Genomic DNA, 115,343 nt, shown 5'->3' with positions numbered 1-115,343 from the left:
GAGCAAAGCCGGTCGCCATATTCAAGTCGACTACCGCATGCAGCGGAGTCTGAGGCGGTGCGAGCAAAGCTGGTGGATGATCTGGAGTCTGAGGTCGGCGGTATTCATTCATCTTCCAGCAAATGTGTCGCACGACTGGACAATAGGGATCCAGCTTGGAAATATCCCATAACCGTACTCACGCTGCGATGTTCGGTCATGGCCATTACCTCGCCGAGAGGCACGCCTTGGCGGCCAGCTTCAGTGACGAAGCCCGAACGCAAGCTGTGCGCCGCCCAATCCCCCTCCAGGCCGGCCAGTTTCGCCCGACGCTGCACAACGCGCGCGACTTGATCTGCCGATAAGGGTGTGATCCCAACTTTATTGCCTTTATACATCCGGCGAAATAACGGGCCGGTTTCGGCTGGAGCCACGGCCAGCCAGGCGGAAAGCGCTTGTGCTGCGGGCCCACGCAGTGGCTTTTCACGCCGCACACCGCCAGTGTCGGTTTTGGTCGTACCCAAGGTGTACAGCCAGGTGTCGGCATCGAGTTGGCGCACATCACCGACTTGCAGCCCCACGACTTCCGAGCGCCGTCGGCCGCCACCGCTCCAGGCCAGCAGGAGCAGGGCGCGATCCCGCACCCCGCGCACGCCGTCGTCGTCGCAGGTGGCGAGCAGGGCCTGCAACGGCTCAAGCACGATCGCGGTTTTCTTGCGTACGTTCACGCCCTGGCGCGACTGGGCTTTGCGTGCCTCGCGCAGCAGGGACTTCAGCGCCGGCGCCTCGCTCGGGCTGTCCCAACCGTTGAGTCGGTGCCATTTACCGAGCACTGAAAGACGGTGACTGACCGTGTTGAACGCCAGCGGTCCCACCTTGGCCTTGACCCGGGCGGTGACCAGTGCCGCGTCAATCGATGGCGGCAGCAGGTGGGCCCAGCCGCCGTGTTCCAGCGGCCGCGCCAGATGATCGAGCACAAACTGCACGGCCACGGTAGCGGGCAGTGGCGCATCGCCCAGTGCCTGGCCGTAACGCAACTGCAGCCAGGCCGACCAGTAGGCGAGGGCGCTGCGGTAGCTGCGTACCGTGTTGGCCGCGGTACCGGCGGCGATAAAGGCCGCCGCCGCTTCCTGGGCGTTGAGTGCCAGAAAATGCGGGTCCAGCGGGGTTTCGTCGATCAGGGGCAACTGGTCTGTAATATTTAATACGTTCAACGTACAATAAATCCATATTCTAGAAAATAAGATCGGATAACATTCTATTATCAGACCTAATATAGCGGGAGATGAGCCATGGCAGTAGGGGTGCCGGAACACGAGGTGTTTGCCGCCGCGGATGCGGTGCTGGCCCGCGGCGAACGCCCGACCGTAGAGCGCGTGCGTTTGGAACTGGGACGCGGCAGCCCGGCGCGGGTCGGTGGTCTACTCGATCAATGGTGGACGCGTCTGGCCGAGCGCTTGAGCGGTGAGACCCGTCTGCCAGCATTGCCCGCAGAGGTGTCACAGGCTTTTGTGGCGGTGTGGCAACAGGCGATTCATCTAGCCCAAGGTGTCGCCGAACAGACGCTGAGCGAACAACGCCAAGTGCTGGCCGTCGAACGCGAACGGGTGGCGGCGGTCGAAGACCAGGCGCGCCTAGACGCGGCGCAGTTTCGCCAGCAGGCGGCGGACGCCGTGGCCGGGCGCCAGGCGGCGGAGTTGCGCCTGGCCGATCTGGAACTGCTGTTGGCGCAGCGCCAGGCGCAGATCGAGGACCTGCAGCAGCAGCGTGAAGCTGTGTTGCACGAGCGTAGCGAGGCCCAACAACTGAACCAGGCGTTGCAACAGGATCTGCAGGAGGCGCGGCTCAAGGCCGAGCAGGAGCGCGTGGCGCAGGAGAGCTACGTACGCGGGGTCGAGGATCGTGCGCACCGCGAGGTCGATCACGCCCGGGAGGAGGGTAAGGCGATGTCGGCCCGGCTCAAAGAAACCGGGCGGCACGTCGAGCAGTTGCAACGGCGATTGGAGTCGATACAGACCGAGCTCAGCCAAACCCAGCAACGTGCCGCAGCGCAGCAGGCCCGCGCTGAAACACTGGAGCAGCAGCTGACTCAGCTACGCCAGGCTGCCGCGACCAAGCGCAAGCCAAGATCCCGGAAGCCCGCAGCGACAATGTCCGATTCCTGAGGGTTAAGTCGGCATCCTCGGGCTGATAAAAAGCAAGTCGATGCATTTAGTTGTGTTGCATCGACCGGTTGAATCCACAGCCAATAGCTGTCCTTCGCGGAGTTCGGTTTCGGGTCGGAAACTGCCGGTTGAGAGAGCGACCGACGTGCTCGCCAGATGGAATCTTGGTATCTCGCACTTGCTCCACCTACTCATCGAGAGCAGCTGATTCTTTGTGTGCGGAAGCAGGACCACCATCCCATACAGTCAGGTTGTCACAACGCGACGGAGTTGCGCGGGCGTCGTCATCCAGACTCAGAGCTCGCCGGCCACCAGGTAGCGACTGGTGCACTATCCTTACAACCTCACGGACTTAGAGAGGTAAGGCATGGCTATATACGAGGAAGTACTGGCTTGGTCGGAAAGGCTGCCGCCGTGGCGCAGCGACGCCTTGCGCCGTTTGTGTGTCCAGGGTGACTGGATTGATCAGGATCTTGTCGAAATTCTCGATCTCGCTAAGCAACACCATGGGGTGCGAAGCGCATTTCTGCCGGTTCTTCAGCCTGTCCTATTCGCCGCAGACCATTTCCCCGCCGAGGCGAATCGGGACCACACCGTCGTATTGCAGTCCCTGCATTCACTTACTAACGTGGGGAAGATCCCGAACAGTCAGGCTCTGAACTTCCAGCCGCATGGTCTCACCATCGTGTACGGCGGAAACGGCACGGGGAAGTCCGGTTACGCACGGGTGCTGAAGCAGGCGTGCCGTGCCCGGAGCCCAGGTGCTGTCTACGCCAATGCTTACGCTGCGGATTACCAGCAACTCATACCAAGCGCTGCTATTGACTTCGCGCTGGACGGCGCCGCCGAACAGACGACCTGGAGCAGTCATCGCGATAACGTACCGCAGCCAGAACTCCGGGGCATTTCCGTTTTCGATGGCGACTGCGCTCGGCATTACCTCCAGTCACGAGAAGCTGCCAACTTTCAGCCATCTGCTCTGACTTATCTCCAGCAGTTGGCGAATGGACTCAATCAGGCTCTGCGCCCCGCGCTACAGGCTGAGATCACGGGCCTTGCAACAGACACGACACCGTTCAGTGTCATTCCGTCCGACACCGTTGCCGGACGGGCGGTGCATCCGATTGGCCCAACCACTGATCTGACGCGAGCGCGTGAATTGGCTACGCTCGCCGATGATGAGCAGGCAGAGCGTGTACGACTTCCGCAGGAAATCAGCGAAGCGGACCCAACTGCCCGGGCCTCGCTACTTGACCATGCTGCAACGCGGGTCGATGAATTGGCCAGCCTCATCGCTGTGGTGGCCGGCGTAGTGTCTGAAGAGGCTATCGATGCCAAGCACCAGGCACATCGAGCCGTCGTTGAGGCTGAGACAGCTGAACGTGCGGCGTCCGCCATGTTGCAGGCAGGAGATGCTACACAGCTACTTCCTGGAACGGGGCAAGGTCCTTGGGCGTTGCTATTCAACGCTGCTCGTGAGTACTCGTCCAGCACTGCTTATCCAGGACAGGCCTTCCCGGTCACCTATGACGATGCAGTCTGTGTACTTTGCCAGCAAGAGCTCAGTCCTGAAGCGCAGGACCGCTTGCAGCGATTCGATCACTACATTCGAGACCGGGCGGCGGAGACTGCTCAGGCTGCACGCAACGCTTGGCAGCAGATCGTTCGAGAAGTCGGTCCAGCAAGTGTCGACTTCACAGTTGCCCCTAACATGCTGGAGAGCCTGACGGCGCGTGTGCCAGCGCTTCCGGACGATATCCAGACCTTTCAGGATGACTTGGTCGCCCGACTTCAGTGGCTCAAAAGAGCGGTGGCTACTGGGGTATGGCAGGACTGTCCTGGGTATCGTGGAGCGAATCCGGTGGCGTCGATCACTCAGGTTGCGGAAGTACTTCGCGTAGAGGCGGGCCGCCTGCGCGCAAACATGGACGCAGAGGCCTTAGCGGCCAAAAAGCTACGGTTGAAAGAGCTGGAAGCGCGGCAGCTACTTTCCGAGCATATCGAAGGCATAGCACGGGTGATTGATAACCTGGCCCACAGGGCTCGGCTCCAGAATTGCCTAAATGACATTGCAGCCACACGGCCGATTAGCGTGCTGGCTGGCCAACTGACTCGGACTTACATCAGTGAGGCTCTGGCTGGACGCATGAACGAGGAGCTCACTAGGCTGGAGCTTAGGCACGTTGAAGCTGGAGTCAGCTCAGCCGGTGAGGCCGGGGCAGTTCGCCTGGGAATTCAGCTGTTGGACTGCCAGCTTGCCCCGTACCAAGTGTTGAGCGAGGCAGAGCAGCGTATGTGTGCGCTTGCCTACTTCTTTGCTGAGCTTCACCAGTCGGGATCGACTTCCGGAATCGTTTTCGACGACCCGGTCTCAAGCCTCGACCACAGCCATCGAACCGCCGTCGCGCAACGAATTGTCGAAGAGTCCGCCAACCGGCAAGTCATTGTATTCACACACGACGCTGTATTCTTCGGTGAACTGTTAACGCTCTGCCAAGATGCGGGTCTGGCACCTGAAGTGAGGTCGATCAGCTACCGGGCGGAAGGCCCTGGCTACGTCGATTCCGGTTTGCCGTATGACATGCGCCGGCACCGCGAGCGCATCGCGCAACACCGTCGTGACCAGCAGCAAATTGCAGCAACCTTCAACACCCCTCCCGGAGACACTGAGCGGTATGCGATCCGTAATGCATACAGTGATCTTCGCGTGACGATCGAAATCGGTATCGAGGACACGATACTCAACGAAACCGTTGTCCGGTTCCGCGACGGAATTTCAGTAGGCCGGCTTAACGGAGTGATGGCTGTGCAGGAGCAGGAATTTCGTGAAGTGCAACGCCTGCACGACCGATGCTGCCGCAATGTGAGCGCGCATTCACATGCGGCCGGCCAGCAGCGTCCCGTAACACATCCTGATGAGTTGCTTGGGGATATTGAGGCCGTGAACACGTTGTTTACGCGTATCCGAAGCCGAAGGGGCTGAGTCGGCCGTTACGTGAGCATCTTCGCAGCGCCTGGCAACCTCCGGCGCGAGGCTGCTTACGACCCAGGCTGTGTGAAAACGTTTTTAAGCAGGATTGGCAGCTAGGACTCGAGCGAAAATCGCGATCCTACGCAAATTTTCGGGCTGCTGATAAACCAAACGCTGGCAGATTTTACGTAGCAACGCAGACTTCAAAACGGCGCATGTGTTTTCACACAGCCTAGACCCATTGCAGCCGTTCGCTAACGACTGCAAATGGCCGATAGCGGCTGGCTAAATCATAAGGCAGCGATCCGAGATTGCAGGGGACTAAGTCGGAAAGAATGAATGCGGTGTATGCGGCTTCCCGTGGGCAGTGTTTTGTCATTGTTCAGTGTCTACTATGCTTTTCTAGGTGGGTTTGTTTTGGGCTACGGGAGGTGATGATGAAGATCAAAGAAAAGAAAGAAGTTGAGATCGTGAGCGACATCCTGTGCGATGTCTGCCTCGAAAGCACTCGCGTCGAGGATTATGGCCTCCAATACGCCATGTTGCAGGCCCACTGGGGATACGGCTCGGCCCACGATGGTGAGCGCTATGAGATACACCTGTGTGAACGCTGCTTTTTCCAGACAGTTGCCAGCCTTAAGCAGGAAAGGCGCGCCCAAACGATGTTTAGTGAAAATGAAAAGGACAAATTAACTGATAATTTCGGCATGGTTGCAGCGGACGATTTCTTCAACGATGGCGGAAGCTCGACAGATAAACCGTGAACGAGACGACCAAGTTTACTCACCGATTTGGACACTTACGACTGACTCCTTTTGGCGATAGCTGCCTGTCGCGAAAGGCAGCTACCGACTGAAAGCAGGTGCTCGCTGCAAATCCGCTTGTTGTAAAAGCTGTCTTTCACCACAGGCTGCTCAATCGCAGGATTTTACGAATACGTTCACAGTCGACCTTTCATTCGATTCTGAAGCAACAAAGGCTGCCTGCTTAACCCCGATTGCTTACACCACTCCAGTGCAGTCACACCAAACCAGCGATGAAACGCACGCGAGAACGTGCTGACATCGGCGTAACCCAGCAGCTGTGCCATTTGCGTCAGGCTGATCGTCGGGACTTGCAGGTAATTGCGTACCAATTGCTGGCGTGTGTCATCCAGCAACCGCTGAAAAGACGTACCTGCTTGAGCCAAGTGGCGTTGCAAGGTCCGCGGGTTGACGGCCATGCAGTCGGCCACTCTTTCGATCGTCGCACGACCGCTAGGCAACAGATTGCGCAGCAATTGCATGACATAGCCCGGCGTCTCGTCTGCTGATAAGCGCTCCATGCCCGACAGATGTTGAGCGATGAGTTGATGCAGGGTTTCGCTGGCGCAATCCAGCGGCTGCGCGAGCACGCAAGCGTCGAACAGCAGTCCGGTGTGCGCTGCAGAGAAGGTCGGTGTGATGCCCAGCACCTGCCGATAGACGAACTCGTCAGCAAGGGGCGCATGACGGAGCATTACCGCCTCGGGATGCCATTGATCCCCGGCCAAGGTCCGCATCAGTTGCATACCGACACCACACGCCAGTTCTTCTGCTTGAGGCAATCCGTCAATCGCCACCTCATCGGCCCGGTAACCAAGCAACGCAACGCCGTCGACCACCTCCAGGTCGATGTGTGCCGCGCCATTGTAGTACGCGAAATTGGCGCGCAGCTCGAGCAAGGCATCGCCGATGGTTCGGGTGTTGTGAATCAGGAAAAAAATATCACCGAAGACGTCGATCCCTTGATAGAGCCCAAATTCCAGGCCGAACAACGGGTTATTCGAACGCTGTTGGCACAGCTCCAGCAAGCCGCAATAGTGCTGGAAGGACAGGATATCTTCCGGGCGCTGCAGCGAAGCCACAGGCAGAGAAGCCCTACGCAGCATCTGGCTCGGGTCCAGGCCCTGATGGCGGGCGAATTGATCGAATCTCGCCAGGCTGAGTGCACGAATGAACGGATTGGAGGCCATGTTATTTACCGATGAGTTTGCTGCATGCGCTGCTTCCACTTTTGCGGGCTGATGCCATTCCAGCGAGTGAAAGCCCGGGAAAATGTGCTCAGGTCGGCGTAACCCAACAGACTTGCCAGTTGCGTCAGACTGATCGACAAATCGCAGAGGTAACGCGCGGCCATTGCCTGGCGGGTGTCGTCCAGCAGTTCCTGAAATCTTGTGCCTTGTGCCCGAAGATAGCGTTGCAAGGTGCGCGGGCTGATCATCATGTGCTCGGCCATCTGGCGAAGCGTGACCGGGCCATTGGCAAGCTCGTTGCGCAGCAGTTTTTGCACGTAAGACGGCAATTCTTGCAGCGTCACGCGGGCCAGCTCATTGATGTGTTGCTGGGCTAATTGCTGACACCTGACGTCAATCGCTCCCAGAGGTATCGCCAGCAGTGACTCATCAAATACCCAGGCGTTGACGGGGCAGTCAAAGCGCGGCGGTACACCCAGCAGCGCGCGATAAGTACTGCGGTTTGCCGGGGCACAATGGCGCAACATCAGACCTCGCGGCTTCCAGGCCTGCCCCAACAGTTCCCGGAGCAGACAAGCGGCAATTGCCATCGCCAACTCCACCGTCTGGCGTACCGTGATCACCGCTCCATCGGTGATTTCATACAGGAGCAGGGCGTTGCCAGCCTGACGTTCAAGGCGCACTTGCGCGCCGTCGCTATGAACATGGAAATAGCGGGTCAGTAGATTCAGCGCTTCGCCCACGTTGCCGGAGCAGCGCATGGCATAGAGCAGGGTGCCGAGACTTTGCGTGCCCTGGCGTAAGCCGAACTGCAAGCCGAACAAGGGATTGTTCGAACGCATCGCACACAACTCGATCAAGGCATTGAACTGGGCGCCGGAAAGTTGCGCATCCAGCAGGTCTACAGGCAGATGAACCTCAGCCAGCGCCGAATCCGGATCGATGCCCTGACTGACAGCGAACTCCTTGAACCCTAACAGAGCAGTACCACGGACAGTGGACATCATCTCGATCCCCCGAATGAAGCACAGCCTGTGGCCAAGGGAGCACTGGCACGATTTGCAAAATCTCTGGCGCGATCTGCAAAGCTTTCACCCTGGTCCCGAGACCAGACTTGAGACACCAATAACAAAAGACCTGCGTTCGGCTCAAGGCTGGACGATGGAGGTATTCGATGCGTCKGTTCCTGTTCGCTTTCCTGGTGGTCGCGCTGATTTCGGGTGCGCTTTATTTTCAGACTCGGCCCGCTAACCACACTGTTGTTTATCATTCCAATCACCCACCGGTTGCCAGCATCAGCGATGCCTTCACGCATTTCTGAGGACTAAAGCGTTCTTTCCTGTACAGACGAGTGCTTGCGGAACTCGCCGCCAGACAGGGCTCCATGCAGGAACATCTGCTCAAGCGTTCGTGCCGAATCAGCATTGGCGGCACGCCCGCGCTGTTCGGCATCCACCAGGCCGTAGACCAGAGTGATGAATAGCTCGGTAAAAATGGCCGCGGTGATGTCGATGCGAAACACCCCTTTTTGCTGGCCTCGCAGGAAGAATCCATCCAGCGCCTCCAGGTAAAACTGCCAGCGTGTGTCACCCCGTTCGAAGTCAAGGAAGTCAGGGCGGTATTGCGCCATCAGAAAGGCCAGCAACTCGCGATGGGCGAGGTGTTCCCGGATCAGTCGACGCAGTGCGTCCATTGTTTCCAGATGCTGTAGGCCGGCGCTCTTGATAATCAAATTGAGCGTGCCCTCGGCGTACTCCTCCAGTCGCTGCCCCAGGTTTTCCCGTGTTCCGCAGTAGCGGTGCAGGGTCGCCTTGCTCACGCCTGCCAATTGTGCCAGCTCCTTCATCGTCGCTCGCGGCCGGCTGACGACGGCCACAGTAAGCGTCTTGAGCAGGTGTTCATCATGGGAAATCGGGTTCATCACCAAGCCTCAAGCGACGTTCATAGAAGGTTAATTATCATCTCATATGAGACATATTTGACTCATTAGGGTTTAGAAAGTAGCATCCGCACCAAATTCAATCAAGCCTCGGGTGAGTTATGGGCAATTTGCGTGCAGTAGGGATGGCGGGCTCGCTGGCAGCAGCCATTGTGCTGGCCGGATGTGGGCCGGCGAATGAACAAGCGAGCATGGCCGAAGTGGCGCGCCCGGTAGAAGTTTTGGCGGTGAAGACTGAGCCTTTGGCGCTGACTACGGAGCTGCCGGGCAGGGTCGAACCGATGCGGGTCGCAGAGGTGCGCGCACGGGTACCCGGCATCGTGATGCAAAAGCGCTTTGAAGAAGGTGCTGACGTTAAAGCCGGCGACCTGCTGTTTCAGATCGACCCAGCACCGCTCAAAGCTGCTTTATCGCGCGCCGAAGGTGAGTTGGCCCGCACCCAGTCTGTCGTGCTTGAGGCTCAGGCGAGGGTCAAACGCTATGAGCCGCTGGTGAAAATCGAGGCGGTCAGCCAACAGGATTTCGACAGTGCCACGGCAGACCTGCGCAGCGCTCAGGCGGCAACCCGTTCGGCCCAGGCCGATCTGCAAAGCGCCCGGCTGAACCTCGATTATGCCTCGGTGACTGCGCCGATTTCCGGCCGCGTCGGCCGTGCGTTGGTAACCGAAGGCGCGCTGGTAGGCCAGGGTGAAGCGACGTTGATGGCGCGAATTCAGCAACTTGATCCGGTCTATGTCGATTTCACCCAGTCGGCCGCTGATGCACTGCGTCTGCGCGAATTGCTCAAGGGCGGAAAACTCTCCGCCGACGACAACAAGGAGCTGTCGATTCGAGTCGACGGCACCGCTTACGAGCGCCAGGGCGCGCTGATGTTTACCGATGTCGCGGTAGATCGTGGCACTGGCCAGGTGTCGTTGCGCGGCAAGTTTGCCAATACCGACAGCGTCCTGTTGCCGGGCATGTTTGTGCGGGTACGCACACCACAAGGCACTGACAACCAGGCCATTCTCGTACCGCAACGCTCGGTGCAACGCGGCAGCGATGGCGCCGCCCAGGTGATGGTGGTCGGCGCAGACGACCGGGTCGAATCACGCAATGTGGTCACCGGTGCCATGCAGGGTTCGCGCTGGCAGATCAGTGAAGGATTGAAGGCGGGCGATCAGGTGATCGTCGGCGGACTTACCGGTCTGCAACCTGGGGTCAAGGTCGCACCTGGTCAGTCCCACGCCCAGGCTCAGTCGCCTGAGTCGAAACAGTAAGGGCGCAGTCGCCGCGAGGATTTTCCGATGTCTCAGTTTTTCATCAAACGCCCGAACTTTGCCTGGGTGGTGGCGTTGTTCATCTCCCTGGCCGGCCTGCTGGTCATCCCGATGCTGCCGGTGGCGCAGTATCCCAACGTTGCGCCACCGCAGATCAAGGTGACGGCGACCTATCCCGGTGCCTCGGCGAAAGTGCTGGTGGACTCGGTCACCAGCGTGATTGAGGAGTCGCTCAATGGTGCCAAGGACCTTCTCTATTTCGAGTCGACCAACAACTCCAACGGCATTGCCGAGATTGTGGTTACGTTCCAGCCCGGCACTGATCCGCAGCTCGCCCAGGTTGACGTGCAAAACCGCCTGAAAAAGGCTGAAGCACGCATGCCACCAGCCGTGCTCACCCAAGGGCTGGAGGTGGAGCAGACCAGTGCCGGTTTCCTGTTGATCTATACGCTCAACTACAAGGAAGGCACCCAGCACAGCGATACGACAGCTCTGGGTGACTATGCCGCGCGCAACATCAACAACGAACTGCGCCGGGTGCCGGGCGTCGGCAAGCTGCAATTCTTCTCCTCTGAAGCAGCCATGCGCGTCTGGATCGACCCGCAGAAACTTGTGGGTTACGGGCTGTCCATCGACGACGTGAGCACAGCCATCCGCGGGCAGAACGTGCAAGTGCCGGCCGGCAGTTTCGGCAGTACACCGACCAGCAGCCAGCAGGAACTGACTGCCACGCTGGCGGTGAAAGGTACTCTGGATAATCCGGAGGAATTCGCACGCATCGTTCTGCGCGCCAACGAGGACGGCTCGACGGTCAAACTGGCGGATGTCGCCCGCGTGGAAGTCGGCCAGGAGAGTTACAACTTCAACTCGCGTCTGAACGGCAGACCGGCGGTGGCCGCAGCGATCCAGTTATCTCCCGGCGCCAACGCGATCCAGACAGCGACGGCAGTCAAGGAACGCCTGGCCGAACTGTCGGCGTACTTCCCGGACGATGTGGAATATTCCGTGCCCTATGACACTTCGCGTTTCGTCGATGTCGCTATCGAGAAGGTGATCCATACCTTGATCGAGGCGATGGTGCTGGTATTCCTGGTGATGTTCCTGTTCCTGCAGAACATCCGCTACACGTTGATCCCGTCGATTGTGGTGCCGGTGTGTCTGCTGGGCACGCTGCTGATGATGTACCTGCTGGGCTTCTCGGTGAACATGATGACCATGTTCGGCATGGTGCTCGCGATCGGCATTCTCGTGGACGACGCTATCGTAGTGGTGGAGAACGTTGAACGAATCATGGCCGAGGAGGGGCTGTCACCGGTCGACGCCACGGTCAAAGCGATGGGGCAAGTATCGGGAGCGATCATCGGCATCACCCTGGTGCTGTCGGCGGTGTTCATGCCACTGGCGTTCATGTCCGGCTCGGTGGGTGTGATCTACCAGCAGTTCTCGGTGTCGCTGGCGGTGTCGATTCTGTTCTCGGGCTTCCTGGCGCTGACGTTCACCCCGGCACTGTGTGCCACGCTGCTCAAGCCGATTCCTCAGGGACACCATGAGAAACGCGGTTTCTTCGGCGCTTTCAACCGTGGCTTCGCCCGGCTCACCGAGCGTTACTCGATCCTGAACAACGGGCTGGTGTCGCGTGCCGGCCGGATGATGCTGGTGTACGTGGGCATCATCGCGATGCTCGGTTACTTCTATCTGCGCTTGCCGGAGTCGTTTGTGCCCGTGGAGGACCAGGGCTACATGATCGTCGACGTCCAGTTGCCGCCGGGCGCGACCCGTACCCGTACCGAAGCCACCGGTGAACAACTGGAGCGGTTCCTCGCTTCCCGTGAAGCGGTTGCCTCGACGTTCCTGGTGTCGGGCTTCAGTTTTTCCGGGATGGGCGATAACGCAGCGCTGGCATTCCCGGTGTTCAAGGACTGGTCGCTGCGTGGTGAAGATCAATCGGCCATGGCGGAAGTCATGGCGCTGAACGAGCAATTTGCCGTGACTAACGACGGCGCAGTGATGGCGGTGCCTCCGCCTCCGATTGATGGCCTGGGCAACTCCGGTGGTTTTGCACTCCGCCTGCAGGATCGCGCCGGCCTGGGCCGCGAAGCATTGATCGCAGCCCGCGACCAGTTGCTCGGGCAGGCCAACGGCAACCCGAAAATCCTCTACGCAATGATGGAAGGCCTGGCCGAGTCGCCGCAATTGCGGGTGGAGATCGACCGTGACAAGGCCCGTACCTTGGGCGTGAGTTTCGAGTCGATCAGCAGTGCATTGTCAGCCGCGTTCGGATCGGAGGTGATCAACGACTTCACCAACGCTGGCCGTCAGCAGCGTGTGGTGGTGCAGGCCGAGCAAGGCGACCGGATGACCCCGGAAAGCGTGCTCAAACTGTACGTGCACAACAGCGCGGGCAATCTGGTGCCGCTCAGCGCCTTCGTCACCACCCATTGGGAAGAAGGCCCGGTGCAACTGGTGCGCTACAACGGTTATCCGTCGATCCGGATCGTCGGTGACGCCGGGCCGGGATACAGCACCGGTGAAGCCATGGCGGAAATCGAGCGAATCGCTGCACAATTGCCGGCGGGGTTCAGCTACGAGTGGAGCGGCCTGTCGTATCAGGAAAAGGTCTCCAGCGGTCAGGCGACGCAACTGTTCGCGCTCGCGATCCTCGTGGTGTTCCTGTTGCTGGTCGCGCTTTATGAGAGTTGGGCAATTCCCCTGACCGTGATGCTGATTGTGCCGATCGGTGCCATCGGTGCGGTACTCGCGGTAATGGTCGCCGGCATGCCCAACGACGTGTATTTCAAGGTGGGGCTGATCACCATCATCGGTCTGGCGGCGAAGAACGCGATCCTCATCGTCGAGTTCGCCAAAGAGCTGTGGGAGAAAGGTTATAGCCTGCGCGACGCTGCCATCGAGGCCGCACGTCTGCGCTTTCGGCCGATTGTCATGACCTCCATGGCTTTCATCCTCGGCGTCGTGCCGCTGGCGTTGGCAACCGGGGCAGGGGCTGCGAGTCAGCGTGCAATCGGTACCGGGGTGATCGGCGGCATGCTAAGCGCGACTTTGCTGGGTGTGCTGTTCGTACCGATCTGTTTTGTCTGGGTGCTGTCGATGCTGCGCAGTAAACCGGCACCCATTGAACAACCCGCTTTGACTCAGGAGTGACACATGCGTATTTCAGCTTTTTCTACGCTGGTGATCGCCATGCTGCTGGGCGGTTGCTCACTGGCGCCCACCTATGAGCGGCCCGTTGCGCAGGTTGCGGATAACTGGGCGGGTGAGTCGACGAAGCAGGGCAGTCCGATCAACCAACTGGTGTGGCAGACGTTTATCGTCGATCCCGACCTGCGCCGCCTGGTGGTGATCGCTCTGGATAACAACCGCTCATTGCGCCAGACGCTTCTGGATATCGAGCAGGCCCGGGCGCAATACCGCATCCAGCGAGCCGACCGGGTACCGGGGTTGAATGGCAACGCAGCGGGCAATCGCCAGCGCTTGCCGGCGGATCTGGCCGACAACGGCCGGGCGGGCGTTGCCAGCGACTATCAGGTCGGCCTGTCGCTGCCTGAATACGAGCTGGATCTGTTCGGCCGGGTGAAGAGCCTCAGTGACTCCGCGTTGCAAGAGTACCTGGCCACCGAAGACGCCGCCCGCGCCGCGCAGATCGCACTGATCGCCGAGGTCAGCCAGGCGTATCTGGTTCACGATGGCGCCCAGCGTCGCCTGGATCTGACCCAACAAACCCTGATCAGCCGCGAGTACTCGTTCGCCCTGATCAGCCAGCGCCGTTCGAACGGCACGGCGACTGCACTGGACTACCAGGAAGCGTTGGGGTTGGTGGAGCAATCGCGCGCAGAACAGGAAAGCAATCTGCGTCAGAAACAGCAGGCCTTTAATGCGCTGGTGCTGTTGCTCGGCACCAAAGACGCGACGAAGTCGATTCCCGACCGGCTACAGAAGGAGCCGATGCTGGTTCAGGACATCGCACCTGACACCACGTCGGCGCTGATCGAGCGCCGACCGGACATTCTTGCCGCTGAGCATCGACTGCAGGCGCGCAATGCCGACATTGGCGCTGCACGTGCGGCGTTCTTTCCGCGTATCAGTCTGACGGGCAGCTTCGGCACTTCCAGCGCGCAAATGTCCGGTTTGTTCGACGGTGGCTCTCGGTCCTGGAGTTTTGTGCCGAACCTGTCGCTGCCGTTGTTCGATGCTGGCCGCAACAGTGCAGGGCTGAGCCTGGCCGAAGCCCGCAAGGATTCTGCGGTGGCGGCGTATGAGGGCACGATTCAGACGGCGTTTCGCGAGGTCGCCGATGCACTGGCCGCTACCGACACCTTGCGCCGGGAAGAAGCCGCCCGACGCGCGCTGGCCAATACCAGCAGCGAGACGCTGAAGCTGGCCAAGGCCCGTTATGAAGGTGGCATTGACAGTCACCTGCGTTACCTCGATGCCCAGCGCACCAGCTTCGTCAACGAGACGGCATTCATTGAGGTCTGCACTCAGCGACAGATTGCCTTGGTCGATCTGTTCCGCTCGCTGGGCGGGGGATGGTCATCGCAAGTAAAGGCCAGATAGGAAGCTGGCAAGCGCTCCTTGGGTTGGTGCATCCAACCTGTTTTTTAGCCCCGTGGACCGTCAGGTTGCGGGGCTCTTTTTTTGGAGGAGCGAGGGGGGGATTATTGGGGACGTACTACGCCGGCAGCGCCATGCAAGAACATCTGCTCCATCACATTGGCTGAGTTGGCACTGGCCGCGCGCCCACGGCGCTCCGCATCGACCATGCCGAAGATCATGGTCAGGAACAGTTCCGTGAAGACTGCTGCGGTGACATCGATGCGGAAGGCACCCAACTGTTGGCCGCGCAGAAAGAAAGCATCAAGGGCATCGGCATAAGACTGCCAACGGTCCCCCTCACCATTTACCGGGAAGGTGTCGGGGCGATATTGAAAGAGCAGGAAAACCAGCATTTCACGATGCGCCAAATGCTCATTGATCAGACTACGCAGCGCCTGCACCGGCTCGCTGTGCAACAGGTCGGTCGTGGTGGTGATCTGGTTCAGCACCGTCTCACCGTGGCTCTCCATCATCTGCACCAGGTTGTCACGGGTGCCGCAAAAGCGATGCAGCGTAGCTTTGCTCACGCCAGCAGCTTCAGCCAGTTCCTTGAGCGTCGCCCGCGGGCGATCAACGATCGCCAGGGCCAGCGCCTTGATGAGTCTTTCGTCTTGCGGAGTCAGGGACATCAGTCGGTCTCGGATCGAATTTCAACGCCGGGAATTGTGCAGGAAAAGCTCATCACTGCAACGAAAAACACAGAACATGAGCAAATTACTTCATCTGAGACATTATTTGCTCAGGTCTCGGCTTTCAAATTTGGCCAGGTTCTGAAGCGTTTGAATGTCATGAACTGCAAAATACATGGCGTGATCTGCCAAGCTTTTGCATCGACCGTTATCCAGAATCGAAACCCTCAATAACAAAAGACACTGCATTTGGCTCCCGCCAAATGACGGAGGTTTCCGATGCGCCGATTCCTGCTCTCCTGCCTGACTGTAACCATGACCGCGATACTGGTTTCGGGGGCTATCTACGCCTTTGGATCAGCGGTTTCGAGTCGCGTCTCCAACGCTCACCCGAATTATCCAATCATCAGCATCGAAGAAGTCTTCAGGCATTTTTGACGAACCGCGGCCAACGAGCGTACTCCCGCGTGCCCGGCGTAAAAGCAGTCGTGCAGCAACATAAGGATCCCCTAATGAGCGACCTCATCCACTATCGTCTCGAAGACGGTCTGGCCCTGATAGGCCTGGCCCGTCCACCGGTAAATGCACTCGGCCAGCCTCTGCGCGCCGCTATCATCGACGCTTGCGAGCGCGCAGCCGCTGACGATAGGGTGGAGGCCATCATTCTCTACGGCGAGCACGGTATGTTTAGTGCCGGCGCCGATATCACCGAATTCGGCACCGATGCCTCCTTCGCCGAGCCGGACCTGCCCAGCACGCTGGTTCGCTTGACCCAGATCCACAAACCTCTCGTTGCCGCTATAGGCAAGCTGGCCCTGGGTGGCGGCCTGGAGCTGGCTCTGGCCTGTGGATACCGGATTGGTGAGCCAGGCACTCGAGTGGGCTTATCGGAAATAAACTTGGGTCTGTTGCCAGGCGCTGGCGGGACCCAACGCCTGCCAAGGTTGATCGGCGCTGAATCGGCGCTGAATCTGATTCTTTCAGGTCAACAGATCGACGCCGAGCGCGCTCGCATGCTGGGCATCCTCGACCGCCTAGCTACCGGCGCCGAGCAACTGCTGGATGAGGCGCGCGCTTATGCTGACGAGCTGATCGACTGCTGCGCCCCGGCGCGGCCGGCAGAGGCTTGGCCGGAACCGGCCGAGGACCTGCCGGATGATTTCCTCGCCCGCTACCGCGCCGAGCATGAACCGCGCTGGAAAAGTCGCTTGGCCCCGCGCCTGGTGCTCTCTGCGCTGGAGGCGGCCTGCCTGCTGCCGCTGGAGGAGGGGCTCGCCCGAGAACTGGCGTTATTCAAGCAGGCCGAAGCTTCCCGCCAGTCCGAGGCGCTGCGCCATGTGTTCTTCGCTGAGCGCGAGGCTGGACGCATTCCAGGTATCGGGTCGGACATTGCGCTGCGCAAGGTCGAGAAGGTCGCGGTAATCGGAGCTGGCACCATGGGCGGTGGCATTGCCATGAACTTCGCCAACGCCGGTATCCCTGTAGCGCTGCTTGAGCTCAAGGGGGAGGCGCTGGACAACGGCCTGATGCAGATCCGCAAAAACTACGAGATCAGCGTCAAGCGCGGAAAGATGACCGCCGAACAACTGGAGCAGCGCATGGACCTGCTATTCGGCACCCTTGACTACAACGATTTGGCCGATGCCGACTTGGTGATCGAAGCGGTGTTCGAGCGGATGGAAATCAAGCAGCAGGTATTCCGCACTCTTGAAAAGGTGTGTAAGCCAGGTGCCATCCTCGCCACCAACACCTCGTCACTCGATGTCGACGCCATTGCGGCCACCGTCTCCCGCCCGCAGGACGTGATCGGTCTGCACTTCTTCAGTCCAGCCAATGTCATGCGCCTGCTGGAAGTAGTACGCGGTAAGGCCACCTCACCGGATGTACTGGCAACCACCATGAAGATCGCCAAGCATATCGGCAAGCTCCCGGTGCTCTCCGGCGTCTGCTTTGGTTTCATCGGCAACCGCATGCTCGAGCCTTATTCCCGCGAAGCCCATCGCCTGGTGTTGGAGGGGGCGACACCGGCGCAGGTAGACGGTGTGCTCACCGGCCTGGACCTGAATATGGGCATATTCAGCATGCTGGACCTTGCCGGTATCGATGTGAGTTTCCTGATACGCGATTCGAATCGGGCCGCCATTGCCCATGACGAAAGCTACTGCCGCCTTGGAGAGGAACTCTATGCCCTAGGGCGATACGGCCAGAAAACCGGGCGGGGCTTCTACCTTTATGAGGGCCGCAACTGTAAGGAGGACGACGAGGTGTTGGTGCTGGCGGAGCGCCTTGCCGACGAGCTGGAAGTCCCCCGACGTTCCGTTGATGATCAGGAAATCCATGATCGTTGCATTTTCATGCTGATCAACGAAGGTATCCAGTTGCTGGACGAAGGCATCGCTCTGCGCGCCAGCGACATCGATCTGGTCTGGATCAACGGCTACGGATTTCCGGCTCATCTCGGCGGCCCGATGCATTATGCCGAGCAGTTGGGACTGGACAAGGTGCTGGCTGGTATTGAGCACTACCGTCACGTTCTCGGCGAGTACGGTGAGATGTGGTTCCAGCCGGCACCGTTGCTGGAGCGCCTGGTCGCTGCTGGCAATACCCGCATCGAAATCATCTGAAATTCCCTCTCGCTCCGGGAGCAGGGCAAGTCATGAGGGCGACCACGCATCTCCCTTATCCTGGCCCACTCTCAGAGGGAGAGGGAACCCAATATGCATACAAGGCACCACCATGAAAGAACCCATGATTCACTCCACTGCCCACAAACTGATTACCAAGGCCGCTTGTTGCGCGGTCAATGGTGCCATGTCGCAGCGTTGGGCCAGCCAGTTGACTCTGTGCGTCATCTGCATCGCAGTCGAGGTGTATTGATGGATCGCGACTTCGCCCAGCGCTTCTCCTTGGCCGGCCGAACGGTGCTGATCACTGGCGCCTCCAGCGGCATTGGCGCGCACTTGTCGCGGATCGCCGCTCGCGCTGGCGCCCGCGTCGTGCTCGCTGCGCGACGCGTCGAGCGGCTCGAACAGGTTGCCAAGGACATCGAGTGGGAGAGTGGCCAGGCACTGTCGGTCGCTCTCGACGTCACAGACCGGGCCAGCGTCGAGGCGGCCTTCGACACCGCCGAGGCACACTTCGGGGTAGTCGACGTAGTGCTCAACAATGCCGGCATCGGCAATGGCCAACGCCCACTGGAAATCGGTGAGGAAGATTGGCGTGCAATGCTGGCGACCAACCTCGACGGTGTCTGGCGCGTTGCTCAGGTCGCAGCGCAGCGGCTGGTTAAAGCAGGACGTAGCGGCAGCATCGTCAATATTGCCTCGATACTTGGTCTACGAGTCGGCACCGGCTATAGCCATTACTGCGCCGCCAAAGCAGGCGTGGTGCAACTGACCAAGTCGCTGGCGCTGGAGCTCGCGCGCCACAAGATTCGCGTCAATGCCATAGCCCCGGGCTACTTCAAGACGGAAATGAATGAAGCTTTTTTCGATAGTGACAAGGGCATCAACTACATACGTGAGCTGATTCCCATGCGCCGATTAGGCGAACTCCACGAGCTGGAAGGGCCGTTTCTACTACTCGCCAGCGATGCCGGTGCGTTCATGAACGGTAGCGTTCTGGCAGTAGATGGAGGTCAATTGGTCAGTAGCTTGTAAGCAAGTTCGATGACAAGGCTTGTGCTCAGACAGAGTCGCCAGCTGCAACCATGATCTGGTTGAGCACTGACTTGCCATACTTCACCGGTACCTCCAACAGCTATATCCGCCACAGTTCAACAAATCACTCAGGCCCCGGCGATCACCCACCGGGGTACAGGTTGATGATCGTCAGGTAGATACGGATTGAAATGTTCAGCGGCTGGCCACTAATAGCGCCACAGCTTCGCAGGCCGTTTCAGTTTCTGCCTCCAGCCGTGCCAAGTCTCCATGAGCGGACCAGGCGATGATCAGACCATCTACAAGGTGAACCAACAGTCGACTTGTGGCCTTCAAGAAGGTCTTGTCGAATTGCGCACCGATGGCTTTTTCCATGGCCTGTTCCGTTGCTTCTATTGCTACCGCGTAGATCCTGGTCGCCATCTCGGGGTTGTTGCGCATGGCCCAGAAGAAAAGCTCGGTTTGTGCCTTGGCTATGTCGGGGTTGGTGGAGAACCACGTGACTAATTGACGAAGCATTTCCGCTGTCGTTTCGGCTGCGGTAGTCCCCGCAGGCACGTTCGTCAGGGCCTGGTGTGGCAAGTTGAAAAGAGACTCATAGACCGCATAGAGGAGGTCGTCTTTTGTATGAAACACGTAGTGCAGCGACGCGAGAGGGCAGCCTGCGGCAGCGGCGATACGTCGAGTCGTTGCATTGGCAACCCCATGTTCAGCAATCACTTTGACAGTGGCTTCCACGAAGTCCTGTCTACGTAATTCAGCGCCCACTCTAGCCATAGTCAAGCAATCTCCATTGTTACTGCTGTAGCGCCTGCCTGGGCTTCGGCGTCAACGCCGGCGGATGCTACAGCATGACTGGTCTGCGAGTCATGAGCCGATGTGGATCGGCGCATGGGTTTTTGTTGCCAATGGCATACATGAATAGCTCATTCCAATGCGGGGATAATACGTAACGATTGTTTCGTAAATTCCCAGATTGGTGCGGCCTGCTGACACAAGCTGGTGCGCACGTGAGTGAGCAGCTGTTGCCTGGCAGATTGATATAACTTCTAACGCATTGATAACTAAGCTAATTAATTTAATCACCATGATTTGGCATGTGGTTTGCAATGTGGTCAATTGACTTGGTCAAGTGATCAAGTCAGTTGATTAGAGAGTGTGGCACAGCCCGAGTCTTCCCTCCAGGAAGGCCGCGCCGCCGGTTACAGCCCCATGAGGATCTTCCAATGAATGAAGTTATTGCGCGTCCATGCGCCGGCATCTCCACCAGAAGTGGAGTCAGGCATCTGATCGCGGCATTGGCAGCATTGGCTGCTATTGGCACGGTTCAAGCTGCACAGAAGGATCCTGCGCTACTCGGTACGAAGCTAACGCCGCTGGGAGGGGAGGTCGCGGCAAGTGCCGATGGGGTCATCCCGGCCTGGACTCCGCCCGGTCCGCAGGGCGGTGGCTGGACTTATGGCCAGGTGCGAGGTCAATCCTGGAAATTCAAGAACGATAAGCCGCTTTTCAGTATCGACTCCAACAATGTCTCGCAATATGTGAACAAGCTTTCACCCGGCCAGGTGGAACTGTTCAAGAAAATCCCGGGCTATCGCATGGATGTGTATCCGACCCGTCGTAGCTGCGGTGTGCCCGACTTCGTCGCTGATAACACCAGAAATAACGTCGGATTCGCCACATTGGATGCTGATGGTCTGGCTCTGAAAGAAGCTCACGTACCGGGTATTCCATTCCCTATGCCGAGCACCGGTGCCGAGGTGATGTGGAACATGAAAATGCGCTACCGCGGCGTTGGTTTCGATATGTCCAAGACCGTTTCCGGGATATCACCGCGCAAGGGGGGGAACGACTGGCTGCGCACTTCGACGGACTGGTTCATGTATACCCCATGGGGAGAAAAGGGCAGTGCGTTGTTCTCTTCCTTCGATCGCCTGGAAGTCGCCACTTATTTCTCCTATCTGGATCCTGCTGCCCTTGCCGGGCAGGCCGGTGTGGTAACTACCAAGGCTGGCGAACAGGCGACCACGTTCTATTACTTCCCCGGCCAGCGTCGTGTGCGTCGCATGCCAGCCTACTCCTACGACTCTCCGCAAATTGGTCTCGATAATCAGTACACCATCGATGAGTCGAACGTGTTCTTCGGGCCGATGGACCGCTTCGACTGGAAGCTGGTCGGCAAGCAGGAGTTGTTGGTGCCCTACAACGCCTTCGGGGCCTATGACGCCTCTGCCAACATTGAGAATGTGGCCAAGCATGATTACATCGCGCCCGAATCACGCCGCTATGAATTGCATCGTGTCTGGGTTGTCGAGGCCACGGTTCGCCAGGGCATGCGCCACCAGGCTCCGAAGCGACTCTTCTACATCGATGAAGATAGCTGGAACGCTCTGATGGCTGTCGACTACGACAAGCAAGGGCAAATCTGGAAGGTTCGCGAAGGCTATACGATCCCTGTCTACGAGACAGGCACCTGCGATATGGAGGCACAGGCGCAGTACAACCTGGTTGACGGTCGCTACCTGTACGACATGACGTCTGTCGGAGTGGGCAAGAACGATCACCGCTGGCTCACCGAGAGTACCGGCAACCCCCGCCTGAAACGTGACTTCTACACCTCCGACAACTTGCGTGCCATCAGTGAACGCTGAAAAGCGATCGATCGAGAGCCATCATGAAAAAAATAATCACAAAAACATCAGGCCTTGTCATCGCGTGTGCAACCCCTTTGGCAATGGCGTTCACGTTTGAATCCGAGAACATCCGCGGTTCGTTCGATTCCACCATCGCCGTGGGCATGGGCCTGCGCACCGAATCGCAATCTTGCAATCTGATCAACACCGGCGCTACCGGACACAACCCGCCCAGTGGTTGCCTGGCACAAACCTCAGGCATTGGTGATCAGGGCGACTTGAACTACGACAAGGGTGACCTGTTCACCAACTACATCAAGGGCTCCCATGAGTTGCTGCTGAAGTTACCGGAGGACTTCGCCTTCATGGCGCGTGGGAGCTGGATCCGTGACTTCGCCGCCACCGATACCACCGGCGCCCTGTCTTTCAACACACCTCCGGACGTTGGCAGCGACGGTCTTACCAATGATGCGCGTGACGACCTCGAATTCAAGGCTCGCCTGCTCGACCTGTGGGTGAGCAAGAGCTTCGATGTCGGCGATCAGCGTGTCCGGGCTCGCTTGGGTAACCAGGTGATCAACTGGGGCGAAAGCCTGTTCGTGGTAGGTGGCATCAACAACACCAACGCTTACGATTACCAGGCCCTCGCGCGTCCTGGTGTCCAGCTCAAGGAAGCCGTGCTGCCGGCCCCGATGCTCAGCCTCGCTTCAGGTCTGGGTTCGGGCCTGAACATTGAGGCCTACTATCAGTTCGGCTGGAACAAGAGCGAGTTGCCGCCCGTTGGCAGTTACTGGTCGACTACTCACGGGCTCGGTGAGGGCATGCAGTCCTACGGCTTCGACGATAAGGATGCGCGGGATAGCGGACAGTGGGGCATCTCGCTGCGTTGGCAACCGGATGACACCGATCTCAATCTCGGCCTTTACGTGATGCGCTATCACGAAAAACTGCCGTCGCTGACGGTGCAGGTGCTCGATCCGGAGACCTTCGCCCTTTCGCAAAAGTGGGTATATCCGGAAGACCGTATGCTCTATGGCATCAGCGCCAACATGCCGATTGGCGACTGGGCTGTCGGCACGGAGTTGTCCTACCGTCCCAAGGATGCGGTGCCACTCAACCCTGTTCTCGATCTCTGTGCGAACAATGGTGGCAAATGCTGGGACGACCAGAAGAAATTCCAGTGGCACCTGACCGGCCTATACAGCCTGACACCCTCCAACTCCCCCAGATTGCTTGACTTCACCGGCGCCAGCACGGGCACCCTGCTGTCTGAATTGGTGGTCGTGAAGTATCCCGATCTGCATGACAGCGTCAACGGTGAGCTGATTTCCGCGGGTTTGAACACCTGGCAGCTGGATCCATCAACGCCACCAACGGCCAAGGGCGACAAAACCTCATCGGGCGTCAATGTGGATTTCAGCCTCACCTATGACGGGACGTTGCTTCCGGGTTGGCAGGTCACGCCAGGGATCTTCTATTCGCGCTCGCTGGGCGGACGGACACCCAATCTGTCTGCAACCTTTACCGAAGGTGCCAGCAGCATGAACCTGTATCTGAACTTCGTGCGTAACCCCGCGAGTTGGCAGGTCTCTTTCAACTACGCGAAATTCATGGGGGGCGATACCCCCTACGATCAATTGTTGGGTGATCGCGACTATGTCGGTTTCGTGATTTCGCGCACTCTGTGAGGCATGTCGTGAATACTTCTCTAAAAGTCCCCGTCAAACGGGGGCGTGGCGTGCTGCCTCGCATCGAAAACTGGCTGTTTGGGCATCGCCGGCTAGTACTGGCGAGTCTGGTCATCTTCACTCTGATCATGGCCTGGTTTGCTGTTCAGTTGCGTATGGATGCCGGCTTTGAAAAACAGCTGCCCATCGGCCATGAATATGTAGAAACGTTCGAGGCGTACCGCAATGACCTGTTGGGGGCGAATCGCCTGACCATCGTGGTCAAGGCTCGCGCAGGCAAGATCTGGAGCGAGACGGCTCTCAAGCGTCTGTATGACGTCACTCAGGCAGTCATCTTTCTACCCAATGTTTCGCGTAGCAGCGTGCGTTCGTTGTGGACGCCGAACGCTTTCGTCAACGAGATAACCGAGGAGGGCTTCCGTGCAGATCCACTTGTACCGGGTACGGTAACCCCCGAACGCCTCGATGATGAAACCATTGCCAGGATCGCCGATTCGACGGCTCAGGGGGGCTTTATCGGCACGCTGGTCTCGCGGGATCAGAGCAGCGCGATGATCACCGTCGAACTCAATGAGTTTGACGCCACTGGCGCGCGCCTGGACTATGTGGCTTACAACCAGGTCCTGGAAAAGCAAATTCGTCAGCAGTTCGAGGACGGTGATTTCGAAATTCAGATCATCGGCTTTGCGAAGCAGATCGGCGATATTGCCGATGGCGCGTCTGCAGTATTGGAGTTTTGCCTGCTGGCATTGCTGCTGACGGCCGCTGCGGTGTACTGGTACTGCCACTCCGTACGTTTCACTCTGCTGGCACTGGGGTGTTCATTGGCTTCGTTGGTCTGGCAGTTTGGCAGTCTAAGGCTGCTTGGCTATGGCCTCGACCCGCTTGCCGTGTTGGTGCCCTTTCTGGTGTTCGCCATCGGCGTGTCCCATGGCGTGCAGCAGATAAATTTCATCGTGCGGGAAATCGCCCATGGAAAGTGCGTTGAGGAGGCGGCGCGTTCCAGCTTCAGCGGTTTGCTGATCCCCGGCACGCTGGCACTGGTGACCGCTTTTGTTTCCTTCGTAACGTTGGTGCTGATCCCGATTCCGATGGTACGTGAGTTGGCCATCACCGCGTCGCTCGGTGTGTCCTTCAAGATCATCACCAATCTGGTGATGTTGCCGTTGGTGGCGTCGATGCTGCGGGTCGACGGTGACTACGCCGCGACCGAGGAGATCTCCCGTCAGCGCCGTGCCCGTTGGTTGCATGGACTGGCCAGGCTTGCCGAGTGGCGTAATGCCAAACGGGTGCTTTGCATTGCTTTGCTCGTCTTCCTCGCGGCTGTCTGGCAAAGCCATGACCGAGTCGTTGGTTCCCTGCAGGCAGGTGCACCGGAATTGCGTGAGGATTCTCGCTTCAACCGAGATGCAGTTGCCATCGCCAGCAGCTACGACATTGGCCTGGATTGGCTAAGCGTCGTCTTCGAGGTCAATCCAGACAAGTCTGGTGACGGCGCTTCAGTCGCCTGCGAAGAGGTCGCCTTGGGTCAGTACCAGGATCGCTTTGTGTGGGCAATGGAAGGCGTACCCGGGGTGGTGTCGGTTGCCGCATTTTCTACCAGCATGCGCCAGTTCAACGAGGGCTATAACGAGGGCAATCCGAAAATGAATGCGGTGCCCATTGATCCGGCGAACTACTCCTCGTTGGCTACCGAAGTGGCCCGCATTCCGGGAATCATGCGCTCCGATTGCAGCATGGCTGCCGTTCACCTGTACCTGGCGGACCACAAGGCCGCGACTATCAACAAGGTGATCGAAGCCGCCAAGGCCTTTCGTACCGAATTCCCGATGCCCGGGGTGACGGTGCGACTGGCCTCGGGCAATGCAGGGGTGATTGCAGCCATCAATGAGGAGGTTGAAAAGAGCGAGACGCCAATGATGCTGTATGTCTATGCCGCAATCGCGCTGCTGGTGTTTGTCGTCTACCGGGATCTGCGCGCTGTGCTGGTGTGCTGTCTTCCGCTGACCATTGGCACCTTTATCGGCTACTGGTTCATGAAGGAACTACAGATCGGCCTGACCATTGCGACGCTGCCGGTGATGGTATTGGCAGTGGGTATCGGTGTTGATTACGCCTTCTACATCTATAACCGCCTGCAACTGCATCAGGCCCAGGGCCAGCCGATCGTCAAGGCTGTCGAACATGCCTTGCTCGAAGTCGGTGTGGCAACCATTTTCACCGCGATTACCCTGGCAGTCGGCGTCGCCACCTGGGCGTTCTCGGAGCTCAAGTTTCAGGCCGATATGGGCAAACTGCTCGCCTTCATGTTCATGGTCAACATGGTCATGGCCATGACGGTGTTACCGGCTTTCGCAGTCTGGCTCGAGCGGGTGTTCCCGCGTAAGCGCGCTGTGCGCATGGTCGGCGCACTGGCGCACTGAGGAGAAAAGCAACATGCGATACATGATTTCATTCATGGGGACTTTACTCGCTGCAGTGCTGCCACTGGTCACACTTCAGGCGTCTGCATTGGAAGCTGTGCCGGCAGTCCCTTCGAGCAACGCCACGCAGGCCACCTTTCTGGATGCTGCATGGGCAAAGGGGCGTGTGGTCGCCGTTGGCGATCATGGCATGGTGTTGCTTTCCGATGATCAAGGGAAAAGCTTCCATCAGGCAAGCTCGGTACCGTTGTCCACGCCACTGACCGGTGTTTCATTCGTCGATTCCAGGCAAGGTTGGGCGGTTGGTCACTGGGGGGCGATTCTGGCCAGCAACGACGGCGGTGACTCCTGGCAGATTCAACGACTGTCCAGCAATGAGGATCGGCCACTGTTCGCTGTGCATTTTTTCAACGCCGAACAAGGTGTCGCCGTCGGCCTTTGGTCACTGGTGTTGACGACCGATGACGGCGGAAAAACCTGGGCTGAGCAGAAGCTTAAAGCCCCACCGGGATCTAGCCGTGCCGATCTCAACTTGATGGGGCTTTTCGTCGATGCTCGCGGCAGCGTGTATGCCGCTGCCGAGCGAGGCCAGGTGTTGCGTTCCGATGACTTTGGGAAAAGCTGGAGCTATCTGGATACCGGCTATGAGGGCACGCTTTGGTCGGGAGCCGTGTTGGCCGATGGCACCCTGCTGGTCGGTGGCCAACGCGGCACACTGCTGCATGGCACCGCGGACGGACAGGTTTGGCAACGCGTGCCCCTGGAGAGCAAGAGTTCGATCACGGCCATCGCCGTGTCAGGAAAGCAGGTAGTCGTGGTCGGTCTGGATGGGCTGATGGTACGCAGCAGCGATGGGGGAGGGAGTTTCCAGGAGCAGAAGACGCCCGATGGCGTTTCGCTGACGGCTGCATTACTCAGCGGCAATGACTATCCCGTTCTGTTTTCTCGACGTGGTGTGGTGCCGGTACAAATCAAGTAAAGGCATCTCTCGAGACGTCGCTGGAAAGGCGAGTTGTTGACTCTGTTCTTTGACCCCATAGCTGATTTTGATTCCTCCCTTTGAGGGACCTCGTCGGATCCGACGTCCGGTCCCTTTTTTTTGAAATCAGCCAATCATGAATTCGACTGTTTTTTAAGGAGGACCCATGTTTTCCGGAAGAAAGCTCAAGCGTCTGGCTGAAGAGGTCAGCTCGCGAATATCGTCGCTGTTGAGTGGACAGCCAGCTCCCGATTTCCAAGGGGGGTTGATCAACAAATATCCATGGTTGGCTGACAGCTTCGATGGGCTAGAGCGGCGGCTCAACCATCAGGAGCATGACAGTGCTGGTCAGAGATCAGATGACTCTGAAAGTGCCCTTGTCAGTGATCTGAAAAATTGTCTGCAAGCCGCTCGGGATGAAATGCACGAGCTTCAATGTGAGATCAAGGAGAGCAACCTGAAGCTATCCGATCTGAATGAGCAGTTGGTTTCATGCAGGGAAAAGGAACAGGTCTGGGAAGTGACCAAGAATGCGCTCACAGAGGTTTGCTGGGAACTGTTTATTGTTGACGGAAATCCGGATCACCCTGAAAACCAGCTTCGCTGGTCGAAGCAGTTCCGCGAGCTCGTGGGCTATTCGGAACAGGATTTCAAGGATGACTGGGAGGGGTATTTTTCAATCGTCAATCCGGATGATCTGAAGCATGTCATGAAGGTGGTGACGGAATACCTCAATGCCGCAGACCCTTACTCAGGCTATACGGTCGAGTACCGAATGAGGCACAAATTCAAAGGAGAGATCTGGTACCGCGAAAGGGGCCAGGGCGTGATGGATCGCAGTGGCAGGCTCCGCCGCATCATCGGGGCCGTACGTGATATCTCGGACGAAAAGCTTGCCCAAACGATACGCGCGCGGGAGTTGGCTGGCATACAGACAACTTACGAACAGATTTCGCAGGTCGTGAACGTGATCAAGAGCATCACTGACCAGATCAACATGCTCGCCCTCAATGCAGCAATCGAAGCGGCACGAGCTGGTGATGCGGGGCGCGGATTTTCCGTAGTGGCAGATGAAGTGAAGAAGCTCGCGGGCAGAACTCGAGAAGCCACTCAGACGATTCAGGAAATGCTCTCTTCAAAGGCGCTTTAGCCATCGGAGAGGGCGTCCTTTCGGAGCACCCTGCATAGCGGATTTATCTGCGCGCAAGTGTCCGTTGCTCCCACAGCCTGCATATCAGGAACCCGCTGGATGAGCAGGGCACCTCGTATTTTTGGCCTGTTGTCAGGTGGTGCCTGCGCTGGGCCTTCCATCTACCGGTTGAACGACTGGCGAACCATAAGGGCTCGCTTTCAGGGAAAGTCTTGTGCGCGATTATTATTAACATAACAGTCGTTGCGTAAAATAAAACTCCTTGTTAAAGTCGACAAAACAACAAAAGGCCCCCAGGAGGTCGAACATGAAAAATTCCAAGGCTGGTTCCTGTCCGAACAACGGCTTGGCCGTTGCCAGAGGCTTTCTGGGCGAAACGCCAAAGGCCCCATCCACTATCGAACTCAACTGCCTGGGCGGTCGCCAGCCAATGACTTGCGGGCCGGTTCCGGCGAGGGTGCTCTGATGATTACGCTCAAATCCACCATGACGTTGCCGGCTGCCGGGTTGTCCGGTTTCGAATCCCCCCTGAGCGAAGAAGAAGCAGCGATCCAGGCCTCGGTACACCGTTTCTCAAAGGAGGTGCTGCGGCCGCTGGGTCGTGAACTGGACCGGATGAAAGCCGAGGAGGTCATCGCTCCTGGCTCGCCTTATTACTCACTCTTCAGTGAGTACGCCAAGCTGGGATTGGATCCCGCGCTGCTGGCGGAGCTGCCGCCGGAAATGGCGGTGCGGATCGAATCCCTGATTGGTGAAGAGCTTGGCTGGGGTGATGCAGGTCTGGCGGTTTCTCTCGGCTGTGCCGGTTTCCCGCTACAGATGGCGGCCGCTGCCGGCAATGCTGAACTGGTGGAGCTTTGTCAGGGCCGAATCGGTTGCTGGATGGCCACCCAGCCTGATCGAGGGAGCGACAATCAACTCTTCGATATAGCGCGCGATTGGCCTGCGGGGCAGCAGGCTAACATCGGCAACCTGACCGCAAAGGTCGTCGGCGACGAGATCATCATCAATGGACAGAGCTCGGCCTGGGTGTCCAATGGCGCAGTGGCGCAGGTCGCCTTTGGCCTGATGTGCGCCGACTACGGCGACGGCTTTTTCGATAGCAACGGACTGCCCCATGGCATCGCCGTGGTCATCCCGCTGGACCTCAAGGGGGTTTCCAAGGGCAAGCCGCTGGACAAGATCGGGCAGCGTTCCTTGCCTCAAGGTGAGATCTATTTTGACAGTGTGCGGGTACCTCGGCGCTTTGCCATCGCCGAGCGAGATGCCTACTACGGCGCCGTCAGCTCGTCCTGGTCCTATGCCGGTACTCACATGAGCCAAGTCTTCACTGGCGTCGCTCGGGCAGCCTTCGAGTATGCGCTGCAATACTGCCATGAGCGTCGCCAGGGCGGTCAGATGTTGATTGACCATCAGATGACGCGCCTGCGTCTGGGCGAAATGTTGCGCCGCGTAGAGATCGCCCGCGCCGTGGCTCGTCGTTCGCTGAGCTTTGCTCGTCTGTCGCCGCAAACCCACCCTTACGCCACTGCCTCCGCCAAGGTCACGGTGACTGAAGAGGCGTTGGCCGTTGTCGAGGAAGCCTTCCGCCTTTTCGGGGGTAACGGGACCACGCGCGAATACCCGATCGAAAAGCTGTTGCGAGACACACAGGCCGCTTTGATCGAGGACGGGGAAAACCGTGTCCTGACCATGCGCCTGGGGTTGCTGGCCCAGCAGCTCTATGCCGAAGGTTGGGCCCAGGGCTGAGCCGACCAAAACACCCAACAAAAATCATCCAATAAGAAAGCGAGGAACACGAGATGGCCAAATATCCTGTTGTTGTCTATGGCGCCAGTGGTTACACCGGCATGCTGACCATGGACTGGCTGATCGACCAGAACATTCCTTTCACAGCTGTGGCGCGCAACGCCGGTCGTGCCCAGGAAATGATGGCGCAACGCGTCGTCGGCCTGGAGTCGGCCAAATATGAAATCATCGAGTGCCCGCACGAGGTCGAAGCGCTTGTAAAGGTGTTCAAGGGCGCGCGCGTGGTCTGCAACACCGTCGGCCCGTTCGTCAATTTCGGCAAGGTGACGGTCGAGGCCGCGCTCAAGGCGGGCTGTCACTACCTGGACCCTGCCGGTGAGCAGGAGCACATTCGTGCACTGCGTGATGAGTTCGGCGAGTTGTTCCGCCAGGCCGGCCTGCTGCTGTCGCCGTCGCTCGCCTACATGTACACCTTCGCCGAGATCGCTGCCGAGCTGGCCCTGGAAACCCCCGGCGTGGACTCCCTGGAAACCGCGACCCTGACCCGTGGGCCGCGTGTCGGTGCCGCCGGTGTGACCGTAGGCTCCACCGCCACCATCTTCGAAGGCTTTCGCCATCAGGGCTCCTATCTGTGGGACAAGGCGCTGGTTCCGTATGCGCCCAACGCCAGCTTCAACATCGTTTGCCCTAATCTGATGGAGTCGGTGTTCTGCCTGCCCTGGGGCGGAACCTCGCTGCCAGTGTATTTCGAGCAGGATGCGCGTGTGCGCAGCTGCATGTCCTGCGTCGGCTTCTACGACAACCCTGTGATGAAGAGTGTCCACGCGCTGGGGCAGAAGTGGGAAGCCGAATACAAGCACCTGCCGAAAGAACAGCAGGATGAGGTGATCCAGAGTCTGGTGGATTCGACCACGCCGAGCATGCCGCCTCGTGAGCGCAGCACCCTGCAGCGCACAGTGGACTTCGCGATCGGCCGCGGTCAACTGGCGGCAGTCCGGGCGACCGTGCACGGCATCACCCCCTACATCGCCACCGGCGCCCTGCAAGCCGCGGCAGTGGCCAAGCTGCTGGACAACGATGTCGCCAAGGTGGGTTTCGCCTCGTCCTCGAAGGCCTTCGGTCACCGCTACATGCTCGGCTTCCTCGAGCAGCGCGGCCTGGCACGCGCCACCATTACCCAACTGTGAAGTGACGAAGATGGCGATTATTGATTTTTTCGATCGTGGCTGGCGGATCAATCCGCACGGCGCGGCATACATCCAGGACGGCAAGGTAACGACCTTTACTGAAGCGGGGGAACTGTCCTGCCGCATCGCCAACGCGCTCCTCACGCAGGGGGGCGCGTCCGGAGTCAAGGGCGCGGTCTGGGCGGCCAACGATGTGACGGCCTGGCTCTGTGCGTTGGGCCTGTGGCGCGCCAATCTGTGCTGGATTCCGGTGGGCGCGCGCAACGCGCCCGAGGAAAACCGTTACGTGCTGGACGCCTTCGACTGCGAGATCCTGTTCTTTCAGCGCGAGTTTACCGAGGTGATTGTTGCCCTGCGACCGCAGCTGCCCAAGATACGCCGGTGGATCTGCATCGATGGCGAGGTGGAAGGTGCCGAGTCTCTTCAGCACTTCGTCGCGCAGCAGCCGGCAACCGACCCGCAGGTGGACGTTGATCCGGAAGACGTAATCTGGGTTGGTCCCACAGGCGGTACGACGGGCTTGCCCAAGGGCGTCATGAACACGCATCGCAGCGTGCAGACCAGCTTTGCGCACTTCATGATCAATACCCCTTATCCGGCCAACGCCAGGCCGGTGAATCTGGCGGCGGCGCCGATGACCCACACCGCCGGCATGCTGTCCATGCCCTGCACGGCCAGGGGCGGTACGGTTGTCGTGATCACCAGGCCGGAACCGCAACTGCTGCTCGAGGCAATCGCGCAGTACAAGGTGACGGAATTCTTCCTGCCGCCGACCGTCATCTATCGGCTGCTCGATATTCCCGATCTGAACAAGAAGGTCGACTTCTCGTCACTACGCTACTTCCTCTACGGTGCGGCGCCGATGTCGGTCGAGAAGCTGCGCCAGGCGATCGAGGTCTTCGGGCCAGTCATGATGGAAGGCTACGGGCAGACCGAAGCACCAGGCGCCATCGCGCATCTGACCCCGGGCGAGCACTTTGTAGATGGACATGTTGCGGGTGATGAGCGGCTGTCCTCCGTTGGCCGACCCAATCCCCTGGTTCGCGTCGAGATCATGAACGACGACAACGTGATTCTGCCGCAGGGCGAAACCGGTGAGATCTGCGTACGCGGCGATCTCATCATGAAGGGCTATTACAAGGACCCGCAGAAGACTGCCGAAGCCATTATCGATGGCTGGCTGCATACCGGCGATATCGGTCATCTCGACGCCGATGGCTATCTGCATATCACCGACCGCAAGAAGGACATGATCATTTCGGGTGGCTTCAACGTCTATCCGAGCGAGGTCGAGCAGGTGATCTGGGGGCATCCCGCTGTGCGCGACTGTGCGGTGATCGGTGTGCCGGACGAGACGTGGGGCGAGGCGGTCAAAGCCGTCATCGAGTTGAACGAAGGTCAAACCGTCGACGCGCAAGCGCTGATTGCCCTGTGCAAGGAGCAGTTGGGCTCGGTGAAGGCACCCAAGACGGTGGACATAGTGCTGTCCCTCCCGCGCAGCCCGGTCGGCAAGGTGCTGAAGAAAGACCTGCGTGCCCGTTATTGGCAAGACGCTAAACGGCAAATCTGAAGTCCAGGAGTCCTCTGATGGAACCAATCTATATTGCCGGCATCGCCATGACCGAGTTCGGGCGCCATCCGGACCGCAGCCTCCAGGACATGGCCCTGGAGGCACTCAATGGTGCGCTGGCGGATGCCCGCGCCCAACGCTCCGATATCGGTGCCGTCTTCTACGCCGGCATTACCAACGGCCAATTGCAGGGGCAGCTGTCAATCCCCGGGCAAGTGGTGTGCAGCAAGATCGGCATTGAAGGGGTGCCGATCTACAACGTCGAAAACGCTTGCGCCTCGGGCAGTACCGCTGTTCATCTGGCGGTGCAGAGCCTGCGCGCCGGCGCCACCGACGTGGTGCTGGCCTTGGGCGCCGAGAAGATGGTCGTACCCGACAAGATGAAAACCCTTTCCCTGTTCGAGGCTGGCTGGGACGTCTCCACCGCCGAGGAGAACTACGCGACGCTAGTGAGGATGGGGGAGGGCATCGTCGTTCCGGCGGGCTCCGAGTCCGATCGGCCGTACAGCAAGTTCATGGCCATCTACGCGGCCATGTGCCGTTGGCACATGAAGACCTACGGCACCACCCAGCGCCAGATCGCCGCGGTGTGCGCCAAGAACCACAATCACTCGGTGCACAACCCCTATTCACAGTTTCGCAAGCCTTTCACCATCGAAGAGGTGCTGGCCGCGCCGCCCATTACCTATCCGATCACCCTGCCGATGTGCGCACCGATGACCGACGGCGCTGCAGCCGCGATCATCTGCACCGAGGCGGGCCTGAAGCGCATAGGTGCCGACCCCAAACGTTGCGTGCGGATCGCCGCCAGCGTGATTCGCAGTTTCACCCTGCGCGACCTGGCCGAACCTGAGAAGCATGTCAGTCACCTGGCCGCGCTTCAGGCCTACGAGATCGCCGGGCTAGGTCCGCAGGACATGCATGTCGCCGAGGTCCATGACGCTTCCGCGATGGGCGAGATCATTCAATCGGAAAATCTCGGCCTGGCGCCCCTGGGGCAAGGCGGGATCTGTGCCGAGCGTGGTGATTTCACCGTGGGCGGTCGGATACCGATCAATCCCTCTGGCGGTCTGGAATCCAAAGGTCACCCGCTCGGCGCAACGGGCATTGGCCAGTTGTTCGAGCTGACCACCCAACTGCGGGGCGAGGCAGGGGCTCGCCAGGTCCAAGGCGCACGCCATGCGATCCAGGAAAACGGAGGGGGACTGATCGGCATCGAAGAAGGCGCTGTGGCTGTCCATATTCTGAGTCGTTAGGAGAACCCGTCATGTCTACCCATCAGTGCAACGAAAACCTCATGACACTCACCGATCCGGGGCAGTTTCGACGCTTTGGTGGGTGGATGGATAAGCCGGACGATCTGCAACTGCAGCTACAGGGCGATGTCAGCGCCGACGTGATAGTGGTCGGTGCCGGCTTCGCCGGCCTGTCCACCGCACTGGAGCTGACGGCTCGCGGGGCCAAAGTCATCGTCCTCGAGCAAGAGTTTGCCGGCTTTGGCGCCAGTGGGCGCAATGCGGGCTACCTTGCCGGCAGCATGGGGCTTGAGTTCGAATTGTTCGTCAGTCGAGTGGGGCGCGAGCGGGCGAAGCAGATCGTCCGTTTCTACGATGCAGGCGTCCCCTATGTGGAAAAGCGGTTGATCGAACTGGGCATCGACTGCGACTACAACCCTTCCGGGCTCATCCGCGCCGTCGTTCATCCCTCGCAGGAAAAGCGACTGCGCAAGAGCATGGAAGTCGGGCTCGATCTGGGTTCGGTCACGCGCTTCGTGGACCAGGCCGAGATGCGTGCACGCGGGATTCCTCCAGCCTTCCTGTTCGGTTGCACCCAGCACGGCGGCACGCTGGATCCGGGAAAATACATACTGGGGCTGCGCCGTGCAGCGATTCAGGCGGGCGTGAAGCTGTACGAGCAAACTCCGCTGCTGTCCTATAGCGAGGGGCGAACCATCACCTGCAAGACCTCGCACGGTAGCGCGAGTGCGCCAATCATGGTGCTGGCCACCAACGCCTTTACCCCACAACTGGGCCTGCTGCGCAATAAGGTCGCGCCGTTCCGGGTTTCTGCGATCGAAACCCGGCCGCTGTCCGCGACGCAGTTGTCATCGCTCGGCTGGCGAGGGCGCGAAGGCATTGTGACGCCGCATATAACCATGGAGAGTCACCGCCTGACTGCACGTAACACGCTGGTGCTGACCACCAAGCAGCTCAGTTACGTCTATGGCTCGAAGACGCCCAACGTGCCGGACGCCAGCGCCTATCGCGCATTGGGGCTGGCGCTGCATGAGCGCTTCCCGAGCCTGCGCGGTCTTGGCATCCAATCTTGCTGGAGCGGTTACGTCAGCATGGCGTACGACGCTCTGCCGGTGGTGGGCGCAACCGGGGCAGAGCAAAACATCCTCTACACGGCTGGGTGTGCGGGGCACGGTGTTGCTACCCAATCGCTCATGGGGCTGCTACTCGCCGAGCGAATCGGTGGTATCGAGAATCCGTTAATGGAGGCGTTGCACCACAAGACGCCTTCAATGCTTCCCGAGCCCCTGCAGTGGTGCGCCATGAATGTTGGCCTTGTGGCAGCCAAAGCTCTTGATGAGTGGACGAACTGGAGGGCCCTACAGCGGCGCAACTGATCATAGTTGTTCTGATGTTTCCCATGTGACTGATTATGTTCGCTTCGCCAATGTTGCGGAGCGAAATACCTGTTGGTCAGTGATCTCAATTAACCGCTGCGTGAGGCATTAGCCATGGCCAAGAGGCCTACCTCTGATTCCGGACTCGATTCAAAACGTAGACAATTTCTGAAACTCGCCGGTGCCTCCGTGGCCGTAGGCGGTTTAGGCCTGAAAGTCGGGCTGGCGCATGCCGGTGCAGCCGCTGGCGACGCGGGTGATGTTCTGGATGTCGCCATCATAGGCGCTGGCCTGGCTGGATTGACTGCCGCCCGGGACCTGCAGCTGGCCGGCAGCCAGTCCTTCGTGGTCCTCGAGGCACGGGACCGCGTGGGAGGTCGAACCCTCAATTTCGACATGGGCAACGGCCATGTTTCCGAGGTCGGTGGCCAGTGGATCGGGCCGGGCCAGACTGCTGTCGAGGATCTCGCGCGGCAGCTGGGGGTGGGAACCTTCCCAAGCTTCTACGAAGGCAGCACGGTCATTCTCGGCGGCGACGGCCGCCTTGAAGTCGATCTCAAGGGAACCTTCGGCACTGATATGACCGTCGCTGGAAAGCTCAGCGAGCTTTCGCGCGATGTGCCCTCGGGGGCGCCCTGGAATTCGCCGAAGGCAGCGGAGCTGGACAAGCTTTCGGTTGGAGATTGGCTGGCCCAGCAAAACATCAAACCTGAGGATCAGCCAGGTTGGGATGCCAGCATGACGCTGAGCGGTGGTGTAACCCCGGCCAAAATGGGGCTCTTGCATTTCCTGTCGATGATCAACTCAGCCAGCTGTGATTACGAAAAGCTCGACTCTATCAAGGACAGCGCCCAGGGTACTCGGTTTGTCGGCGGCTCTCAGATTCTCAGCACCAGAATGGCCGGGCAACTGGGGGACAAGGTGCGCTTGCAGTGCCCGGTCCGCAGGATTGCCGACTGGGATCGCGAGGTCGTCACGCTACACACGGACCAGGGGCTGGTGCGTGCGCGCAAGGTTATCGTGGCCATCCATCCTGCCCTCTGCAACCAGGTGCAGTTCGATCCGCCCCTGCCGCAAGCGCGTGCCGCTCTGCAGCGTGCCTGGCCAGCGCACTCCCCGGCGCGCAAGACGGCTATGGTGTACCCCCGGCCGTTCTGGCGCGACAAGGGCCTGAATGGGCACATCATCATGCTCAATGGTCCCATTATCTGGGCTTGGGATAACTCGCCTCCCAATGGGGACGTGGGCGTCATCAACGCCTTCATATCCAACGCCAATCTGCCCTCGGACCCTGCAACGGCGAAGCACATCCTGACAGAACTCTACGCGCGCGCCTGGGGAGACAAAGCGCTGCAGCCCGTGGCCTATCACGATCAGGATTGGGCGCGTGACGATCCTTGGTCGATCACCTGCATTTCGGCCATACCTCCGGGATTTTGGACCACCCATGGCGAGGCGCTGCGGCCGCCCTGCGGAAATCTGATCTGGTCCGGTACCGAGACCGCCGATATCTGGGCCGGTTACATGGATGGCGCGGTGCGCTCGGGGCACCAGAGTGCCCTGCAGGCTCTTAACGCCCTGCGTCGGGCATAGGAGGTGAATATGAAGAAGTGGATTTTGTTGGGATTTGTTACGGTCGCTGCCGGCCTGCTGACTGTTTACGGCAGGGACCTGCTCGATATTTATTGCCTGGTGACTCACATCAGCACGTCCAGCGAGGCGCGGCAGGCTGATGGTGGGCCGTGGCCACGCCTGACCGATGCATGTGTCGGTTGTCATGGCGCCCAGGGCAACTCGTTGCATCAGGGTTACCCGAGTCTCGCGGGCCAGCCGGCTCCCTACCTGGCGGCTCAGTTGCGCCACTTCGCCAGCGGCGAGCGAGCCAACCCGAACATGGGCCCGCTGGCATTGAGCCTGAGTGAGGCTGACATTTCGCTCCTGTCGGAGTACTTCGCCAAGCACCCAGCTGCTCAAAACGAGTCGTTCAAGCCTGATCCCGCTCAGCAGGAGAAGGGCAAGAAGCTGGTGGCGAGCGGGGGCTGCGCCGCTTGTCATGGTGAAGGTTTGATGGGGCACGACCAATTCCCGCGGTTGGCCGGGCAGGGGCATGACTACCTGCTGGCGCAGCTGAATGCTTTTGCGTTGGGTCGCCGCAAGGATCCGTCAGGCGCGATGACCGCCATTGTCACGACGTTGTCCGCGGATGATCGCAAAGCACTTGCCCATTATCTCGCGGCACTCGCTCCTGTAGCGAAGTGATGTATTGAGTTCAGTATTTAATAGAGGCCATTACTATGGAAATCAGGGATACCTTTGCGTTGCTTTCTTGCGTTCTGTTGGTGCTTTGCGGAGTGACTTACGGGATCAAGTTTCTTAAAAAACAGAATTATCTGCTCGGTTTCGAGTGGCTGATCGTTGCCTTCTCCGGGTCGAATCTTCTGATATACCTCCTCACTGAGTGGAAGATTAACTACAGCATCTCATTCTTTCTCGATGCCTTTTCCCGCGGGTTCGGTGTACCGATTGTTGCCACTCTTGGCCTGATGGCGGTCACCCATAATTACAAACCATCGGTCTCCAAGGATGTCTTGATATTCGCGGCTTCGTTCGCTGCCACATTCGTGCTCGTCCTGGCTGACTTCGTTCGCGAGCCGCTCCCGTACTTCTATGTGATCATGTGGTCGGGCTACACGATTTATCTCGCCTATTTCACCTGGCAATTGGTTTGTGCCGGAGAGAACCTGCACGCGCTGGCTACGGCGGTGGGTGCTGCGGTTGCCTTGGGCGTGGCTCTCGTCTATGACTTCTTCCCGATCCCGGGTGATGACACCAAAATGGTGTTCATGACCTTCGCCTTGACCACTTGGTCTTACACCATGATCCAACTGTATTACGCCTATGGCGCGCTGGCGCGCGCGATGGGAGGTTCGTCTCGGTCGCTTGTGCAGGCCCGCTAACCGATTTGCGAGCTGCATGGAATGAGCCGCCATTTTCTGGCGGCTCATTCGTTGACTCCGGCCTTTCTGTAGATCCGGGGGGAGTTCTGTCTTTCGAATGGGAATGTGGGGCAGGTGAGCGTCCATGCTCACCTTCATGAACAACGGGCTATTTGGCTCTCGGGGTCGAAGCTGGCGTCTGGTTGGCCAGGAAGTGGGCCGTGGCCCTGATCTCCTCCTCCGAGAGTGTGCTGGTCATGGCGTTCATGGCCTGGTTGGGGTCCTTGCGTTGCCCCTGCTTGAAGGCGGTGAGCTGGTCTATCAAGTAGTGTTCGCCCTGGCCCGCAATGCGGGGAGCGAGCGGGCCACCCGACAGGCCCTCGCCATGGCAGGCGGCGCATCCCCTGGTTGCGACTGTGGCTTGTCCACGTTGTTCCAGCGCTTCATCGTGGCTGGGGGCCTCTGTCCTTTCCGGCTGCTGACGCGCGAAATAGTCCGCCAGGGACTTGATTTGATCTGTAGTCAGATTAGCTGCGAGCGGGCTCATTTGCGGGCTGTGTCGACGCCCTTCGGCGAAGGCGTGCAACTGGGCTTCGATGTACGGCGCGGGTAGACCGGCCAGGGAAGCGTACTGTGCGTCCCGGGGCTGGCCATTGGCGCCGTGGCAAAGTGCGCAGGAATCCTGGATCTGTGGCCAAGCGCCGCCATTGGCCTCGTAGTTGGCATAATGCTGGTCGAGGGCGTCCATGAAGCGATAGCCCGCCACCATTTCCGGGCCATATATCGCGCTCGATACCGCCAAGGCCGCAACTGTCACGACCGCACTAATCACAAATGCTCGCTTCATCACACGCTCCTCCGGCGTTGAACCAGCGCCTGGAGCGCTTCGAGTGCTGCCCGGTGGCCGGCACGGATAGCACCATCCATCGAACTGGCCCAGAGATCGGCCGTTTCAGTGCCGGACCAGATCAGGCGGCCGACCGACGGTTTCAGGTACTGACCCCATTTGGTCAGAAAACCAGGGGGTATTGACGCGACGCAGGTGAGGGTCCAGGGATCGACCTTGCCCCAGTCGTGGTCGTGGAACTGGATGGGGTGCAACGCTTCATTGCCCATTGCTTGTGCATAGATGGCTGACAGGGCGCTTTGGGCGGCGTTGGCATCGTGGGGCAATTGGCCGCTTCTGACGAAGGCGCTGAGGACACCGACGCTGCCATCCGGAGGCGAATTGTCATAGGACAGGATTAGCGGTCCGTCGGCTTGCGTGATCTGGCCGTTCAGGCCCTTGTCCCGCCAGAACGGACGCTCATAGACATGTACGGTCTTGCGCATGGGGGCATGGGACGGCCAGAGACGCTGTAACTGTGCGCGCCCGCTGGGGAGGGGGGGATCGAAGCTGATCTGATTGCACAGGGCCGGGTGCAGCGCAGCGATGACCTGCCTGGCGCGAATGACGCCCTGGTCGGTATGCAGTTCGACCACATCTCGGTCCCAGCCGACGATCTTGCGTACCGGGCAGGACAATTTGACCTTGTCACCCAGTGCCTCTGCCATCTTGATACTGAGGATCTGCGAGCCACCGACGAAGCGAGTTTCCTGGGCGCCTCCCTTGAACCCCTCGAGTTTTTCCATGCGGCAATCGGCGGAATTGATGAGGGACAGGTAGTGCAACAGCGCCAGTACTGAGGGAGGGGTTCCAGTTGTCAGGCCTATGGAGGTATCGAAGCCGAGCTTGCTCTCATTGCTGCCCCCCTGCTGCGTCAGCCACTCGCCGACCGACAGTTTGTCAAGGGCAGCCGCATCCGTCGCGGTCCATGGCTCCTTGCTGGGTACTCCCCGCGCAAGTTCATTCAGCTTCTCGACTATCGACGCATTGGAGTTCTGGCCTTTGGTCAGGTCCTGTTCGAATTTGGCGTCACCCACCAGGTAGACGTTTTTGCCCTGGTAATAGGTCGGGAAGGTGTCGATCTCGAGTTCACGGGCCAGGTCGAAAATGGCCGTCTGGCCGGGGCCGATCCACTCGCCACCGGCTTCCGACACAACGCCTTTGCCCAGGTCGTGGTTGTAGGTGCGCCCACCGACACGGTCCCGGGCCTCGAGTACGACGAAGGACTCRCAGCCAGCGCGGCGCAGGTCCCGCGCCGAAGTCAGGCCGGCGAGTCCTGCCCCGATGATGGCTACGTCAAGGACGTCGTCCTGGCCAGCATGTAGCTCCTGAGCCGTGGCCCGCCCGCTCAGTGCGATCCCTCCGATCAAGGTGACGCTTCCAATCGCCTGAAGCAGCAAGCGTCGCTGGCGCGCTGGCAGCGACAATTCATCGTTATCTGAATCCATCTTCGCCTCTGTCATATTTATTGTGTTTTTACATAACAATCGTTATGTAAAAATACAGCACATTTGAAACCGTGCAAAGCAGAATAGAAGGGCGTTTGGTGTTGAGGAGGATGGAGGACGACGCAGGCCTTGCCGCCGGTGGAGTGGGCCGCGGCATGATAAGGGCAGGTGTCCTGCTGGATAGGGCGGTCAGAACAAGGCAGTCGGTGCCATTTAATAGCCATTACAAGAAAGCACGGTGCGCAGCCCCGACCTAATGATCCTGGAGAAGTGCGCTGCCCGTGAAGGCCAACTCAGCATCGTGCGTCAACTGCTTTACTTGGCGACTGCCTTTCTCTTGGAAGGTGGTTTTTGCGGTTGGGGTGGAGTGATCAAGGTCATGAGGGCATCGAGAAGGGATTGACCTCGGCTCGAACCGAACCGTTCAGGTTCGATCGGCAACATCATCATCCATCCATCGCTGATCGCGCTGAGCTGATCGGCGAGCAACTCGGCGGGGATATCGTCGCGGATTATGCCTTGGCTTTGCCCTCTCTCCAGTACCGATGTAAACACCTGGCGGAACCGGGCATATCGTTGCTTGATGACGCCGGCGAAAGCCGGTTCGTGCCTTGCGTAGCCAAGCAATTGGAGCCATGCGAGCCATGGGTCCGGCTCATCGGTGTTCGTCCAATCGAGCCATTGTTCGATGAGAGCCTTGATATCGATCCGCTCCTGGTTGTTCTCCAGCAAAGTGTCGATCTGGTCGAACAGGCTTTGTGCGACAGCGGTGATCATCTCCTCCTTGTTTGCGAAGTAGTAGGTCACCGCTCCCGTCGTACACCCGGCGTGCTGCGCCACTTTGCGCATCGAAGCTCCGGCATAGCCCTCGCGTGCGATCACCGCGATCGCCGCCGCCAGCAACTCGGCCCGTTTCGCCTTGTGGTCGCCTACGGGCCGACCCCGGCGGGAGACCGGTTCGGATTCGCTATCACTGGCTTGAGAGCTGTTGTTCATGGGCGTCTGGGGGCGTGAATCAGGCATAGGAAAGGGATAATTTTCGCTGGCTCAATTGATCGGAGTAACAGTTGCAGTGAAAAAGCTGCAACTTGCTATTTGCGGCTCAGCATATGGAATTTATTTGAAGAAAGCACCCTTGCAAGACTCGACGCAGAAGCTGGTCCGCTATGCCAGGGCTATCCCGAAGGGCACATCAGCGGCCTTCGGGCAGCCGTGCGATGCATCAGTCGTCCGCGCGGAAGATCACCGGAGCGATATTGGTGAAGTTCGCCACGTCGCCGATAACCTCAGCCGTCTTGGGGGAGGTGAGCACGGCATCGATTCCGGCTTGATTGTTGAAGCGCAGAATCACCAGGCCCGCGAGGGGCTGCGGACCGACGGCCGGGAACAGGGCCTCCGCCGATTGCAGTCCAAACTCACCCCATGCGGAGCGCGCGAGCGGGATGTGAGTGGAAAGGTAGTACTCCCGGTCGAATCTCGCACCTTCGGTTAAGGGGTAGCTCACGATAAGGGTAGCCATGGGTAGTCCTTGCTCTTGTTGTGATGGGGCAGTGAGGGCATCACGCGCGGGTCGGCAACCTGAAGCGCGATGTCTTTGTGAAATCAGGCTTCGCCGCAACCCACGACCGCAACGGCGCGAATTTCCACGCGAAGCCCGGGAAGGGCCAGTTCCGAGATGCCGATGGCGGTCCAAGACGGGTAGCGGTCGGGGAAGTACTGGTGCTTGACCTGCATGAATGCGTGCGTGTCAGCTTGAAGCTCAGTATGAAATGTCATCAGCTCGACAACATCCGCCAGGGTCGCGCCCGCCGCCTCAAGGGCGATTTTCAAGCCTTGGAAGGCTAGGTGCGCCTGCTCTTCGATACCATTGCCCGGTGTCATTGTGGCGTCGATTCCGACCTGGCCGGAAACCCAGATCATGTCCCCGACACGCGTCGCTTGCGGAAAGTGATAGTTATCGTAGAACACTTGGGATTGGGGAGGGGTGATGGTTTGCCGTTTCAGGTTTTGGGTACTCATTGCTTGATCTCCGATCATACGAGCTGGCGGAAGGTGGGGTGACGGAAGGGTTCTCCCGGCTTCAAGGTCATCAATTCTTCGGTGAACAGAACGCCTTCCTTCGGATAACCCGCATCGCTGTGCTCCGGCAGGGGGTTGAAGGTTGCATCGTCACCAAAGAAGCGGAAAACAAAGGTGTGGCGATCCGGGAAGGCTTCGTCGACCGGCGCGCCGCCGTGAAGCGAGCCGGGATGGAGCACGACCACATCCCCGGGCTCCGTTGCCCACGACAGAATTTCGTATGCATCGGGCGCCTGCTCGCGCTCAGCCTCGATATCGGGAAGGCGAGGCAGCATGCCGCCTCCATGCAAGGGTTGGGTTGGGTTGTTCGGGTCGAGGAAGGTGGTTCCATCAAAACGCGTTCCGCGGTGTGAGCCCCGAATGATCTCCAATGCATTCTGCTTGGGAACGGATTCGAAGCTGATCCACGCATTGCCCCAATGCATGCCGGCCCAGGGCAAATAAGAAGTGTCCTGATGCCAGAGTGTGCGCGAACCGCGTCCGCCAGCCTTGAGGAATACTTCCTCGGCGAAATACCAGACGTTTTCGGAACCCCAGAGGTGTGCGAACAACTGGCCAAAGGGGAGGGAAGAGACCAATTCCTCCAGGCGCTCCTTGGCGAGCGGATTGGCATTGTCGACATGCGACTGTTGCAAAGTCCCATCGAACATTCGAAACGCGTTGGGGCCGTGGTTCTCGACTGCCCAGTCATAGGCAGTCCGACACCGAGCTAGTTGCTCCTCGTTCAGAAGCCCTTTGATCAGGACTGCCCCATCTTCCAGGAATGCCTTGCGCAGAGAGTTTTGCATAGCGGCTTTCTCCTACGAGATTTCACTAAGGTGAGATTGATCGTAGCAGCGAGATTTATTTTACGCAACACATGTTACGCTAAATCGGCATGACGCCGAAGATGCCGACTCTCTGGGCGTGGTGGCATCGGATATGGGCAGCTTTTCCCCTCCAAAAGGCGGCCAGCTGCTGCCGAATCAATCAGGCCACTTGAACGTATATACGTGGCCTGTCGAGTCAGGCGAGTGGCCGCTTGTGGCCGTTCTCTGCCGGTCATGTCTCCACGAATCTTGCTGGTCAAATACGGTGCACATGACTGGTCAGGTCGAATGCAAATGGGGGGGGGGCAAGCCCGTGTAATTACCCAACTGTGATCTGAATATGGCCGAGAGCAAAATTCGCATGCTCTGAGAAATCCATTCAAAGTATCTGGTCAAGTCCCATGCAAACAGCTGGTCAGGTCCAATGCAAATGGGTGGTCAAGTAGGCTGTAATTTCGCCCCGTTGGGCGCTACTGTATTGATTACATTCCTTGAGGGTGTCGACTTAGCGCCTGACCAGATCTGAGGAGAACGTAGATCTTCAGCTGGAGTTGGTGGAGCGCTTGCAGTCCGATTCAAAATCTAGACAGTACCTCCCCATTCCAGCGCCTGAAGTACCCGACGAACCTGCTTGCCTCCGATTTCAGTTCCACAGAGCATGACCGGCGTATCTCCGCCAAGGGCATTGTTTGGTTTAGACATCCAGCATGCGGCCGTATTTCTGTTTTGGAACACCCTTTCAGCTAAAAGACAAACAAAGGCAACTCGATCTAGCCGTTCTGATGCGATGGAGTTGAGGGGCATTTGTTCACGGCTACGCCGCTTGAGCGTGGAGATTGACGAGTCGAGGAGCTGCTCCAAGCTGCACTCCTGAAGCTCAAAGGCTATGCGAACCACGTGTAAAAGCTGAGAGGAAAAGCCGGTTTTGATCTGAAGCAGCCGCTCTGAATCTTCGAGCGATACGCGATTGGTGCTGAAATCCCAAAATACGGCGATCGCGGCTTCGCGCAATTCGGCTTTTTTTACCTGACGACTAGCAGTGGTTTGGGTGTTCATCAGTTCGGAGTGTGCGAGCAACGGGACGCTCAGATGAGAGTCTGCGGGGGGAGGTGACAGTGAACCGTCACCAACAAATCCCACAGCACAGGCGGCAAGCTTAGCAGGGCACACCGATCTCGTAAATTCGGGGAAAATCTCGTTTTTTGCGTGCCTGGCGCTGAGCAGTCTTTGAAGAGTTCATCGCGTCTCCATCGTAAAACCAGGTGAATCCAACAGAGCGTACGCCCGGGGCCAATCAGATTTAAATAGCTTGATGGAGCGCAATCTGCATCCAGACGGGAATATCACTGTCTGCGAGCCGCTTGAATTCAGACGGGGTCATCTTGGCTTTTATACTGTTTATGACGGTGTCATTCAGGCCTTTTTTGCCTAAGTAGAAGAGGGCGCAAAGCGCTAATCCAACGTGGGTGCCGGCATGCTGCAGTTTCTCGGGGGAGACGTGGAGCAAGTGTACTAGCACACCACCAACCTTTACCTTGCGACTCGCACCGCTCGTGTAAAAAACTGGTTTGATTTGCATCTGGGTACTCAACCCGAAAGCCCTGACCGCTTCTGCACCATGCACCTGAATAATCTCGCGATTACGTCTAGCGATTATTCGGAGAACTGATTGGGTACTTGGTCGCACGTAACCAGCGAAATGACTGAGCTTTGGTCGCATATAAATACCGCGACTCAATCGCTCCAACTCACCTGATGCAGCCAGGCGAGATAAGGTTTTGGCCACAGCTGTGCGAGAACCTGCGTCAACAAATCGACCGATGCCGAATGGCTGCCCTTTGGGAGTGTATTTGATGCGTTTCACGATATTGGCGGTAACAGACATACCACTCACCAGTTTTGAGCCAAAAGCTAGCAAGCTCTTGCACGTATCTCAAACGTCTAGCTCTTGATACGGCGCTATAGGGTTTTAGACATAGGTGCTTTGTCGATTGTGGAGCTCAAGAAGGGGGGCGTGAGTCCATTCTTCATTTGTTCTTCCACCTTTCCAGCCAGCAAAATCTCATTTGAAGTGGGGTAATGACGTAAGAGCCGTCTAGCCTCGTTGCGTATGGATTCAGGCAACGCTTGATCATGGGATAGATCCACCAGAAAGTCTCGGGCCTGAATTATCGATCGCGTACGCTCATGCGGCATCGTCATCATTGAATCCTTAGGTAGGGGAACGAACAACGCTTGCACCAACGCATCGCGGAGAAAGGCTCGATGTCAGTCGCGCTTTCTTTTGACGGCTGGGAATAGAACCCTAACGCTTTTTAGGTTCACCTCGGTGTTCACACCCAAGTGCGAGTAGGTTCGATCAGGAACCTTGAAAAGTGGAACCCGCTCACCTTGTTGATTAATCGCCTCACTTGCCTCCAGGAGCGGCTCCATTTTCCATTGGCCGGTTTCATTTACAAAACCTGGAGTTACGTACTGAATGGAGCGCACCCGAAATGACTCGTGCTGGACCTTGAGAATGTCTTTCAGCGCGTCAAATGATGACACCATGAACATTTCACCTACGAATTCCTTGCCGTAGCGTACGTGTGCTTCGAGGTAAAACCAAGGGATCATGACCGTCTGCCGCATGAACGGACGCCCCAGAAAATCGGCATTGAAAAGGCTGGAAATGATTGTCGGCCCTTCATGATCCTTGCTCATCGCTGGTACCTCAGCATCTCGAATGAACAATATATGTTGTAGTCATATATTGCGCAATGTCGCCTTATCGTTCCTTTTGTGAGAAAGCAAAATGGAACTGAAAGAAGCATTTGGGGCGACGCTCCGACAGGCTCGCCTTCGGAAAGGCCTGACGCAGGAGCATTTTTCGTTAGTGAGCAGCCGCACCAATGTCAGTTTGCTTGAGCGAGGAGGCACCAGCCCGACGCTTGTGAAACTCGAGGAGTTGTGCAGCGTCTTGGAGGTTCATCCCGTCAGCCTGGTGACGGCGTGTTACATGCGAAAGGAAAACATCACGGATCTCAAAGCGTTTTTAGCTCAAGTGCGGAAAGATCTGAAAGCCATTGATTCTTGAAAAGCCATTGAGCGCAGGTTCCGTGGCTCACCAGATTTTCGTGACACTAAAAAAATCAATTTCGCTCGTGATGGGAAGCTGGAAGGTGTTATGCGACTCATCGCAGCGAAAGACGCATTGGCTCGATAAAACTGGATGTTGCAACGGCAAACCGAAACCTGGAATGCTCCGGTGCTAGGCCATGTACAAAGACCATATCGTCAAGCCTCGCAAGACCGTTTCCGGTAGATCCATTTTCGTCCCCCCAAAGAGCAATCTCTTCAGCGACGGCGGCTTTGTTGCGTCGCGTTAAATCTGTAGAGCAGGGCAGGGATGAGTTCATCAACGAAAAAGGCCTTCAGGCTATCTACGCATTTTGAGCTCTTTGACTGAGCGAGCTCTTTGCTCATCAAGGCTGTTGTAGTAGGTGTTTTGTGTTGTGCTAAGGCTGTTATGACGCAGATCCGCTTGTAGGTCTTTCATGTCACGAAGTGGCGCGTCAAACGTGGCAGCGGTATGGCGAAGCCAGTGCAGGGACGCTGAACGAAGCTGGTCGATTTCATCCTCACTCCAACCTTCACACTGCATACGTTGCAGTGCCCGATCAAACACCGTTTGAAGAAGCGATCTTACGTGTCGATCAGACAGTCCGCCGCGTCCTTTAAGCGTCGCAATCAACGGCGTTTTTTCTTGTGGTGAGGGCAGGGGAGACAGCTCCAGTGATCGGCGATAACGCACGAGATACTTCTGGATATACTCGTCCCGGACACTGATCTTGGCCGCTTTGTTGCCTTTGCCGACGACGTGAAACCACCAGTTACCCGTCGTGTCTCGTCGAATGTCTCCCATAGTCGGTCGCCAGTTGTCACGGCCGACCAGATCAGACACTCGGAGGTACATTGCGAATAGCGTGGCCACAACAAACAGCGTGCGCTCATGGCGAGCGTCTTCGTCAGCCATCTGTTCTGCCGTGTCGATTACAAAACTCCACTGCAGCTCAGTGAGCGACCGAGACGCGACGTCCTGTATGTTCCGCTGCTTGTAAATCGACTTCTGCTTGATGGCGCGGAACGGATTAGCCTCTGTAAGGCCTTCATCCATTGCGTGTTGAAAGAAACTGCCGCAGACAGCGAAGACCTGAGCCACCGAGCCCTGGGCCATATGGTAAGGACGTGAGGAGAGATCACTGATCGCCTCATTCCCAAGCTTGCGCTCCCGTTTTGAAACGGTACAACTGAAAGGCCTCCAATCAGAATTCACCACGTACTCATCTGACTCAAGACGTTTCCGGCCGCCGACGCGCTTGAACCTGGACTTGACTACAGGACCAACCCAGTCCGCCGGCGGGTTAAGACAAAACTCCATAAATTGCTCCGCATCAGTGCGGCGAAGTTCCAGCAGCGGTTTTCGCGCCACAATCAGCGACCAGAGCAACAGACGCTCGACATGTGTCCTGAAAGAATTGAAGGTGGACTGGTTGCCGGCGTACGACTTCAAAAAACTCCGCACGACCAAGTAGCTGTCAACGGCGTGACAACTGTCCTCGAAACTCTTGAGATATTGCTGGACGGCGGCACGCTCATTGTTGAGCTGGAGAAAATTGAGCTCGTGGAAGCACTCGAAGGTATCAAATAGCGGCTGAGGGATGCGTGACATGAATGGACCGATTCGGTACTGGAATGGCACTAGCTTGGGGGGCTAAGGGAAGTTATGCAATATCCGGGTCTGACAGTTATCGGATATTACACCACACCTAATCCTTCTCTCTGCCTCGGGTATGACGCACACCATGTCCACTATGACGGCAAGTAGAAGCCGACGGCAAATTCAATGTTCTGCGCACATCAGAGATGTTAACACCTATCCGGAGGCATCCTCACTTCGAGTGCGGAAACCGTCGGCATGACAGGTTCAACGATACCTCGGACATCAATCATGACGCTGGGATGTAAGATTATGAGCAGTCAGGCAACGGAGTGAACCTCAGCTATTGCCTGACTCGATGTAGTCATCGACCGGAAAGATGCAAACCATCGCTATTTTTTAGAAGGCGTGTTCATACTGGGGAAATTGTTGAAAGGAGCGCACCTAAAGGGTTCCAGGGGAATAGGCACTGAAATGCATAAGTCTAAATCGCCGGAAAAACGACGGAAATCGGCCGGACAAACGTAGTTGCTCAACCAGAGTTGCATCAGTTGTGTCTAAACCCGAGAAATTTATAGGGCCGTTTCCGGAGAACAAGCGCTGGTTAGGGAGTCACAACCCATGCAGACAATTTTTTTCTTTTGAAAACAGATAGATATGACGTCGGAGGGGATTCCGGCTAACCATAGTCGCTGACATACTTCTTATGAGCCTCATGAACATATCTAACATAGCACATCATTTAACATAATATACATTATGCGAACCATCCTATACAGGCGCGGGAGCGTCTGGTGGTCAGATTTGAAGCCTGACGCGACTTATCGCACACGCCTGAGCGATATCCTTCATCTGTTGGCAGATATCCAATCTGGCATGAACGAACCTTCGTTCATCTGGTGCTGATCGTTAACGCTCAGATTTGAACGCTAACGTTCAGGCTTGAGCTACCTCTAGCTCACCAGAGAGCTACTTAGTCAGTGGCCAGATTTGAATCCTGATCGGCATCCGGCAGCAGCTCCAGCGGCGGCATTCCATAACACACGATGAACATGTCTTTGCAGCCCAGTTCGCGATACCAGTCCACCACGTCATCAATCAGCTCGTCCAGGACCCCGATCAAAATGTCATCGGAACCTTTCGCGGCACTTTTCTCGTATCGATAACGCGCCTTGGTGAAAACGTCGCGATATTTCTCGATCCAATGTTCATGGCGATCAAGCCGAATACGTTGCCGGATCGATTCAGGTATCGCATAAAACAGCGTCAGCAGATCGTGCTTATTCGGGTATCTGCGGTTAGCCGGAACTCTCTCTACTGTTTTCAAATACTCGTGTGCAGCCTCAAGCGCATCGTCGTCCAGTTTGTATGTTTCATTGACCTGGCCAAGCTTGTCATCGGGCTTTGATACGAAGCTTTTCAGCAGGATTTCCATTCCGATTGCAGCATTAATCTGCGCAATGTCCAGCATGTCATGGCCACGTCTAAGATATATTGCAGCCTTCAAATAACGGTAAGCGCTCTCGACCATCCAAGGCGTTAGGTGCTGCTGCATTAGGCTTACTCCAGATTGAAATTTTCAACCAGAGCTTAACTCGAACAGATGCAGGGGGTTTAACAGTGGTATGAACACTCCCCTTCAGCTACGATTTATCTATAACCAAAAAGAATAACTAAACTAAATGACTATTTAGTTGAGCTAAGTAATGCACAGGACGTGCTCAGGGGGCGAGTATTTCCTGAAGAAACTCAATGAACACATTGATGCGACTGGAACCACGATGATTGGGCAGGTACAGCGCATTGATACAAGTGCTCGCACTGCCAGGGTTGACCTCATACTGCTCCAGCACGCGCGTCAGGCGACCTGCGCTGACATCGTCACGCACCAGCCAATCAGCCAATAGCGTCACCCCGCCCCCGGCCAACGCTGCCTCGCGAAGAATGTCAGCGTTGTTACTTTGCAGCCTTCCTTGCACATTCAAGCGAATGATTTCCTCATCGCCCTTGAATGTCCAATGGTGGTGGCCCGTGCGGTAATCAAAACGCAGGCATTGATTCTCCAACAGGTCACGGGGATGTCGTGGCAGTCCGGTACGCGTGAGGTATTCGGGACTTGCCACAACCCAACGCTGGAAATTGCCCAGGCGCTTGCTGACGATGTCATCACTGACGACCGATGAACCAAGACGCACTGACACATCTATTTGCTCGCTGAGCAGGTCACTGACCTCGTCACTCAGAGAGAGGCTGATCTCCAGGCCGGGATGACGATCCAGCAGTCGTCCCAGATGAGGAGCGATGATGCGTCGGCCGAATTCCACCGGGACGCTGGCCCGTAAGCGCCCTTGAGCTTCGCTGCCACGATCGGTCACAACGGCATCGGCTTCGTCGATGGCCTCGATGATCGCCACTGCCTTTTCGAAATAGTCCTGCCCCGCCACCGTGACGCTCGTGTTGCGCGTGGTGCGGTTCAACAAGCTGGCGCCCAGCTCGCTTTCCAGCCCCGCTACCTGCCGAGTCACAGACGAAGTGGAGATACCAAGTTTGCGCGCCGCTGACGAATAGCCACCACAGCGTACGGTTTCGACAAACATTTTGAGCGCCAGCAACTTATCCATAAACGGCGTCCGGGATAGAAAAGGAAAGGTAGCGACTGTGCATGACCAGGCGTCGTACGTCTTGCATYGCTGTGCTCAATCAGTAGTGGATCAAGCCCGATATGAGCCGCTGAATCAGGATGGAGTGATGCCCATGATCCGATTGCCCATGCTCACCCCCCAGTCCCCCATGCGCCAGCCTTCTGCAAGTTGCTGTTTTTGCCAGGCTTGCAGGGCTTTATCGAGGTCGCCAATGTTGTCGATTGCCTGAGCCAGGAACAGTGCATTGCGGGCCGCCTTGGCCGTGCTTCCGGCGGTATGAGGTCGCGGCACAAAAGCGGCATCGCCGGTCAACAGCACACGCCCGAACACCATTTGAGGAACGTTGAGATCAAGGATCGCCTGGACAAAAATGTCCTTGGTCTGGCGAATCAATTCGCGAAAAGCCGGGTTCGCATGCCGCTCCGCCATTTCCCGTATGTAAGCCTCCTGCTCCGCAGCCAAAGCCCCCGGTGGAATGGAACGGCTACGCCGCTGGCCGTCGCGATCAGTGAGTACGGCGTCCAGTTCCGGCCCTTGCGCGGCTTTCAAATACCATAGCCAGTTGAACCGGCGCTCGCCAGGATCTACGGAGCCGTTCAAGCCCGGCACCATGTACTCCAACATCAGCGATCCAGGGTCCTGTTGAAAAACAAAATCCTGGTAAAGCTGCGTCCTGGCGAAGTCTGGAAGTCGGTCTTCATCAACAAGCCCACGCCAAACCACGTAGCCCGAATAGCTATGTTGCGTCCCGGGCAACACCCTGCTTCGCACGAATGAACCCGCACCATCGGCCCCCACCAGCAGGTCTGCCTCGGCACAACTGCCGTCGGCAAAAAACGCGGTCACTCGGTGCTCATTCTGAGCCAGATCCACCAGTGTCTTGCCACGGTGATAATGCTCGACAGGAAATGCAGAAAATAACGAGCCATACAGTGTGTTCCAGGACGTCTGCGTTTGCGGCATCGGTTCTTTATGCACGACGGTACCGGCTCGATCCAGATACAGACGATCATGGGACCGGACACCTAGCGCACGGGTATGTTGGATGCCCGCATAGCGGAAATGCTGCAAGACATCCGCTTGCAGAACAATGCCACCGCCACGGCTATCCATTGCCGCGGGGGATCGCTCGAAAACATCGACCTGCCAGCCAATCGCGCGCAACGCCGTGGCGGCAAACAGTCCTCCCAGAGAACCACCAATGACCAGGGCCTTTGGAACATCCGGACTCTTCATTACCCTTCTCCTTGCAGAGTGGTGATTCCCATACCAACCGTTTTGAGCTGCGTTATGCCAGCGCCGGATAGTCGATGTACCCCTTGGCGTCRCCACCAAAAAAGCTGTTGCCGTCCGCCAGATTGAGCTCGGTACGCCCGCGCAGGCGAGCCGGCAAGTCGGGGTTGGCAATGAACGGCCGACCGAAAGCGATGAGGTCGGCACGCCCCTGCGCGATGGCCAGTTCAGCGGTTTCTCCGTTGTAACCACCCGCCAGCATCAGAACGCCGTGGAAGTCAGTACGCAGCTGTTTGATGATGGCGTCCCAGCGCGGATCATTACTTTCATCGAGCACCGTGCCGACCATCATCGGTTCCACCAGGTGCAGGTAAGCGAGATTCCATTGATTGAGTCGGGAAGCGATGTAGCCAAAGGTCTGTTCCGGGGTGTCATCACCCATCCCCATGAAACGTCCCATCGGTGTCAGGCGCACAGCAACGCGTTCGGCACCTATTTCTTCGGCCACCGCTTGCACGACTTCGAGCAGTAGCCGCGCACGGTTTTCAATACTTCCACCGTAGCGATCGCTACGCTGATTGCTGGCACTGTTGATAAATTGGTCCAGCAGGTAGCCATTGCCCGCGTGGATTTCCACGCCGTCCATACCGGCCAGAAGCGCATTGCGCGCGGCCTTGCGGAAGTCGGAAACGATCGCTTCGATCCCCGGAATGTCCAGTTCCTGAGGGACAGGTACATCCCCCCACACCCCCTCACCCTTCTCATTCAGGATGAAGGTCTTGCCGGGGACCGGCTGTGCGGTCGGTGCCACCGGTAAGCCGCCGTTGGGTTGAAACACTGGGTGTGACACCCTCCCCACATGCCAGAGCTGCAGGAAAATGCGCCCGCCCTCTGCATGCACGGCTTCGCTGACCGCTTTCCAGCCGTGAATCTGCTCGTCGCTATGGATGCCGGGCGTCCAGGCGTAACCCTGACCCTGCTGCGAAATCTGAGTAGCCTCGGTAATGATCAACGCAGCACTGGCGCGCTGACGGTAGTACTCGACGTTCATCGATGTCGGTACGTTGCCGGGCTGCCCCGCCCGTGAGCGAGTCAGAGGGGCCATGGCGACACGGTGATTGAGGTTGAGTTGGCCGAGTTTGATTGGGTTGAACAAGTGATGAGGCATGATGATTTCCTGAATGGATAGGGATTGAACAAGCGGCTCAAGCTGCCTGGTTTCGTTTCAATATCTGGATCATTATTTCGGTGGGTTGCGCGCCACTGATCACGTCATCCGCGATCTGAATACTCGGCACCGAGCGCACACCGGATGCCTTGATTTGCTCTTCGAGTTTCAAGACTTCAGCAGTGCCTTTATCGGTGTTGAGAAAGTCGACAATGGCCCCTCGGTCCAGCCCTGTTTCGGCACCGATATCGGCCAACACATTAAGGTCGCCGATATCCCGCCCCTCGCCGAAGTACGCCTTGAAAATGGCCTTGACCAGCAATGAAGCGTCTTTACCCGCCTGTTGCTCCCGCCATACCAACCGATGCGCCGCCATGGTGTTGGGGGTTGTTTCGACACGCTCATAATGGAAGCCAAGGCCGACGGCCTTACCGGCGTGGGTGACCTGCGCGTCCATGGCCTGGCTGCGCGCCCAACTGCCGAACTTGCCAGAGCGATAGGCTTTACGATCCATGCCTCGAACAGGCATGTCCGCGTTCAATTGGTAAGGCAGGAAACTGATTTGGCGGTCAGTTGAAAAACCCGAAGCGGCAAGCGCTCGTTCGAGATTCACCTCACCGATCCAGCACCATGGGCAGATGAAGTCGTAAGTCACTTCAATAGTGGTTGAGTGCAAACTCATGACGGCCTCCGTGGTTGAATGTTTTCACATCCCCAAGGTAAGCGTCCGGTGCCCCCCGGAGAATCCGCCTGCCACGCAACGATGCTTTTCGCAAAACGCAACGATGAGGTGATCTGCGCGCCGGCGCACTGCCGTCGTTGCGCCCGGCGCAATGTAGCGTTGCGCCTTGACGGGGTACTCCATCGCAAGCGCTCTGCTTAAGCTCTCTGCGCAGAAAGTCTGCCGTACGCCAATCGCACGCGGCGGATTGAAAAATCTGTCGTTTACTCAGTTCGAGAGGTTAGGCGATGCAGCGCAAGACGATCATCGGTGCCGTTCTGGCGCTTGGCGTGGTGGGGATAGGGTTCGCGTTCTGGATGATGTGGAGGCCGCAAATAGCTACTGTCAGCCAGCCTCAGAGTGCCGGGCGCGAAACCCTGGACAGAGGCCGGCGCATCGTCGAAACGGGAGACTGCGCGGTCTGCCACACGCGGCCAGGAGGCGATTACATGGCGGGCGGATTGCCATTGAAAACGCCCTTCGGAACACTCTTCACCACCAACATCACCCCGGACCGGGAAACCGGTATCGGCAAGTGGTCGCTGGAGGCCTTTGAACGAGCCATGCGTGAAGGCATCGCCCGCGACGGTCACTTTCTCTATCCAGCTTTCCCGTACGTGCATTACCAAAGGTTGAATGATGCCGATATCGCGGATGCCTACGCCTTCCTGATGAGCGTGGACCCGGTCAAGTACACCGCACCTGAAAACCATATGGTTTTCCCCATGAACTTCCGTGCGCTGGTGTCTTTCTGGAACTTGCTGTTCCTGCATGGGGATCCGTTGGAACCACTTCCCGACCGGTCAGCGCAATGGAACCGCGGACGCTATCTGGTCGAAGGCGCGGGACACTGTTCATCCTGTCATTCGCCCCTGAATCTGATTGGCGGCGAGAAGAGCAGCGAACTGTTCAACGGCGGTATCGTCGACGGCTGGACGGCCCCCTCCCTGCGCGGGATGGCCGCAGCGCAACACCCCTGGAATGAAGCCCAATTGGTCGCCTATCTGACGGGCAAGGTCGCCGAAGATCACGGTGCAGCGGCGGGCCCGATGTTGCCGGTCAGCCTGAGCATCGCGCAATTGCCGGTTGAAGATGCCCATGCCATCGCCCGCTATATTCTTGACCTCAAAAAGACCTCTTCGCACGTGACGTCACCGCCCTGCCCCCCTGAGGCCAAGCCCAGTGCCCAGGCGCTGCCGGGCGCGGCGCTGTTCGAAGGTGCCTGCGAAAGTTGCCACGGCTCCGCCGCCCCTATGCGCGCCATTGAATCGAGGCCCGCTCTGGCAAACACCAGCGCAGTGACGGCGGACTCGCCACGTAACCTGATCCAAACCATCCTGCAGGGCATCCCGATGTCCAGCGCCGCTTTCAGCCACTACATGCCTGCCTTCGCAGACAGTCTGGATGACTCCCACCTTGTCGCAATTGCCGAGTACTTGCGCAACGAGAACTGCCCGAACAGACCCTGGACAGACCTCGACAAGACAATCAACAGCATTCGGGCTCAGGAGCAGCAACCGTGATCACACTCGACATCAACGGCAAGACGCATGAACTGGACATCCCGCAAGACATGCCGCTGCTGTATGCCCTGCGCAACCAGGTAGGACTCAATGGCGCGAAATACGGCTGCGGTTTGGGTCAGTGCGGCGCTTGCACCGTTTTAGTGAACGATAAACCGGTGTTTTCATGCCTGACACCCTGCGGCGCGCTGGCGGGCAAATCAGTGCGTACAGTGGAGAGCCTGGGCAGCGCCGACAAACCGGGGCCGTTGCAGAAAGCCTTTATCGACGAACAGGCGGCCCAGTGTGGTTATTGCATCGCGGGGATGATCGTACGAGCGCAGGCTCTATTGGAGGCCAACCCTCATCCGGACGATGAAACGATCCGTCGCCGCATGGCGCCCAACCTGTGCCGCTGTGGCACTCATGTGCGGATCCTCGCTGCGATCAAGTCGGTCATCGCGCAGGGAGACAAGGTATGAAGTCCTCAACGCAAAACGTCGATCTGAGCCGCCGCGCCTTCGTGATAAACGGCGCGTTGGTGATGGGGTTCGCCATGCTCCCGGGTATACCGCGCGCCTTCGCTGACACCGAAGTGGACACCTTGGGTACAGCGATCCTGGCGCCTGATCTGCCAGGCAGCCTGCGGGCCACGCCCTATCTGGACGCCTGGATCCGCATTGACGCGAAAGACGGCATCACCGTCTACACCGGCAAAGTGGAGCTGGGCACTGGCGTCAAGACCGCGCTCCTGCAGATCACCGCTGAACGCCTGGAAGTATCACCTGGTCTCATCCGCTTTCTCACTGCCGACACTGCGCTGACACCCAATGAGGGTTACACCGCCGGCAGCCATACGATCGTCGACAGCGGCACTGCATTGTTCAACGCCGCCGCCCAGGTGCGTCAGTTGTTACTCGAATCCGCGGCAAGCCAATGGCGATGCAACATCGACAGCCTGAGCACGCGGGATGCTGTGATCTACGATGGGCAAGGCCACAGCATGACCTACACACAAGCGGTGGTCGGGGTTCAATTGCATCGCTTTGCATCGGCGAGTTCCCCCTTCAAGCCAGCCAGCAGTTTCACCCTGATCGGCAAATCATTGCCTCGGCTGGACATCCCGGACAAAGTCAGCGGCGGTTCGGCCTATGTGCAGGACATGCGCCTGCCCGATATGCTGCATGCCCGCGTGATACGTCCACCCCGGCGCGGCAGTCAGCTTCTGGACATTGACGAAGCCGCCCTCAACAAACTCCCCGGTGTGGTAAAGCTGATCCGCAACGGCAGTTACCTCGCCGTGGTCGCTACCGATGAGTGGCTAGCGGTCAAAGCGATGCGCGAGGGCTACGCCACTGCCCGCTGGACAGAAGGTAATCCGCTACCTGACTCGACACATATCCATCAACTCCTCACCGAACTGCCAGCGCGGCGCTACCCGGTGAGCGCCAAGGGTCACCTCACGCAACCTGAGTCGCGTGCGTACAAGGCACGGGTGACCAAGCAATACCTGATGCACGGTTCCATCGGGCCGTCTTGCGCTGTGGCCCGGTTCAAGGATGGGACGCTGACCGTCTGGACCCACACCCAGGGTGTTTATCCTCTGCGCATGGGCATCGCCGAGATGCTGGGTCTGCCTGTGCAGCAGGTACGCTGCATCCATGCTGAAGGCTCCGGCTGCTATGGTCACAACGGCGCCGATGACGCCGCCGCCGATGCCGCGTTGATCGCCATGGCCCTGCCTGGCAAGCCAATACGGGTGCAATGGATGCGCGAACAGGAAAATCTCTGGGAGCCCTACAGCTCGGCAATGCTCGCCGAAGTGGAAGCGGGACTGGACGACAGCGGGCGTCTTCGTGACTGGAAATACGAGCTCTGGAGTACTCCGCACAACGAACGCATCGTCAATGCCGGGCGCCTGTTACCGGCGTGGCTATTGGCCAAACCTTTCACCCCTGCACCTTCAGTCCCGATCGCCCAACCCGAGGGTGATGGCGACCGTAACGCAGTTCCGTTGTATGAGATACCCAACCTGCAGGTTGACCTGAATTTTGTGCTGACCATGCCATTCAGGACTTCGGCCATGCGTTCGCTCGGTGCCCATATCAACGTGTTCGCCATCGAAAGCACGGTGGATGAACTGGCGGCTCGGGCCGCAGTGGATCCGGCGCAATTTCGCCTGAATCACTTGAGCGATCCGCGTGCACGGGCGGTGGTGGAGCGCGTGGCCAGTGCGTTCCGCTGGCCGCAAAAAGCAACAGGCCCCGGCAGCGGAATCGGCTTCGCCTTCGCACGCTATAAAAACATCATGGGTTACTGCGCCATCGCCGTGCAGTTACATGTACAGCGCCAGACCGGGCAAGTGACGATTGATCGGGTGGTTGCCGCCGTCGACGTGGGACAAATTGTCAGCCCCGATGGGCTGCTCAATCAGATTCAGGGCGGCATCGTGCAGTCCGCCAGCTGGACGCTCTATGAACGAATCCTCTATGACGCCAGTGGCCTGCATAGCTTCGATTGGAGTGGCTATCCGATCTTGCGTTTTCCCGAGGTGCCGAAACAGGTCGAGGTCCACATGATCGATCAGCCGGATCAGCCATTTCTCGGTGCCGCGGAAATCGTCCAGGGACCCATGGCCGCAGCGCTGGGCAACGCCATCAGCGATGCCACCGGCAAGCGATTGCTTGATCTTCCACTGGCTCGACGTGGCTGGCAGGAATCGTTGGGATCATGAGCGATCCTGACGTGCTGAATCGGTCGCCTATCGCACACTCGGAATAAAAAAAGGCGGTGAAGGATCACTTGCACCGCCCTACCCCAATCAAGGGAAATGTTTCTCTTCTATAAAACATGCCGTTGGAAGAGAACGGCATGTACACGCAACACTCCTCAAAGCGCCGCCTGTCAGTCAAGCGGGCCGCTGACCCGCTGAATATACTTTCACTTGCGTTCTATCGGATAACGCCTAAAACAATGCCAACTGGTAATTAATGATTATCCGATTTTCGTCTTGTTGGCGGGTGTTCGGGATGTTGTTTCGTACCATTGCGTTTTTCCACATGACGCCAATGCCTTTTAACGGTCCCGATTGCACGACATAGGCCAGCGTTATATCGCGTTCCCACTCACTGGAATTGCTGGAAGCGATGGTATTGATGTCATCACCTTTAACGTATACAACTCCCGCCGTCGCACCGGGCAAGCCCAGTTTCGCGAAGTCAAAAGCGTAGCGTGCTTGCCAGGACTTCTCGCCAGCGTGCACGAATTTCTGAACCTGCATTTCCGTGATGGTGTAAGTGGTCGGACCGTCACCCTGGTTTAAATAAGGGAAATCGCTTTTTCCGTTGCTAACCTCATAGCCGGCTCCGAAGGTGTGCCCGGCAACGGCATAGGCAAATAATCCACTGAACAGGTTATTGTCGACTTTGCCTTTTATCGTATTGCCGCCGTAGTAGCCTGTCGTAAAGTAAGCAGGGTCATGGCCGTTCGCACCATCATCCTGGCTATTGAAATATCGAATATCACTGGTCAGCACGCCCGAACCGATTGCCCAGTTATGAATCAGTCCTAGAAAGTGTTGCTTATAAAAATCTTCAAGGTTGCCGTAATAATATTGCAAGGTCAGATCTTTGGTCAGTTTGTAATCGCCGCCCGCATAAATGAATTTATTACTGAAGCGACCGGTGACAGGATTGTTGGCACCCGCAATTGACATGTTTTCGATATTGCTGRAGTTCCGGCCCTTGACCCCGTCAATTTGCCCTCCTACCAGGGTCAGATCCCTGATATCCGCGGAGGTAACCTGGGTTCCCTGCCAGGTTTGCGGCAGCAAACGCCCGTCATTGCTGAAGATAACCGGCAGTTTCGGGACCAGAGTACCCAGCTTCAACTCGGTCTTGGATATCTTCACTTTCCCGGTCAATGCAAGGCTGGAAAAATCGTCAACCGCATGGTCGCCGTCGCTTGGAAACACCACGCCACCGAAATTGGTACCCGTTGGATTGCCATGCTTGCCGGCGCTTGAGTCGAGCTTTACGCCCAACATGCCTAAAGCATCGACACCAAATCCTACAGGGCCTTGGGTGTATCCGGAGATGAATTCCACCTGGAAAGCCTGCCCCCATTCCGCTTGATAACTTTGATTGGCGGCTTGCTGCGCGGGTGTTGCAGAGTCACGATAATCGCTGTTGATATAGTAATTGCGCAGTTTAAGCGCAGCCTTACTATCATCAATGAAACCAGCCGCATGGGCTTGCTGCGCCAATACACACATGGCAGCCGCAACGGTCAAAGTACATTTCATTTATGTGCACCCAAGTCGAGGTTATTATTTTTGTATTAACTATTCAGCTATTTTTCAGGCACAAATGCCCCAACAGCACATGGAGCATAAGCGCCGTCATTCAGGAATTATTTAATGCAGACAGTAACTACATGGATCAATCAGCTTTGAACTGAGCCTTCCATGTTGCCGGCGTACCCAGTTCAGAGTCGACCAACTGATTTTCGAATCGATTGCGCTCACTGATGGCACTGGCGGAGCGATCGGTAATGGAAAACCAGCAAATACCGATGAATGCTACGGCCATTGAAAACAGGGCCGGATATTCATAAGGGAACCAGGCTTGCTGATGATGCAGGATCTTGACCCAAACGGTTGGACTGAGAATGCACAGGGTAATTGCCGATACCAGCCCCAGCGATCCGCCAATCACGGCGCCACGGGTCGTCAAGCCTTTCCAGTAGATCGATAACAACAGTACCGGAAAGTTTGAACTTGCGGCGATGGAGAACGTTAAGCTCACAATAAAGGCGATGTTTTGCTTTTCAAACGCAATCGCCAGGAGGATCGACAACACACCCAGTACGATGGTCGTAACACGAGAGACGCGCATTTCGTCACGGTCGCTGGCGGTGCCGCGGCGCAAAGCATGTGCATAGAGATCATGAGAAACAGCTGACGAGCCAGCCAGGGTCAACCCTGCCACTACCGCCAATATCGTCGAGAACGATACCGCACACATGAATCCGAGGAAGACATTACCGCCGACGTTATGGGCGAGGTGAATCGCAACCATGTTAACGCCACCCAATATTCCACCTGATGCATCGTGATAGGCGGGATTGCTGGCAACCAGGGCAATGGTGCCAAAGCCAATGATGACAATCAGCGCATACCCTATGCCGACAAGACCGGAGGCATAAAGAATGCTTTGGCGCGCGGCTTTAACATCACCGACGGTGAAAAACCGCATGAGAATATGTGGAAGACCTGCCGTACCGAAGACCAGTGCCAACCCCAGGGAAATGGCGGATATCGGGTCGGTAATCAAACCTCCGGGGCTCATGATTGCCCCATGGGTTGGATGAACCTGAGTGGCTTGAGTGAACAATTGGTTCAGGCTGAATCCGAACTCGGATAACACCATGAAAGCCATGAAAACACAGCCGGTCAGCAGTAATACTGCCTTGATGATCTGAATCCAGGTAGTTGCCAGCATCCCGCCAAAGAACACATAGACGACCATCAGCGTACCGACGAGCAGTACAGCCGCGGTGTAATCAAAGCCGAACAGCAGTTCCACCAGTTTTCCAGCGCCTACCAGTTGAGACACCAGGTAAAGCAGCACGATCACGATAGAGCTGGACGCCGCAAAAGCTCGTATGGGTCTTTGCTTCAGTCTGTAGGACAGAACGTCCGCCAGGGTGTAGCGCCCAAGGTTGCGCAATGGCTCCGCGATCAGGAATAGAATGATCGGCCAGCTTGCAAGAAAGCCGATTGAGTAGATCAGCCCATCGAAGCCACTGGTAAAAACCAGGGCGGAGATGCCCAGTAACGACGCTGCGGACATGTAGTCTCCGGCGATGGCCCAACCATTCTGGAAACCGGTAATTTTGCCGCCTGCCGCATAGTGATCGGCAACACTATTGTTTTTACGCGCGGCCCATCGTGTGACAAATAGAGTGAATACGACGAACGCCAGGAACATGCCTATGGCAATGGGGTTATGTTTGGGAGCTGCGGCGGGGACATCGCTCGCGTATACAGTTGCCGAAACAAGGATGGCCGAGAATGTGATAAGAAGACGCTTCATTTTTTGAAGCTCCTGATGATTGTTTTTATTTTTGGGTCGTAGCAGGTGTTGGTGCGCCATACGTAGACAGCAACGAGAAGAACCGTAAAGGCGAGCATTGCGAAGCCAATCGGCACGCCCCACGTCATGGGTTGACCTTCGGTGATAGGTGTACCCATGCGGGCAGGAATAAAGGCCAGCGAAAGAATAAAGCCGAAATATACCGCCAGCATGAGAGCAGTCATGCTCCACGAAAATATTCGTCGCTGTTTTACCAATGCACGAAACTGCGGGTTTTCGAAAATCGGATTTTGAATAGTGTCCTCAAGCTTTTCAGCGGACACGGCCGGGCCACCGTCTTGCGGATATGCATGTTCCATGGTTCTCTCCTGCGAAGGGCGTGTAACTGAATTAAAACTTCACGGGCACTGCGGTTTCACGCATCACGGCTTCTGGAGTCCGGTACAACTCAGCCATTTCGCGCTCTTGCTCGCTTTTCAATTGCGCCTGCATATACGCGCCAAGATGCCTGGCGTGCTGAACTATCGAGGCGCCGAAACGGCAGCGTTGCTGGCTATAGTCCGCCAAGGCATCTTCAACGGATGCATGTCGCTCAAGTGCTTCGACGATTGCCAAGGCATCGCCGGCCGCCTTGGTGACACCCATCCCGCAATGAGGACGGACCACAAATGCAGCGTCGCCGAGCAACGCGACTCGTCCGAAATTCATCTTCGGTACTTCCAGGTCGTAAATCGGCTGAAACAGCGGTTGCGTCGCTTTCTTCACGACTTCGGCAAACTGCGGGGCAAGTAGCGTATCGGCGGACTTATACATATTGGCGAGCACATCACGACGTATCAGTGCTGGAGGAATTCCACCTTCAAACTGTTTACCGCTCTCATCCCGGAGCAGATCCTTCAACTCATCGTCGCCGCTGGTGCGGTACCAGACAAAGTTGTAACGACGCTCTCCTGCAAGGGTGCTGTTCGACTGGCCAGCAACCGGATACCCCAAAATTTGCTCGCGCGGGGGTAAACAGAACGCAAATTTATCGAAGAGCGATGCGTGGGTGGAGTCGCAAAGAACACCTTCATCGACCAACCCGCGCCATGCAATATAGCCGGCGTATTGCAGGTGTAAGTCAGGCAAAAGCTGCTGGCGAATCGTCGACCGGAATCCATCGGCAGCAATAATGATGTCCGCTTGATGAGTGGTGCCATCAGCCAATGTGACACTGGCATGGGACTCCGTACTTTCGACCGAGACGACGCTGCCACCGCAACGATAGAGCGAGTCTGGAAAAGCGGCGCGAAGAACCTGGTACATCTTCCCCCACGCAGTCAGCGTTTGCGGGAGCGCATTCTCGAGTACGACATCGCCGTCCTGGTCCAAAGTGACGCGCGACAGCACATCGATACCTACCGACGCATCGAGTGGGATACCCGCTGCAGCCATCGCCTCGAACAATTCAGGGTGTGTAACGATCCCTGCGCCACGTCCAGCGAGTTCGTCCGGAACACGTTCGAAGACTTCTACATCCCAACCTTTGCGTAGCAACATGTTCGCTGCAAACAGACCTCCCAGCGAACCACCTACGACAATAGCGCGGCGCTTGTTCGATATATCGATCATGGCTGCACCTCCACAGTCGCAGCGGCATGGGCGGTGTAGGAGCCGACGGCTTCAATCTCGGAGGCCGGGAAGTTGAGTTCGATGGTGACACCGCTAGGATCTTCGATGAAGACCTGATGCAGGCCCAGGCTCGGAACGGTGCGATCACGCCAGGCAATGCCTTGCGCTTTGAAGACGCTCCAGAACTCAACCAGGCCTGTTACCAGAAAAGCAATGTGATCAACGGTCCCAGTGCCCTTCAGCGGGATTTCCTTGTCGCCGAGATACTTCTTCAGGCCCTCGCGGTTGGAGGGATCGATCCCGATAATGTGGACCGTACCAAAGTCTTGCTCATCCCCTCCCATGTACAACCACACGCCAGGAAAGTCGAACGGCGGCCGGTAGCCAGGGGTGAAACCGAGCACCTTTTCATAAAATTGGCTGGACTTTTCCAGGTCGAACGACCGGATCGAGTAATGAGCGAGTTTTCGGACTTGCATGGCGCCTCCAACAGTTTTTTGTAGTTATTTATCAGTCGATAAACAGTAAGGCCTGACGAAATTGAAGTAAATAGCCGCGGGACCAAATTTTTTGAGGACGGCCCCTGAACCACGTCGTGGTGGCGTCTCGGCAGGGCGAGTTCCAGGTGTTTGGAAAGGGCTTTTCAGAGCGAAATAGCGGGATGCACGCCCTCCCGCCACCTATCCAGCTAAAGGCTGAAACAGGTGATGAGTGGTCGACAAAAAGAAGGGTGGAAGCAGGATGTCATCAGGTGGGCAAGCGGAAAAATCAATTCAAGCGAGGCTTTTCGCCGAGGTCGTTGTCGACCTGAGCCAATACATGGGGACCGCCATTGAGGAACGCATCGACCATCTGCTCTATCAGCGCGTCAATGTCCTCGGTCACTGGAAGATCGTAGATCCATTTGCGCACGCCAATATAGAAAATGCTGGCATGCAAACTCCAGATCAGTTCGAGCTCTTTTTCATTGATCGTTTCACCGCAGGAAGGCGCCAGACCATGGGCATGGCGAATTTCCGCAATAACAGGAATGAAGACTCGCTCACGCAATTTGGCCAGATACCGATCGTTGATGCCTTCACGGGTCAACCCGGCGAAAACGAAGATGYGAATCCATTCTCGCCGCAAAATCACGTTTGCGTATGAGGTATAGAAACGAACCAGGCGAGCCTGAAGGGGTTGCGAACGATCCTTGATTATCGTCTCCCAAGAGGCATCCCACTGATATACCTCGTCGTAAACACGGTCGATCAATGCCTCTTTGCTGGGGAAATAGCGGTAGAGCAACGGCTGGGTAACGTCCAGTTGCCGCGCCAGCTCACGGGTGCTTCCCGAGAATCCGCACGTCGCAAAGTGCTCGATGGCTTTGTGCACGATCTGCTTTTCCCGGACCTCTGGAGAAAGGCGCCGAGTCGCCGCTTTGACGGTGCCCTGTGAGTCCGCTGATTTTTCCGGCGTTCTCTCGTCTACGTTTTTTGAGTCTTGCATAACGCCTCACTAGAGCTTCATCGAGGCATCATACAAAACAAAAGAATGCGCTGGCTATGAACCCGACCCGGCTTCTGAGGACGCCAGCAGATCAATTCCCGGGGAGGTGTTCAGGCCCCAGTAATTCACTGATGAAATCGATAAACGCATTGACGCGTCTGGAGCCGCGATGATTGGGAAGATACAGCGCGGAAATGGCCGAACTTGCATCGTTGGGATTGATCACAAAAGACTCGAACAACGACGTCAAGTCGCCGCTGTCGATATCATCGTCGACGAGCCAATCCGGTAACAGCGCCACCCCACCGCCGGCCAGTACAACTTCGCGCAAAACCTCCGCATTGTTGCTTTTGAAGCGGCCGTCAATGGGCACTCGCGTCTCCTCACCGTCCTTTTGGAACGTCCAGACCTGCTGCTTTGCCCCGTAACTGAAGCGCATGCACTCGTGCTGCAGCAGGTCCAGAGGCTGTTCGGGAAAGCCATGCGTATTCAAGTACGCGGCGCTGGCAACCGCCCGACGCCGAAAATGACCGATGGGACGACTGACCACACCATCCATCGCTGCTGCCGATCCCAACCGTATCGATAGATCGACGCGCTCGCCGAGCAACTCGACGATGTCGTCAGAAAGTGTCATGTCCAACACCAACTGCGGGTAACGTTTCAAAAGCGAGGCGATATGCGGAGCAATGAGACGCCGTCCAAGCGCCACCGGCACCGAAATACGCAGATGCCCCGCAGGGATTTCCCCACGGTCAGTGACTGAGGCATCCGCTTCGGCCACAGCATTGAGCACCTCCCGCGCTTTCAAATAGTAGGCGGCCCCGGCATCTGACAATGAGATTTGACGGGGGGAGCGGTTAAGCAGGACAGCGCCCAGTTCAGCCTCAAGCCCATCGATCATCCGGGTTACAGATGACGTAGCCATGCCTAATTGTCGTGCGGCAGAAGAAAAACCCTTCGAATCCACCGCCTGGACGAACATTTTCAATGCGAGCAGCTTGTCCATGACACTCCTTGAGTTACCGGGCGCTGACTGGGAACGGTGCGCCTATTGAATCACTGATTGGATTTGATGACGAACTTGGGGCTCCCTCCCCAATCGTTTGTTCAGGCGACGGATTTACTCAGTGGGTCTGCCCGCTTCTACGGGACACCATCAAGAACGCGATCAGAGTGGCCAGTGACAATGCACTTCCGACTGCGGCAATCGCCAACCAGCTGAAGTGTTCATAAAGCGAGCTGGCCACCGAGGAGCCGATCGCCCCGCCAATGAAGATGCTGATCATGTACAACGCATTCAGACGGCCTCGGTTGGCAGTGCCCAAGGCGTAGACGGCTCGTTGCCCAAGCACCATGTTCATCTGCACGGCAAAATCCAGCGCGATACCCGTAACCGCTAACCCGATCACACCGTAAAAAGGATTGATGAAGGCCGGCAGGAAACTCACTGCACCCAATATCATCGCCAACTGTGAGGCTCGTCGAGTGTGCCCCGCATCAGCGAGTCGACCACTGATAGGTGCGGCGATTGCGCCGATGGCGCCGACCAGAGAGAAAATCGCAATCTGACTTTGCGTGAGGCCGAACTCACGGCTCAATACCAGGGGGACAGCGGTCCAGAACAAGCTGAACGCCGCAAACATCAACCCTTGATAGAGCGCTCGTTGACGCAATACCGGCTCACGGTAAAACAATTGTCCAAGGGACTTCAGCAACTGCCCATACGACGCGCGATGGGTCGGTTGCCATTTGGGCATGGTCATGCCGATCACCATGGAGATGACGAACATCAACGCAGCCGCGCCGATAAATACTGCCCGCCAGCCAAAATGATCAGCAACCAGGCTCGACAGCGGACGCGCAAGCAGGATCCCCAACAGCAAGCCCCCCATGATCCCGCCCACCACTCGGCCGCGAGACTCTTCCGGCGTCAGATGCGCGGCCAATGGAATCAGCATCTGCACGCAGACCGAGCTGAAACCGATGAGTGCCGAGACGACAAGAAACACACTCGGTTGCCTGGCCAAACCAGCGGCGATCAGGCTGAAGATTGTAACCACGATCGTCGCGATCATCAGTCGGCGGTTTTCCATGAGGTCCGCCAAGGGAACCAGGAAAAACAATCCGAGTGCGTAACCAATTTGAGTCAGCGATACGATAAAGCTGGCGCTGCCATTCGACATGCCGATATCCGGGGCGATCAAGCTGATAATCGGTTGTGCGTAATAGATGTTGGCCACGATGGCACCACAACAAAACGCAAAGAGAAGCACCATTCCCCTCGTCATTGAAGCTTTTGTTATCGCCGCTGCTGTGCCGCTGGTTGAAACGCTCATGCCATGAACTCCTGAGGTTCGACCGCGGTGACTTTCCAATGAAGGTCACCCGCCTGATGATTGTCAGGTCACAAAGTAGGCGGCACGCCCCACCGAGAGAATACGGACATGGCGCAATGTCATGTTGCGTCGTGCGCAAAAGCTGCCTGGGCGCAATCAACGCCTCCCGTGTGCATCATTGGCGTATATAAGCGGGATACTTCATTGCCCGCACTCAACTTTCGAGGTCGATGCCCATTGGGCGGGTAAAAATGAAATTTCTGAGTAAGGCGAAACACATCGTGACGCTAAATCTTCGAGTTGGCTTTTACTCTGACTCGAAGCCGTATCAGAAACCGCTCGACTTCCCTGCCCCTCAGTCTCAGCTAAGTTTCGACCCGTATCGTCTCCCTTGCGCAACTTCGGCGCTGCACAGGAGAGGCAACCCGCCCATGAAACCCGTTACAGCCGGATGGCTCAACAAAGTACCCGAGGTGACCCTGTCATTCTGGGTGATCAAGATCTTGTCCACGACGGTGGGTGAAACCGGCGCGGACTTTCTCGCCGTCGATGCCGGCCTCGGCCTGGGCTGGACCAGCGTCGGCATGGCGACATTGCTGGCCATCGCCCTCTTCATACAGACGCGCAAAACCGCCTGTTCGCCCTGGATCTACTGGCTGACCGTGGTGCTGGTGAGCATCGTCGGGACGCAGCTCACCGACATCCTGACCGATGTACTCGACGTTAGCCTGTACACCAGCACCGCCGTGTTTTCAGTCCTGCTGGCACTCAATTTTCTCGTCTGGTACCGGGTGGAGCACAACCTGTCGATCCGCGAGATCGTCACCCCGCGCCGGGAGTGGTTCTACTGGACGACCGTGCTCTGCACCTTTGCCCTCGGTACGGCAGCCGGTGACCTGGCCACCGAGGCCCTGGGTCTGGGCTTCACCCTCGGCGCGGTGATTTTCGCCGCGCTGCTCGCCGCGACATTAGTAGCCTGGCGCCTGGGGGCCAGCGTGGTGCGGTCATTCTGGGTCGCCTACATCCTGACCCGTCCGTTCGGTGCTTCTCTGGGCGACTTGCTGACCCAGTCCAAGACTTACGGTGGCCTCGGCATGGGCGCCACCTGGACCAGCGCGATCTTCCTGTGCGTCATCGTCCTGTTGGTTGCGGTAGCGCAGATCAGCGTCGGCAACCGCAAGCCCGTCACTCAGTAACACTTAATAGTCCATCAAGGAATCGTCATGCGCCCTTTTCAAAACATCATTCGTCACGTCGCCATTGTCTCGTCGATCTTTCTGCTGAGCATCGCCGCCGGCTGCTCGAAACCCGCCGACAAACCTGCTGCGGGCGCCACATCCGGTGCGATGAGTGCCCAAACCCAATCCGGTTCAAAACTGGGTGACCTGTCCGAGTTCCGTACTATCGCCGCCGACGTAGCCGCGATCGTCGATAAAAACGATCTGCCGGGTGCGAAAGCCCGCATCAAGGACCTGGAGAGCGCCTGGGACTCCGCCGAAGCTGGCATCAAGCCGCGCGCTGCGAGCGACTGGCATGTAGTGGACAAGGCCATTGACCGCGCGCTCGACGCGTTGCGCGCCAGCAGTCCGCAACAGAGCAATTGCAAGGCCCGCATGAACGAGCTGATGAAGGCCTTCGATTCGATGAAAGGCGTGTAATAACCGGGCGGACAAACGCCGGTACAGGTGCTTCAATACAGGCGCGACGGTCATGGCCGCCGCGCCTTTTTTTCGGAGCGGGACATGCGCATATTGCTGGTCGAAGATGACCCGATGATCGGAGACGCCATCCAGGGCGCACTGAGTGATGCGAGCTACGCGACCGACTGGGTGAAAAACGGCCTTACCGCACTCTCGGCGCTGCAGACCCAGCCCTACGACCTGGTGCTGCTGGACCTCGGATTGCCAGGCAAGGACGGGCTCGATGTGCTCGACAGCATTCGCGCCCGCAACAACCCGGTGCCTCTGCTGATCATCACCGCACGGGACAGCCTCGACGATCGCCTGCGTGGCCTCGACGGTGGTGCCGACGACTACCTGCTCAAACCCTTCGACATGGCCGAGTTGCTGGCCCGCATGCGCGCTGTGCTGCGCCGTAACGGCGGGAGCGCCCAGTCATTGCTGGACAACGGTGTGGTGGCGCTGGACCTGGTGTCGAAACAGGCGAGCACTGCCGAGAACCCCGACGTGCAACTGTCCAGCCGCGAGTTCGCCTTGTTACAGGCCCTGCTGATCCGCCCGGGGGCGATCCTCTCGCGCAGCGAACTCGAAGACCGCCTCTACGGCTGGGGCAACGAAGTGGAAAGCAACGCGGTGGAGTTTCTGATTCATTCGCTGCGACGCAAGCTGGGCAACCAGGTCATCAAGAACGTCAGGGGTATGGGATGGATGGTTTCAAAAAGCGCTTGAGCGACTCGGTGCAGGTACGGCTGTCGGTCGCACTGTCGCTGGCCATCCTGATCGTGGCGGTGCTGGCCGGGATGTTTGCGTTCGTCTCGGCCCTCGACGAAGCCCACGAAATGCAGGACGACACCTTACGTCAGGTGGCCATCCTGTTCGATCGGCAGCAGATGACCCTGCACTACCCCGCTACCGAAAAAATCGCCGGTGACGACGAAGAATCCAGGGTCATCGTGCAATACCTGGCCGACAGCAGCAAAGCCGCCGGCAACCACGACGACAGCGTCATACCGCTGCCCTTCTCCACGACGCTGGCCGATGGCTTGTCGACATTGAATATCGCTGGCGAAGACTTTCGCGCACTGGTCAGGACCACCGCCCGGGGCGAGCGCATCGTCGTCGCCCAGGAGACGGGGGTTCGCGACAAGGAGGCGCGCGAGAGCGCCTTGCGCAGCCTGCTGCCGTTTCTCATTCTGTTTCCGGTGCTGTTGCTGGTGGTGAGCGATCTGGTGCACAAGCTGTTTCGCCCCATTGCCACCCTCTCCGATGACCTGGACCGACGCGACAAACAGGCCCTGCACCCTATCGACGAACACCATCTGCCAACCGAGATCCGCCCTTTCGTCGTGGCCATCAATCGCTTGCTGGCGCGGGTTGCGCAGTCCATGGAAACCCAGCGGCGCTTCATTGCCGACGCCGCCCACGAACTGCGCTCACCCATGACAGCCCTGTCTCTGCAAGCCGAGCGACTGAAAGCCACACCCATGCCGACGCAAGCCGTCGAGCGCCTGTTGCCGCTGTCCTGCGGCATTGAGCGCAGCAGAAAGCTGATCGATCAGTTGCTGGCCCTGGCCGCCGCGCAATCGAACGCCGAGCGGCCGCAAACCACGGTTTCGGTGCATGAGGTCTATCGACGGGTGCTGGAGGACCTGTTGCCCCTGGCGGAACGCAAGAACATCGACATCGGTGTTGAAGGCACCGAAGACGTGCAGCTCGTCATCAACGAAATGGACCTGCTGATACTGGTCAAGAACCTGGTGGACAACGCGATCCGCTACACCCCTTGTGGCGGACGCGTCGACCTGTCGGTGGCGCTCGCACAGGAAATCGTAATCCTTCAGGTCAAGGACTCCGGCCCGGGCATCACCGCCGATGAACAAGTGCGCGTGTTCGACCCGTTCTATCGCAGCGTGGGCACCGAAGAAGCAGGCTCGGGGCTGGGCTTGTCCATCGTCAGGGCCATCGCCGAGCGCACGGGGGCTCGGGTGCGCTTGAGCTTTTCGGACGAGACGAACAAGCGCGGGTTATGTGTGTCAATCGAGCTGAAAAGAGGCTCAGACTAGATCCCTATGTATCACAGTGTGTAAACGCGAACGCTCGATACACAGGCTTTCATCCGCCCGGCGATTCGACACAGGCCGGATACGTTGCCGCGTTTCAATGCAAGTAAGGTTTGAAGGGGCTCCGACCGGACCCCTGACCCATGGCTGGTAATGGAGACATCCCATGAAGATGGCATTGCGCAACAGCAACACCGGCAACACTCGCCGCCACCTGGTCGGCCCTTCGATCCTTGCGCTGACCCTGTTCGGCGCTCTTGGCGCAGCTCACGCGCAAACGGCCGCCACCACGCAGCCAGCGGCGACCCCGGCCGCTACCACGCAGGTGGCGCCCTTGCCCTTCGGCCCGCTCAAGCATGTCAACGCCGGACTGCTGAATGTGGCGTACGCCGAAACTGGCCCGACCAACGGCCCGGTGGTGATCCTGCTCCACGGCTGGCCGTACGACATTCACAGCTATGACGAGGTCGCGCCGTTGTTGGCCGCCAAGGGCTATCGGGTGCTGATGCCCTATGCGCGCGGCTATGGCGATACGCGTTTCCTGTCCGTAGAAACCCAGCGCAACGGCCAGCCGGCTGCGCTGGCCAGTGATGTCATCGATTTCATGGACGCCCTGAAGATCAAACAAGCGGTGCTCGGTGGCTATGACTGGGGTGCGCGTTCGGCCGATATTGTCTCGGCGCTGTGGCCGGAGCGGGTCAAGGCACTGGTCTCGGTCAGCGGTTATCTGATCGGCAATCAGGCAGCCGGCAAGAACCCGCTGCCACCCAAGGCGGAATTGCAGTGGTGGTATCAGTTCTACTTCGCCACTGACCGTGGTCGCGCCGGTTACGAGAGAAACACCCACGACTTCGCCAAGCTGATCTGGCAACTGGCTTCGCCGAAATGGGCGTTCGATGACGCCACCTTCGACCGCAGCGCCAGGGCACTGGATAACCCGGACCATGTCGACATCACCGTGTTCAACTACCGCTGGCGCCTGGGCCTGGTCCAGGGCGAGAGCCGGTACGATGCGCTGGAGCAGAAACTGGCCACGGCGCCGTCCATCAGCGTGCCGACCATTACCCTGGAAGGCGATGCCAACGGCGCACCGCACCCGGCCCCCGAAGACTATGCCAAGCGGTTCACCGGTAAATACGAGTTCCGGCTGATCAACGGCGGCATCGGCCACAACCTGCCGCAGGAAGCTCCGCAGGCGTTCGCCAAGGCGGTGATCGATGCGGATCATCTTTGAGGGCTGATCCGGCATTCGCCTGATGTTGCCGAATAACCACCTTCGTGGGCACGGTTCCTTGTAGGAGCCAGCTTGCTGGCGATGGTCGTAAACGATAACGCGTGTGAACTGGATAAACGCGGTGCACTTGAGTCCATCGCCGGCAAGCCGGCTCCTACAGGTATTGCTGCGGCAAACATGAGCTATCTTTTCAGCGACTCACCTGCATCAGGTGACCGCTGACAAGTCAGGACGCTTTATGATTCGTTTGCCTCGACGCCATGCCCTCTTTGCCTTGACCTTTGCCAGTACGCTCGCCGCCACTTCTCTGCCGGGGGCACAGAGCCGCGCTGTCGAAGTCACAGCCGCCAGCGCGGTCGCGGGCCCCGTCGTCGGCACCAAAGTCACTGAGCCGTACGTGCGCATGATGGCGCGCGAGGCGTATTTCTGGGGTTGGCCGATGGCCAACATCTTCAATCGTCGCCAGGCGTTCAAAGACCTGCCCGAACCCGGTTTGTTGGGCGGCATCGTGCCCGTGGCCCCGATCAACCGGTTGTCGATGCTCGGCGACTACATCGACCCGGCCGAGCGGCTGGTGGCCTGTCCGAACCAGGACGTAGTGTACGGCGCCGGCAGCATCGCCCTGGACATTGAGCCGGTGGTGCTGCAAGTGCCGGACTTCGACGGCCGTTTCTGGGTGTATCAGGTGGTCGACCTGCGTTCCGACAGCTTTGCCGAACTGGGCAAAATGTATAACACCCAACCGGGTTTCTACCTGCTGGTCGGCCCGGACTGGAACGGCAAGGTGCCGCCCGGCATCAAACGGGTGTACCGGGCGCGCACCAACACCGGGTTCGTGATCCCGCGGGTATTCCTGGATGACACCGCTACCGACCGTCTGGCTGTGCAGCCGGCACTGTCGGGTATCGACATGTACCCACTGTCGCAGTACGACGGCAAGATGAAGAAGCGTGCCTGGGCCAGGCTGCCGAAATTCCCGGCCCAGGCTTCCGAAGGCAGCGCCGAAACCAAATGGGTGGTACCGGAGAGTTTCTTCGACGAACTGCCGGCCCTGCTCAAGGATGCCAAGCCATTGCCGGGCGAAGAAGCCCGCTACGCGCAAATGGCCGCCCTCGCGGCCATCGCCAAGGCCGACCCTAAACTTCGGGCCGCGATGATCGACGAAGCGAAGAAGGCCGACAGCGAAGTGATCGACCCGCTGTTGCAGTTCCGCAACTATGGCCTGCAATTGCCCGATCACTGGAGCACAGTGAGCAACGGCGCAGCGTTCGGCACCGACTATTTCAGCCGTACCGCCGTGGCGCGCTCGAACATTTTCGTGAACCAGCAGAAAGAGGCCAAATACTTCTACCAGGACCTGGATGAGAACGGCCTGCGCCTCAACGGTCAGTACGGTTACAGCGTGACATTCGCCAAAGGCAAGCTGCCGCCGGTCAGAGGCTTCTGGTCGCTGACGCTGTACAACGAACAACATTTCTTCGTCCCGAATGCCCTCAAGCGCTATTCCATTGGCACCAGGAACAAGTCCCTGCAAACCAACCCTGATGGCTCGCTGACCCTTTACGTGCAAAGCGAATCACCCGGCAAGGACAAGGAAAGCAACTGGCTGCCCTCGCCCGGGGACGCCAACTTTTCGCTGTACATCCGGGCTTACTGGCCAGAGTCCGAAGCACTCAACGGCCAATGGACCCCACCGCCCGTGGTCAAAACGAACTGAACCGGATTAAACACAAATCCCTGTGGGAGCGAGCTTGCTCGCGATGGCGGCATGTCAGCCGACATCATTATTGAATGTACCGGCCTCATCGCGAGCAGGCTCGCTCCTACAGGTACGCGCCTCGCTCACTGCACACGTCGGTCAAAGACAGCACACCGATTCAATATTCCCGACCCGATCTACGTAACCATGACGTCCTCATTCACACCCCGTAAGGACCCTGTCATGGCCATTGCAAAAGCAGTTCCCGGCAAAACCCTGCTGACCCCGACCGACCACACCCTGATCATGATCGATCACCAGTCACAGATGTCCTTCGCGACCAAGTCGATCGACGCTGTCACCCTGCGCAACAACGCCGCACTGGTGGCCAAGGCAGCGCGTGGCTTCAAGGTCTCGACCATCCTCACCACCGTCGCCGAGAAGAGTTTTTCCGGGCCGATCTTCGACGAAATCAAAGCCGTGTTCCCGGAACACAACGTCATCGACCGCACCAGCATGAACACCTGGGAAGACGAGCGCATTGCCGTGGAGGTCAACGCCATCGGCAAGCAGAAGATCGTCCTCGCCRGTCTGTGGACCTCTGTTTGCATCGTCGGCCCGGCGTTGTCGGCGATCGATCAGGGCTTCGAGGTGTATGTGATTGCCGACGCCTGTGGCGACGTCAGCACCGAAGCCCATGAAATGGCCATGCAGCGCATGATCCAGATCGGCGCCCGGCCGATGACCTCGCTGCAATACCTGCTGGAACTGCAACGCGACTGGGCCCGCACCGAGACCTACGACGAAACTGTGAAAACCTCGATTGCCAACGGTGGTGCCTACGGTCTGGGCCTGATCTACGCCAAGACCATGTTTGGTGCATCCGAAGGCCATTAAGGTCCGTTGAAAAAACCAGCGACTGCAAGCGGACTCCTGTAGGAGCGAGCTTGCTCGCGATGGTCTCAAGAGCGCCGCGTTTAGCCAGTAAACACGCGTTATCGTTAACGACCATCGCGAGCAAGCTCGCTCCTACAGTGAATCATCGCAGTCGCTACCCCCTGTGGTGAGCCATTGATGACCCTCTTCCCGCAAGACTTCAGGGTGACGATTGCCCTGTGCTTCTGCCTGTTCGCTACCCACTCACTGGCCGATGAACCAGCACAAGGCGCAGAAGGATTTCTCGACGGCGCAACGCTTGGCGTACTCAGCCGAAACTTTTATCTGAACAGCGACTATCGATCCCCCTCGCCAACCGGTAAGAGCTACAAAGCCGAATGGGCTCAGGGATTTATCGGTGCTTTTACATCCGGATTCACACCAGGAACCGTCGGCTTCGGCCTCGATGCCCATGCTTTTCTGGGATTGAAACTCGATGGCGGCAAGGGCCATTCCGGGACCGGATTGCTGCCGGTGGGCAGTGACGGCCGCAGCGAAAGCGACTACTCCAGCGGTGGCGGCGCGATCAAGCTCAAGGCATCGAAGACCACCCTGGCGTTTGGCGAAATGGAGGTCGAATCCCCGGTGTTCGACACCGCGGACAAACGCCTGCAACCAGAGTACGCCACCGGTTTTCTGCTCGACAGCCGCGAAATCGACGGAATGAACCTGCAGGCCGGCCACTTCACGGCGTTCAAGAATCAGGACAGTGCGTCAGGCAAGGGCAACTTTTTCGGTTATGGCGCCAACACCGAGGCCGGCGGCATTTCGTTTGTCGGCGCCGATCTGTTTACCCAAAGTCCGGTCGGTGGCGCCCTGTACGCTTCGGAGCTGACCGACACCTGGCATCAGTACTACGGCAACCTGCACTTCAAGCAGTCCGAAGTGTTCCTCGACGCCAACCTCTATCACACCCGGGACACCGGTCAAGCGCTGGCCGGCGCCATCGACAACACGGCGTACAGCCTGTCCGGCCGATACACGCTGGGTGCCCATGGTTTCACCCTGGCCTATCAGAAGATCAACGGTGATACGCCGTTCGATTTTGTCGGTGGCGACTCCATCTACCTCGCCAACTCGATCAAGTACGCCGACTTCAACGGCGCCCGCGAACGCTCCTGGCAGGTTCGCTACGACCTGGACCTGGCCACCTTCGGGGTACCCGGCCTGAAGTTCATGGCCCGCTACGTCACCGGCGACCAGATCGACGGCACCCATGCGCCACAAGGCGGGGCCTACAACCCGTTCGACCCGGCGACCGGCACCTTCACACCGCAACAAGGTGACGGGGGCAAGCACTGGGAGCGGGACATTGACTTGAAGTACATCGTGCAATCCGGGGTGGCCAAGGACTTGTCGTTGCAACTGTCCCATGTGTCGCACCGGGCCAACGCGGCCCAGGCCGGCGATGACATCGACCGGGTGTACGTGGTCATCCAGTACCCGTTGAACTTTGGGCCGTTCTGAGTGGAAAGTGGCGGAAGGCAGCCGGAGTCGAACCTGCCCGGGAACGGATGCCGTCCCCAACCGGGTTTGAAGCCCGGCCGCGCCACCGGGCGCGATTGCCTTCCTTGAAGTCATGCCTTTGAATCAGTGTTCTGTGTGCTGGGCCAACGCACTGTCCAGGCGAATCTGCCGGCGATCACCCAAGCGTCGTGTCAGACCGATACGGTCGAAGTACTCCAGTATCTGAATGCTGCGCTTGCGCCCCAGGCCCACGGCATCACGAAACGCCGCCACCTGAATCACCGGGTTGGCGTCTGCCAGTTGCAACAGCATAGCCGCCAATCGGTGGATCATGCTGTCGGTGTAAAACAGATCGCGCACCACCTGGTGCATCAAGCCCAGGCGCGCCATTTTGCGCAGCAAATCGCGCACGTCCGCTTCCTCATGCCCCAGGTCGCGCACCCAGGGCGGGTCGAAACCGGCCTGTTCGAACAGCGGCTGCACGTGTCGCCACAGGGCTTCGTCCTCTTCGCTCAAACGCACCTGATGCCCGGGCAGATGCAACCACGGACCGCTGCTGGCGATGTCGCCGCTGGCCAGTAACTCCTCGAGCAGGGTGATAAATGTTGCGCGTTCCAGAGTGCTACCGGTAAATCGGCGCAAACGATCCCGGTCCGGCCCCATTTGATCCGGTTCGAGTTGATGCAAGCGCGCGAGTTGCTCCAGTACGGCCGCTTTCAAGGCTTCCCAACGACTGGCGCTGAACAGCAACGCGCCTTGACGGGTTTCGACCCAGCGCACGTCAGCGGGCAACACCCAGCTGCTGCGCAGTCGGTTGAACTGCCGTTCCAGGCGCTGCGGATCGAGCCCGCTGTCGCTATGGGCCAGCAATGCCGGCAAAACATCCTCCAGCTTTGCGCTGTTCACCAATGCATGCAGCTGCGCCAATCGTTCGGGGCTGCGGCGTTGCCGAGTGGGAGCAAACGGGTCGAGCACCCGGCCGCCGCCCAGCGTACGTTGGGCACTCTGGTCGCGCAGGATCAGCGGATCGCCTTTCACCGCATGCACCGGTGTATTGAGCAACAGTTGGGCCAACATCCGCTCACCGGGCGCCAGGCTGGTGCCTTCGAGCAAGGCGACTCGCCCGGTGACGTCCTGGGTGCCGAGGTGCACGTGCACCGGTTGAAAGTGCTCGAAGGCGCGGGGTTCACCGGGGAGCAACTGCATGTCGAAGTCCAGCCGTTGGGTGGGCGCATACAAGCCGGCGGCCAGCAACCAGTGGCCGCGATGGATGTGCTCCAGGGCCAGCCGTTCGGCACTCAGGTTCAACGCCACGCGCTGGCCGGCAAAGGCATGGTCGGCGACCTGGTTTTGCGCGTGCAGGCCGCGAATGCGCACCGGTTTGCCTTGTGGCCCCAGTAGCAAGGTATCCCCCACCGCGACCCGGCCGGACAGCGCCGTACCGGTCACCACGATACCGGCCCCGGCCACGCTGAAGGCCCGATCGATCGCCAGGCGAAAACCACCTTCGGTGCTGCGTTGCGACACCTCGCGCTGGGCATCGAGCAACGCCTGGCGCAAGGTGTCGATGCCATCAAAGGTCACGCTCGACAGCGCCATCAGCGGTGCACCGGCATACGGACCGGGCGCCAGTAATGCGCCCACCTGCTCGCGAACAGCCTGCACCCGGGCACCATCGACCCGGTCGCATTTGGTGATGGCCACCAGCGCCCGGGGAATGCCGAGCAGCTCGACAATCGCCAGATGCTCGCGGGTCTGCGGCATCACCCCGTCATCGGCGGCCACCACCAGCAACACAAGATCGATGCCCTGCGCTCCGGCGAGCATGTTGTGGGTGAAGCGTTCATGGCCGGGAACATCGATGAAACCGGTCAGGCCCGCTCCCGCTCCCGGCTCCAGCGCGGCATACAGGTAGCCGAGGTCGATGGTCATACCGCGCTCGCGCTCTTCCCGGCGCCGGTCACCCGCCTGACCGGTCAGCGCCTGGAGCAGCGCGGTTTTGCCATGGTCGATGTGCCCTGCGGTGCCGACAATCACCCTGCCCGGCCCTCCACTTGTAATTGATCGAGTTGCGCCAGCCATGCCGGCTCGTCGTCCAGTTGCCGCAGGTCCAGCCACAGGGCGTCATCGTCAATGCGCCCGAGGACCGCAATCGGTAAACCGCGCAAAGCCTGCTCAAGATTCAGCAAAGATCGCCCGCGCAAGCGCTTGGAAGTGAGTGGTCGCACACACAGCGCCGCACTGGCCAGCCGTGCCACCGGTTGGCTGCCGCTGCCGATCATGCCGAGTGCCGGCATGGCACTGACGCTCCAGCCCTCACCCAGCACCTGGGCCAGCGCTGGCCGCAATCGTTCGGCCTGGGCGAGGATATCGGCCTGTGGCCGGGTCAACAGGCGCAGGCTCGGCAAGCGCTCGGCGAGTCGGTCCGGGTTGCGGTACAAAGCCAACACCGCTTCCAGGGCCGCCAGGGTCATTTTGTCGACCCGCAGCGCACGCTTGAGCGGGTTTTTCTTGATCCTGGCGATCAACTCCTTGCGACCGACGATAAGCCCGGCTTGCGGCCCGCCAAGCAGTTTGTCGCCACTGAAGGTAACGATGTCCGCGCCATCGAGCAGCGCCTGGCGTACCGTCGGTTCGGCGGGCAAGCCCCAGCGGGTCAGGTCCAGCAGGCTGCCGCTGCCGAGGTCTTCAAGCAACGGCAGTCCATGCTGGTGGGCAATTTGCGCCAGTTCAGCCGTCGCCACACGCGTGGTGAAGCCTTGAATGCTGTAGTTGCTCGCATGCACGCGCAGGATCAATCCGCTGCGCGGGCCAATGGCGGCCTCGTAGTCGCGGGCATGGGTGCGGTTGGTGGTGCCGACCTCAACCAGCTTCACCCCGGCGCGGGCCATGATGTCGGGGATGCGAAAGGCGCCACCGATTTCAATCAGTTCGCCCCGGGAAATAATCCCTTCCTTGCGCGCGCCCAGGCTGTTGAGAGTCAGCAAGACCGCTGCGGCATTGTTATTGACCACGGTCACAGCTTCGGCGCCGGTCAGTTCGAGGATCAAGCCTTCGATCAGGTCGTCGCGGTCACCGCGCTTGCCGCTGCGCAGGTCAAATTCCAGGTTAAGCGGATAGCGGGCCGCCATTTGCACCGCCTCAATCGCCTCTTCAGGCAACAACGCCCGCCCGAGATTGGTGTGCAGCACCGTGCCAGTGAGGTTGAACACCCGGTGCACCTGGCTGCGATGCTGGGTTGTCAATCGTTCGCCGACCCTGCCCGCCAGCACTTCGGCGCTGACTTCTGCAGGTTCGAGCAATCCCTGCTGCGCCCCTTCGCGCAACTCATCCAGCAAAAGCCGCAAGGTATTCAGCAAGGCGTCGCGTCCATAGCGCTCGGCCAACGGCAGGCACGCCGGGTGCCGCAACAAACTGTCGATGGAAGGTAGACGCAGAGGCTGGCTGGCACCGCGTGCAGACATCTGGCGCTCCTGAAAACGAAAGACCCTCGCGCCAGAGTGTAGACGCTGCGCTTATTCGTCTCCCGGCGCCAACAACAGATTCGGCGCCAGACGCTGATAACCGTCCTGGGTCAGACGCATGTCGAGCATCAGGCTGGACAGGTCTGCCGATAGCGCTTCGGCATCCGCATCGTTCTCCAGATAGAGCAACTTAAGATAGCTGTTGCAACCGGGGCAGACTTCGGCGCGCAATGGTGCCTGGTTGGCGGCATGCCGATCATCTTCAAGGCTGAGGTATTCCAGGCCCTTGCTCTGCTCGCAATACACGCACTTGACCCGCACCACATGCCACTCGCAGGCGCACAGCGAACAGACCAGATAACGCAAACCATTGTACTTGCCACGATGGCGGATGACCCCGGCCATGGCCGGCGAGCCACAGGCCGGGCACTGGCTGAGGCTGTCACCGGGGGTTAGTTGCAGATTGGGCGTGCTCAACAGCCAGTGGCTCCAGGCTGTTTGCAGCGCCGCACCGAGAAACGGCACCAATGCTGCCGACACCAGCGAATACTGGCCGCTGATCAACGCCACCGCCCAGGCGCGACGCTGCCCGGCACCGGCCAGGCGCAAGGTTTGCACGGCATCGKCCACGGCAGATTGTGACGGTGCGCTATAGCGCTGCAGCAAAGCATCGAGGTAAAGCTGCCAATCGTCTTCGCGCGCCAGGCTGTCGGCCGCGAACGGCGGCAGGCCGTGTTGCTGGCACAATTCGATGCGCTGCCGGTCGAGGGGGTCGCTCAGCGGCGGGTCGTCCAGCACCTGTTGTTGCACCCGGCACAATCCGGCAATCAGGCGCAGGTAATCGGCCAGCGGGTGCCCTTCGGCCAGCGTTTCCAGGCGCAGGGCGCGCAGGCTGAACAGGTTATGCGGTGGCATGTACAGAAACGGCGGCGAACTGGCCGCCGCTTCTATTTCTCCGGGTTCGAGGATGGTTGGCAAATGTCAGCCCTTTTTGGTGATCGGCCGCTTGGGTGCTACGTCGCGGGTCTCATCTTGAGTTACTTGGCGATACCAGAGTTCGTGGTGTTTCCTGGCCCAGGCGCGGCTGACCCAGCCGTGCACCATGGCGCTGACCGAGCCCTTGATCCAGATCCCGGCATAGATGTGCACGATGATGCTCAGGATCAGCACGAAAGCGGCCAGCGCATGCAGCAAACTCGCCCAGCGGATAAGCGTGATGCCGAAGTAATCGCTGAAATACGCGCGCCAGATCACCAGGCCGCTGAACAGCAACACCAGCATGCACAGCAGTAAAGTCCAGAACAGCAACTTCTGCCCGGGGTTGTACTTGCCAATGGGCGGAACGCCCTCCTCCTGGTTCAGCATCACCCGGTCGATGCGCTTGAGCCATAGCCGATCGTTGGCGATGAAGTAGTTGGCGCGCCAGAAACGCAGCACTAATCCGAGGAACAGCAGGAACATCAATACGCCCATGAACGGATGCAGAATGCGCGTCCACGGACCGCCGCCGAACAGGTTGCTCAGCCAGAACAGCGCCGGGTGGAACAGCGCCAGCCCGGACAGCCCGGCCATGAGGAACAGAATCGCCACCAGCCAGTGATTGGTGCGCTGGTTGCTGGTATAGCGCAGGATCGTCTTGCCGCTCATGGCTTACCCTCCCCACGGGGATCGAAGGTATGCACCGCCGGGTCGACTTCGTGCACCGAGGTATCCGGCGGGCTCGGATGTTCATCCTCTTCGACCACTTGCGGGCCGACCCGCACGTAGTGGAAGAACCCGGCCAGCACCGCCGCGCCCATGGCCAGCAGCGCCAGAGGTTTGCTCACGCCTTTCCACAGGTTGACCAAGGGACTGATGATCGGATCGGCCGGCAAACCGGCGTACAGTTTCGGCGTATCGGCGTGGTGCAGTACGTACATCACGTGGGTGCCGCCGACGCCCGCGGGGTCATACAGACCGGCGTTTTCAAAGCCGCGGCTCTTGAGATCAACGATACGCTCGGCGGCATGTTCCTTCATGTCGTCCTTGGAGCCGAACACGATGGCACCGGTCGGGCAGGTTTTCACGCAGGCCGGTTCCAGCCCTACCGCCACCCGGTCCGAGCACAACGTACATTTGTAGGCCTTGTGATCCTTCTGCGAGATCCGTGGAATGTTGAACGGACAACCGGTGATGCAGTAGCCGCAGCCAATGCAGTGGTCCTGATCGAAATCGACGATGCCATTGGCGTGCTTGATGATCGCCCCCGGGCTGGGGCATGCCGCCAGGCAACCGGGCTCGGCGCAGTGCATGCAGCCGTCCTTGCGGATCAGCCATTCCAGGTTGCCGGCGTCGGTCTCGTGCTCGGTGAAGCGCATCAAGGTCCAGGTTTCTGCGGTGAGGTCCTGCGGGTTGCCGTAGGTGCCATGGTTGTGACCGACCTCGTCACGCAACTCGTTCCATTCCGAGCAGGCGACCTGGCAGGCCTTGCAGCCGATGCATTTGGTGGTGTCGATCAGCTTGGCGACTTCCTCCACGCCGCGTATCGACGGCGCGGGGGTGGTGGTGGCCGAGCGGGCAATGATGTCTTGGCTGGCCATTTAGACTTTCTCCACGTTGACCAGGAATGACTTGGATTCCGGGGTCTGGGTGTTGCCATCGCCGAGGAACGGCACCAGGGTGTTGGTCAGGTAGCCGTGACGGGTGGCGCCGGTGAAGCCCCAGTGCAAGGGGATACCGATCTGGTGAACTACCTGATTGTTGACCTGCAGCGGACGAATCCGCTTGGTCACTACCGCCACCGCTTCGATATGCCCGCGTTTGGAGCTGACCCTTACTCGGTCACCGGCAGCAATGCCCTTCTCCTTGGCCAGCACCTCGCCGATTTCGACGAATTGTTCGGGTTGGGTAACGGCGTTGATCGGGCAATGCTTGGTCCAGAAGTGGAAGTGTTCGGTCAGCCGGTAGCTGGTCGCCGCATACGGGAAGTCCTTGGCCTGCCCGAGGGTGTCCCAGACTGAATCGAAGATCCGCCCGGCCGGGTTGCTGGTCGCCTGCTTGTTGTTGGGGTGCATCGGGTTGATGCCGATGGGTGTCTCGAACGGCTCATAGTGTTCCGGGAACGGCCCTTCGTTCATCTTGTCGAGGGCGAAGAAACGCGCCACGCCTTCGGGGTTCATGATGAACGGGTTGATGCCCGCTTCCGGTGCGGCGTCGACTTTGTAGTCGGGCACGTCGGTGCCGGTCCAGACCTTGCCGTTCCACCACACCACCCGTTTGTTCGCGTCCCATGGTTTGCCTTTCGGGTCGCACGAGGCGCGGTTATAGAGGATCCGTCGATTTGCCGGCCAGGCCCAGGCCCAGCCGAGGTTCTGCTTCATCCCGAAAGGGTCGCTGTTATCGCGCCGGGCCATGTTGTTGCCCTGCTCGGTCCAGCTGCCGCAGAAAATCCAGCAACCGGATGCCGTGCTGCCATCGTCCTTGAGCTGGCCGAAGCCGGACAACTGTTGACCGGCCTTGACCACCGCACCCGAGGCGTCGGTGACATCGGCGATGGCGTAGCCGTTGAATTCCCGGGCGAGCTCTTCCGGCGTCGGGTCATCCGGTACCTTGTAGGGCCAGTCGAGCTTGAGGATCGGCTCGGCCCAGGCACCGCCGTTGGCCTGGTAACGCTTGCGCAGGCGCAAGAACAGCTCGGCCATGATTTTCACGTCGGTGCGCGCCTGCCCCGGGCCATCGGCACCCTTCCAGTGCCATTGCAGCCAGCGGCCGCTGTTGACCAGCGAACCGTTTTCTTCGGCGAAGCAGGTGGCGGGCAGGCGGATGACTTCGGTCTGGATGCTGGCCGTTTCCACGTCGTTGTAAGGCCCGACGTTGCGCCAGAACTCCGAGGTTTCGGTGGCCAGTGGGTCCATCACCACCAGCCACTTGAGTTTCGCCAGCGCCTTCATCACCCGGTTTTTGTCCGGCAAGGCGGCGATCGGGTTGAAGCCCTGGCACAGGTAGCCATTGACCTCGCCCTTGCTCATCATGTCGAACATTTTCAGGATGTCGTAGCCGGGAATGTCCAGCTTGGGCAGCCAGTCGTAACCCCAGTGATTCTCGGCGGTGGCATTGGCGCCGTACCAGGCCTTCATCAGACTGACGTGGAACTTGCCGTAGTTCTGCCAGTAGGACATCTGCCCGGGACGCAGCGGCTTGAGTGCACGTTTGGCAATGTAGGCGTTGTAATCCTGTTCGGCCTCGGCCGGCAAGGTCAGGTAACCAGGCAACAGGTTGGACAGCAATCCCAGGTCGGTCAGGCCCTGAATATTGGAGTGCCCGCGCAGGGCGTTGACGCCCCCGCCCGGCATGCCGACGTTGCCCAGCAGCAATTGCACCATGGCCGCGCTACGGATCATCTGCGAGCCGGTTGAGTGCTGGGTCCAGCCCAGCGCGTAGAGAATCGTCATGGTTTTGCCCGGTTGCGAGCAGGTGGCGATCTCTTCCCAGATTTTCTGCATCGCGTCCACGGGCATGCCGCAGACCTGACTGGCCAGCTCCAGGGTGTAGCGGCTGTAATGCTGCTTCATCAATTGGTAGACGCAGCGTGGGTCTTGCAAGGTCGGGTCGACTTTGGCGAAGCCGTCCTCGCCTATTTCGTAGCCCCAGCCGGACTTGTCGGTGTAGGTGCGCTTGCTCGCGTCGTAACCGCTGAACAACCCGTCCTCGAAACCGTAGTTGGCCTTGACGATGAACGACACGTCCGTATAGGCCCGCACGTATTCGTGCTGGATCTTGTCCTCGGTCAGCAGGTAATTGATCAGCCCGCCCATGAAGGCAATGTCGGTGCCGGTGCGGATCGGCGCGTAATAGTCGGCCACCGAGGCCGTACGGGTGAAACGCGGGTCGACCACGATCAGCCGCGCCTTGTTGTGCGCCTTGGCTTCGGTCACCCATTTGAAGCCGCACGGGTGCGCTTCTGCTGCGTTGCCGCCCATCACCAGAACCAGATTCGCGTTGGCGATATCGGTCCAGTGGTTGGTCATGGCACCACGGCCGTACGTCGGGGCAAGACTTGCCACCGTCGGGCCGTGTCAGACACGCGCCTGGTYATCGAACCCCAGCATGCCGAGACTGCGAACCACCTTGTGGGTGATGTAACCCGCTTCGTTTGACGATGCCGACGCCGCGAGAAAACCGGTGGTCAACCAGCGGTTCACTGTTTGCCCCTGGGCGTTCTTCTCGATGAAGTTGGCGTCGCGGTCGGCCTTCATCAGGTCGGCGATGCGATCGAGCGCTTCATCCCAGGAGATTCGCGTCCACTCCGTGGTGCCAGGCTTGCGCACCTGCGGGTACTGGAGACGACTGGGACTGTGAATGAAGTCCAGCAGGCCCGCGCCTTTGGGGCAAAGGGTGCCGCGGTTGACCGGGTGGTCGGCGTCGCCTTCGATGTGGATGATGTTTTGCGCGACATTCTTCGCGTCATCGCCCTGGCTGTACATGATCAACCCGCAGCCGACCGAGCAATACGGACAGGTGTTGCGGGTTTCATGGGTGTGGGCGAGCTTGAAATGACGCACCTGTTCGGCAAAGGCTGTCGTCGGGGCCATGCCCAACGCGCCCAGGCTAGAGCCTGCAAGGCCGATACCGGCGACCTTGAAGAACTGACGACGGCTGAGATCCATCGTGCACTCCTGATCAGGTGGAACCCGGTACATGGCCGGGCCATTTTGAACAACCGCGGTGGTGGCAGTCTGACTGCCGACACTACAAACTGTAGTCAATGCACTAGTGCTTTGTGTGAAAACCGACCGTCGGGCAAATCCAGCGGGTCGTGAAGATCCTTGTAGGAGCGAGCCTGCTCGCGATGGTGTGTCAGTCGACATCACCGTATCTGACACWCCWTCGCGAGCAGGCTCGCTCCTACAGGGGGTTGGCGCTTATCATTGGCGCATGTTCAACCCCGCTTCTACGAGATCCCGCATGACTTTCGATTTTGATCAGGTGTTCGACCGTCACAACACCGGCAGTACAAAATGGAGCCGCTACCCGGCCGACGTATTGCCAATGTGGGTCGCCGACATGGATTTCGCCGCGCCGCCGGTGATCATCCAGGCCCTGCAAAAACGCCTGGAACACCCGATGGTCGGTTACAGCGTGGCCCGGGATGACCTGCGCGAGGCGATCGTCGCCGACCTCTGGAACAAGTACGCCTGGCGCGTCGAGCCCCAGGAGCTGATCTTCCTGCCGGGCGTCGAGTCCGGCTTCAACATGGCGCTGAAGGCCCTGGTGCAGGCGTCACAGAACGTCGTTGTGCAGGTGCCGAACTACCCGCCGCTGCGCCACGCACCCGGGCATTGGGGCCTGAACAAGGTCGAGCTGAACTTCGATGCGCAAGCCGATGGCACCTACACCACGCCGCTGGATACCTTGAGCCAGTCGCTGCAGGGCGGCGGCGCCTTGCTGCTGAGCAACCCGCATAACCCGCTGGGCAAGGCCTTCCCCCGCGCAGAGCTGCAAGCCATTGCCGACATTTGCCTTGAGCATGATGCCTGGATCATTTCCGACGAGATCCACGCCGAGTTGTGCTACGACGGGCGCCAGCACATTCCGATGGCCACATTGAGCGCGCAAGTGGCCCAGCGCACCATCACGCTGATGTCGGCGAGCAAGGCCTATAACATCGCAGGTCTCAAGACCTCGTTCATGATCATCCAGGACCGTCACCTGCGCGAGAAGGTCAACCACGCTCGTTGCGGTATGGTCGACAGCGTCAATCCGCTGGGCATGGAAGCCACCCGTGTCGCCTACAGCGAAGCGGCGCCATGGCTGGCCGAGTTGAAGGTCTACCTGCAAGGCAACCGCGATTTCCTCGCCGAGGCCGTGCGCACCCGCCTGCCGGGTATCACCATGAACCTGCCGCAAAGCACTTATCTGGCGTGGCTCGACTGCACGGCACTGGGGCTGGACAACCCGCAACAGTTCTTCCTCGAACAGGCCAAAGTTGGATTGAGCGCCGGGCTGGACTTTGGCGATGACTGCAAGCAGTTCGTGCGCCTGAACTTCGGCTGCCCACGATCACTGATGGAAGAAGGCATTGCGCGAATGGAGCGCAGCTTGCGCAACCTCAAGGCCTGATACCCCCTCAGCAACAACGAAAATCCCTGTAGGAGCAAGCTCGCTCCTACAGGGCTGGGTCCAAGGACGCGGCCGCATCGATTAACCGTTACGCCAGCTTAGCGATACACGTATTTGGTGATATAGGAATACAGGTCGTTGTACACAAAATCAGGGACATGCTTTGCATGTGCACTGGTTCTCATTAGTTGCAAATGGCATTCCTTGACCATTTCATCACGCTCTTCCATCGAATAGACAGTATTCCTGAGAATTTTGTCATAGGCGCTATACGCATATGCCTGCAACTGCGAAACTTCGGACAGCTTGCCCGTGGCGTCCAGAGTGTAGGTACTGTGAGCGCGCAGCACTCGGTCGTTCAGTTTGCCCATCCCGCGCTCATACAAGAAAATTTGTGAACCGCTCACTTCCTTTGCCAGGAACTCGAACGCGACCAGAACCGCCGGAGCGTTACTGATGCTCGATTCAACCCTCGAATAGCTGACAAAACGCTCCAGTTCCTGCTTTTCCAGACTGGTGAACGCTCTTTTGATGCTGGAAATATGGGCGAACGCATGATTACAACCCACGACATGGACTTCGAGTTGGTAGCCGGGAACAAATTTTGCCAATCCGGCAAAACCAATGTCATCGAACGCGCACTCCATGATGATGTTGTATTTGTGAGTAAGCGCATTGGCGAAGATTTTCGAACCGAGTTCCCTGATAAACGCTTCTGAATGTTCGTAGGCGTGCAAGACACCGAGCTTGATCATATCGGCGTAATGCGGGTGTTTCTTTCGATATTCGGGCAGGTACAGTCGAATGTAGTTCCCGTAATTCCCGGATGGCAGCAAGCTCTTTTCCAGCAGGTAAGTCTTGCCCGAGCCCTCCACTCCCGCAGTGATCAGCAACTTTGGGATGGTTTCGGCAGTTTTGCCGGCGAAGAGCGTGGGGAAGATCTCGTCGAACGCCTGGGTCACGTCGTCTGGGGAGTAGCTGTATTGCGGTGCTTCTGACATACCTTGATTTCCTTATCAAAGAATTGGGTTGTGATATCCAGCCCCTTCAATAAAGCGTGCGTACGCCGATTGTTCAAGTCGTTGTTTAAATCAAGGTATGTATCTGTTTTTTAAGGTAAAAATCCCTACGACGCAGAGCGAAAAAACGTCGGAGCAATGGCCCACCAACGCGGCAACAACTGCTTGACCCTGTTCTCGCCAAAACGGTCGTCGATCAACATCACCACCCCTTGATCCTGCTGGGTGCGGATCACCCGTCCAGCGGCCTGCACCACTTTCTGTACGCCTGGAAACAGATAGGTGTAGTCGTAACCGGCGCCAAAAATGGCGGCCATGCGCCGTTTCAGTTGCTCGTTCACCGGATTGAGCTGCGCCAGCCCCAAGGTGGCGATAAATGCGCCGATCAGCCGGGCACCAGGCAAATCGATGCCTTCACCAAAGGCCCCGCCAAGCACCGCAAAACCGACACCCTGGCCGTCGGCGTGAAACCGATCGAGAAACTGCTGACGTTGCGCTTCGCTCATGCCTCGGGACTGCGACCACAGACTGATGTGCGGATGCTTCTCGGCGAGCAGCTGCGCCACCTGCCGCAAATAATCGAAGCTGCTGAAAAACGCCAGGTAATTGCCGGGGCGTGCGCAGAACTGTCTGGCGATCAAGTCCACGATCGGTTCGAGGGAGGACTGGCGATGCACGAACCGCGTGGAAATCTGGTCGACGATGTGCACTTGCAGTTGATCGGCATGAAACGGCGACTGGACGTCGATGCACACCGTGTCCGCCGGTGTCCCCAGTAAATCGGCGTAATAGTGCCGGGGGCTGAGGGTCGCGGAAAACAGCACCGTGCTGCGCGCGGCCGTCAGGCGCGGGCGGATGAACCCGGCGGGAACCACATTGCGCAGGCACAACTGCGAGAGGTTGCGCTGGCGCTCCAGGTCGCGCTTGCTGATGTCGAACAGGAACTGCTCATCGAACAGCTCGGCCACCCGGAAAAAATGCAGCATGTCGAAGTAAAAACCCTGAAGTGCACTGTCCAGCCCTTGAGGGTGATCGTTCAGGTAATCACCGATGCTGGCGCTGCACGACGACAATGCCTGAAGGAGCTTTTCCGGCGTCTTGTCATAGGCCTGATAAGCACCGGTTTGCGCGCCATGCAGGGCATTCCACTCGCGGTTGACCCGCTGCATCGGCTTTTTCAGCGCTTCGGGTGCGGATTTGCGCACGCCGTTGAAGGTCCCTTGATCGAGGCTGGCGCTGTACATCTGCCGACCGCGTTCCACCAGGTTATGGGCTTCGTCGACCAGCACCGCGACTTTCCAGTTGTTGGCCTGGGCCAGACCGAACAACAAGGCGCTGAAGTCGAAGTAATAGTTGTAGTCGGCGACCACCACGTCGGCCCAGCGCGCCATTTCCTGGCTCAGGTAATACGGACAGACATCGTGCGCCAGGGCGACCTCGCGCAAGGCGCACTGGTCCAGCAGGCTCAGCTGACTGGCCGCCTGCCGCGCGGCGGGCAGGCGATCGTAGAAACCCCGGGCCAATGGGCACGACTCACCGTGGCAGGCTTTGTCCGGGTGCTCGCAGGCCTTATCCCGGGCGATCATCTCCAGCACCCGCAATGGCGGCGCATCGGCGCTGGCAAGAATCACTTGCGCGGCGTCCAGGGCCAGTTTGCGTCCCGGGGTTTTCGCCGTGAGGAAGAACACTTTGTCCAGTTGCTGCGGTGCCAGCGCCTTGAGCATGGGGAACAGGGTGCCCAGGGTTTTGCCGATTCCGGTGGGTGCCTGGGCCATCAGGCAGCGCCCCGTGCTGACCGCCTTGAACACCGACTCGGCCAGATGGCGCTGCCCCGGCCGAAAGTCGGTGTGGGGAAACGCCAGACGCTGCGCCGCCAGATTGCGCCCGTCACGATGGGCGACCTCCTGTTCGGCCCATTGCAGGAACCGCGCGCAATGCAGTTCGAAGAACTGTTGCAGCTGCGCGGCCTCGAAGGGCTCGACCAGGCAGGTTTCCTTTTCGCTGACGATGTCGAAATACACCAGCGCCAGGTTGATCCGGGACAGATCCAGTTTGCGGCACATCAACCAGCCGTAGATTTTCGCCTGGGCCCAATGCAATTGACGGTGGTTGGCCGGTTGCTTGCTCAAATCGCCGCGGTAGGTCTTGACCTCTTCCAGGCAGTTTTGCCCGGGGTCGTAGCCGTCCGCCCTGCCCTTGACCGTCAAGGTTCGATACTGGCCCTCAAGGGCGACTTCGCTTTGGTAACCCTCGCTGCGCCGCGATGCCACCGTACGGTGCCCGACGATGCCCTCCAGCGCGGTGGGTGACGGTGTGAAGCGCAGATCGAGGTCGCCGGCCTTGGCGGTGAACTCACACAGCGCCCGCACCGCAATGCTGTAGCTCAAGCGCCCGGCTCCGCCCATTGCACGTAGCACACGGCAATCGGCATCTGGTGTTCGTGGCAGAATTCCAGCCAGCGCAACTGGTTGTCCTRCAGGCGATCGCCCCGGCCTTTGACTTCGATCATGCGGTAGGTCTTTTGCTGCGGCCAGAACTGGATCAGGTCCGGCATGCCGGCGCGATTGGCCTTGATGTCCAGCAACAAACGGTTGAACCAGTGCTTGAGGTGCTCGGCCGGGAGGCAATCCAGAGCTTGCTCCAGCAGTTCTTCGCTGAGCACGCTCCAGAACACGAAAGGCGACTGCACGCCCCACTTGGCGGCATAACGTTCGCGGATGGTCTGCCGGTAGCGCCCGTCGTCGAGTTCGGCCAGGCATGCCTGAAACAGTTTGGCCCGACGGCCATGAAAGTCTTCGCTGAGCAAATCCACCGGCCCGCGCTGGAACGGGTGAAAAAATGCGCCCGGCAAAGGCGCAAAAATCGCCGGCCAGCACAACAAGCCGAACAGCGAGTTGATCAGGCTGTTTTCGACGTAGTGCACCGGCGCCGAATCCTCAGCCAGATGCGCCTGAACGTAAAACTCCACCGATAACGCCGGGTCTGTCCTGGGCAATTGCAGGTCCAGACGCTGCATTTCCCGAGGCGCTGCGCGCTTGATGGGCGGCCCGCCGAGCTTGCGCTGCAGGCGTGGCAGCACACGGAGCAGCTGTTGTTGTTCGGCGGCGCTTTCCGGTGCCTGTTCGGCCTGTGCGGCCAGTTCCAGCGCCAACTCAAACTCGCCACTGCGTTCCAGCACGCGAATCAGCCGTGAACGCGCGCCCGGATAGGCACATTCGCGGTAGAGGTTCAGGGCCATGGCGAAATCCGCGATGCGTTCGCAATACTGGCCCATCTGGAACAGCAGCTTGCCGCGTCGCCGTTGCAACCATGGGTTGTCCAGCGCCAGCCCCTTGATGCGCTCGACCACCTCTTCCAGCGCTTCACCGGCCTCGAATTGTTGCTGGTACGCGTGCAGGAGGACGCAGGCATCTACGTCCTCTCGGCTGCGCAAGCCACGGGACTCGGCACAGAATTCGACTTTTTCGTAGGTATAAATGCCCAGGTCGGCCAACACAAACTCCGACCAGTCCTGGTACAGGTTGCCGAAGAACATCAGGCGCAGGCGATCGCACAACGCCATGATGGTCAGGCTGAACAAGCGCTCATCCAGCCACGGGCACCAGTCGTTGAAGCTCTGCGTCTGGGGAAATTGCACGCTCAGCGTCGGCAACCAGTCGGTTTTCTTGCCTTTGGGTTGATCGATGGCAGCGGCAAAGGCCTGGAGGACTTCGGCCTTGAGCAGCACCTCGAACAGTTCGTCGATGGCGATGGGCATTTGCCCGTCAACCCAACCCAGTTCAAGCAACGGGCCGGCGGCTGTGCCGATATCGCCGATTTCGTCGTAATGCAGCTTGCTCGCCCTGAAATGAATGCCTTTGYGCATCACCATTCTGACCAGAAGTGCCTGCGATTCACGGGGTAACCCCTTGAACGCTTGAATGAAATGCCGCTCTTCGACGCTCAACACGTCGCCAGAGCGCCGCTCAAGCCAATCAAGCACTTGCATGAAGTTGTTCAGGTAATAGAACGGATCGTCGAGGGGATTTGCAGTCACAGGGAAATAGGCCATGGCGAGCGAGTACTGGTTATGCGTACAGATATCAGTTCCACCCTGCCCGGTGCAATCGGAAAAGGATAAATGGCGCTGTAGGAATTTTTCCCGAGCAGTAGAACTTTCTGCCCCCCGGCGGCACCAACCGCCATAGAGGTGCAGTGATGGCCATCGAACTGATGGCGCTGCTTCAGAACCTATGGAGGTGATTATGGATATCAAGACTTTGGGCTCGCCCTTGGCGGTAGCGGCCCTGCTGACGCTGTCCGGTTGCTCGACCCCAACGGTGGTGACGCTGCAGAACGGCACTCAGTACCTGACTAAAGACATACCGAAGACCAAAACCCGAGACGGCTTCTTCGAGTTTGAGGACATTTCAGGTAAGAAGGTGAAAGTCAGGTCTGACGAAGTGGCGACAATTCGCAAAGAAGAAGACTGACGTTTCTCCTGGCACGATGTGGCAGGTTTCGAGCACTGCTTTACACTCGATAGACCCCGTGCGACCGGATGACTGTGCAACGCTTCGACACAGGCGTTGCAATACGGGCATCACGCAAAGACTCAGGTGACGCCGAAATGAAAATGGTCATGCCACTTCTTGCCTCTGTGCTCGCCGTCAGCGCGTGCGTGACGGCGAGCCTGTGTGACGCCGCCACGAAGGTAAAACCAAAACCAAAACCCTTGCCAACGTACAAAACCAGTTTCGATTGCGCCACGCCCCAGGCCTCCGCCGAAAAGCTTATCTGCCATGACGCTCAACTGGCGAGCATGGACCTGGAACTCAATCGTCTTTATCTGCTGGCGCTCACCGACGATCACTCAGTGCCGCGCCCGAATAAAGTCGAGATTGATCAGCGGTTCTGGCTTGAGTCCCGTAACCAGTGTGGCGGCGGGACTCAAGCCAAGGCGTGCGTCGTGCGAAGTTATGCCGAGCGTGCGTTCCAACTGCGCCAGGGCTCGGCCATTGCGAGAACCAAGGACCCAAGCCGACGCACCGAAGGCCCCGTTGCCTTCCATTGCGCAGGGTTCAGCCCGCTGATTGCCGCCACGTTCTTTACCGTCGAACCGGGCGTTGTGCTCCTGAAATGGGCGAACACCTCCATCACCCTGAACCAGGTGCCGAACGATTACGGAACCCAGTACACGGGCAAGGATTACAAAGGCAACTACAGCTTCTGGCAAATCGGCGATGACGTGTTTTTGCAGATACCCGGCTCAGGAAAGATGAATTGCGCAGCCGAGCCGGTCGGCTGAGGACGATGGCATCGGGACGTCCTGTCCCGATGGCCGCTCACCGCTTCAACTGCCGGTGCGAATCTTGTTCCACACTCGCGTACGCACCCGATCGATATTCAGAGGCATGGCCTCCAGCGCAAACAGCTTGCCCATCATTTCAGGACTTGGATAAACCTTGGTGTCGTTCTTGATCGCCGGGTCGATCAGGCTGTCGGCCGTCTCGTTGCCATTGGCGTAATGCACATAGTTGCTGACGCTGGCCATGACGTCCGGACGCAGCAGGTAATCCATGAAGGCGTAACCGGCCTTTTCGTCCGGAGCGTCGGCCGGCATGGCGACCATATCGAACCAGATCGCGGCGCCTTCCTTGGGAATCGAATAGCCGATCTCGATGCCGTTGTTGGCTTCCCTGGCGCGGTTTTCCGCTTGCAGGATGTCGCCGGAGAAACCGACCGCGACGCAGATGTCGCCGTTGGCCAGGTCACTGGTGTACTTGGACGAATGGAAATAGCTCACATACGGCCGCACTTTCAACAGCAGGGCTTCGGCCTTTTTGTAGTCTTGCGGGTTCTTGCTGTGAGGCGGCAACCCGAGGTAGTTCAATGCGGCCGGCAGCAGTTCGGGGCCGTTGTCGAGGATGGCCACGCCGCACTTCTGTAGTTTCTGCATGTTCTCGGGCTTGAAGATCAGGTCCCAGGAATCCACCGGGGCGTTGTCGCCCAGTACCGCTTTGACCTTGGCAATGTTGTAGCCGATGCCGGTGCTGCCCCACAGGTACGGGAAGCCATGCTCGTTGCCCGGGTCGTTGGTCTGCAATGCCTTGAGCAATACCGGGTTGAGGTTTTTCCAGTTCGGCAACTGACTCTTGTCGAGTTTCTTCAGCGCTCCGCCTTCGATCTGCCGGGCCATGAAGTGGTTCGACGGAAACACCACGTCGTAGCCGGATTTGCCGGTCATCAGCTTGCCATCGAGGGTTTCGTTGCTGTCGTAGACGTCGTAGGTGAAGCCGATGCCGGTTTCTTTCTGGAAGTTTTTCGTGGTGTCCGGCGCGATATAGTCCGACCAGTTGTAAATCTTGACGGTGTCGGCTGCCTGGCTGATCGACGCAATCAGCATCAGCGGAGCGAGGGTCAGTGTCTTTCGGAGCATGAGTCGATTCCTGTAGGGGTTATTGTTGTTGGCAGGCAATCAAAGGATCAGCTTTCAAATTTCAAAAGCACTCAAAAAATCAGTACATAGGTCTTGCGCACGGTTTCCTGGATATCCCAGATGCCGAGGCTGTTGGCCGGCAACATCAATGCGTCACCGGCTTCCATGTGCAGCGGTTCACCGCCATCCGGGGTGAAGGTGCAGCGGCCCTTGATGAAGTGACAGAATTCCTGGGCGACGATCTGCCGCCGCCAGCGCCCGGGTGTGCATTCCCAGACGCCGGTCTCGACGCCGTCGTCGCGTTCGACGCTGGTGGTCGAAGCCACGGCCACGGGTGTACCCAGCGGCACGGCGACCGGATTGGACTCTTCCAGTTTCAGGGTTGCAGTGTTCTTGAATTGCGTGATGCTCATGGGAATACCTGTCGAAGTAGCCTTTTGATGAAAAGCGTGCCGTTTTTCAGTGCATGAAACCTTCCATGAAACCGGCAACCCCGCTGGCCAGCTTGCGCCGCCAGGGCGCGGTAGCCGGGTTGGCCAGGGTCTGGTCCTCATGGACAAAGCTGCGGATGATCGCGTTATAACCGAGCCAGCGGATGGGTTCGGGCTCCCAGGCCCTGAGCGCGTCGAGGCCGCGCTGCGCAATGACCCACGGCTGGCGCACCAGATCGGTGTCACGGCCCAGGATCAGGTCGGCCAGCGTCCGTCCTCCCAGGTTGCTGGCGCCAACACCCTCCCCGCCATAGCCACCGGACAAGGCAATGCCGTTGGCCTGGTCGCAGAGCATGTGCGGCTTGAAATGCCGGGACATGCCCAGGTTGCCGCCCCAGGAATGGGTGATCTGCACGTTCTTCAGCTGCGGGAACAGCTCACCGAACAGGTAGCGCCGCAGCTCTTTTTCATCCGTGGTCAGGTCGAAGTCGTGGCGCAGTTTGCCGGCAAACTGATAGCCGCCACGGGCGCCAAAGATCAATCGGTTGTCAGCGGTGCGCTGGCCGTAGGTCACCTGGCGACTGGCCTCGCTGAACGCCTGGCCGCGGCTCAGGCCGATTTCGTCCCAGGTGGCCGCCGACAATGGTTCGGTCGCGACGATCAGGCTCTGCACCGGCATCTGATAACGCCCCAGTGGCGGCAAGGTGACGGAGTAGCCTTCTACCGCCGGCACCACCCAGCGACTACGCACCGACGCTTTCGCCGTGCGCAGGCTGCCGGACTGCCAATGGGTGACCGGGCTGTTTTCATAGATTTTGACCCCCAGGCGCTCCACCACCCGGGCCAACCCGCGTACCAGTTTGGCCGGGTGGATGGTCGCCACGTGCGGCGCGTAGATACCGCCGTAGGGTTTGGCGATGCGGATCTGTTGCGCCAGTTGTTCCGGGTTCAGCCAGCGATAGTGGCTGTCGTTGAGGCCCTGGCGGTAGAGATCGTCCAGGTAGTGACGCAGGCTGGTCTCCTGCTCCGGATAGCGTGCGGCGCAATACAGCACCCCGCCTTTGCGGTAATCGCAGTCGATGCCCTCACGTTCGAGGACAGTCTCCACTTCATCCGGAATGTGATGCAACAAATCGTAGGAGGCGCGGCGTTCTTCGGCCGACAGATTGGCCAGCAGGCGATCTTCACCCAACAAGTTGCCCATCAGCCAGCCGCCATTGCGCCCCGACGCGCCGAAACCGGCGGTCTGCGCTTCGACAATCGCAATGCTCAGGTCCGGTTTGTGTTGCTTGAGGTAGTACGCTGTCCAGAGACCGGTGTAGCCCGCGCCGATGATCGCCACGTCCACATCCAGGTCCCGCTCCAGCGCCGGACGCGCCAATAGAGGCTCGTCGAGCTGGTCCATCCACAAACTGATAGTGCGCCACGCCGGCATGCAAGACTCCACCACTCAAACTTCGATGGCGTCGATCCTAGTGCGTGGGCTCAGGGGCTGTCTTGCGCGCGTGCACGCAAAGAAATTTGTTTGACGTAGGCCTTGGGTGACTGGCCGGTGTGCTGGCGGAAGCAGCTGTAGAACGCCGACAGCGAATTGAATCCGGCAGCGAAGGCCAGCTCATCGATACGCAGCGGCGGCGTGGCGGCATCCAGCGCCGCGAGCAAGTGTTGCAGGCGCGCCTGGTTGACGTAGCGGTAGAAGCTCTGCCCCAGCACCTGGTTCAACAAGTAGGAAATCTGATTGCGGCTGTACCCGCACTCCTTCGCCACCCGTTGCAGATCGAGCTCCGGGTCTAGATACGGCTGCTGACCCTGGAAATACTGCTGCAGGTCCTCGGCCATGAAGCTCAACTGGCGAGGCGACAGGCCGAGCCGGCTGACCGCCGGGCGCTGGTTGCCGGACGTTTTGCTGCCGGGTTGTTCGTGCACCAATGAAGCATATTCATTGACCCGCCAGATCAGCCCGTCCTTGACGCTAATCGCTTCGCTGGCGCGGAACGACACCAGCCCTTCACCGCCGCGCAAGGTGATGCGGTATTGAATGAATGCGGTGTTGCCGTCCAGTCGTATGCGGTCGGAATGTTCCAGCGCTTCATCCGGATCCCGGGGCATGCTGCTGCGCACGTACTCGCGCAATTGGGCCAGGCCCATGACCCGGTTCTGGAAAAAGTCGTTGTACTGGACTTCAGGGTGATAGAGCGCCATGACGCCGTCCAGATCCCGGTGCTTCCAGCGCAAGTGATAGCGCATGACCGTCTCGCCCGTGGCCTGGGTTTGCAGGGGGCCATCATCATCGGCGTGCATTGAAAATCTCGACGGGAAAACCCCGAGCTTGCCCAACTTGCGCTTGGTCTTCAACGACTAAACGGATGAAGGCTTCTGGCCGCAAATGCGTACGAGCGTGACTGAATCAAAAAAATGGCGACAATCGCCAAATGGCCTGAAAAACCCCCACTCTTTTCACATCCGGATGCTACTTTTAAACATTGTCACTGGTTGAACCAATGAAGGTTCTTCCCTCCTACCATGAGCTAAGGGAAGCGCTCGATAATGAAGGCGGGTAACACATGAATAGAGGGTTCAGTAAGGTCACGTTTCCAAACGCCTGCCAGCTGATGCGCTGGCATTTTCATCCCATGGGTTTCGAGGCGAGCATGGACGCCCCGGGCAGCATGATTGCCCGTCTTTTTGATCGTGCCACTGGCGAGACCATGATCGCCATTGCCGGTATTCCTTGCGCCACCGTCATGAATGCTGCAGATGTAGAACTGATAATCGAAGCGGTGGAGGATGAACTTGAAGCTTTCGTTCCACCAGAAGCGTTCAGGAGTTATGCCTGAAGGCTCAGTTATAAGAAAGCCCACTTTAAGTGGGCTTTTTGTTGAGCGCTGTTCTCTGTAGGAGCTCGCTCCTACAGAGTGCCGATTCAGACGGTGATTTGGCTTTCACGATGGTCGACAAAAAACGCCTTGCCCTTGCCGATCCGGTCGGAGGCCTTGGGCATGTTAGCGGCCTGGGTGTCTTGCGCATCGACGTACCAGTAGCAATGGCTGACAGCGCGGGTAATACCCACATAGGCCAGCCGCAGGATCTCGTCCTTCTGGGCGTTGTCGTAGGGTTCGCTGTCACCGGCCTTGCCCAGGCCCGCCATCCGGTACACCTGATTCTTGTAAGGCGAACAGGTCAGGTGCTGGCAGTCGCCCAGCAGGAACACCGCATCGGCCTGGAGGCCCTTGGCGCTGTGATAGGTCAGTTGCTTGAGCCTGCGAGCCTCATGCGGCAAGCTCGAATCAACATTAACTACCGACTGAATATGCTCTTCTATCAATGACTTATCGCTGCTTTTTCGATAAAGCATCAAGATCGAATCACCCTTTCGGTAATGCTCCATCAGGCGCCGGGCCATGCCTTGGTCATCACGATCGAGCACGTTCACCGGCAGCAATGCCTTGGGTTCGCCGCTGGCCTTGGCTTTCTTCCCGGCAATCGCCGGTGCAGCGCGCACGATGTGCTCGGCGGCATCGATGATGTGCTGGTGGCTGCGGTAGTTGTCGCTGAGCATGACCTTGGTGGTGCTCGGCGACGGGAACTCCTTGTTGAACTCCATGAAGTAGGTCGGCGAACTGCCGCGCCATCCATAGATGGATTGCCAGTCATCGCCCACACAAAGCAGCGAGGAACGCTGGGCTCCACGTCCTACGTGCATGGCCGGTCCGCGACTGCGAATCTCTGCCAGGCTGGCCCTGATCCAGGAGACGATTTGCGGCGAGACATCCTGAAATTCGTCGATCATCAGGTGCGACAGCGGCCGCAGCAGTTCATCGCCGAGCAGTTTGAGGTTCTCCGGCGAATGCTCGCTGAACAGGGCAAACATCCGGTTGTAGGTCATGATCGGCGGTTTCTGATCGAGCAAGTGATCTTCCAGCGCTCGCCAGAAAAGGCTCAAGGCCTCGAAGAAGAATCGGTCGGGATCGTCCTTGGCGAAACTCATCTGGCCCACAGCGCCCGGCACATCCAGCCCGAGGTTTTCGATGAACCCGGCAGCGGCGACAAAGCAATCGAGCAACGGCGCAGAAGCGAGCTCGCCCTTGACCTTGTAATCGAAGCCCGGCCCGGCGCTGGCATCACCGGCAAGTGAGGCCAAAACACGTTTTGATGATTCGTAACTATCGAGCCATATCAATGGCTTACGGCAGAAAGCTTGAAACAGGGTGCGCTTTACTGCCCACTCTGCGCGCACCGTCAGCTTGGCGTTTGGCCGCGTGACCTGCGGGTTTTCCCGAGGGTCGAACCCCAGCACCACCCAGGCATCCAGGGACGGGATGTAGCCGTGACAATGGAATGTCGAACCGTTGATATCGAAGGACTGCCGATTCGGTTCGATACCCTTGATCGGCCAGGCACTGGCCCGAAACCACAGGTCTTCAATGACGTCGCACAGTTCTTCATCGCGTTTGGCCGCCAGTTCGGTAACGCCCATGCGTTTCTGCACATCCGGGTGGTCCCGCTCCAGCTCCTTGAGTTGCAAGGCATGCCGGGACAATGGCTTGATCAATTCACGAAAACGCTCATCGTCGCGGTGCAGGCGGTGATAGCAGGCGTTGAGCTGTTGGCGTTGGGCGTCGTTGATCCGCAGATCGAACGGGTTGCTGTCGACCTCCTCGTCACCTTGTGCAGACCGCAGGCTGAGGTTCTCGAAAGCCTGCAAACGCTCGAAACCTGGAAGACTGCGCACCATCGGCAGGATCCGCGAGTGAAAGGTGCGCACCAGATCCCGCGCCTCCTTGAAACTGATTGCGCGACCCCAGAGCGCAAACAGTTCGATCAGCTTGTTGATGAAATCCTTGCGCGACTCACGGGTGAAGGTCACCACCGTCATCGAACTCAGCTCGAAGCCCAGGTAATGGCTCAGCAGCAGGATACGCAGCACCAGCGTGGTCGATTTGCCCGCACCGGCACCGGCGATCACCGAGGTGGACGGCGTGTCGCTGAAGATCATTTTCCACTGGGCGGCGCTGGGTTGGGCATGGGCTGGCAACAATCGGGCGACATCTGCCTTCATGCGCTTCTTCAATTCAGCGTTCAATGGCAGGCGCCAATCGTCGAACAACAGGTCATCGACATTCGGTGGCCGGTGTTCAGTGGCGCGCGAGTCGCGGATCAGCAGGACCTGTCGACCCTCCTCCAGTCCTTCGAGCTTGCCTTCCTTGTAGCCGTAATCGACCCCGGCGCTATGGCCACTGCGAAAACCGTCAGCCTGGCCGTGCAACCACGATGCTCGGTGCTGGGCATGCAGGCGGGTCAGGCTGTAACCGAAGAATCGGGCGAGCAATCGCTTGATCAACGGCATCTCGGCCAAGGGACGAAGTTCAGGAGGAAGATCGGGGGTGTGTTGCGGCACGCGGGCTGACTCCAGGGTGTGAGGCTGTTGAGCGCTATGGTGTCTGCATTTGCCGTCGAGTTCTAGTCAATTGCTTATCACTCATTGGCTTATGCGATGAAGTGAAGGTTGAATGAGAAAATTTCGAGGTAGTTTTATATCAATCGATTCGATTGGAATGCTGCATTTTTTACGCTTTTTATCGATTGTTGCCTGTTGGATGATGGCCGTCATCACTCACCGGTCTCGCTTCGTGGCCCAGGCGCTTCGCCCCATGACGAACCTTTTCTGGAGACGATCATGCTTGAACTCAGACCTTTCAACTCGCTCGGCGGCGCTCACCACGGCTGGCTGGATGCGCACCATCATTTTTCGTTCGCCGAGTACTACGATCCCAAGCGCATGAACTGGGGCAACCTGCGGGTCTGGAATGACGACGTGATCGCCCCCGGCACCGGTTTCCCACAACACCCACACCGGGACATGGAAATCATCACCTATGTCCGCGAAGGCGCCATCACCCACCAGGACAACCTTGGCAACAAGGGCCGCACCGAAGCGGGCGATGTCCAGGTCATGAGTGCAGGCACCGGGATCGCCCACAGCGAGTACAACCTGGAAGCGACGCCGACCAGGATTTTCCAGATCTGGATCATCCCGAACGAATCCGGCCTGGCGCCGTCCTGGGGCGCCAAGCCGTTCCCGAAAGGCGAGCGCGAAGGTTTTGTCACCCTGGCCAGCGGCAAGGAAGGCGACGACCAGAGTTTGCGCATCCGCGCCGATGCCCGGCTGGTAGCCGCCAATCTGAAGGCTGGCGAGTCTGCCGAATACCATTTGGACAACGGTCGTCGTGCATACCTGGTGCCGGCCACCGGGGTCATTGAAGTCAATGGCTTGCGTGCACAAGCTCGAGATGGTGTGGCGGTTGCTGACGAGCAAGTGCTGCGGGTGACGGCCATCGAGGACAGCGAGATCGTTCTGGTGGACCTGGCCTGATCCGCTGGGCAAATCGCAAAAAAAGGGGCGACCGTGTTGGTCGCCCCTTTTTTGTTCTACCTGGGTAACTCCTGAAAGTCGTGCCCCTGTGGGAGCGAGCTTGCTCGCGATAGCGGTGTGTCAGACACATCAATGTTGAATGTACTGACGTCATCGCGAGCAAGCTCGCTCCCACAGGGTTGTGTGTTTATTTCGAGGAAATGGCCCCATCCACCAGCGTTTGCGCCTCGGCAACAAGCCGCTTGAGGTGGTCGTCACTGACGAAGCTTTCGGCGTAGATCTTGTAGATGTCTTCGGTGCCCGACGGACGCGCCGCGAACCAGCCGTTTTCGGTCATGACCTTGAGACCGCCAATGGCCTGGTCATTGCCCGGCGCGTGGCTGAGGATATTCTGGATCGGTTCGCCAGCCAGTTGGGTCGAGGTGACCTGTTGCGGCGACAACTTGCTCAGCAGTGCTTTCTGTTCCGGGTTGGCCTTGGCGTCGACCCGCACCGAGAACGGCTCACCCAGTTCATCGGTCAAGGCACGATACGCCTGGCTCGGGTCGCGACCGGTACGGGCAGTCATCTCGGCGGCCAGCAGGGCCGGAATCAAACCGTCCTTGTCGGTGCTCCAGACGCCGCCGTCCTTGCGCAGGAACGAGGCACCGGCGCTTTCTTCACCGCCGAAACCGAGGGATCCATCGAACAGGCCGTCGGCAAACCATTTGAAGCCGACCGGCACTTCGTACAGGCGACGACCCAGGCGCCTGGCCACGCGATCGATCAAGCCGCTGCTGACCACGGTTTTACCCACGGCGGCATCGGCGCGCCATTGCGGCCGGTTCTGGAACAGATAGTCGATGGAAACGGCGAGGTAGTTGTTCGGCGCAAGCAAACCGCCGGACGGCGTGACGATGCCATGACGGTCGTGGTCCGGATCGCAGGCAAACGCCACGTCGAAACGTTCTTTCAGGCCGATCAGGCCTTGCATGGCGTGGCCGGACGATGGGTCCATGCGGATCTGGCCGTCCCAGTCGACGGTCATGAAACGGAAGGTCGGGTCGACCTCTTTGTTCACCACATCCAGGTCCAGACGATAATGCTCGGCAATCGCCGACCAGTAGCGCACCCCCGCTCCACCCAGCGGATCGACACCCAGGCGTAGCTTGGCATCGCGGATGGCGTCGAAGTCGATCACGTTGATCAGGTCGGCGACATAGGTGTTGAGGTAATCGTGACGATGGGTGGTGCTGGCCTTCAATGCCTGCTCGTAGCCGATGCGCTTGACGCCAGCGAGCTTGTTGGCCAGCAGTTCGTTGGCTTTGGCTTCGATCCACTTGGTGATGTGGGTATCGGCCGGACCACCGTTGGTTGGGTTGTACTTGTAGCCACCGCTTTGTGGCGGGTTGTGGGAAGGCGTGATGACAATGCCGTCCGCCAGGCCGGTGGTGCGACCACGGTTGTAGCAGAGGATCGCATGGGAAATGGCCGGGGTCGGCGTGTACTCGTCGCCAGCGGCGATCATCACGGTCACGCCGTTGGCCGCCAGTACTTCGAGGGCGCTGGCGCCGGCCGGCGTGGACAGCGCGTGGGTGTCGATGCCGACAAACAGCGGGCCATCGATGCCTTGAGCTTCGCGATACAGGCAGATCGCCTGGCTGATCGCCAGCACGTGCCATTCGTTGAAACTCAAGTCGAACGAGCTGCCGCGGTGCCCGGACGTGCCGAAAGCAACGCGCTGGGTCGAAATAGCGGCATCAGGCTGGCCGGTGTAATAGGCCGTTACCAGTCGCGGGATATCGACCAACAATTCTGCCGGTGCCGGTTTACCCGCAAAAGGACTGAGTGTCATGCAAAACCTCTGGAATAGAGTGGTTCAGGAATTGGGTCGCAGTTTACTGGCAGTTCGTCCGCAACGCGATGGGATCGATCCAATAGAATGAAGGGTGTTATTTTTTGTCTCATCACTCACTCGATTGATTCCAGACGCAGCGCATCCCCCAACAAGCCCAGTGCGGCAGCCAGGTTGTGATCACCGCCGAAGGTATGACTCAAACGCAAATGCTGCCCGTGCAGACCGTGGAGGCTGAACAGTTCCCCCGGCGCGATGACCACTTGATGCGCCAGCAGGCGCTGGAACACACGACGTACGTTGACCCGACGCAAGGAGCGCACCCAGATCGTTGCACCGCCTTGCGGCTCGACGAAATGCAAGGCATCACCCAATCGCTCCTGCAACAACTGGGTCATTTGACTCTTGCGTTCCTTGAGCAGCCGGCGCAGCACCAGCAGGTGTTGATCGATGCGACCGCTGCTGTACAAGCGGGCGATGGCTTTCTGGCGAATCGGCGAGAGACGAAAGGAGCGCAGCAGAAAGTGCCGTTGCAGCTCAGCGCTCAAATGCCTTGAAAGCAGGTAGCCGTAGGGCGCTTCCGGACCGATGATTTTCTCGAACGTGGAAAACACCATCAGCCGTTCAGGGTCCAGCAAGTCGCGAAAGCGCACACCTGCAAGGTCGAATCCGAGTTCGCCATAACAGTCGTTTTCCAGCACCCAACTGTCATGCGCGGCCAACAGCCGGGCAATGGCTTGCCTGTTTTCGTCAGACGCCAGGCTGCCACGGGGCATGTTCAGGGCCGACGACAGCATCACCAGCATTACCGGTTCGGTATCCAGCAGCGTTTTGAGCCGCTGCGTATCCAGGCAACCGTCGGCTTGTACGGGCAACTCGATCACCCGCACGCAGGCGGCTTGAAACAGACGCAGGATCGTCCAGTCGCACGGCGATTCGACCACCACGGTGGCATCCTTCAAGCCCAGCACGGCGATCAGGATTTCCAGTACACCGCGAAGGTCGGCGCCGATGTAGACATCATCGGCATGCCAGTAACGCATCGGAGACGTGGTGTAGCGTGCAGCCAGGGCGGTGCGCAATTCGAGCTCGCCACAGGGTTGCGAAGACGACTGCGGCTGTCGAGGATACTGGCGCAGCAATTCTCGCTCCAGCAGCAACAAAGGACTGTCGAGTGGCTGCAGCAGCGCCGGTTCATCGGCGCTCAGGACCAGCATCCCCGGACGCCTGGCATTGACGTAGACGGCTTCCAGCAGGTCGCTGCCGCTGTCCAGCAGGCTGATTGAGGACACCGGCAACGCGTAGTAACCGGACTTGGCCACCGAATAGACGCGCCCCTCTTTCTCCAGCAGTGAATAAGCGTACTGAATGGTCGAGATCGACACATTGAGGCGCTCCGCCAGATGCCGCAGCGACGGCAGGCGGATGGGCGAATCCCCTTCAGATTCGTTGATCAGGCTGTCCAGGTATCGATAAACCGCCTGATAGGCGAAATCCGTTTCTCGTGGACCTTTCATGGATGAAGGCCGGCCGCACTGGCTGAAAATCCGCCCACGTTCAGTGACCCGCCGACCATTCATCCACCAACGTGATATCAGCGCCAGGATCGCCCAGCGCATTTTGCAGCGCGCCCGTCTGGATCAGTGCTTGAGGCGCCCTGCCAGCGCTTCCTGGCGCCCACTCCATGCGATAAAGCCGGCCAATCAGGCTGACGGGCAATCCGCTGACATCCATCATCCATTGCATGATCTGTTCGGCGACCGGGTGCCCCTGCATGGCCCGGTGCAACTCGGGCATGGCCACCAACATGCCCGGATGGCACTGACGCAGAAAACGCTCGAGCCCTGCACCTCTTTCGATAAAAGGCGCAAAAAGCAGGCACACCAGTTGTGCTTCGCTCAGGCCCAGGTTCCTTTGCGCCTCGGCCGCCGCCCGGGCGCGCCGCTCGTTCAGTGTCGCCGGGTTGCCGAAGAGCTCGATGGCCTGCTCGCACAAACGCTCAGGCAAGTGCTTGCGGCGCATCATCACCAAGGCGCGTTGCAGGTATTGCGCAACGCCGGACTCGTAATCGCGACCCTGCACGAAGCTCGCCTGCAACCCCCGCACGTGCGCCGAGATCGACGGGCTGACGAATTCGTTGTCACTGATCTGCGCGAACAGTTCGTCAGGCTGGAATCGGAGAAACTCCGTCAGCAATGGCCAGCGCTCTTCCAGGTTACTGACCAGCAGGTCGTGAATATCGATGCAGGCCGTACGACGACAGGTCTCAAAGCGCTCTTGTGGACGCCATCGGGCCTGGCCGTAATCGGCGTAGAACGCGTGATAGCAGTCGCTGCCCAGTTCATCGAGCAGTGCAAACAACCCCGAAAAACCGGCCTCGCCCCCGTATGAAGGCGTGAGCCCTGCCTTGGTGGCGGCACGTTTCAAACCGTCGATGAACTGCTTTTGCTGACGCAACGTATCACCGATCAGCAAGGCGTCTACACCACCGTCCCAGCGGGCGATTTGTCCGTAGAACTCTCCCGTGGCCAGATAACCGTCATCCCACAGGTCGAACCCGCCGCGCCACGCCCGGCGATGGCCGATCATCAACAGGTTCAGGCGGCTGGACTCGCGACCGGCGTCGGAGATCGGCGCCAGGTGGTTGAACGGCAAGACTTCGCGATCATCGACCATCAACACCTCGACCCGGGGATCGTCATAGACAAACAATGCGCTGTTGGTCCGGTGCATGTTCTCCACGGCCGCGCAGCTTGCCCCGTTCAACCGCAACGAGGCGATGCGCAACTGGAATGTCGCCGGCGCCCGCGTGGCGATGATCAACTGCGCGGCACGYAACAATGCCAGGGTGTAGCAGTTGTCACGGGCCCCGGACTGGATCGCCAACACCTTGTAATCGCCAATGCGCTCCATGCCCCCCGCCGCTACCGCCAGGCGCTGAATCAACAATTGCAATGCGGTGCGTTCGGCACGGGAGAAAAACCCCAGCAATCGCTGCAGCACTTGTTGATAGACATAGTTCATCGCTTGGTCATGGATGCTGGTCATCTTTATTTACCTGATACTCGTAAGTTCAATATCGCGCAGACAGCAAATCCCGTTGGACTGTCTGCACGTATGGAGTCATGGACTTTATTGCCAAATGCTAGCACTTGAATTTTCTGGTGATCATTTGCAACGTTCGCAGCGCCCCCTCGGTTTAACGACGCAGGTGAAGCTGTAGTGCCCAGCCGGCAAGGGTTTTCTCGATTTAAATCGCAGTCCTAGGAAACGTCCGACAATGTCCCACAGACACTTAACACAAGAAATAAAGAAGGAAGTTGTCGCTGTCTTTTTGGCAACTACACAACAACACGCTAGTTTGGAGATGTGCACCGACGGCGCACATTGAAAAGATTCAGCCTGACACCCAGTCATGACTCATTCCTTGAGATGAAAGTAATCATTCAATTATCAGGGCTTAGTGGCTGATTAGAAGCTACAGATTACGAGCAAAAACCAGTTCAGTTGCTGGGCTGGCCTGCGGGTCGACGGCTTTTTGGGGAGGGGGGGACTGAAACGAAAGAGTCCGCATGGGCACGGACTCTTGGATTGGCTATTACGGCGATTGTTATGCCGGTTCGACCTGCAGCGCCACCCTTTCGCGACACGGGCATTCGTCCATGTAGCGGTGCGCTTCGACAAACTCGGCAAACGGGAAGACCCGAGTCTTGAGCGGCAGCAGAACGCGGTCGGCAGTCATCTGATTGATGTCGCGCAAGGCACGTTGCAGTGCGACCTGGTCCTGGGTGATGCCCAGTTCCGGCTTGCCAGTGAAGTTGCCGATGCAGTGTACGAAGAACTGAATGTTTTTCTGGAACGCTGCGCAGGCCGGGAAAGGCGTCTGGTTGCCGCCTTGCAGGCCGTACAACACCAGGCTGCCGCGAGGTGCCAACACATCGCCAAGCAACGACATCTGCGGGCCGCCCAAACCATCGAATACCACATCCACGCCGCGGTTATCGGTGATCTTGTTGATTCGTACCAGCAGATCTTCTTCCTCGGTGACGATGACTTTCTCGGCACCCAGCGACAGCAGATACTCACGCTCGTCTGCTGACTTGGTCGCGGCGATCACTCGAACACCCAAGGCCTTGCCCAGTTGTACAAACGAAGGTCCGGCGCAATGACTGGCGTCGGTCACCAGGGCAAACTGCCCGGGTTTGACCCGTGCCAGATCCGCATAAGCGAAATAGGCAATCAACAACGGCGTGTAGTGCACGCTGGCTTCAATCGGGCTGAGCACATCCGGGTAGCGGGTCAGTGCCGAGCGCGGCAGAACGATCAGCTCGCCGTAGACCGGGTAATCGTTCGGGCTTTCGGCCGGGAAACTGGCAACCTTGTCACCGATGGCCAGGTCTTCCACGCCATCGCCGACGGCGGTGACGATACCGGCCATTTCATGACCAAGGCCTGAAGGCAGGCGAGCATGGGACGAGGCCAGGTTCTGGCGCCAAAGAATGTCATACCAACTGATGCCGATCGCTTCGACGCGCACCTGCACTTCGCCCGGTGCAGGCAGAGCCGCCGCATGCTCTTCGCATTTGAGCACCTCGGCTGGACCAAACTTGTGAAAACGGATCGTGCGGGACATCGCAAACCTCGCCAATTGAACCTCTAATGCCTTGAACTCTAGCTGGGCTTTCAACCCAACACTATCTGTGGCTATTAATAGTCGACATGCCTGTCATTGATTCCGCAGCGGCGGCAATTTCGTGAAATGTTGTAGGAAACTGGAGCCGCTTTTGCAGGAAATCTGAATTACCCGGTGCAGAGTACCAGCCTTTCCCCGTAATATTCCTGCTGGCCATTGTTCTCATATGGCCGCTCACGTCAAGTTTGCTGACTCTGCCAGGACTCCAGATGAATCGTAATGACCTGCGTCGTGTCGACCTGAACCTGTTGATCGTTTTCGAAACATTGATGCACGAACGCAGCGTGACCCGTGCTGCGGAAAAACTGTTCCTCGGCCAGCCGGCCATCAGTGCGGCGCTCTCGCGCCTGCGCGGCTTGTTCGATGATCCTTTGTTTGTGCGTACCGGCCGCAGCATGGAGCCGTCCGCCCGGGCGATCGAAATTTTCGCCCTGCTGTCGCCGGCACTGGATTCGATTTCCACGGCCGTCAGCCGTGCGGCCGAGTTCGATCCTGCCACAAGTACCGCCGTGTTCCGCATCGGCCTTTCGGACGATGTCGAGTTCGCCTTGCTGCCCATGCTGCTCAAGCGCCTGCGTGCCGAATCGCCGGGGATTGTGCTGGTGGTGCGCAGGGTCAACTACATCCTGATGCCGGGGATGCTGGCGTCCGGGGAAATTTCCATCGGCGTCAGCTACACCACCGACCTGCCGGCCAATGCCAAGCGCAAAGTATTGCGCCGCAGCCAGCCGAAGCTGTTGCGTGCCGACACCGTCCCGGGGCCGTTGAGCCTGGATGACTACTGCGCTCGCCCCCATGCACTGGTGTCGTTCGCCGGCGACCTCAGCGGTTTTATCGATGAAGAACTGGAAAAACTCGGGCGCAAACGTCATGTGGTGCTCGCCGTGCCGCAGTTCAACGGGTTGAGCACCCTGCTCGCGGGCACCGACATCGTGGCTACGGTGCCGGACTACACGGCCGATGCACTGACGGCGGCTGGCGGTGTACGGGCAGAGGACCCGCCGTTGCCGGTGCGCAGCTTTGAACTGCATATGGCCTGGCGCGGGTCGCAGGATAACGATCCGGGAGAGCGCTGGCTGCGGTCGCGGATTCAGATGTTCTTTGGCGACCCTGAGAGTCTTTGAAAGGGGGCTGGCGCCTTATTATTCAAGGTGCGTAAGCTGGATTTAGCGCCATACAAAAGTCCACTGCTTCCGATCAATGACCCGGGCTACCCCAGCGCCTCTTTTGGGGGCGTTATTGGGGGCAAACACTGTGTACTAAAAAAGTTGCCCCCAACATAGAGACCCCAAGAATACACTAGCGGCGAGTGGCTGAGATTTGGGCAACTGACGGAATGACGTGCACGCTACAAACACTTAATCTGCTGACTGGCATGTATCGTCAAGGGGCTACCAATGTCGTTTGATCTCCACCACCTCCTGCTTGTATTCACCGCCTACATCGTGGGAGCAGCAAGCCCTGGCCCCAGCAACATGCGCATCATGGGCGTAGCCATGCACCAGGGCAGAAAACCTGCGCTTGTGCTGGCAGCAGGTGTAATCAGTGGTTCTTTTTTCTGGGGATCGATGGCCGCCACGGGCGTATCAGCCATTCTGGCCCAATACGCGCAGGCGCTCTTCGCCCTCAAAATAGTCGGAGGGATTTACCTGCTTTTCCTCGCCATCAAAGCTGGCCGCTCCGCCCTCAACCCTGACGAGCGCCTTCAAAAAGAACTGGCTGGCGCACCAACGGTTTCGGGCTTTGGCCTTTACCGGCGCGGCCTGCTTATGCACCTCACAAACCCGAAAGCGCTGCTGGGTTGGATCGCAACCATGACCCTGGGGCTGGGGCCACACGCGACGCCTGGAACAATTGTGATTATCCTGGCTGGCTGCGCCGTACTGAGCGTCACTATCTTCTGCAGCTATGCGATCATCTTCTCCACTGCACCGATGATTCGAGGTTATCGCCGGGCACGCCGATGGATCGAAGGCGCCCTGGGGTTAGTCTTCGGCGCCGCGGGTATAAAGCTGCTGTTCTCACGCGCTTGAATCCATGACATCGCTCGCGGTTTGTCTGGAGTGCGCCGTGCTACGTCCTAAGTTCGAAAACCATCCACCAACTGCTTGAGTCGCGTGGCTTGTCGCTCAAGCTCGTCATAGGCAAGCAAGGTAGCCTGGAGATTTTCCACGCCTTCCTGGTTGAGGGTTTTGATCTTGGTGATGTCAACGTTTAACGAATCTATGACCGCAGTCTGCTCTTCCGTGGCAGTCGCCACCGACTGATTGATGCCGTCAATGTCGCCGATGCGCTGAGTGACACTGCCCAGTCGCTCACTTGCCTGGTTGGCGATAATCACGCCGTCCTGACTGTAGCGCTCACTCTCTCTCATAGTGGAGACCGCCTCACGGGCGCCCACCTGAAGCTCTTCAATCATCGTGTGGATTTCCTGGGCTGACGTCTGAGTACGGTACGCCTGGCTACGAACCTCGTCGGCTACCACGGCAAAACCACGACCGGCCCCGCCCGCCCGTGCAGCTTCGATGAACGCTGCTTGCCGTGATTTTGCTCATTTCTTCAAGGTGGTTTTCAAGATTGCTGCGGATGGTTTTGCACTGGATCGAATCGTTGTACAGCGTAAAGAGGGTAAACGCAGCGACAACAACGAGCGACGCAGCAAGCAGTACCTTATGACTGAACTTCAGGTTGGCAATCATCCTGTTTTTCCGAAGGCCGGGAGTGTTGTAGTTGTTATTCGATACCAAGATGCGTCGATGATTGCTCGATGACGGCCAACTCTGGATAGGCTGCCAGTTTCTCGATATGCAGTTCAGTACTCTCCAACCGGCGTTCAGTGAGTGAGCGGAAATGCTCCATATCCCGGCAGCGCATGCGCAGACAGTAATCCAGCGCACCACTGATGAGCTGACACTCAATGACCTGCGAGCAAGCACCGACTAAAGCTTAAAACACCTTTTGCGCGCTGCCCCCCTTACCCTCAGCCAATCCAACCAGCACCAGCACCAGCACCAGCAGAGATATACCAGGAGAGAGCTTGCGCGCGTCGATGAAGGCACCGTAACCGCGAATGATCCCGAGCCTTTCCAGCTTACGTACACGTTGCTGGCAAGGGCTCTCACTCAAGTGCACAAGTGAGGCGAGCTTTTTATAAGTGATGCGCCCGCTGTGGCGCAGCACATCAATAATTGCCTCGTCGACACGCCCCAAAGTTTCAAAAGTCCCCAGGGCCTTACTTCCAGTCTTCATAGGGAAGGTTTTTCACTTCAGTCCATTGGACAGAAATTGCTGTAGACGCTCGCTGCGCGGGTTATCCAGAATTTCTGGCCCGCCCTGCTCTTCGACAAGGCCTTGATGAAGAAACAACAGTTGGTTCGAAACCTTGCGGGCAAAACCCATTTCATGGGTCACCATGATCATGGTCCGACCTTCTTCAGCAAGCCCTTGGATGACTTTGAGCACTTCGCCCACCACTTCAGGGTCGAGTGCCGATGTAGGTTCGTCGAACAGCATGACTTCAGGCTCCATCGCGAGTGCACGAGCAATGGCTACCCGTTGCTGTTGACCACCTGAGAGAAACGCAGGGAATTGATCGGCAACACGGGCTGGCAACCCTACTTTTTCCAAATATCGCCGGGCACGATCTTCCGCGTCTTTTTTGCTGACACCCAGCACGCGGCGCGGAGCAATGGTGATGTTGTCCAACACGGTCATGTGGCCCCATAGGTTGAAGTGCTGGAACACCATGGCCAGGCGGGTGCGCAATCGTTGCAGCTCACGGTCATCCGCCACGCGCAGTCCCAAATGGTTTTTAACCATGCAAATCGGCTTGCCATCCAGACTCATGGCGCCGTCGTTGGGCGTTTCGAGGAAATTTATGCAACGCAGGAAAGTGCTTTTTCCGGAACCACTGGCGCCAATCAGGCTGATCACGTCGCCGGTTTTGGCGTGCAGGGAAACGCCCTTGAGTACTTCATGGTTACCGTAACTTTTGTGTAGCCCGTCAACAGTCAATTTGTACATGTTCGCAATCATCCTCTACAGCGGATCGGGAGCATCAATGTCAGATAAAAGGCTCAGTGAGCCGGACCCAGAAAAGCCAGCCAATGACGCTCGGCGATTCGAAACACGCCGACCAGCGCAAAGGTCACCGCCAGGTAAATCAGTGCGGCAATCCCGAACGATTGAAAGGTCAAAAAGGTCGCTGAATTCGCGTCACGCGCGACTTTGAGAATGTCCGGCACAGTCGCGGTGAACGCCACCGTGGTCGAGTGCAGCATCAGGATGACTTCGTTGCTGTAATACGGCAGCGAGCGACGCAAGGCTGACGGCATGATCACAAAGGCATAGAGCTTCCAACCTGAGAGGCCGTAAGCTTTCGCAGCCTCAACCTCGCCATGGGCAATGTTGCGAATAGCACCAGCAAATATCTCTGTGGTGTAGGCGCAAGTATTCAGGGCGAAGGCCAGGATGGTGCAGTTCATCGCATCACGAAAGAACGCATCAAGCGCAGGCTGCGCACGTATTGCAGCCAAGCTATAGATACCGGTGTAGCAGATCAGCAACTGGATATAGAGCGGCGTCCCTCTGAACAGGTAGGTGTAAAACTGCACCGGCCAGCGCACATAAAACCTGGGCGACACTCGAGCGATGGACAGTGGAATCGACACGATAAAGCCGATGAACAGTGAGGCACTGAGCAACCACAACGTCATGGCCAGACCGGTTATCTGCTGACCATCGCTGAAGAAGAAAGGCCTCCAATACTCCTGCAAAAGCTCGATCATCGCACCGCCTCCCGTGAACCCACCGCGTAGCGCCGCTCAAGTAAGCGCAGGACAAGATTTGAAAGGCTGGTGATGACGAGGTACGTCAATGCAGCCAGCACCAGAAAGAAGAATAATTGGTAGGTGCTTTTCCCCGCATCCTGGGCGGCTTTCACCAAGTCAGCCAGACCGATGATCGACACCAGCGCGGTGGCTTTTAGAATCACCATCCAGTTGTTGCCAAGCCCCGGCAAAGCGAACCGCATCATTTGCGGGAACATCACGAAGCGAAAACGCTGAGTACGACTTAACCCATAAGCAGTAGCGGCTTCGACCTGACCACGGGGCACTGCCAGCATTGCGCCACGGAACGTTTCGGTGAAATAAGCGCCGTAGATGAATCCAAGGGTGATAATCCCGGCGACAAAGGGGTTGATCTCGATGTACTCCCAACCCAGAGCGACTGTGAGGACCGTCAGCCAGGTTTGCAGGCTGTAGAAAATCAATAACATCAGTACAAGATCCGGCACCCCCCGAATCAGTGTGGTGTAGAGCTGCGCTGGCAAACGCAGCAGCTTGAGGCTGGAAAGTTTGGCGCTGGCCCCGATCAGCCCCAGCAGTACGCTGAGCGCAAGGGAAGACAGGGACAGCTTGACGGTCATCCAGGCGCCTTCGAGCAGTAAAGGACCGAACCCTTTCAGGCTGAATGCAGAGAATCCCAGCGCGCCTAATAGTGTTTCGAACATGATCAACAACCTATAGCGATAAGCGCCCATCCTGCGGACGAGCGCCGGGTGGTTATTTGCCGCTGTAAAGATTCAGATCGCCGAAATGTTGCTTCTGGATCGAATCATAGGTGCCATCTTCGTGTAAGGCCCGGATCGTTTTATCCAGCACCGCCTTGAGCTCTGCATTGTCTTTGGCGATGCCGATGGCTGTTTTGGAGGGAAGATAGGGGCTCTCAACGGACCGGCTGATTTCGTAATCAGCGCCCTGCGGCGAGCTGATAAAACCCAACTGAGCTTGCAACKTGTCCTGGAGGGATGCATCCAGCCGTCCCGCTACAAGGTCGTAATACACCTGATCCTGGTTCTGATAGGACTGAGTTTTTACGCCGGCTTTGTCCAGAACGGCTTTTGCGTAGGCTTCCTGGATGCTGCCCTGAAAGTAACCGACCGTTTTGCCTTTGAGTGATGCCGCATTTTCGCTCAGGCCCGAACCTTTCTTGAACACATAGGAGGTGAATCCGGAAAACAGCTCATTTGAAAAGTCGATGGCTTTTTCGCGCGCGGGGGTCACGGTCATGGATGAGAGAATGCCGTCAAACTTGCCGGCTTTGAGGCCTGGTATCAGGCCATCAAAATCGCTTTCAACCCATATGCATTTGGCTTGCAGCTTCGCACAAATCGCGTTGCCCAAATCAATATCAAATCCTTTGAGGCTGCCATCAGCCGCCTTGGACTCAAACGGCGCGTAGTTAGCGTCCACGCCAAAACGCAACGTGGTGTATTCCTTGRCCGACACTGCGTTCGTGCACAACGCAAAGAGCATTATCAAATACAGTTTTCTTAGCGAAATCATAAGTACATCCCTAGATTTTGTAGTTGGATTTAAGGGCAGTAAACATCTGATAGCGTTGAAACGTTACTTTCATTGTTATTGGCTGAAGCCATCGCCTCGCCTTAAACACTACCTGAGTGCCGCGACTTAACGAATATGGCAAATTGATCGATATCACGAGCAAAATGCTCGCCGCTCAAGCAGACACCAACTTCATCATCAACAAACCACTGACAATCAAAGTGGCGGCCACAACGCGCAGCAGACTGGCAGGTTCATCCAGGAAAAACATACCCGCTGCGAATGCTCCCACCGCGCCAATACCGGTCCAGATAGTGTAYGCCGTGCCCAGCGGCAAGCTTTTCATAGAGAACGAGAGCAGCGCAAAACTGGCTATCACTGTAATAAATGTAATAACCGTCGGTACTAATCGCGTAAAACCCTCCGACTGTTTCATCGAAAACGCCCAGATAACTTCAAGTATTCCCGCAATGATCAAACTTACCCAAGCCACAAGCCTCTCCCAAAACGCAAGCGAACAGACGATTGGCCTTTAATAGGGCTAACCTGTTAACTTGCTTAAAAAGACCCCCGCAAGCACGGGGGTAAAGACGGGTTGACCAAACCCTGGTTGCGTGACGCCTGTATTTAAATCACCTGAATGTTGCATCCAGCGCGAACGTAATATCCTTGATCAAGTCTTCCGGATCTTCCAGCCCGACTGAAAAACGCAAATGACCGTATTTACGGAACTCTTCGGGATACTTGTCAAAGCCACCCCGACCTTCTGCGCCCACATGCACAATCAGCGATTCGTCATGCCCTAATGAAACGGCCGAAGTGATGATGCGCAGATTCGAAACAAACCGGTTCTGCGTATCAGGGTCGCCCTTCACCGCGAAGGCCATCACCGCCCCATATCCCTTGCCTGCAAATTGCCGGCGCGCCAACTCATGCTGCGGGTGTGAAGGCAATCCAGGGTAGTAGACGTAAGCAATACGATCATCGGCATCAAGAAACTGAGCCAGTTTTTCAGCTGTGTTCAACAGTTGCTTCAGACGCAGGGGCAGCGTGACGGAACCGCGCATGATCATCCACGCATTGAAGGGAGAAATCGTCGCACCAAGATCAACCAACGCATCATTTTTGATCTTGTTGATCAGCTGATTGGAGCCGATCACAACGCCGCCCATGGCATCGCCATGGCCATTGATGTACTTGGTCAATGAGTGAACGACGAAGTCGACACCGTGCTCACTCGCACGAAAGAATGGAGGTGGGGTGAACGTTGCATCTACTGAGATCAATGCGCCGTGCGCATGGGCAATCTCAGCCAGCGCTGCAATATCTGCGATTTTGGTAGTCGGGTTGGCGATCGTTTCGGTATGGATCAGTTTAGTGTTGGGTCGGATGGCTTGACGGACCGATTCCAGATCACCGACGTCTACAAACGTCGCTTCGATCCCGTAACGTTCGGGCAGGAGTTCTGCGAAGAGTCGCCAAACGGCTTGGTAGGTGATGTCGCTGACGATGACGTGGTCGCCACTTTTCAAGAAAGAAAAAAACACCGAATGCAACGCGGCGACACCGGTAGCGAATACCACTGCATCTTCACAACCCTCGAGGGCTGCGAGTTTCTTCTCCAGACAAACCTGGTTATGGCCTTGATTTCGCGTATACACAAGGCCGTCTGGACTCGACCAGTCCATGGTTGCCGGATCTTCGGGCAAGAGATAGGAG

General features: G+C 58.4%; 99 protein-coding genes, 1 tRNA gene and 2 pseudogenes. 45 read left to right on the top strand and 57 right to left on the bottom strand.

What is annotated here, in order from left to right; genetic code table 11:
• Positions 1 to 104 precede the first annotated feature (104 nt).
• Positions 105 to 1,193: a site-specific integrase gene (locus AC1DRN_RS09795; protein WP_457265856.1), complete on the bottom strand. Its 1,089-nt coding sequence runs from the start codon at positions 1,191 to 1,193 to the stop codon at positions 105 to 107.
• A 78-nt stretch (positions 1,194 to 1,271) separates the two neighbouring features.
• On the opposite strand from AC1DRN_RS09795, the gene AC1DRN_RS09790 reads away from it, so the two are divergent.
• The 3 genes from AC1DRN_RS09790 to AC1DRN_RS09780 all read left to right on the top strand — a co-directional run bounded on the left by AC1DRN_RS09790 (position 1,272) and on the right by AC1DRN_RS09780 (position 5,879).
• Positions 1,272 to 2,144, top strand: a complete 873-nt coding sequence (locus AC1DRN_RS09790) for a DNA-binding protein (protein ID WP_457265857.1) — start codon at positions 1,272 to 1,274, stop codon at positions 2,142 to 2,144.
• A gap of 367 nt (positions 2,145 to 2,511) precedes the next feature.
• Positions 2,512 to 5,127 (top strand): AAA family ATPase, encoded by a 2,616-nt coding sequence (locus AC1DRN_RS09785; protein WP_457265858.1) that lies wholly within the window; start codon positions 2,512 to 2,514, stop codon positions 5,125 to 5,127.
• A gap of 425 nt (positions 5,128 to 5,552) precedes the next feature.
• Positions 5,553 to 5,879 (top strand): hypothetical protein, encoded by a 327-nt coding sequence (locus AC1DRN_RS09780; protein WP_457265859.1) that lies wholly within the window; start codon positions 5,553 to 5,555, stop codon positions 5,877 to 5,879.
• 176 nt (positions 5,880 to 6,055) lie between these two features.
• Here the strand turns inward: AC1DRN_RS09780 and AC1DRN_RS09775 are convergent, their stop codons facing one another.
• The gene (locus AC1DRN_RS09775) at positions 6,056 to 7,108 is read right to left on the bottom strand and encodes an AraC family transcriptional regulator (RefSeq protein ID WP_457265860.1); all 1,053 of its coding nucleotides are present in this window, start codon (positions 7,106 to 7,108) and stop codon (positions 6,056 to 6,058) included.
• A 5-nt stretch (positions 7,109 to 7,113) separates the two neighbouring features.
• Positions 7,114 to 8,115, bottom strand: a complete 1,002-nt coding sequence (locus tag AC1DRN_RS09770) for an AraC family transcriptional regulator (RefSeq protein WP_457265861.1) — start codon at positions 8,113 to 8,115, stop codon at positions 7,114 to 7,116.
• 167 nt (positions 8,116 to 8,282) lie between these two features.
• Here AC1DRN_RS09770 and AC1DRN_RS09765 point away from each other — a divergent pair, with 167 nt between their 5' ends.
• Positions 8,283 to 8,429 carry a hypothetical protein gene (locus AC1DRN_RS09765; RefSeq protein WP_477786685.1) on the top strand — a complete coding sequence of 49 codons (147 nt, stop codon included), beginning with the start codon at positions 8,283 to 8,285 and terminating at the stop codon, positions 8,427 to 8,429.
• Positions 8,430 to 8,432: 3 nt separating this feature from the next.
• Here AC1DRN_RS09765 and AC1DRN_RS09760 read toward each other — a convergent pair whose 3' ends face one another.
• On the bottom strand, positions 8,433 to 9,029 hold the full coding sequence (locus AC1DRN_RS09760) for a TetR/AcrR family transcriptional regulator (protein ID WP_457265863.1): 597 nt from the start codon (positions 9,027 to 9,029) through the stop codon (positions 8,433 to 8,435).
• 119 nt (positions 9,030 to 9,148) lie between these two features.
• On the opposite strand from AC1DRN_RS09760, the gene AC1DRN_RS09755 reads away from it, so the two are divergent.
• From AC1DRN_RS09755 to AC1DRN_RS09745, 3 genes are read left to right on the top strand one after another with little or no spacing between them, the layout of a single operon-like run.
• Positions 9,149 to 10,306, top strand: a complete 1,158-nt coding sequence (locus tag AC1DRN_RS09755) for a MexC family multidrug efflux RND transporter periplasmic adaptor subunit (protein ID WP_457265864.1) — start codon at positions 9,149 to 9,151, stop codon at positions 10,304 to 10,306.
• Between the two features lie 27 nt (positions 10,307 to 10,333).
• Positions 10,334 to 13,465 (top strand): multidrug efflux RND transporter permease subunit, encoded by a 3,132-nt coding sequence (locus tag AC1DRN_RS09750; RefSeq protein ID WP_457265865.1) that lies wholly within the window; start codon positions 10,334 to 10,336, stop codon positions 13,463 to 13,465.
• Positions 13,466 to 13,468: 3 nt separating this feature from the next.
• Positions 13,469 to 14,878 (top strand): efflux transporter outer membrane subunit, encoded by a 1,410-nt coding sequence (locus tag AC1DRN_RS09745; RefSeq protein WP_457265866.1) that lies wholly within the window; start codon positions 13,469 to 13,471, stop codon positions 14,876 to 14,878.
• A 101-nt stretch (positions 14,879 to 14,979) separates the two neighbouring features.
• On the opposite strand, the gene AC1DRN_RS09740 is transcribed toward AC1DRN_RS09745, so the two are convergent.
• Positions 14,980 to 15,546, bottom strand: a complete 567-nt coding sequence (locus AC1DRN_RS09740; protein ID WP_457265867.1) for a TetR/AcrR family transcriptional regulator — start codon at positions 15,544 to 15,546, stop codon at positions 14,980 to 14,982.
• Positions 15,547 to 16,058: 512 nt separating this feature from the next.
• Here AC1DRN_RS09740 and AC1DRN_RS09735 point away from each other — a divergent pair.
• The 3 genes from AC1DRN_RS09735 to AC1DRN_RS09725 all read left to right on the top strand — a co-directional run bounded on the left by AC1DRN_RS09735 (position 16,059) and on the right by AC1DRN_RS09725 (position 19,205).
• The gene (locus AC1DRN_RS09735; protein ID WP_457265868.1) at positions 16,059 to 18,170 is read left to right on the top strand and encodes a 3-hydroxyacyl-CoA dehydrogenase NAD-binding domain-containing protein; all 2,112 of its coding nucleotides are present in this window, start codon (positions 16,059 to 16,061) and stop codon (positions 18,168 to 18,170) included.
• A 112-nt stretch (positions 18,171 to 18,282) separates the two neighbouring features.
• A complete protein-coding gene (locus AC1DRN_RS09730; RefSeq protein WP_457265869.1) occupies positions 18,283 to 18,423 on the top strand; it encodes a hypothetical protein in 141 nt (46 codons plus the stop codon).
• On the top strand, positions 18,423 to 19,205 hold the full coding sequence (locus tag AC1DRN_RS09725) for an SDR family NAD(P)-dependent oxidoreductase (protein ID WP_457265870.1): 783 nt from the start codon (positions 18,423 to 18,425) through the stop codon (positions 19,203 to 19,205). Before AC1DRN_RS09730 ends, AC1DRN_RS09725 begins: the two co-directional genes overlap by 1 nt.
• Before the next feature lie 195 nt (positions 19,206 to 19,400).
• On the opposite strand, the gene AC1DRN_RS09720 is transcribed toward AC1DRN_RS09725, so the two are convergent.
• Positions 19,401 to 19,982: a TetR/AcrR family transcriptional regulator gene (locus tag AC1DRN_RS09720; protein WP_414873012.1), complete on the bottom strand. Its 582-nt coding sequence runs from the start codon at positions 19,980 to 19,982 to the stop codon at positions 19,401 to 19,403.
• A 449-nt stretch (positions 19,983 to 20,431) separates the two neighbouring features.
• On the opposite strand from AC1DRN_RS09720, the gene AC1DRN_RS09715 reads away from it, so the two are divergent.
• From AC1DRN_RS09715 to AC1DRN_RS09650, 14 genes are all read left to right on the top strand, one after another.
• A complete protein-coding gene (locus AC1DRN_RS09715) occupies positions 20,432 to 21,856 on the top strand; it encodes a DUF1329 domain-containing protein (RefSeq protein WP_457265871.1) in 1,425 nt (474 codons plus the stop codon).
• Between the two features lie 23 nt (positions 21,857 to 21,879).
• Positions 21,880 to 23,526: a DUF1302 domain-containing protein gene (locus AC1DRN_RS09710; protein ID WP_457265872.1), complete on the top strand. Its 1,647-nt coding sequence runs from the start codon at positions 21,880 to 21,882 to the stop codon at positions 23,524 to 23,526.
• An 8-nt stretch (positions 23,527 to 23,534) separates the two neighbouring features.
• Positions 23,535 to 25,949 (top strand): efflux RND transporter permease subunit, encoded by a 2,415-nt coding sequence (locus AC1DRN_RS09705; protein ID WP_457265873.1) that lies wholly within the window; start codon positions 23,535 to 23,537, stop codon positions 25,947 to 25,949.
• Positions 25,950 to 25,962: 13 nt separating this feature from the next.
• Complete coding sequence (locus AC1DRN_RS09700) at positions 25,963 to 26,928, top strand: WD40/YVTN/BNR-like repeat-containing protein (RefSeq protein ID WP_457265874.1); 966 nt, start codon at positions 25,963 to 25,965, stop codon at positions 26,926 to 26,928.
• A 166-nt stretch (positions 26,929 to 27,094) separates the two neighbouring features.
• Positions 27,095 to 28,078 carry a methyl-accepting chemotaxis protein gene (locus tag AC1DRN_RS09695; RefSeq protein ID WP_414917500.1) on the top strand — a complete coding sequence of 328 codons (984 nt, stop codon included), beginning with the start codon at positions 27,095 to 27,097 and terminating at the stop codon, positions 28,076 to 28,078.
• Between the two features lie 307 nt (positions 28,079 to 28,385).
• Positions 28,386 to 28,544 (top strand): hypothetical protein, encoded by a 159-nt coding sequence (locus AC1DRN_RS09690; protein WP_457265876.1) that lies wholly within the window; start codon positions 28,386 to 28,388, stop codon positions 28,542 to 28,544.
• On the top strand, positions 28,544 to 29,827 hold the full coding sequence (locus AC1DRN_RS09685; RefSeq protein ID WP_457265877.1) for an acyl-CoA dehydrogenase family protein: 1,284 nt from the start codon (positions 28,544 to 28,546) through the stop codon (positions 29,825 to 29,827). Before AC1DRN_RS09690 ends, AC1DRN_RS09685 begins: the two co-directional genes overlap by 1 nt.
• 53 nt (positions 29,828 to 29,880) lie before the next feature.
• A complete protein-coding gene (locus AC1DRN_RS09680; protein WP_108217637.1) occupies positions 29,881 to 31,014 on the top strand; it encodes a saccharopine dehydrogenase family protein in 1,134 nt (377 codons plus the stop codon).
• 10 nt (positions 31,015 to 31,024) lie between these two features.
• Entirely contained in the window at positions 31,025 to 32,584 is a 1,560-nt protein-coding gene (locus AC1DRN_RS09675; protein ID WP_457265878.1) for a class I adenylate-forming enzyme family protein, read from the top strand.
• A 17-nt stretch (positions 32,585 to 32,601) separates the two neighbouring features.
• The gene (locus AC1DRN_RS09670) at positions 32,602 to 33,840 is read left to right on the top strand and encodes a thiolase family protein (protein WP_457265879.1); all 1,239 of its coding nucleotides are present in this window, start codon (positions 32,602 to 32,604) and stop codon (positions 33,838 to 33,840) included.
• Between the two features lie 11 nt (positions 33,841 to 33,851).
• Positions 33,852 to 35,216 carry an NAD(P)/FAD-dependent oxidoreductase gene (locus AC1DRN_RS09665; RefSeq protein ID WP_457265880.1) on the top strand — a complete coding sequence of 455 codons (1,365 nt, stop codon included), beginning with the start codon at positions 33,852 to 33,854 and terminating at the stop codon, positions 35,214 to 35,216.
• Between the two features lie 114 nt (positions 35,217 to 35,330).
• On the top strand, positions 35,331 to 36,809 hold the full coding sequence (locus tag AC1DRN_RS09660) for a flavin monoamine oxidase family protein (protein WP_457265881.1): 1,479 nt from the start codon (positions 35,331 to 35,333) through the stop codon (positions 36,807 to 36,809).
• A 9-nt stretch (positions 36,810 to 36,818) separates the two neighbouring features.
• On the top strand, positions 36,819 to 37,475 hold the full coding sequence (locus AC1DRN_RS09655; RefSeq protein WP_457265882.1) for a c-type cytochrome: 657 nt from the start codon (positions 36,819 to 36,821) through the stop codon (positions 37,473 to 37,475).
• A gap of 35 nt (positions 37,476 to 37,510) precedes the next feature.
• Positions 37,511 to 38,173, top strand: coding sequence for a hypothetical protein (locus AC1DRN_RS09650; RefSeq protein WP_457265883.1), 663 nt, complete (start codon positions 37,511 to 37,513; stop codon positions 38,171 to 38,173).
• Between the two features lie 148 nt (positions 38,174 to 38,321).
• Here the strand turns inward: AC1DRN_RS09650 and AC1DRN_RS09645 are convergent, their stop codons facing one another.
• From AC1DRN_RS09645 to AC1DRN_RS09600, 10 genes are all read right to left on the bottom strand, one after another.
• On the bottom strand, positions 38,322 to 38,999 hold the full coding sequence (locus AC1DRN_RS09645; protein ID WP_457265884.1) for a c-type cytochrome: 678 nt from the start codon (positions 38,997 to 38,999) through the stop codon (positions 38,322 to 38,324).
• Positions 38,999 to 40,486, bottom strand: coding sequence for a flavin monoamine oxidase family protein (locus AC1DRN_RS09640; RefSeq protein ID WP_457265885.1), 1,488 nt, complete (start codon positions 40,484 to 40,486; stop codon positions 38,999 to 39,001). Before AC1DRN_RS09640 ends, AC1DRN_RS09645 begins: the two co-directional genes overlap by 1 nt.
• A gap of 315 nt (positions 40,487 to 40,801) precedes the next feature.
• On the bottom strand, positions 40,802 to 41,482 hold the full coding sequence (locus AC1DRN_RS09635) for a TetR/AcrR family transcriptional regulator (RefSeq protein ID WP_457265886.1): 681 nt from the start codon (positions 41,480 to 41,482) through the stop codon (positions 40,802 to 40,804).
• A gap of 226 nt (positions 41,483 to 41,708) precedes the next feature.
• Complete coding sequence (locus tag AC1DRN_RS09630) at positions 41,709 to 42,005, bottom strand: EthD family reductase (protein ID WP_457265887.1); 297 nt, start codon at positions 42,003 to 42,005, stop codon at positions 41,709 to 41,711.
• 83 nt (positions 42,006 to 42,088) lie between these two features.
• A complete protein-coding gene (locus AC1DRN_RS09625; RefSeq protein WP_457265888.1) occupies positions 42,089 to 42,505 on the bottom strand; it encodes a RidA family protein in 417 nt (138 codons plus the stop codon).
• A gap of 14 nt (positions 42,506 to 42,519) precedes the next feature.
• Complete coding sequence (locus AC1DRN_RS09620) at positions 42,520 to 43,353, bottom strand: phytanoyl-CoA dioxygenase family protein (RefSeq protein ID WP_457265889.1); 834 nt, start codon at positions 43,351 to 43,353, stop codon at positions 42,520 to 42,522.
• Between the two features lie 603 nt (positions 43,354 to 43,956).
• Positions 43,957 to 44,430: an antitoxin Xre/MbcA/ParS toxin-binding domain-containing protein gene (locus tag AC1DRN_RS09615; protein WP_457265890.1), complete on the bottom strand. Its 474-nt coding sequence runs from the start codon at positions 44,428 to 44,430 to the stop codon at positions 43,957 to 43,959.
• Positions 44,431 to 44,674: 244 nt separating this feature from the next.
• Complete coding sequence (locus AC1DRN_RS09610) at positions 44,675 to 45,259, bottom strand: DUF6088 family protein (protein ID WP_457265891.1); 585 nt, start codon at positions 45,257 to 45,259, stop codon at positions 44,675 to 44,677.
• 74 nt (positions 45,260 to 45,333) lie between these two features.
• The gene (locus AC1DRN_RS09605) at positions 45,334 to 45,570 is read right to left on the bottom strand and encodes a BPSL0761 family protein (RefSeq protein ID WP_477786687.1); all 237 of its coding nucleotides are present in this window, start codon (positions 45,568 to 45,570) and stop codon (positions 45,334 to 45,336) included.
• 72 nt (positions 45,571 to 45,642) lie between these two features.
• Entirely contained in the window at positions 45,643 to 46,077 is a 435-nt protein-coding gene (locus AC1DRN_RS09600; protein ID WP_154946434.1) for a hypothetical protein, read from the bottom strand.
• Positions 46,078 to 46,168: 91 nt separating this feature from the next.
• Between AC1DRN_RS09600 and AC1DRN_RS09595 the strand changes: the two genes are divergently transcribed.
• On the top strand, positions 46,169 to 46,450 hold the full coding sequence (locus tag AC1DRN_RS09595) for a helix-turn-helix domain-containing protein (protein ID WP_457265892.1): 282 nt from the start codon (positions 46,169 to 46,171) through the stop codon (positions 46,448 to 46,450).
• A 342-nt stretch (positions 46,451 to 46,792) separates the two neighbouring features.
• On the opposite strand, the gene AC1DRN_RS09590 is transcribed toward AC1DRN_RS09595, so the two are convergent.
• From AC1DRN_RS09590 to AC1DRN_RS09565, 6 genes are all read right to left on the bottom strand, one after another.
• A complete protein-coding gene (locus AC1DRN_RS09590; RefSeq protein WP_457265893.1) occupies positions 46,793 to 48,085 on the bottom strand; it encodes a tyrosine-type recombinase/integrase in 1,293 nt (430 codons plus the stop codon).
• Between the two features lie 961 nt (positions 48,086 to 49,046).
• Entirely contained in the window at positions 49,047 to 49,628 is a 582-nt protein-coding gene (locus AC1DRN_RS09585; RefSeq protein WP_223457931.1) for a hypothetical protein, read from the bottom strand.
• A 166-nt stretch (positions 49,629 to 49,794) separates the two neighbouring features.
• Entirely contained in the window at positions 49,795 to 50,694 is a 900-nt protein-coding gene (locus AC1DRN_RS09580; protein ID WP_223457933.1) for a LysR family transcriptional regulator, read from the bottom strand.
• A gap of 114 nt (positions 50,695 to 50,808) precedes the next feature.
• Positions 50,809 to 51,951, bottom strand: a complete 1,143-nt coding sequence (locus tag AC1DRN_RS09575) for an FAD binding domain-containing protein (RefSeq protein ID WP_223457935.1) — start codon at positions 51,949 to 51,951, stop codon at positions 50,809 to 50,811.
• Between the two features lie 52 nt (positions 51,952 to 52,003).
• Positions 52,004 to 53,116, bottom strand: coding sequence for an alkene reductase (locus AC1DRN_RS09570; protein WP_223457937.1), 1,113 nt, complete (start codon positions 53,114 to 53,116; stop codon positions 52,004 to 52,006).
• Positions 53,117 to 53,153: 37 nt separating this feature from the next.
• A complete protein-coding gene (locus AC1DRN_RS09565; RefSeq protein ID WP_223457940.1) occupies positions 53,154 to 53,798 on the bottom strand; it encodes a DsbA family oxidoreductase in 645 nt (214 codons plus the stop codon).
• A gap of 287 nt (positions 53,799 to 54,085) precedes the next feature.
• Here AC1DRN_RS09565 and AC1DRN_RS09560 point away from each other — a divergent pair, with 287 nt between their 5' ends.
• Genes AC1DRN_RS09560 through AC1DRN_RS09550 form a run of 3 tightly spaced genes read left to right on the top strand, consistent with a single transcriptional unit; the run spans position 54,086 to position 58,073 of the window.
• The gene (locus tag AC1DRN_RS09560) at positions 54,086 to 55,360 is read left to right on the top strand and encodes a c-type cytochrome (protein ID WP_457265894.1); all 1,275 of its coding nucleotides are present in this window, start codon (positions 54,086 to 54,088) and stop codon (positions 55,358 to 55,360) included.
• Positions 55,357 to 55,821 (top strand): (2Fe-2S)-binding protein, encoded by a 465-nt coding sequence (locus AC1DRN_RS09555; RefSeq protein ID WP_223457944.1) that lies wholly within the window; start codon positions 55,357 to 55,359, stop codon positions 55,819 to 55,821. Before AC1DRN_RS09560 ends, AC1DRN_RS09555 begins: the two co-directional genes overlap by 4 nt.
• Complete coding sequence (locus tag AC1DRN_RS09550; RefSeq protein ID WP_223457946.1) at positions 55,818 to 58,073, top strand: xanthine dehydrogenase family protein molybdopterin-binding subunit; 2,256 nt, start codon at positions 55,818 to 55,820, stop codon at positions 58,071 to 58,073. Before AC1DRN_RS09555 ends, AC1DRN_RS09550 begins: the two co-directional genes overlap by 4 nt.
• Before the next feature lie 231 nt (positions 58,074 to 58,304).
• Here the strand turns inward: AC1DRN_RS09550 and AC1DRN_RS09545 are convergent, their stop codons facing one another.
• The 8 genes from AC1DRN_RS09545 to AC1DRN_RS09510 form a co-directional block, all read right to left on the bottom strand.
• Positions 58,305 to 59,642: an OprD family porin gene (locus tag AC1DRN_RS09545; RefSeq protein ID WP_477786684.1), complete on the bottom strand. Its 1,338-nt coding sequence runs from the start codon at positions 59,640 to 59,642 to the stop codon at positions 58,305 to 58,307.
• Between the two features lie 136 nt (positions 59,643 to 59,778).
• Entirely contained in the window at positions 59,779 to 61,434 is a 1,656-nt protein-coding gene (locus AC1DRN_RS09540) for a cation acetate symporter (protein ID WP_223457950.1), read from the bottom strand.
• Positions 61,431 to 61,793, bottom strand: a complete 363-nt coding sequence (locus tag AC1DRN_RS09535; RefSeq protein ID WP_223457952.1) for a DUF485 domain-containing protein — start codon at positions 61,791 to 61,793, stop codon at positions 61,431 to 61,433. Before AC1DRN_RS09535 ends, AC1DRN_RS09540 begins: the two co-directional genes overlap by 4 nt.
• Before the next feature lie 31 nt (positions 61,794 to 61,824).
• Complete coding sequence (locus AC1DRN_RS09530) at positions 61,825 to 63,045, bottom strand: FAD binding domain-containing protein (RefSeq protein WP_223457954.1); 1,221 nt, start codon at positions 63,043 to 63,045, stop codon at positions 61,825 to 61,827.
• Positions 63,042 to 63,524 carry a VOC family protein gene (locus tag AC1DRN_RS09525; RefSeq protein WP_457265895.1) on the bottom strand — a complete coding sequence of 161 codons (483 nt, stop codon included), beginning with the start codon at positions 63,522 to 63,524 and terminating at the stop codon, positions 63,042 to 63,044. Before AC1DRN_RS09525 ends, AC1DRN_RS09530 begins: the two co-directional genes overlap by 4 nt.
• 289 nt (positions 63,525 to 63,813) lie before the next feature.
• Entirely contained in the window at positions 63,814 to 64,533 is a 720-nt protein-coding gene (locus AC1DRN_RS09520) for a TetR/AcrR family transcriptional regulator (protein ID WP_477786683.1), read from the bottom strand.
• Positions 64,534 to 64,624: 91 nt separating this feature from the next.
• Positions 64,625 to 65,542: a LysR family transcriptional regulator gene (locus AC1DRN_RS09515; protein WP_457265896.1), complete on the bottom strand. Its 918-nt coding sequence runs from the start codon at positions 65,540 to 65,542 to the stop codon at positions 64,625 to 64,627.
• Between the two features lie 118 nt (positions 65,543 to 65,660).
• Complete coding sequence (locus AC1DRN_RS09510; protein WP_457265897.1) at positions 65,661 to 66,872, bottom strand: MFS transporter; 1,212 nt, start codon at positions 66,870 to 66,872, stop codon at positions 65,661 to 65,663.
• Positions 66,873 to 67,303: 431 nt separating this feature from the next.
• Here AC1DRN_RS09510 and AC1DRN_RS09505 point away from each other — a divergent pair, with 431 nt between their 5' ends.
• From AC1DRN_RS09505 to AC1DRN_RS09465, 9 genes are all read left to right on the top strand, one after another.
• Positions 67,304 to 68,068, top strand: a complete 765-nt coding sequence (locus AC1DRN_RS09505; RefSeq protein ID WP_457265899.1) for a COG4705 family protein — start codon at positions 67,304 to 67,306, stop codon at positions 68,066 to 68,068.
• Positions 68,069 to 68,095: 27 nt separating this feature from the next.
• The gene (locus AC1DRN_RS09500; RefSeq protein WP_223457966.1) at positions 68,096 to 68,530 is read left to right on the top strand and encodes a hypothetical protein; all 435 of its coding nucleotides are present in this window, start codon (positions 68,096 to 68,098) and stop codon (positions 68,528 to 68,530) included.
• A gap of 84 nt (positions 68,531 to 68,614) precedes the next feature.
• Complete coding sequence (locus AC1DRN_RS09495; RefSeq protein WP_223457967.1) at positions 68,615 to 69,280, top strand: response regulator; 666 nt, start codon at positions 68,615 to 68,617, stop codon at positions 69,278 to 69,280.
• Positions 69,256 to 70,614 (top strand): ATP-binding protein, encoded by a 1,359-nt coding sequence (locus AC1DRN_RS09490; RefSeq protein WP_457265900.1) that lies wholly within the window; start codon positions 69,256 to 69,258, stop codon positions 70,612 to 70,614. Before AC1DRN_RS09495 ends, AC1DRN_RS09490 begins: the two co-directional genes overlap by 25 nt.
• Before the next feature lie 163 nt (positions 70,615 to 70,777).
• The gene (locus tag AC1DRN_RS09485; protein ID WP_457265901.1) at positions 70,778 to 71,845 is read left to right on the top strand and encodes an alpha/beta fold hydrolase; all 1,068 of its coding nucleotides are present in this window, start codon (positions 70,778 to 70,780) and stop codon (positions 71,843 to 71,845) included.
• Between the two features lie 72 nt (positions 71,846 to 71,917).
• Positions 71,918 to 72,067 (top strand): hypothetical protein, encoded by a 150-nt coding sequence (locus AC1DRN_RS09480; RefSeq protein WP_457265923.1) that lies wholly within the window; start codon positions 71,918 to 71,920, stop codon positions 72,065 to 72,067.
• 16 nt (positions 72,068 to 72,083) lie between these two features.
• Positions 72,084 to 73,562, top strand: a complete 1,479-nt coding sequence (locus AC1DRN_RS09475; RefSeq protein ID WP_457265902.1) for a DUF1254 domain-containing protein — start codon at positions 72,084 to 72,086, stop codon at positions 73,560 to 73,562.
• A gap of 225 nt (positions 73,563 to 73,787) precedes the next feature.
• Positions 73,788 to 74,441 (top strand): hydrolase, encoded by a 654-nt coding sequence (locus AC1DRN_RS09470; RefSeq protein ID WP_477786682.1) that lies wholly within the window; start codon positions 73,788 to 73,790, stop codon positions 74,439 to 74,441.
• Positions 74,442 to 74,618: 177 nt separating this feature from the next.
• Positions 74,619 to 75,947 carry an OprD family porin gene (locus AC1DRN_RS09465; protein ID WP_223457976.1) on the top strand — a complete coding sequence of 443 codons (1,329 nt, stop codon included), beginning with the start codon at positions 74,619 to 74,621 and terminating at the stop codon, positions 75,945 to 75,947.
• A gap of 8 nt (positions 75,948 to 75,955) precedes the next feature.
• Here the strand turns inward: AC1DRN_RS09465 and AC1DRN_RS09460 are convergent.
• From AC1DRN_RS09460 to fdnG, 7 genes are all read right to left on the bottom strand, one after another.
• Positions 75,956 to 76,051, bottom strand: a tRNA-Sec gene (locus AC1DRN_RS09460).
• Positions 76,052 to 76,070: 19 nt separating this feature from the next.
• The gene (gene selB, locus AC1DRN_RS09455) at positions 76,071 to 77,984 is read right to left on the bottom strand and encodes a selenocysteine-specific translation elongation factor (protein ID WP_223457978.1); all 1,914 of its coding nucleotides are present in this window, start codon (positions 77,982 to 77,984) and stop codon (positions 76,071 to 76,073) included.
• Positions 77,981 to 79,411 (bottom strand): L-seryl-tRNA(Sec) selenium transferase, encoded by a 1,431-nt coding sequence (selA, locus tag AC1DRN_RS09450; protein WP_223457980.1) that lies wholly within the window; start codon positions 79,409 to 79,411, stop codon positions 77,981 to 77,983. The genes selB and selA overlap by 4 nt, the downstream gene beginning before the upstream one ends.
• Positions 79,412 to 79,462: 51 nt before the next feature.
• Positions 79,463 to 80,389 carry a formate dehydrogenase accessory protein FdhE gene (fdhE, locus tag AC1DRN_RS09445; RefSeq protein ID WP_477786681.1) on the bottom strand — a complete coding sequence of 309 codons (927 nt, stop codon included), beginning with the start codon at positions 80,387 to 80,389 and terminating at the stop codon, positions 79,463 to 79,465.
• Between the two features lie 3 nt (positions 80,390 to 80,392).
• On the bottom strand, positions 80,393 to 81,058 hold the full coding sequence (locus tag AC1DRN_RS09440) for a formate dehydrogenase subunit gamma (RefSeq protein ID WP_223457984.1): 666 nt from the start codon (positions 81,056 to 81,058) through the stop codon (positions 80,393 to 80,395).
• Positions 81,055 to 81,990 (bottom strand): formate dehydrogenase subunit beta, encoded by a 936-nt coding sequence (gene fdxH, locus AC1DRN_RS09435; RefSeq protein WP_108215531.1) that lies wholly within the window; start codon positions 81,988 to 81,990, stop codon positions 81,055 to 81,057. The genes AC1DRN_RS09440 and fdxH overlap by 4 nt, the downstream gene beginning before the upstream one ends.
• Entirely contained in the window at positions 81,991 to 85,056 is a 3,066-nt protein-coding gene (fdnG, locus tag AC1DRN_RS09430) for a formate dehydrogenase-N subunit alpha (RefSeq protein ID WP_477786680.1), read from the bottom strand.
• 298 nt (positions 85,057 to 85,354) lie between these two features.
• Between fdnG and AC1DRN_RS09425 the strand changes: the two genes are divergently transcribed.
• A complete protein-coding gene (locus tag AC1DRN_RS09425; protein WP_223457988.1) occupies positions 85,355 to 86,509 on the top strand; it encodes a MalY/PatB family protein in 1,155 nt (384 codons plus the stop codon).
• A gap of 98 nt (positions 86,510 to 86,607) precedes the next feature.
• Here the strand turns inward: AC1DRN_RS09425 and AC1DRN_RS09420 are convergent, their stop codons facing one another.
• From AC1DRN_RS09420 to AC1DRN_RS09410, 3 genes are all read right to left on the bottom strand, one after another.
• Positions 86,608 to 87,510 carry a zeta toxin family protein gene (locus AC1DRN_RS09420; protein ID WP_223457991.1) on the bottom strand — a complete coding sequence of 301 codons (903 nt, stop codon included), beginning with the start codon at positions 87,508 to 87,510 and terminating at the stop codon, positions 86,608 to 86,610.
• A 125-nt stretch (positions 87,511 to 87,635) separates the two neighbouring features.
• On the bottom strand, positions 87,636 to 89,915 hold the full coding sequence (locus tag AC1DRN_RS09415; RefSeq protein WP_223457993.1) for an ATP-dependent DNA helicase: 2,280 nt from the start codon (positions 89,913 to 89,915) through the stop codon (positions 87,636 to 87,638).
• On the bottom strand, positions 89,912 to 91,579 hold the full coding sequence (locus AC1DRN_RS09410) for a VRR-NUC domain-containing protein (RefSeq protein ID WP_477786679.1): 1,668 nt from the start codon (positions 91,577 to 91,579) through the stop codon (positions 89,912 to 89,914). The genes AC1DRN_RS09415 and AC1DRN_RS09410 overlap by 4 nt, the downstream gene beginning before the upstream one ends.
• Positions 91,580 to 91,772: 193 nt before the next feature.
• Here AC1DRN_RS09410 and AC1DRN_RS09405 point away from each other — a divergent pair, with 193 nt between their 5' ends.
• Together AC1DRN_RS09405 and AC1DRN_RS09400 are read left to right on the top strand one after the other, a co-directional pair.
• Complete coding sequence (locus AC1DRN_RS09405) at positions 91,773 to 92,000, top strand: YgdI/YgdR family lipoprotein (protein ID WP_223457997.1); 228 nt, start codon at positions 91,773 to 91,775, stop codon at positions 91,998 to 92,000.
• Between the two features lie 137 nt (positions 92,001 to 92,137).
• Positions 92,138 to 92,815 (top strand): MliC family protein, encoded by a 678-nt coding sequence (locus AC1DRN_RS09400; protein WP_223458189.1) that lies wholly within the window; start codon positions 92,138 to 92,140, stop codon positions 92,813 to 92,815.
• Positions 92,816 to 92,860: 45 nt separating this feature from the next.
• Here the strand turns inward: AC1DRN_RS09400 and AC1DRN_RS09395 are convergent, their stop codons facing one another.
• From AC1DRN_RS09395 to AC1DRN_RS09380, 4 genes are all read right to left on the bottom strand, one after another.
• A complete protein-coding gene (locus tag AC1DRN_RS09395) occupies positions 92,861 to 93,946 on the bottom strand; it encodes a polyamine ABC transporter substrate-binding protein (RefSeq protein WP_223457999.1) in 1,086 nt (361 codons plus the stop codon).
• A gap of 71 nt (positions 93,947 to 94,017) precedes the next feature.
• Positions 94,018 to 94,359 (bottom strand): cupin domain-containing protein, encoded by a 342-nt coding sequence (locus AC1DRN_RS09390; protein WP_223458001.1) that lies wholly within the window; start codon positions 94,357 to 94,359, stop codon positions 94,018 to 94,020.
• Positions 94,360 to 94,405: 46 nt separating this feature from the next.
• Positions 94,406 to 95,812, bottom strand: a complete 1,407-nt coding sequence (locus AC1DRN_RS09385; RefSeq protein ID WP_223458003.1) for an NAD(P)/FAD-dependent oxidoreductase — start codon at positions 95,810 to 95,812, stop codon at positions 94,406 to 94,408.
• A 50-nt stretch (positions 95,813 to 95,862) separates the two neighbouring features.
• Positions 95,863 to 96,678 (bottom strand): helix-turn-helix transcriptional regulator, encoded by an 816-nt coding sequence (locus AC1DRN_RS09380; RefSeq protein WP_223458005.1) that lies wholly within the window; start codon positions 96,676 to 96,678, stop codon positions 95,863 to 95,865.
• 263 nt (positions 96,679 to 96,941) lie between these two features.
• Here AC1DRN_RS09380 and AC1DRN_RS09375 point away from each other — a divergent pair, with 263 nt between their 5' ends.
• On the top strand, positions 96,942 to 97,214 hold the full coding sequence (locus tag AC1DRN_RS09375) for a DUF1652 domain-containing protein (protein WP_218428094.1): 273 nt from the start codon (positions 96,942 to 96,944) through the stop codon (positions 97,212 to 97,214).
• 86 nt (positions 97,215 to 97,300) lie between these two features.
• Here AC1DRN_RS09375 and AC1DRN_RS09370 read toward each other — a convergent pair whose 3' ends face one another.
• The gene (locus AC1DRN_RS09370) at positions 97,301 to 99,775 is read right to left on the bottom strand and encodes a UvrD-helicase domain-containing protein (protein WP_223458007.1); all 2,475 of its coding nucleotides are present in this window, start codon (positions 99,773 to 99,775) and stop codon (positions 97,301 to 97,303) included.
• Positions 99,776 to 100,054: 279 nt separating this feature from the next.
• On the opposite strand from AC1DRN_RS09370, the gene AC1DRN_RS09365 reads away from it, so the two are divergent.
• Positions 100,055 to 100,750, top strand: coding sequence for a pirin family protein (locus AC1DRN_RS09365; RefSeq protein ID WP_223458009.1), 696 nt, complete (start codon positions 100,055 to 100,057; stop codon positions 100,748 to 100,750).
• Between the two features lie 187 nt (positions 100,751 to 100,937).
• Here the strand turns inward: AC1DRN_RS09365 and pgm are convergent, their stop codons facing one another.
• The 4 genes from pgm to AC1DRN_RS09345 form a co-directional block, all read right to left on the bottom strand.
• Entirely contained in the window at positions 100,938 to 102,584 is a 1,647-nt protein-coding gene (pgm, locus tag AC1DRN_RS09360; protein ID WP_223458011.1) for a phosphoglucomutase (alpha-D-glucose-1,6-bisphosphate-dependent), read from the bottom strand.
• A 116-nt stretch (positions 102,585 to 102,700) separates the two neighbouring features.
• On the bottom strand, positions 102,701 to 104,101 hold the full coding sequence (locus tag AC1DRN_RS09355) for an aminotransferase-like domain-containing protein (RefSeq protein WP_223458013.1): 1,401 nt from the start codon (positions 104,099 to 104,101) through the stop codon (positions 102,701 to 102,703).
• A 40-nt stretch (positions 104,102 to 104,141) separates the two neighbouring features.
• Positions 104,142 to 105,632 carry a hypothetical protein gene (locus tag AC1DRN_RS09350; RefSeq protein WP_223458015.1) on the bottom strand — a complete coding sequence of 497 codons (1,491 nt, stop codon included), beginning with the start codon at positions 105,630 to 105,632 and terminating at the stop codon, positions 104,142 to 104,144.
• A gap of 562 nt (positions 105,633 to 106,194) precedes the next feature.
• Positions 106,195 to 107,217 (bottom strand): zinc-dependent alcohol dehydrogenase family protein, encoded by a 1,023-nt coding sequence (locus AC1DRN_RS09345; protein ID WP_223458017.1) that lies wholly within the window; start codon positions 107,215 to 107,217, stop codon positions 106,195 to 106,197.
• A gap of 269 nt (positions 107,218 to 107,486) precedes the next feature.
• On the opposite strand from AC1DRN_RS09345, the gene AC1DRN_RS09340 reads away from it, so the two are divergent.
• Together AC1DRN_RS09340 and AC1DRN_RS09335 are read left to right on the top strand one after the other, a co-directional pair.
• A complete protein-coding gene (locus AC1DRN_RS09340) occupies positions 107,487 to 108,401 on the top strand; it encodes a LysR family transcriptional regulator (protein WP_115948013.1) in 915 nt (304 codons plus the stop codon).
• A 273-nt stretch (positions 108,402 to 108,674) separates the two neighbouring features.
• A complete protein-coding gene (locus AC1DRN_RS09335; RefSeq protein ID WP_223458019.1) occupies positions 108,675 to 109,310 on the top strand; it encodes a LysE family translocator in 636 nt (211 codons plus the stop codon).
• A gap of 47 nt (positions 109,311 to 109,357) precedes the next feature.
• On the opposite strand, the pseudogene AC1DRN_RS09330 reads toward AC1DRN_RS09335, so the two are convergent.
• A pseudogene (locus tag AC1DRN_RS09330) lies at positions 109,358 to 109,810 on the bottom strand (methyl-accepting chemotaxis protein); the annotation flags it as partial.
• Between AC1DRN_RS09330 and AC1DRN_RS09325 the strand changes: the two are divergent.
• The gene (locus tag AC1DRN_RS09325) at positions 109,803 to 110,048 is read left to right on the top strand and encodes a hypothetical protein (protein WP_158560144.1); all 246 of its coding nucleotides are present in this window, start codon (positions 109,803 to 109,805) and stop codon (positions 110,046 to 110,048) included. The pseudogene AC1DRN_RS09330 and the gene AC1DRN_RS09325 overlap by 8 nt on opposite strands.
• On the opposite strand, the pseudogene AC1DRN_RS09320 reads toward AC1DRN_RS09325, so the two are convergent.
• The 7 genes and pseudogenes from AC1DRN_RS09320 to AC1DRN_RS09290 all read right to left on the bottom strand — a co-directional run.
• A pseudogene (locus tag AC1DRN_RS09320) lies at positions 110,011 to 110,526 on the bottom strand (Lrp/AsnC family transcriptional regulator). The gene AC1DRN_RS09325 and the pseudogene AC1DRN_RS09320 overlap by 38 nt on opposite strands.
• 12 nt (positions 110,527 to 110,538) lie before the next feature.
• On the bottom strand, positions 110,539 to 111,300 hold the full coding sequence (locus AC1DRN_RS09315) for an ABC transporter ATP-binding protein (protein WP_115948015.1): 762 nt from the start codon (positions 111,298 to 111,300) through the stop codon (positions 110,539 to 110,541).
• Positions 111,301 to 111,353: 53 nt separating this feature from the next.
• On the bottom strand, positions 111,354 to 112,064 hold the full coding sequence (locus AC1DRN_RS09310) for an ABC transporter permease (RefSeq protein WP_115948016.1): 711 nt from the start codon (positions 112,062 to 112,064) through the stop codon (positions 111,354 to 111,356).
• A complete protein-coding gene (locus tag AC1DRN_RS09305; RefSeq protein ID WP_115948017.1) occupies positions 112,061 to 112,789 on the bottom strand; it encodes an ABC transporter permease in 729 nt (242 codons plus the stop codon). Before AC1DRN_RS09305 ends, AC1DRN_RS09310 begins: the two co-directional genes overlap by 4 nt.
• 52 nt (positions 112,790 to 112,841) lie before the next feature.
• Positions 112,842 to 113,594 (bottom strand): transporter substrate-binding domain-containing protein, encoded by a 753-nt coding sequence (locus AC1DRN_RS09300; RefSeq protein ID WP_477786686.1) that lies wholly within the window; start codon positions 113,592 to 113,594, stop codon positions 112,842 to 112,844.
• A gap of 205 nt (positions 113,595 to 113,799) precedes the next feature.
• A complete protein-coding gene (locus AC1DRN_RS09295; protein WP_115948019.1) occupies positions 113,800 to 114,117 on the bottom strand; it encodes a DMT family transporter in 318 nt (105 codons plus the stop codon).
• A 139-nt stretch (positions 114,118 to 114,256) separates the two neighbouring features.
• Positions 114,257 to 115,343: trans-sulfuration enzyme family protein (locus tag AC1DRN_RS09290; protein WP_477786678.1), on the bottom strand; the 1,087-nt coding region annotated here is incomplete at its 5' end.

The sequence above is a fragment of the Pseudomonas sp. P5_B3 genome, assembly GCF_056400405.1.
Note: the sequence above shows the minus strand (reverse complement) of the source record. Positions and strands in the feature narration are given on the sequence as shown.

Bases quoted from the DNA above. Each gene is read 5' to 3' on its own strand.
- AC1DRN_RS09645 (WP_457265884.1), bottom strand. From the start codon at position 38,999: ATGAAGCGAGCATTTGTGATTAGTGCGGTCGTGACAGTTGCGGCCTTG.
- AC1DRN_RS09625 (WP_457265888.1), bottom strand. From the start codon at position 42,505: ATGAGTACCCAAAACCTGAAACGGCAAACCATCACCCCTCCCCAATCC.
- AC1DRN_RS09660 (WP_457265881.1), top strand. From the start codon at position 35,331: ATGGCCAAGAGGCCTACCTCTGATTCCGGACTCGATTCAAAACGTAGA.
- AC1DRN_RS09615 (WP_457265890.1), bottom strand. From the start codon at position 44,430: ATGAACACCCAAACCACTGCTAGTCGTCAGGTAAAAAAAGCCGAATTG.
- AC1DRN_RS09315 (WP_115948015.1), bottom strand. From the start codon at position 111,300: ATGTACAAATTGACTGTTGACGGGCTACACAAAAGTTACGGTAACCAT.
- AC1DRN_RS09305 (WP_115948017.1), bottom strand. From the start codon at position 112,789: ATGTTCGAAACACTATTAGGCGCGCTGGGATTCTCTGCATTCAGCCTG.
- AC1DRN_RS09745 (WP_457265866.1), top strand. From the start codon at position 13,469: ATGCGTATTTCAGCTTTTTCTACGCTGGTGATCGCCATGCTGCTGGGC.
- AC1DRN_RS09655 (WP_457265882.1), top strand. From the start codon at position 36,819: ATGAAGAAGTGGATTTTGTTGGGATTTGTTACGGTCGCTGCCGGCCTG.
- AC1DRN_RS09775 (WP_457265860.1), bottom strand. From the start codon at position 7,108: ATGGCCTCCAATCCGTTCATTCGTGCACTCAGCCTGGCGAGATTCGAT.
- AC1DRN_RS09425 (WP_223457988.1), top strand. From the start codon at position 85,355: ATGACTTTCGATTTTGATCAGGTGTTCGACCGTCACAACACCGGCAGT.
- AC1DRN_RS09620 (WP_457265889.1), bottom strand. From the start codon at position 43,353: ATGCAAAACTCTCTGCGCAAGGCATTCCTGGAAGATGGGGCAGTCCTG.
- AC1DRN_RS09650 (WP_457265883.1), top strand. From the start codon at position 37,511: ATGGAAATCAGGGATACCTTTGCGTTGCTTTCTTGCGTTCTGTTGGTG.
- AC1DRN_RS09380 (WP_223458005.1), bottom strand. From the start codon at position 96,678: ATGCACGCCGATGATGATGGCCCCCTGCAAACCCAGGCCACGGGCGAG.
- AC1DRN_RS09695 (WP_414917500.1), top strand. From the start codon at position 27,095: ATGTTTTCCGGAAGAAAGCTCAAGCGTCTGGCTGAAGAGGTCAGCTCG.
- fdxH (WP_108215531.1), bottom strand. From the start codon at position 81,990: ATGGCCAGCCAAGACATCATTGCCCGCTCGGCCACCACCACCCCCGCG.
- AC1DRN_RS09500 (WP_223457966.1), top strand. From the start codon at position 68,096: ATGCGCCCTTTTCAAAACATCATTCGTCACGTCGCCATTGTCTCGTCG.
- AC1DRN_RS09760 (WP_457265863.1), bottom strand. From the start codon at position 9,029: ATGAACCCGATTTCCCATGATGAACACCTGCTCAAGACGCTTACTGTG.
- AC1DRN_RS09575 (WP_223457935.1), bottom strand. From the start codon at position 51,951: ATGAAGAGTCCGGATGTTCCAAAGGCCCTGGTCATTGGTGGTTCTCTG.
- AC1DRN_RS09790 (WP_457265857.1), top strand. From the start codon at position 1,272: ATGGCAGTAGGGGTGCCGGAACACGAGGTGTTTGCCGCCGCGGATGCG.
- AC1DRN_RS09750 (WP_457265865.1), top strand. From the start codon at position 10,334: ATGTCTCAGTTTTTCATCAAACGCCCGAACTTTGCCTGGGTGGTGGCG.
- AC1DRN_RS09725 (WP_457265870.1), top strand. From the start codon at position 18,423: ATGGATCGCGACTTCGCCCAGCGCTTCTCCTTGGCCGGCCGAACGGTG.
- AC1DRN_RS09685 (WP_457265877.1), top strand. From the start codon at position 28,544: ATGATTACGCTCAAATCCACCATGACGTTGCCGGCTGCCGGGTTGTCC.
- AC1DRN_RS09530 (WP_223457954.1), bottom strand. From the start codon at position 63,045: ATGATCGATATATCGAACAAGCGCCGCGCTATTGTCGTAGGTGGTTCG.
- AC1DRN_RS09525 (WP_457265895.1), bottom strand. From the start codon at position 63,524: ATGCAAGTCCGAAAACTCGCTCATTACTCGATCCGGTCGTTCGACCTG.
- AC1DRN_RS09585 (WP_223457931.1), bottom strand. From the start codon at position 49,628: ATGCAGCAGCACCTAACGCCTTGGATGGTCGAGAGCGCTTACCGTTAT.
- AC1DRN_RS09720 (WP_414873012.1), bottom strand. From the start codon at position 19,982: ATGGCTAGAGTGGGCGCTGAATTACGTAGACAGGACTTCGTGGAAGCC.
- AC1DRN_RS09550 (WP_223457946.1), top strand. From the start codon at position 55,818: ATGAAGTCCTCAACGCAAAACGTCGATCTGAGCCGCCGCGCCTTCGTG.
- AC1DRN_RS09700 (WP_457265874.1), top strand. From the start codon at position 25,963: ATGCGATACATGATTTCATTCATGGGGACTTTACTCGCTGCAGTGCTG.
- AC1DRN_RS09345 (WP_223458017.1), bottom strand. From the start codon at position 107,217: ATGTCCCGCACGATCCGTTTTCACAAGTTTGGTCCAGCCGAGGTGCTC.
- AC1DRN_RS09535 (WP_223457952.1), bottom strand. From the start codon at position 61,793: ATGGAACATGCATATCCGCAAGACGGTGGCCCGGCCGTGTCCGCTGAA.
- AC1DRN_RS09490 (WP_457265900.1), top strand. From the start codon at position 69,256: ATGGATGGTTTCAAAAAGCGCTTGAGCGACTCGGTGCAGGTACGGCTG.
- AC1DRN_RS09680 (WP_108217637.1), top strand. From the start codon at position 29,881: ATGGCCAAATATCCTGTTGTTGTCTATGGCGCCAGTGGTTACACCGGC.
- AC1DRN_RS09590 (WP_457265893.1), bottom strand. From the start codon at position 48,085: ATGTCACGCATCCCTCAGCCGCTATTTGATACCTTCGAGTGCTTCCAC.
- AC1DRN_RS09670 (WP_457265879.1), top strand. From the start codon at position 32,602: ATGGAACCAATCTATATTGCCGGCATCGCCATGACCGAGTTCGGGCGC.
- AC1DRN_RS09385 (WP_223458003.1), bottom strand. From the start codon at position 95,812: ATGCCGGCGTGGCGCACTATCAGTTTGTGGATGGACCAGCTCGACGAG.
- AC1DRN_RS09485 (WP_457265901.1), top strand. From the start codon at position 70,778: ATGAAGATGGCATTGCGCAACAGCAACACCGGCAACACTCGCCGCCAC.
- AC1DRN_RS09715 (WP_457265871.1), top strand. From the start codon at position 20,432: ATGAATGAAGTTATTGCGCGTCCATGCGCCGGCATCTCCACCAGAAGT.
- AC1DRN_RS09475 (WP_457265902.1), top strand. From the start codon at position 72,084: ATGATTCGTTTGCCTCGACGCCATGCCCTCTTTGCCTTGACCTTTGCC.
- AC1DRN_RS09440 (WP_223457984.1), bottom strand. From the start codon at position 81,058: ATGAGCGGCAAGACGATCCTGCGCTATACCAGCAACCAGCGCACCAAT.
- AC1DRN_RS09710 (WP_457265872.1), top strand. From the start codon at position 21,880: ATGAAAAAAATAATCACAAAAACATCAGGCCTTGTCATCGCGTGTGCA.
- AC1DRN_RS09690 (WP_457265876.1), top strand. From the start codon at position 28,386: ATGAAAAATTCCAAGGCTGGTTCCTGTCCGAACAACGGCTTGGCCGTT.
- AC1DRN_RS09365 (WP_223458009.1), top strand. From the start codon at position 100,055: ATGCTTGAACTCAGACCTTTCAACTCGCTCGGCGGCGCTCACCACGGC.
- AC1DRN_RS09405 (WP_223457997.1), top strand. From the start codon at position 91,773: ATGGATATCAAGACTTTGGGCTCGCCCTTGGCGGTAGCGGCCCTGCTG.
- pgm (WP_223458011.1), bottom strand. From the start codon at position 102,584: ATGACACTCAGTCCTTTTGCGGGTAAACCGGCACCGGCAGAATTGTTG.
- AC1DRN_RS09770 (WP_457265861.1), bottom strand. From the start codon at position 8,115: ATGATGTCCACTGTCCGTGGTACTGCTCTGTTAGGGTTCAAGGAGTTC.
- AC1DRN_RS09505 (WP_457265899.1), top strand. From the start codon at position 67,304: ATGAAACCCGTTACAGCCGGATGGCTCAACAAAGTACCCGAGGTGACC.
- AC1DRN_RS09740 (WP_457265867.1), bottom strand. From the start codon at position 15,546: ATGTCCCTGACTCCGCAAGACGAAAGACTCATCAAGGCGCTGGCCCTG.
- AC1DRN_RS09335 (WP_223458019.1), top strand. From the start codon at position 108,675: ATGTCGTTTGATCTCCACCACCTCCTGCTTGTATTCACCGCCTACATC.
- AC1DRN_RS09730 (WP_457265869.1), top strand. From the start codon at position 18,283: ATGAAAGAACCCATGATTCACTCCACTGCCCACAAACTGATTACCAAG.
- AC1DRN_RS09630 (WP_457265887.1), bottom strand. From the start codon at position 42,005: ATGGCTACCCTTATCGTGAGCTACCCCTTAACCGAAGGTGCGAGATTC.
- AC1DRN_RS09780 (WP_457265859.1), top strand. From the start codon at position 5,553: ATGAAGATCAAAGAAAAGAAAGAAGTTGAGATCGTGAGCGACATCCTG.
- AC1DRN_RS09510 (WP_457265897.1), bottom strand. From the start codon at position 66,872: ATGAGCGTTTCAACCAGCGGCACAGCAGCGGCGATAACAAAAGCTTCA.
- AC1DRN_RS09465 (WP_223457976.1), top strand. From the start codon at position 74,619: ATGACCCTCTTCCCGCAAGACTTCAGGGTGACGATTGCCCTGTGCTTC.
- AC1DRN_RS09375 (WP_218428094.1), top strand. From the start codon at position 96,942: ATGAATAGAGGGTTCAGTAAGGTCACGTTTCCAAACGCCTGCCAGCTG.
- AC1DRN_RS09675 (WP_457265878.1), top strand. From the start codon at position 31,025: ATGGCGATTATTGATTTTTTCGATCGTGGCTGGCGGATCAATCCGCAC.
- AC1DRN_RS09560 (WP_457265894.1), top strand. From the start codon at position 54,086: ATGCAGCGCAAGACGATCATCGGTGCCGTTCTGGCGCTTGGCGTGGTG.
- AC1DRN_RS09735 (WP_457265868.1), top strand. From the start codon at position 16,059: ATGAGCGACCTCATCCACTATCGTCTCGAAGACGGTCTGGCCCTGATA.
- AC1DRN_RS09665 (WP_457265880.1), top strand. From the start codon at position 33,852: ATGTCTACCCATCAGTGCAACGAAAACCTCATGACACTCACCGATCCG.
- AC1DRN_RS09635 (WP_457265886.1), bottom strand. From the start codon at position 41,482: ATGAACAACAGCTCTCAAGCCAGTGATAGCGAATCCGAACCGGTCTCC.
- AC1DRN_RS09595 (WP_457265892.1), top strand. From the start codon at position 46,169: ATGGAACTGAAAGAAGCATTTGGGGCGACGCTCCGACAGGCTCGCCTT.
- AC1DRN_RS09610 (WP_457265891.1), bottom strand. From the start codon at position 45,259: ATGTCTGTTACCGCCAATATCGTGAAACGCATCAAATACACTCCCAAA.
- AC1DRN_RS09540 (WP_223457950.1), bottom strand. From the start codon at position 61,434: ATGAAGCGTCTTCTTATCACATTCTCGGCCATCCTTGTTTCGGCAACT.
- AC1DRN_RS09515 (WP_457265896.1), bottom strand. From the start codon at position 65,542: ATGGACAAGCTGCTCGCATTGAAAATGTTCGTCCAGGCGGTGGATTCG.
- AC1DRN_RS09600 (WP_154946434.1), bottom strand. From the start codon at position 46,077: ATGAGCAAGGATCATGAAGGGCCGACAATCATTTCCAGCCTTTTCAAT.
- AC1DRN_RS09395 (WP_223457999.1), bottom strand. From the start codon at position 93,946: ATGCTCCGAAAGACACTGACCCTCGCTCCGCTGATGCTGATTGCGTCG.
- AC1DRN_RS09400 (WP_223458189.1), top strand. From the start codon at position 92,138: ATGAAAATGGTCATGCCACTTCTTGCCTCTGTGCTCGCCGTCAGCGCG.
- AC1DRN_RS09755 (WP_457265864.1), top strand. From the start codon at position 9,149: ATGGGCAATTTGCGTGCAGTAGGGATGGCGGGCTCGCTGGCAGCAGCC.
- selA (WP_223457980.1), bottom strand. From the start codon at position 79,411: ATGTCTGCACGCGGTGCCAGCCAGCCTCTGCGTCTACCTTCCATCGAC.
- AC1DRN_RS09420 (WP_223457991.1), bottom strand. From the start codon at position 87,510: ATGTCAGAAGCACCGCAATACAGCTACTCCCCAGACGACGTGACCCAG.
- AC1DRN_RS09340 (WP_115948013.1), top strand. From the start codon at position 107,487: ATGAATCGTAATGACCTGCGTCGTGTCGACCTGAACCTGTTGATCGTT.
- AC1DRN_RS09390 (WP_223458001.1), bottom strand. From the start codon at position 94,359: ATGAGCATCACGCAATTCAAGAACACTGCAACCCTGAAACTGGAAGAG.
- AC1DRN_RS09605 (WP_477786687.1), bottom strand. From the start codon at position 45,570: ATGCCGCATGAGCGTACGCGATCGATAATTCAGGCCCGAGACTTTCTG.
- AC1DRN_RS09785 (WP_457265858.1), top strand. From the start codon at position 2,512: ATGGCTATATACGAGGAAGTACTGGCTTGGTCGGAAAGGCTGCCGCCG.
- AC1DRN_RS09565 (WP_223457940.1), bottom strand. From the start codon at position 53,798: ATGAGTTTGCACTCAACCACTATTGAAGTGACTTACGACTTCATCTGC.
- AC1DRN_RS09355 (WP_223458013.1), bottom strand. From the start codon at position 104,101: ATGAAAGGTCCACGAGAAACGGATTTCGCCTATCAGGCGGTTTATCGA.
- AC1DRN_RS09495 (WP_223457967.1), top strand. From the start codon at position 68,615: ATGCGCATATTGCTGGTCGAAGATGACCCGATGATCGGAGACGCCATC.
- AC1DRN_RS09580 (WP_223457933.1), bottom strand. From the start codon at position 50,694: ATGGATAAGTTGCTGGCGCTCAAAATGTTTGTCGAAACCGTACGCTGT.
- AC1DRN_RS09310 (WP_115948016.1), bottom strand. From the start codon at position 112,064: ATGATCGAGCTTTTGCAGGAGTATTGGAGGCCTTTCTTCTTCAGCGAT.
- AC1DRN_RS09325 (WP_158560144.1), top strand. From the start codon at position 109,803: ATGAACGCTGCTTGCCGTGATTTTGCTCATTTCTTCAAGGTGGTTTTC.